At 39.9% G+C, this 115,343-nt stretch carries 87 protein-coding genes (2 of these 87 only partly in view); 38 read left to right on the top strand and 49 right to left on the bottom strand.

The features are described from left to right. The 3 genes in view from ACYVM0_RS24890 to ACYVM0_RS24880 are tightly spaced (at most 55 nt apart) and all read left to right on the top strand, a layout consistent with a single transcriptional unit that may run on beyond the window. Positions 1-360, top strand: the 3' portion of a protein-coding gene (locus ACYVM0_RS24890; protein WP_460561799.1) for a sensor histidine kinase. 612 nt of this gene lie to the left of the window's left edge; only the last 360 of its 972 coding nucleotides appear in the window; the start codon falls outside the window, past its left edge; its stop codon occupies positions 358-360. An 8-nt stretch (positions 361-368) separates the two neighbouring features. Beyond that, positions 369-1,130, top strand: a complete 762-nt coding sequence (locus ACYVM0_RS24885) for a LytR/AlgR family response regulator transcription factor (RefSeq protein WP_460561797.1) — start codon at positions 369-371, stop codon at positions 1,128-1,130. A 55-nt stretch (positions 1,131-1,185) separates the two neighbouring features. Further along, entirely contained in the window at positions 1,186-1,818 is a 633-nt protein-coding gene (locus tag ACYVM0_RS24880) for a DNA-3-methyladenine glycosylase family protein (RefSeq protein ID WP_460561795.1), read from the top strand. 87 nt (positions 1,819-1,905) lie between these two features. Here the strand turns inward: ACYVM0_RS24880 and ACYVM0_RS24875 are convergent, their stop codons facing one another. The 3 genes from ACYVM0_RS24875 to mqnC are packed head-to-tail and all read right to left on the bottom strand — an operon-like array spanning position 1,906 to position 3,934. Beyond that, on the bottom strand, positions 1,906-2,409 hold the full coding sequence (locus ACYVM0_RS24875) for a GAF domain-containing protein (RefSeq protein ID WP_460561793.1): 504 nt from the start codon (positions 2,407-2,409) through the stop codon (positions 1,906-1,908). A 12-nt stretch (positions 2,410-2,421) separates the two neighbouring features. Further along, positions 2,422-2,742: a DUF3817 domain-containing protein gene (locus ACYVM0_RS24870; protein WP_460561791.1), complete on the bottom strand. Its 321-nt coding sequence runs from the start codon at positions 2,740-2,742 to the stop codon at positions 2,422-2,424. A 28-nt stretch (positions 2,743-2,770) separates the two neighbouring features. Continuing rightward, positions 2,771-3,934, bottom strand: coding sequence for a cyclic dehypoxanthinyl futalosine synthase (gene mqnC, locus ACYVM0_RS24865; protein ID WP_460561789.1), 1,164 nt, complete (start codon positions 3,932-3,934; stop codon positions 2,771-2,773). A 28-nt stretch (positions 3,935-3,962) separates the two neighbouring features. On the opposite strand from mqnC, the gene ACYVM0_RS24860 reads away from it, so the two are divergent. From ACYVM0_RS24860 to ACYVM0_RS24840, 5 genes are all read left to right on the top strand, one after another. Then, positions 3,963-5,150: an aspartyl protease family protein gene (locus tag ACYVM0_RS24860; protein ID WP_460561787.1), complete on the top strand. Its 1,188-nt coding sequence runs from the start codon at positions 3,963-3,965 to the stop codon at positions 5,148-5,150. A gap of 87 nt (positions 5,151-5,237) precedes the next feature. Next, complete coding sequence (locus ACYVM0_RS24855) at positions 5,238-6,473, top strand: M16 family metallopeptidase (protein ID WP_460561785.1); 1,236 nt, start codon at positions 5,238-5,240, stop codon at positions 6,471-6,473. An 18-nt stretch (positions 6,474-6,491) separates the two neighbouring features. Beyond that, a complete protein-coding gene (locus ACYVM0_RS24850) occupies positions 6,492-7,772 on the top strand; it encodes a M16 family metallopeptidase (RefSeq protein WP_460561783.1) in 1,281 nt (426 codons plus the stop codon). Positions 7,773-7,826: 54 nt separating this feature from the next. After that, positions 7,827-8,192 (top strand): phage holin family protein, encoded by a 366-nt coding sequence (locus ACYVM0_RS24845; protein ID WP_460561781.1) that lies wholly within the window; start codon positions 7,827-7,829, stop codon positions 8,190-8,192. Between the two features lie 209 nt (positions 8,193-8,401). Next, a complete protein-coding gene (locus ACYVM0_RS24840) occupies positions 8,402-8,947 on the top strand; it encodes a phytanoyl-CoA dioxygenase family protein (RefSeq protein ID WP_460562322.1) in 546 nt (181 codons plus the stop codon). A 59-nt stretch (positions 8,948-9,006) separates the two neighbouring features. On the opposite strand, the gene ACYVM0_RS24835 is transcribed toward ACYVM0_RS24840, so the two are convergent. Beyond that, positions 9,007-10,161, bottom strand: coding sequence for a vWA domain-containing protein (locus ACYVM0_RS24835; protein ID WP_460561779.1), 1,155 nt, complete (start codon positions 10,159-10,161; stop codon positions 9,007-9,009). Between the two features lie 519 nt (positions 10,162-10,680). On the opposite strand from ACYVM0_RS24835, the gene ACYVM0_RS24830 reads away from it, so the two are divergent. Next, positions 10,681-12,699 (top strand): alpha-ketoacid dehydrogenase subunit alpha/beta, encoded by a 2,019-nt coding sequence (locus tag ACYVM0_RS24830; RefSeq protein ID WP_460561777.1) that lies wholly within the window; start codon positions 10,681-10,683, stop codon positions 12,697-12,699. A gap of 15 nt (positions 12,700-12,714) precedes the next feature. Here the strand turns inward: ACYVM0_RS24830 and ACYVM0_RS24825 are convergent, their stop codons facing one another. From ACYVM0_RS24825 to ACYVM0_RS24815, 3 genes are read right to left on the bottom strand one after another with little or no spacing between them, the layout of a single operon-like run. Continuing rightward, positions 12,715-13,212, bottom strand: coding sequence for a hypothetical protein (locus ACYVM0_RS24825; RefSeq protein WP_460561775.1), 498 nt, complete (start codon positions 13,210-13,212; stop codon positions 12,715-12,717). Then, positions 13,209-13,484, bottom strand: coding sequence for a hypothetical protein (locus ACYVM0_RS24820; protein ID WP_460561773.1), 276 nt, complete (start codon positions 13,482-13,484; stop codon positions 13,209-13,211). The genes ACYVM0_RS24825 and ACYVM0_RS24820 overlap by 4 nt, the downstream gene beginning before the upstream one ends. A 43-nt stretch (positions 13,485-13,527) precedes the next feature. After that, complete coding sequence (locus ACYVM0_RS24815) at positions 13,528-15,186, bottom strand: cell envelope integrity TolA family protein (RefSeq protein ID WP_460561771.1); 1,659 nt, start codon at positions 15,184-15,186, stop codon at positions 13,528-13,530. Between the two features lie 238 nt (positions 15,187-15,424). Here ACYVM0_RS24815 and ACYVM0_RS24810 point away from each other — a divergent pair, with 238 nt between their 5' ends. The 8 genes from ACYVM0_RS24810 (at position 15,425) to ACYVM0_RS24775 (ending at position 26,766) form a co-directional block, all read left to right on the top strand. Next, entirely contained in the window at positions 15,425-17,569 is a 2,145-nt protein-coding gene (locus ACYVM0_RS24810; RefSeq protein WP_460561769.1) for a tetratricopeptide repeat protein, read from the top strand. Then, positions 17,566-18,162 (top strand): DNA-binding response regulator, encoded by a 597-nt coding sequence (locus ACYVM0_RS24805; RefSeq protein ID WP_460561767.1) that lies wholly within the window; start codon positions 17,566-17,568, stop codon positions 18,160-18,162. The genes ACYVM0_RS24810 and ACYVM0_RS24805 overlap by 4 nt, the downstream gene beginning before the upstream one ends. Positions 18,163-18,252: 90 nt before the next feature. Further along, the gene (locus ACYVM0_RS24800; RefSeq protein WP_460561765.1) at positions 18,253-18,714 is read left to right on the top strand and encodes a WG repeat-containing protein; all 462 of its coding nucleotides are present in this window, start codon (positions 18,253-18,255) and stop codon (positions 18,712-18,714) included. Positions 18,715-18,807: 93 nt separating this feature from the next. Then, complete coding sequence (locus tag ACYVM0_RS24795) at positions 18,808-19,821, top strand: YncE family protein (protein ID WP_460561763.1); 1,014 nt, start codon at positions 18,808-18,810, stop codon at positions 19,819-19,821. Positions 19,822-19,864: 43 nt separating this feature from the next. Continuing rightward, positions 19,865-22,033 (top strand): TonB-dependent receptor, encoded by a 2,169-nt coding sequence (locus ACYVM0_RS24790; RefSeq protein ID WP_460561761.1) that lies wholly within the window; start codon positions 19,865-19,867, stop codon positions 22,031-22,033. A gap of 21 nt (positions 22,034-22,054) precedes the next feature. Next, positions 22,055-22,468 carry an EamA family transporter gene (locus ACYVM0_RS24785; protein WP_460561759.1) on the top strand — a complete coding sequence of 138 codons (414 nt, stop codon included), beginning with the start codon at positions 22,055-22,057 and terminating at the stop codon, positions 22,466-22,468. A gap of 213 nt (positions 22,469-22,681) precedes the next feature. Beyond that, entirely contained in the window at positions 22,682-24,004 is a 1,323-nt protein-coding gene (locus ACYVM0_RS24780; RefSeq protein WP_460561757.1) for a DUF418 domain-containing protein, read from the top strand. Between the two features lie 197 nt (positions 24,005-24,201). Continuing rightward, positions 24,202-26,766 carry a T9SS type A sorting domain-containing protein gene (locus ACYVM0_RS24775; protein ID WP_460561755.1) on the top strand — a complete coding sequence of 855 codons (2,565 nt, stop codon included), beginning with the start codon at positions 24,202-24,204 and terminating at the stop codon, positions 26,764-26,766. A gap of 73 nt (positions 26,767-26,839) precedes the next feature. On the opposite strand, the gene ACYVM0_RS24770 is transcribed toward ACYVM0_RS24775, so the two are convergent. Beyond that, the gene (locus tag ACYVM0_RS24770) at positions 26,840-27,328 is read right to left on the bottom strand and encodes a YybH family protein (RefSeq protein ID WP_460561753.1); all 489 of its coding nucleotides are present in this window, start codon (positions 27,326-27,328) and stop codon (positions 26,840-26,842) included. Positions 27,329-27,493: 165 nt separating this feature from the next. On the opposite strand from ACYVM0_RS24770, the gene ACYVM0_RS24765 reads away from it, so the two are divergent. Together ACYVM0_RS24765 and ACYVM0_RS24760 are read left to right on the top strand one after the other, a co-directional pair. Further along, positions 27,494-29,743, top strand: coding sequence for a cation:proton antiporter domain-containing protein (locus ACYVM0_RS24765; protein ID WP_460561751.1), 2,250 nt, complete (start codon positions 27,494-27,496; stop codon positions 29,741-29,743). A 113-nt stretch (positions 29,744-29,856) separates the two neighbouring features. Beyond that, a complete protein-coding gene (locus ACYVM0_RS24760; protein ID WP_460561749.1) occupies positions 29,857-30,942 on the top strand; it encodes a PDDEXK nuclease domain-containing protein in 1,086 nt (361 codons plus the stop codon). 227 nt (positions 30,943-31,169) lie between these two features. Here the strand turns inward: ACYVM0_RS24760 and ACYVM0_RS24755 are convergent, their stop codons facing one another. Both ACYVM0_RS24755 and ACYVM0_RS24750 read right to left on the bottom strand, forming a co-directional pair. Continuing rightward, positions 31,170-31,934, bottom strand: a complete 765-nt coding sequence (locus ACYVM0_RS24755) for a Rossmann-fold NAD(P)-binding domain-containing protein (RefSeq protein ID WP_460561747.1) — start codon at positions 31,932-31,934, stop codon at positions 31,170-31,172. 251 nt (positions 31,935-32,185) lie between these two features. Continuing rightward, positions 32,186-33,091, bottom strand: coding sequence for a helix-turn-helix domain-containing protein (locus ACYVM0_RS24750; protein ID WP_460561745.1), 906 nt, complete (start codon positions 33,089-33,091; stop codon positions 32,186-32,188). A gap of 218 nt (positions 33,092-33,309) precedes the next feature. Between ACYVM0_RS24750 and ACYVM0_RS24745 the strand changes: the two genes are divergently transcribed. Both ACYVM0_RS24745 and ACYVM0_RS24740 read left to right on the top strand, forming a co-directional pair. Further along, positions 33,310-33,630, top strand: coding sequence for an AAA family ATPase (locus ACYVM0_RS24745; protein WP_460561743.1), 321 nt, complete (start codon positions 33,310-33,312; stop codon positions 33,628-33,630). Between the two features lie 171 nt (positions 33,631-33,801). Continuing rightward, positions 33,802-34,500 carry a DUF1826 domain-containing protein gene (locus tag ACYVM0_RS24740; RefSeq protein WP_460561741.1) on the top strand — a complete coding sequence of 233 codons (699 nt, stop codon included), beginning with the start codon at positions 33,802-33,804 and terminating at the stop codon, positions 34,498-34,500. 73 nt (positions 34,501-34,573) lie between these two features. On the opposite strand, the gene ACYVM0_RS24735 is transcribed toward ACYVM0_RS24740, so the two are convergent. From ACYVM0_RS24735 to ACYVM0_RS24720, 4 genes are all read right to left on the bottom strand, one after another. Next, positions 34,574-35,020: a hypothetical protein gene (locus ACYVM0_RS24735; RefSeq protein WP_460561739.1), complete on the bottom strand. Its 447-nt coding sequence runs from the start codon at positions 35,018-35,020 to the stop codon at positions 34,574-34,576. Between the two features lie 212 nt (positions 35,021-35,232). Beyond that, positions 35,233-36,387 carry a hypothetical protein gene (locus ACYVM0_RS24730; protein ID WP_460561737.1) on the bottom strand — a complete coding sequence of 385 codons (1,155 nt, stop codon included), beginning with the start codon at positions 36,385-36,387 and terminating at the stop codon, positions 35,233-35,235. Between the two features lie 227 nt (positions 36,388-36,614). Then, entirely contained in the window at positions 36,615-37,565 is a 951-nt protein-coding gene (locus tag ACYVM0_RS24725; protein ID WP_460561735.1) for a tetratricopeptide repeat protein, read from the bottom strand. 251 nt (positions 37,566-37,816) lie between these two features. Further along, positions 37,817-39,382, bottom strand: a complete 1,566-nt coding sequence (locus ACYVM0_RS24720; RefSeq protein WP_460561733.1) for a sensor histidine kinase — start codon at positions 39,380-39,382, stop codon at positions 37,817-37,819. A gap of 184 nt (positions 39,383-39,566) precedes the next feature. Here ACYVM0_RS24720 and ACYVM0_RS24715 point away from each other — a divergent pair, with 184 nt between their 5' ends. Beyond that, entirely contained in the window at positions 39,567-40,082 is a 516-nt protein-coding gene (locus ACYVM0_RS24715) for a GNAT family N-acetyltransferase (RefSeq protein ID WP_460561731.1), read from the top strand. Positions 40,083-40,137: 55 nt separating this feature from the next. Here the strand turns inward: ACYVM0_RS24715 and ACYVM0_RS24710 are convergent, their stop codons facing one another. Both ACYVM0_RS24710 and ACYVM0_RS24705 read right to left on the bottom strand, forming a co-directional pair. Then, the gene (locus tag ACYVM0_RS24710) at positions 40,138-41,799 is read right to left on the bottom strand and encodes a Kelch repeat-containing protein (RefSeq protein ID WP_460561729.1); all 1,662 of its coding nucleotides are present in this window, start codon (positions 41,797-41,799) and stop codon (positions 40,138-40,140) included. Positions 41,800-41,979: 180 nt separating this feature from the next. Then, on the bottom strand, positions 41,980-43,611 hold the full coding sequence (locus ACYVM0_RS24705) for an amidase (RefSeq protein ID WP_460561727.1): 1,632 nt from the start codon (positions 43,609-43,611) through the stop codon (positions 41,980-41,982). Positions 43,612-43,860: 249 nt separating this feature from the next. On the opposite strand from ACYVM0_RS24705, the gene ACYVM0_RS24700 reads away from it, so the two are divergent. The 3 genes from ACYVM0_RS24700 to ACYVM0_RS24690 all read left to right on the top strand — a co-directional run bounded on the left by ACYVM0_RS24700 (position 43,861) and on the right by ACYVM0_RS24690 (position 48,156). Further along, positions 43,861-46,356, top strand: a complete 2,496-nt coding sequence (locus ACYVM0_RS24700; protein WP_460561725.1) for a TonB-dependent receptor — start codon at positions 43,861-43,863, stop codon at positions 46,354-46,356. A gap of 357 nt (positions 46,357-46,713) precedes the next feature. Then, positions 46,714-47,118: a YMGG-like glycine zipper-containing protein gene (locus ACYVM0_RS24695; protein ID WP_460561723.1), complete on the top strand. Its 405-nt coding sequence runs from the start codon at positions 46,714-46,716 to the stop codon at positions 47,116-47,118. Positions 47,119-47,205: 87 nt separating this feature from the next. Beyond that, positions 47,206-48,156 carry a CvpA family protein gene (locus tag ACYVM0_RS24690; RefSeq protein ID WP_460561721.1) on the top strand — a complete coding sequence of 317 codons (951 nt, stop codon included), beginning with the start codon at positions 47,206-47,208 and terminating at the stop codon, positions 48,154-48,156. Between the two features lie 392 nt (positions 48,157-48,548). Here the strand turns inward: ACYVM0_RS24690 and ACYVM0_RS24685 are convergent, their stop codons facing one another. From ACYVM0_RS24685 to ACYVM0_RS24545, 29 genes are all read right to left on the bottom strand, one after another. Further along, the gene (locus ACYVM0_RS24685; RefSeq protein WP_460561719.1) at positions 48,549-49,793 is read right to left on the bottom strand and encodes a dicarboxylate/amino acid:cation symporter; all 1,245 of its coding nucleotides are present in this window, start codon (positions 49,791-49,793) and stop codon (positions 48,549-48,551) included. Between the two features lie 83 nt (positions 49,794-49,876). Further along, positions 49,877-50,917 carry an adenylate/guanylate cyclase domain-containing protein gene (locus ACYVM0_RS24680; RefSeq protein WP_460561717.1) on the bottom strand — a complete coding sequence of 347 codons (1,041 nt, stop codon included), beginning with the start codon at positions 50,915-50,917 and terminating at the stop codon, positions 49,877-49,879. After that, positions 50,917-51,291: a response regulator gene (locus ACYVM0_RS24675; protein ID WP_460561715.1), complete on the bottom strand. Its 375-nt coding sequence runs from the start codon at positions 51,289-51,291 to the stop codon at positions 50,917-50,919. Before ACYVM0_RS24675 ends, ACYVM0_RS24680 begins: the two co-directional genes overlap by 1 nt. Positions 51,292-51,307: 16 nt before the next feature. After that, positions 51,308-52,654, bottom strand: a complete 1,347-nt coding sequence (locus tag ACYVM0_RS24670) for a sensor histidine kinase (RefSeq protein ID WP_460561713.1) — start codon at positions 52,652-52,654, stop codon at positions 51,308-51,310. A gap of 21 nt (positions 52,655-52,675) precedes the next feature. Next, positions 52,676-54,661 carry an ATP-binding protein gene (locus ACYVM0_RS24665; protein ID WP_460561711.1) on the bottom strand — a complete coding sequence of 662 codons (1,986 nt, stop codon included), beginning with the start codon at positions 54,659-54,661 and terminating at the stop codon, positions 52,676-52,678. A gap of 7 nt (positions 54,662-54,668) precedes the next feature. Then, positions 54,669-56,927 (bottom strand): sensor histidine kinase, encoded by a 2,259-nt coding sequence (locus ACYVM0_RS24660; protein ID WP_460561709.1) that lies wholly within the window; start codon positions 56,925-56,927, stop codon positions 54,669-54,671. Between the two features lie 4 nt (positions 56,928-56,931). Then, positions 56,932-58,983, bottom strand: coding sequence for a sensor histidine kinase (locus ACYVM0_RS24655; protein WP_460561707.1), 2,052 nt, complete (start codon positions 58,981-58,983; stop codon positions 56,932-56,934). A gap of 2 nt (positions 58,984-58,985) precedes the next feature. Further along, the gene (locus tag ACYVM0_RS24650) at positions 58,986-65,696 is read right to left on the bottom strand and encodes a sensor histidine kinase (protein WP_460561705.1); all 6,711 of its coding nucleotides are present in this window, start codon (positions 65,694-65,696) and stop codon (positions 58,986-58,988) included. Between the two features lie 54 nt (positions 65,697-65,750). Continuing rightward, positions 65,751-66,905 carry an FIST signal transduction protein gene (locus ACYVM0_RS24645; RefSeq protein WP_460561703.1) on the bottom strand — a complete coding sequence of 385 codons (1,155 nt, stop codon included), beginning with the start codon at positions 66,903-66,905 and terminating at the stop codon, positions 65,751-65,753. A gap of 34 nt (positions 66,906-66,939) precedes the next feature. Then, positions 66,940-67,476: a nuclear transport factor 2 family protein gene (locus ACYVM0_RS24640; RefSeq protein ID WP_460561701.1), complete on the bottom strand. Its 537-nt coding sequence runs from the start codon at positions 67,474-67,476 to the stop codon at positions 66,940-66,942. Positions 67,477-67,623: 147 nt separating this feature from the next. After that, a complete protein-coding gene (locus ACYVM0_RS24635) occupies positions 67,624-68,205 on the bottom strand; it encodes an HD domain-containing protein (RefSeq protein WP_460561699.1) in 582 nt (193 codons plus the stop codon). Then, positions 68,195-69,091: a YitT family protein gene (locus ACYVM0_RS24630; protein WP_460561697.1), complete on the bottom strand. Its 897-nt coding sequence runs from the start codon at positions 69,089-69,091 to the stop codon at positions 68,195-68,197. Before ACYVM0_RS24630 ends, ACYVM0_RS24635 begins: the two co-directional genes overlap by 11 nt. Positions 69,092-69,266: 175 nt before the next feature. Further along, positions 69,267-70,766: a YfcC family protein gene (locus ACYVM0_RS24625; RefSeq protein ID WP_460561695.1), complete on the bottom strand. Its 1,500-nt coding sequence runs from the start codon at positions 70,764-70,766 to the stop codon at positions 69,267-69,269. Positions 70,767-70,847: 81 nt separating this feature from the next. After that, positions 70,848-72,005, bottom strand: a complete 1,158-nt coding sequence (locus ACYVM0_RS24620; protein ID WP_460561692.1) for a DmpA family aminopeptidase — start codon at positions 72,003-72,005, stop codon at positions 70,848-70,850. Between the two features lie 52 nt (positions 72,006-72,057). Continuing rightward, a complete protein-coding gene (locus tag ACYVM0_RS24615; protein WP_460561690.1) occupies positions 72,058-73,251 on the bottom strand; it encodes a DUF1624 domain-containing protein in 1,194 nt (397 codons plus the stop codon). A 65-nt stretch (positions 73,252-73,316) separates the two neighbouring features. Next, positions 73,317-74,510, bottom strand: a complete 1,194-nt coding sequence (locus tag ACYVM0_RS24610) for a DUF1624 domain-containing protein (RefSeq protein WP_460561688.1) — start codon at positions 74,508-74,510, stop codon at positions 73,317-73,319. 51 nt (positions 74,511-74,561) lie between these two features. Further along, entirely contained in the window at positions 74,562-75,482 is a 921-nt protein-coding gene (locus ACYVM0_RS24605; RefSeq protein ID WP_460561686.1) for a hypothetical protein, read from the bottom strand. Then, complete coding sequence (locus tag ACYVM0_RS24600; protein WP_460561684.1) at positions 75,446-76,714, bottom strand: DUF418 domain-containing protein; 1,269 nt, start codon at positions 76,712-76,714, stop codon at positions 75,446-75,448. Before ACYVM0_RS24600 ends, ACYVM0_RS24605 begins: the two co-directional genes overlap by 37 nt. Before the next feature lie 241 nt (positions 76,715-76,955). After that, positions 76,956-77,405 carry a nuclear transport factor 2 family protein gene (locus ACYVM0_RS24595; RefSeq protein ID WP_460561682.1) on the bottom strand — a complete coding sequence of 150 codons (450 nt, stop codon included), beginning with the start codon at positions 77,403-77,405 and terminating at the stop codon, positions 76,956-76,958. An 11-nt stretch (positions 77,406-77,416) separates the two neighbouring features. After that, positions 77,417-78,604 (bottom strand): DUF1624 domain-containing protein, encoded by a 1,188-nt coding sequence (locus ACYVM0_RS24590; protein ID WP_460561680.1) that lies wholly within the window; start codon positions 78,602-78,604, stop codon positions 77,417-77,419. 44 nt (positions 78,605-78,648) lie between these two features. Continuing rightward, positions 78,649-80,526: a M14 family metallopeptidase gene (locus tag ACYVM0_RS24585; protein ID WP_460561678.1), complete on the bottom strand. Its 1,878-nt coding sequence runs from the start codon at positions 80,524-80,526 to the stop codon at positions 78,649-78,651. 101 nt (positions 80,527-80,627) lie between these two features. Continuing rightward, complete coding sequence (locus tag ACYVM0_RS24580) at positions 80,628-81,878, bottom strand: amidohydrolase family protein (RefSeq protein WP_460561676.1); 1,251 nt, start codon at positions 81,876-81,878, stop codon at positions 80,628-80,630. A 29-nt stretch (positions 81,879-81,907) separates the two neighbouring features. Next, positions 81,908-82,639, bottom strand: a complete 732-nt coding sequence (locus ACYVM0_RS24575) for a hypothetical protein (protein WP_460561673.1) — start codon at positions 82,637-82,639, stop codon at positions 81,908-81,910. Between the two features lie 23 nt (positions 82,640-82,662). Then, positions 82,663-84,672: a S9 family peptidase gene (locus ACYVM0_RS24570; RefSeq protein ID WP_460561671.1), complete on the bottom strand. Its 2,010-nt coding sequence runs from the start codon at positions 84,670-84,672 to the stop codon at positions 82,663-82,665. Between the two features lie 20 nt (positions 84,673-84,692). Then, entirely contained in the window at positions 84,693-86,015 is a 1,323-nt protein-coding gene (locus tag ACYVM0_RS24565) for an APC family permease (protein WP_460561669.1), read from the bottom strand. Between the two features lie 33 nt (positions 86,016-86,048). Next, positions 86,049-87,218, bottom strand: a complete 1,170-nt coding sequence (locus ACYVM0_RS24560) for a dipeptidase (RefSeq protein WP_460561667.1) — start codon at positions 87,216-87,218, stop codon at positions 86,049-86,051. Between the two features lie 85 nt (positions 87,219-87,303). Continuing rightward, a complete protein-coding gene (locus ACYVM0_RS24555) occupies positions 87,304-88,011 on the bottom strand; it encodes a hypothetical protein (RefSeq protein WP_460561665.1) in 708 nt (235 codons plus the stop codon). Between the two features lie 32 nt (positions 88,012-88,043). Further along, positions 88,044-88,679, bottom strand: coding sequence for a DUF2306 domain-containing protein (locus tag ACYVM0_RS24550; RefSeq protein ID WP_460561663.1), 636 nt, complete (start codon positions 88,677-88,679; stop codon positions 88,044-88,046). Between the two features lie 39 nt (positions 88,680-88,718). Then, positions 88,719-89,231: a RidA family protein gene (locus ACYVM0_RS24545; RefSeq protein WP_460561661.1), complete on the bottom strand. Its 513-nt coding sequence runs from the start codon at positions 89,229-89,231 to the stop codon at positions 88,719-88,721. Between the two features lie 238 nt (positions 89,232-89,469). Here ACYVM0_RS24545 and ACYVM0_RS24540 point away from each other — a divergent pair, with 238 nt between their 5' ends. The 12 genes from ACYVM0_RS24540 (at position 89,470) to ACYVM0_RS24485 (ending at position 110,639) form a co-directional block, all read left to right on the top strand. After that, a complete protein-coding gene (locus ACYVM0_RS24540; RefSeq protein ID WP_460561659.1) occupies positions 89,470-93,564 on the top strand; it encodes a hybrid sensor histidine kinase/response regulator transcription factor in 4,095 nt (1,364 codons plus the stop codon). Between the two features lie 117 nt (positions 93,565-93,681). Further along, complete coding sequence (locus ACYVM0_RS24535) at positions 93,682-94,335, top strand: hypothetical protein (protein ID WP_460561657.1); 654 nt, start codon at positions 93,682-93,684, stop codon at positions 94,333-94,335. Positions 94,336-95,349: 1,014 nt separating this feature from the next. Next, complete coding sequence (locus ACYVM0_RS24530; RefSeq protein WP_460561655.1) at positions 95,350-96,783, top strand: hypothetical protein; 1,434 nt, start codon at positions 95,350-95,352, stop codon at positions 96,781-96,783. Positions 96,784-96,871: 88 nt separating this feature from the next. Next, entirely contained in the window at positions 96,872-100,462 is a 3,591-nt protein-coding gene (locus ACYVM0_RS24525) for an RHS repeat domain-containing protein (protein ID WP_460561653.1), read from the top strand. Between the two features lie 10 nt (positions 100,463-100,472). Beyond that, positions 100,473-101,030 (top strand): hypothetical protein, encoded by a 558-nt coding sequence (locus ACYVM0_RS24520; protein ID WP_460561651.1) that lies wholly within the window; start codon positions 100,473-100,475, stop codon positions 101,028-101,030. A gap of 52 nt (positions 101,031-101,082) precedes the next feature. After that, positions 101,083-105,579 carry a DUF6443 domain-containing protein gene (locus ACYVM0_RS24515; protein ID WP_460561649.1) on the top strand — a complete coding sequence of 1,499 codons (4,497 nt, stop codon included), beginning with the start codon at positions 101,083-101,085 and terminating at the stop codon, positions 105,577-105,579. 74 nt (positions 105,580-105,653) lie between these two features. Then, complete coding sequence (locus ACYVM0_RS24510; protein ID WP_460561647.1) at positions 105,654-106,139, top strand: hypothetical protein; 486 nt, start codon at positions 105,654-105,656, stop codon at positions 106,137-106,139. Between the two features lie 386 nt (positions 106,140-106,525). Continuing rightward, a complete protein-coding gene (locus ACYVM0_RS24505; protein ID WP_460561645.1) occupies positions 106,526-106,762 on the top strand; it encodes a hypothetical protein in 237 nt (78 codons plus the stop codon). A gap of 41 nt (positions 106,763-106,803) precedes the next feature. Further along, positions 106,804-107,409, top strand: coding sequence for a hypothetical protein (locus ACYVM0_RS24500; protein WP_460561643.1), 606 nt, complete (start codon positions 106,804-106,806; stop codon positions 107,407-107,409). Positions 107,410-107,831: 422 nt separating this feature from the next. After that, on the top strand, positions 107,832-109,340 hold the full coding sequence (locus ACYVM0_RS24495) for an RHS repeat domain-containing protein (protein ID WP_460561641.1): 1,509 nt from the start codon (positions 107,832-107,834) through the stop codon (positions 109,338-109,340). Continuing rightward, positions 109,327-109,725 (top strand): hypothetical protein, encoded by a 399-nt coding sequence (locus ACYVM0_RS24490; RefSeq protein WP_460561639.1) that lies wholly within the window; start codon positions 109,327-109,329, stop codon positions 109,723-109,725. Before ACYVM0_RS24495 ends, ACYVM0_RS24490 begins: the two co-directional genes overlap by 14 nt. Positions 109,726-110,102: 377 nt before the next feature. Further along, a complete protein-coding gene (locus ACYVM0_RS24485) occupies positions 110,103-110,639 on the top strand; it encodes a transposase (RefSeq protein ID WP_460561637.1) in 537 nt (178 codons plus the stop codon). Positions 110,640-110,742: 103 nt separating this feature from the next. Here the strand turns inward: ACYVM0_RS24485 and ACYVM0_RS24480 are convergent, their stop codons facing one another. The 4 genes from ACYVM0_RS24480 to purN all read right to left on the bottom strand — a co-directional run bounded on the left by ACYVM0_RS24480 (position 110,743) and on the right by purN (position 113,949). Continuing rightward, positions 110,743-111,294, bottom strand: coding sequence for a hypothetical protein (locus ACYVM0_RS24480; protein ID WP_460561635.1), 552 nt, complete (start codon positions 111,292-111,294; stop codon positions 110,743-110,745). 32 nt (positions 111,295-111,326) lie between these two features. After that, positions 111,327-112,016 carry a TMEM175 family protein gene (locus tag ACYVM0_RS24475; RefSeq protein WP_460561633.1) on the bottom strand — a complete coding sequence of 230 codons (690 nt, stop codon included), beginning with the start codon at positions 112,014-112,016 and terminating at the stop codon, positions 111,327-111,329. Between the two features lie 110 nt (positions 112,017-112,126). Then, a complete protein-coding gene (locus tag ACYVM0_RS24470) occupies positions 112,127-112,891 on the bottom strand; it encodes a peptidase associated/transthyretin-like domain-containing protein (RefSeq protein WP_460561631.1) in 765 nt (254 codons plus the stop codon). Positions 112,892-113,037: 146 nt separating this feature from the next. Then, positions 113,038-113,949: a phosphoribosylglycinamide formyltransferase gene (gene purN / locus ACYVM0_RS24465; protein ID WP_460561629.1), complete on the bottom strand. Its 912-nt coding sequence runs from the start codon at positions 113,947-113,949 to the stop codon at positions 113,038-113,040. 234 nt (positions 113,950-114,183) lie between these two features. Here purN and ACYVM0_RS24460 point away from each other — a divergent pair, with 234 nt between their 5' ends. After that, on the top strand, positions 114,184-115,343 hold the 5' portion of the coding sequence (locus tag ACYVM0_RS24460) for a c-type cytochrome (RefSeq protein WP_460561627.1). Its footprint extends 154 nt past the window's final position; only the first 1,160 of its 1,314 coding nucleotides appear in the window; its start codon is at positions 114,184-114,186; its stop codon lies off the right edge, out of view.

Here is a 115,343-nt window from a genome sequence, read left to right as displayed (position 1 = left end):
CCCTATATTTTTTTATTACAGAAAAGATTTGCCGAAGGATTGGATATAGTGGTTAATGTGCCCGAACCATACGAAAAATTTTATTTAATACCAGCATCGCTTCAAATGCTGATTGAAAATGCCATTAAGCATAATGTAGTGAGCAAAAATAAACCGCTACACATTGATGTGCATGTAAACGGCAATAATACCATTGTGGTAAAAAATAACCTGCAGTTAAGGGAATCGGTAGATAATTCCACTAAAGTGGGCCTTAATAATATCATTAAACGCTACTGGTTATTCAGCGGGCAAAAAGTAGAAGTTAAAAGCGACAACCAGGCTTTTACCGTAACGCTGCCATTACTTACTTTAAATTAAAATAAAGGATGAATATTTTAATTGTAGAAGACGAACAACTGGCACAGGAGCGTTTACAGCTTTTAATTAAAAATTATGACCCGTTGATTAATATAGCGGGATGCCTGGAAAGTGTAGAAGAAACAGTTACCTGGTTTAATACCAAACCTCATCCCGATTTATTATTGCTGGATATTCATTTATCTGATGGAGAGAGTTTTGAAATATTCAGGCGTACCAGTATACAAAAGCCGGTGATTTTTACTACTGCTTACGAAAACTATGCTATTGATGCCTTTCAGTTATTCAGTATTGATTATATTTTAAAGCCCGTTACTGCAGAAGGAATAGCCGCCGCTTTAAACAAGTATAAAAACTTATCTGCTGCATTTGCACCAAAAGATTACCAGTTGCTGATGGAACAGGTAAAGGATAACTTTTCTAACAATTATAAAACAAGGTTCCTTGCTAAAGTAGGGCAGCGATTATTTTTTATTGCCGCTGCAGACGTGGCTTACTTTGCGGCAGATAATAAAATTGTTTTTTTAATCGACAAAGACGGTAATCGTTTTGTAATTAATACCACCATGGAAAAACTGGAAGCGGAATTGAATCCCAAACAATTTTTCAGGCTGAACAGAAAAATAATAATTAATGCCACTGCTATAGAGCAGATAAAACCCTATCATAGCAACAGGCTTAAATTACAATTAAAGGGTATCAGCAACCAGGAAGAGATTATTATCAGCAGGGAAAGGGTGGCAGAATTTAAACAATGGGCAGATAATTAAAATACACTTCGCTGTTATAAAAAAATAACTGATATTGGGGGGGTAAATTACCCCAATGTCTCATATTATCCATTTAAGTAAAGATAAAAAACTGCAAAAGGTACTGCCCGCAGAAACCAGTTTTACATTAGTTAAAAGAAAAAATATCCACCTGCATTTATGTAACTCCATCATGAGCCAGCAGCTGAGTACCAAAGTTGCCAATGTTTTTCAAAAAAGATTCCTGGATCTGTACGGCGGAAAAAATCCCACTGCCAAACAAATTGCGGCAACGCCTTTTGAAACCTTACGGGCTATCGGTTTAAGTAATGCCAAAGCCAATTATGTATTAAACGTTTGTAATTTTTTTATTGCAGAAAAAATTACAGACAGCCGTTTGCATAAAATGAGCAATGAAGAACTGATCAGATACCTTACCCGGATAAAAGGTGTGGGGCAATGGACAGTAGAAATGATATTGATGTTTACATTGGGCAGGGAAGATATTTTTGCCGTGGATGATTTAGGTATTCAGCAGGCGATGTGCAAATTGTACAAGATAGATGCTACGGATAAAAAAGCGATGAAGGAAAAAATGCTAGCTATCAGTAAAAAATGGAGCCCGTATCGTACTTATGCCTGCAGGTATTTGTGGGGCTGGAAGGATGCGCCGGCTGCCCCTACGCCCCTAAAGGGTAACTTGGCCTAAGCGATTTTAAACTTCTTTTTGTATTATTAGAAAATCAGATTTTAAGATTGTTACAGTAAGTGATAATGTAACAATTTAAGTTTCCTTTTAGGGGAAAGGGCTATTTATTTCCGCCACAATTTCCTCCAGAAATGTCTTATCCGTTTCATCAAACTGATCTAACAATTCACTATCCACATCCAGCACACCCACTACTGCATTATTTTTAATCATCGGAACAACAATTTCTGACCTGGATAAACTGCTGCAGGCAATATGGCCGGGAAATTTTTCTACGTCAGGTACAATTAAGGTGGCGGCATTTTGCCAGGCGGCACCACAAACACCGCGGCCTTTTTTTATCCGGGTGCAGGCCACTGGTCCCTGGAAAGGGCCCAGCACCAACTCTTTGTCATCATTGGCAGCGCTTACAGGTTTAACCAAATAAAAGCCTACCCATAACCAGCCGAACTGCTCTTTTAATGCAGCCGCAACATTGGCCAGGTTGGCCACCAGGTCGGGTTCTCCATCCAGCAAACCTTTTATCTGCGGAATCAGCGATTGATAAACTTCTGCTTTACTACCTTCAATTATTTTAAGGTCTTCTGCCATGCAACAATAACTTTATTTACGTATCAGGATCTGTTCTTCCATTTTCAATTCCTTATCTAACAGAAAAGTACCACAAGGAATGATAGATGCTAAAAAAGCTTTGCCCAGCCACATAAATTCCTTTTTAAAAGCAGTAAATACTTCAAAGGCAAAATATATGAATGCTACAAATAAGGCACCATGTATCCAGCCGAAAAACTTTACTGCCTGTGGTATATCAAACATATACTTTAGCGGCATTGCTATCAGTAATAAAACTAAAAAGGAAATACCTTCTGCAATTGCTACCATTCTAAAACGGTGCAGTAGTTTAAGCATGGGTTCTTTGTTCATGTAAGTGCTTTAAGGATGTAAGGTTTAATTAATAATCTATCACCTGCTCTACTATAGCATCGGGTATTGCCCTCCACTCATATTGCTGGTTACGCAACTGTGGTTCAAAGCCTGCTTCTTTTATGGATTGCTGAATGGTAGTACTGGTAAAACGATGCGGTGCACCGGCAGCACTTACTACATTTTCTTCAATCATAATACTTCCAAAATCGTTGGCACCTGCATTTAAACAAATTTGCGCTACCTGCTTTCCTACTGTTAACCAGCTGGCCTGTATGTTTTTTACGTTAGGTAACATAATGCGGCTCATTGCAATCATGCGGATATATTCTTCAGCAGTGGTTAAATTATGTACCCCACGTATCTTAGCCAGTAATGTATCCACATCCTGGAAGGTCCATGGAATAAATGCTAAAAATCCTTTTGCCTCTTCGGGTTTGCGGCTTTGTACTTCTCTTAATTTTATAAGGTGTTCAAAACGTTCCTGTAAGGTTTCTACATGGCCAAACATCATGGTGGCAGATGTGGTGATATTTAGTTTGTGTGCCTCATGCATAATATCCAGCCATTCCTGTGCACTGCACTTGCCTTTACTGATCAGTCTTCTTACCCTGTCGGTTAAAATTTCGGCACCTGCTCCCGGCAAGCTGTCCATACCGGCTTCTTTTAAAGCCATCAATACTTCACGGTGAGTGCTTTTCTCTAACTTAGTGATGTGTGCAATTTCCGGCGGGCCTAATGTGTGCAGCTTTATGTTGGGGTAAAGGCTTTTTAACTCTTTAAAAAGATTTACATAAAAACTTAAACCCAGTTCCGGATGATGACCGCCTTGTAACAATAACTGGTCGCCACCAAATTTTATCGTTTCTTCAATCTTTTTCTTATAGGTTTCAATATCTGTTATATATGCTTCGGCATGGCCGGGAATGCGATAGAAATTGCAGAATTTACAATTAGCAATACATACATTAGTGGTATTTACGTTACGGTCTATCTGCCAGGTAACTTTACCATGCGGCACCTGTTTTTTGCGTAACTCATTGGCTACAAACATCAGCTCACTCAGCGGAGCATTATTAAACAAATACATACCTTCTTCTGCCGAAAGAAACTCAAATGCCAGTGCTCTTTCGTATAAATTATTTAGTTCCATAATCGCCTTTTGTGTAATAAACAACAAAAGTACATCCATTAGGTTGTATATTTAACTAACTGCTATAATGAAAAACACATTTTTAATATTGTTTTTTACTTTTTGCGCCAGGGCTTGCCTTTCCCAGGAAATATTATCGCAGCCGCAGGCTAAACTGATCACCACTTTTCCTTTTAAACAATATAGTGGTGGCGTAATGGTAATCCAGGCCACCATCGGCAATGTACCAGACACATTGAACTTTATATTAGATACCGGTAGCGGGGGTATTTCCCTGGACTCATCCACCTGCGCCGAATTTAATATTGCTACAAAAGCCAGTGACACCACTATTACCGGCATTGGCGGCATAAGAAAAGTACCCTTTGTTTTTGATGAAACACTACATCTTCCCGGTTTAGAAGTAAACCACCTTAATTTTCATGTTAATAATTATGACGTACTAACCAGTGTATATGGCGAAAAAGTGGATGGCATTGTAGGCTACAGTTTTTTCAGCCGGTACATTGTAGCCATAAATTTTGACAGCGGGTATATACAGGTGTATAGCCCCGGAAAAATAAATTACCCAAGGGGCGGTACCACCCTGCACCCGGTTTTTACAGCATTGCCTATACAATGGATAAATTTTAAAGACCGTAAAAAAATGGGCTATAATTTTTATTACGATACCGGTGCCGGCCTTTGTTTTTTAATGAGCGAAAAGTTTGCAGGAGACAGTGCGGTATTGCACAGCCGCCGCAGGCCGGTAGTAACACAGGCACAAGGTATGGGGGGGCGCCTGCAAATGCGGCTTACGCTGGTAAAGGAAGTAAAAGTAGGCCCCTACAAATTTCACCAGGTACCTACTTACCTGTACGAAGATGAATATAATGTTACCTCATTTCCGTTTACCGGCGGACTTATCGGTATCGATCTGCTCCGCAGGTTCAATATGATATTGAACTATCCAAAAAGAGAAATCCATTTACTGCCCAACGGACATTTTAACGAGAAATTTGATTATGCCTATACCGGCATGGGTATTTATTACGAAAATGGAAAAATTACAGTGGGTGATGTTATTGAAGGTTCGCCTGCAGCCAAGGCAAAAATTATGGCGGGGGATGAGATCTTCTCAGTAGGTAATAATTTGTCGCATAATATAATGACCTATAAAAATATATTGCAAACGCCTAATGAAGACATAAAAGTAATTGTAAAAAGAGGCGAAGCTTTTCTGATGGTGACCTTACATACCGTAAGCATAAAATAATAACCGGCTATTATTGAATAAAACAGAGCTGTAAATGATACCGGATTCAGCAACTATTTTACATTCATCTCTCCTTACCTTTGTGCTATGATTCAGTTTGAAAGATTTGTTTTATCCAATGGATTAAAAGTATTGGTGCATGAAGATAAGAGCACCCCAATGGCAGTGGTAAATGTTTTGTATGATGTAGGTGCCAGGGACGAAAACCCCAACAAAACAGGCTTTGCTCATTTATTTGAACACCTGATGTTTGGCGGCAGTATCAACATTCCATCCTACGATGAACCATTGCAGGTAGCCGGGGGAGAAAATAACGCCTTTACCACCAACGACCTTACTAACTATTATTGCCAGTTACCGGCAGAAAATATTGAAACCGCTTTTTGGCTGGAAAGTGACAGGATGCTGTCTTTAGCTTTTGGTAAAAAAAGTCTGGATACCCAGCGCAAAGTGGTGAGCGAAGAATTTAAAGAGCATTACATTAATAAACCTTATGGCGATGTTTGGCATAAAATGAGGGAGCTGGCCTATACCACCCATCCATATCGATGGATGACGATTGGTAAAGAACTTAGTCATATTGAAAACGCTACACTGGAAGATGTAAAAGCTTTCTTCCACAAACATTACACACCTAACAATGCCATATTAGTGGTGGCAGGCAATACCACTGTTGAGCAGGTAAAAGCATTGGCCGAAAAATGGTTCGGGCCAATACCTTCCGGGGAGCAGTATGTACGCAACCTGCCGCAGGAGCCTAAACAAACGGCACCACGAAAATTAGAAGTAAAGGCCAATGTACCATTGGATGCCTTGTATAAATGCTGGCATATATATGCACGTACCGATAGCCGTTATTACACCACAGACCTGATCGGCGAAATTTTAGGCGGGGGTGCCTCATCAAGATTATTTCAATCGCTGGTAAAAGAAAAAAAACTCTTTAGTAATATTGAATGTTACCACATGGGCAGTACCGATACCGGCCTTTTAACCATTGAAGGCAAACTGGTAAAAGGCGTAAGCATGGCTGATGCAGAAGCTGCCATTGATGAAGAAATAAAAAAATTACAGGAGCAGGGTGTTACCGATAAAGAACTGGAAAAGGTAAAAAACAAAACTGAAAGCATGATGGCTTTTGAAGACATGAGTGTAATGAACCGTGCCACCAGCATTGCTATGTATGAACAATTAGGTGATGCTGACCTGATAAACAAAGAGCTGGAAATGTACCAGGCAGTTACTGCAGCACAAATTGCTAAAGAGTGCAGTATTATTTTTGACGGGAACAATTCAAATACATTATACTACTTCGCTAATTAATAAGCGATAAAAATTACAATGCTAGACAGAACCATACCACCACCAATAAAAGATGCGATAGAATTTGATCTTCAATTAAAGCCCTATACATTTTTTGAATTAGATAACGGTGTACCCGTATATACCATTGATGCAGGCACACAGGAAGTGTTTCAATTAGAACTGGTGTTTTATGCCGGCAATAGTTTTGAACAGCAAAAAGCCGTAGCAGGCGCCACAAACTTTTTATTGAAGAATGGCACCAGTACAAAAACTGCTTTCGAAATTAATGAAGCCTTTGAATATTATGGTGCCCATTGCGCAAGGGCTTGCTATAACGAAACTGCAGTGATCAACTTATCATCTTTAAGTAAACACCTGGATAAATTATTACCGGTAATTAAAGAAATGATCACCGATGCTGTTTTTTTGGAAGAAGAACTGGCCACCTACAAACAAAACAGTAAACAAAGACTGAGCGTAAGTTTAAAGAAAAGCGAATTTGTAGCCGCCCGTTTAATTGATGCTTATGTGTATGGTGAACAACATCCGTACGGTACTTACACCAACCCCGAAGATATTGACGCTTTAAACACAGCACAACTAAAAGATTTTTTTAAACAGTATTACGTAAATGGCAGTTGTGTGATTTTTGTAAGTGGCAAATTGCCCGCCAATTTAAAAGAACAACTGAATAATAATTTTGGTGCACTGGCTTTAAAAGCAAATAGCCAGCCACTGCCTGCAATTGATCCGCAACCGGCTGCAGAAAAAAAATACCGCATTAATAACGATGCCGAAGGTGTGCAGGGTGCCATAAGAATAGCCAGGCATTTTCCTAACAGGCACCACCCCGATTTTATGAAAGTAATGGTGTTGAATACTTTGTTTGGTGGCTATTTTGGCAGCCGGCTGATGAGTAATATACGGGAAGATAAAGGCTATACGTACGGTATTCACAGTTACATACAAAATCATTTACAACAAACAGCATGGCTCATAAGTACCGAAGCAGGAAAAGATGTAAGTGAAGCAACAGTAGAAGAAGTATATAAAGAAATGAAATTATTAAGAGAAGAACTGGTAGATGAGGAAGAACTGTTACTGGTACGTAATTATTTAATCGGGACAATCTTAGGCGATCTTGACGGACCTTTTCAGATAATGGGCAGATGGAAGAATATTATTTTAAACAAGCTGGATGAAAAATATTTTTATGATTCTATCCGTATTATTAAAACCATCAGTGCAGAAGAAATAAGAGAGTTGGCAAAAAAATACTTAAATCCTGAGGATTTTTACGAATTAATTGTAATTTAATGTTCCGGGTGAGCTACCCCATTTAGGGAGGCTCACCCCGTTAATACAATGACTATGCAAAAATGGCTGATCAAAATACTGGTTTGTGCAGTAAACGTTTTTATACTGGCGTACATTTTACCTGGTATAGAGATCAAGGATATGTTTACCGCTTTAATAGTAGCGGTGGTATTATCTTTTTTAGATGCCATAGTAAAACCTTTGCTCATCTTACTTACGCTTCCGGCCACTATACTTACACTGGGCCTGTTTCTATTTGTCATTAATGCCTGCATCATTTTAATTGACGATCATTTTGTAGGCGGCTTTAAAGTAACCAGTTTCTGGCATGCGCTGCTCTTTAGTATTTTATTATCCTTCTTCAATTCGTTTGTACATAAAAAGGCTTTTCCCGAAGAGAAGAAGCAAGAGAGCCGGTAATAATTTTAATGATAACTGCTTCGCACAATATTAGTGAACAAATTTTCAATACTGGATTTGCGATAATTGAAAATGTTTACAGTGAAGAAGAAGTGCTCCGGATAATTAATGCTATTGAGCAGGTGGATTCATCAAACCCTGCTTTTAGGAGATCATCAGACCTTTTTGCAATAAGGTAATTTTTTAAAGAAGTTCCAGCAGCTGCGGCAATAGTTTTTACTAAAAAATTAACTGACCTTATCGCAGAATATTTTGGTAGTGATTTCTTCGTTGTTAAATCTATTTACTTTGATAAGCCTGCCGCTTCTAACTGGTTCGTATCTTATCACCAGGATCTTACTATTTCTGTAGATGCAAAACCTGCAGTGGATGGTTTTGGCCCATGGACGGTAAAACAAGATCAATTTGCGGTGCAGCCTCCGGTAAAAATTTTAGAAGATAATTTTACCATCCGCATTCATCTTGACGACACCAACGAAAACAACGGAGCTTTAAAGGTTATTCCTCAATCCCATCGTAAAGGAATATGCCGGCCCGAAACAATTGACTGGAAAACAGAGAAAGAAAATATTTGCAAAGTAAAAAGAGGTGGCATAATGATTATGAAACCATTGCTGCTTCATTCATCCGGCAGAACTATAAATAACAAAAAACGCAGGGTAATACATATTGAATGCAGCAACAGCAAATTACCTGCTGGTTTAAATTGGTCGGAATTTTTACACATCACGCAAAATGATAAAAGAGCCGGTTAAAACCAGCTCTTTTATATATTCAGTCTTCGGGGTTATTAAATGTAGTCTCTGCCTGCCGGTTATTCTATCTTCATATTAAACCGCTTTGCCTGCTCCTTAATAATTTTTTCTACTTCAGTTTCTAAAGTCCGGGCATTGTTTTTATTAGCGGCATTCTTTGCTTTTTCTGCAGCTAAATAAGCGTCCCTTTGTGTATTAAGCGTACTTATTTCTTTTTGTATGTTGCTGCGTTCCTTAGCTTTGTCATCTACTATTTTTTCAATCTCGGCAACAGTTTTGTTTTTCAGGCTATCGGGAAGTATTTTTTTATCTACTGTTTTAAAATCAAAGCCGCCACTGGCTTTTGCATCCACAAGGTCCCACTGTGCATTATTATATACTTTAGCATCGCTTTTTGCCTTGATCCTTTTTATACCGGCCGTTTTACTCATGCTGGTATTTTGCTTATCCTGTTTGCTTTGGTTGGCAGTAAAATAATAAGCGTTGCTGCCGTAGGCAATATAAGTGCCATTAAGTTTATCATTCATTACATACAGCATACTATCATAGGGTGTAGGAATATCTTCAATTTTTGTATCCTGGTCAATATTGGTAAAACTGCCATTGCCGCACTCACCTGCTAAATTCCAGTGTTCTCTTATACCCTGCATCTTATCACCGCAGTAAATGGTATTTACAATAACCCCTTTTTGTTTCGCTTCTGTGCACGACCTGCTGTATTGAATATCGCCCTGTAAAAAATCTTCATTACCGGCAATAAAAATTACTTTATAATTTTCGGGAGCAGCATCCCATTTTAACTCCTGTAAAGAGCTGTAAATAACATGTCCGCAAAATTCATCACCACCATTGGTTTTTAAACTGAATAAATTCTGAGATAAAGAATCCAGGTCACTGATAAACCCATTGATCAGTTTTACATAACCCTGTTTAATATCATTGGTGCTTCTGCCATATTCATACAAAGCAATTTCAATTTTTGGAGAAACATCGCCATCACATTTTGCCTTGCCCATTGTGCTTACCATATTCCACAATTGTGCTTTAGCTTGTTCAATCAATCCATCCATGCTGCCGCTTACATCCAGTAAAATGGCAGCTTGTATTTTAGGCTGTACGGGTGTATGCGGTACAGGCTTGCTGGTAGATGAAATTAATGTTATTAAACCCAATGTGGAAAATACGATAGTGAAAGCTGTGGCAGAAAATTTCATAATCAAATAGTTTAGGGTAAGATGCAGCGATAAAAAGGATTGCACAAGGAAATGTTGTTAAAAAATACACAAGGGTTGTAGCCACGGATTACACGGATTTTCACGGATGAATACAGGTTTTGCCTTTGGCAAAGGGCTATTGCCGGGAGTTGTACAAATTAATACACAAAACGCATTGCCGCTAAAATAATCCGTGAAAATCCGTGGCCAATCTTTTTGCCGCAGGCAAAACTTCTCTGCTTATTGCAAAATGCTATTGCCATGAGTTAAACAAATTAATATAGAAAAGGCATTGCCGCTAAAATAATCCGTGAAAATCCGTGTAATCCTTGGCCAATCTTTTTGCCGCAGGCAAAACTTCTCTGCTTATTGCAAAATGCTATTGCCATGAGTTAAACAAATTAATATAGAAAAGGCATTGCCGCTAAAATAATCCGTGAAAATCCGTGTAATCCGTGGCTAACCTTTTTGCCGCAGGCAAAACTTCTTTGTTTACATTTGTAGTATACAAACAACGATATGCACTTCGATAAAAAAAACCTCTCCGATACAGAACTGCTGCAGTTTTATAAAGCCTTGCTTTTACCCAGGATGATAGAAGAAAAAATGCTGGTATTATTACGGCAGGGAAAAATAAGCAAATGGTTCAGTGGTATCGGGCAGGAAGCAATTTCGGTGGGAGTAACACAGGCTTTGCAACAGGATGAATGGATAATGCCCCTGCATAGAAACCTGGGTGTTTTTACCGGGCGCAATATGCCATTGAGTAAATTGTTTATGCAATGGCAGGGCAATAAAGAAGGCTACAGTAAAGGCAGGGAAAGAAGTTTTCACTTTGGCAGTAAACAACATCATATCTGTGGTATGATCTCTCACCTGGGCCCACAGCTGGCCATTGCAGATGGTGTGGCATTGGCTCATAAACTAAAAAATGAGGATAAGGTTTCCGTTGCATTCAGTGGCGATGGCGGCACCAGCGAAGGTGATTTTCACGAAGCATTAAACACTGCCGCAGTGTGGGACTTACCCGTAATTTTTGTAATTGAAAATAACGGCTATGGTTTAAGTACGCCTGTAAATGAACAATACCGTTGTTTTAGCCTGGTAGATAAAGCCAAAGGCTATGGTATGGAAGGTATACGCATTGACGGCAATAATTTACTGGAAGTGTACGACACTATCAGGGGTGTAAGAGAATATTGCATCAATAATCAAAAGCCTTATCTGGTTGAATGCATGACCTTTCGTATGCGTGGACACGAAGAAGCCAGCGGCGTTAAATACGTACCACCGGAACTATTTGAACTGTGGGCAAAAAAAGACCCGGTAAAAAATTTTGAACAATTTCTTATTGATGAAAATGTTGTAACTGCTGCAACAATTGAAACCATTAAAAATGAAACCAAACAGCACATCGAAAGCGAACTGGAAATAGCCTACAATGCAAAGCCAATGTTGGTAGATATAAAAGAAGAGCTGAATGATGTATATGCACCGTCGCCGGTAGTGAGTCTACAGTCTTCTGTAAAGCAGTACACATATGGTGTTCCATCTCACGACTCATCACTCACCACCTACGATAAACGTTTTGTAGACGGTATCAAAGAAGGCCTCTATCAATCCATGCAAAAACACTCCAACCTGATTTTAATGGGACAGGATATTGCAGAATACGGAGGCGCCTTTAAAATAACCGAAGGCTTTGTACATGAATTTGGAAAAGAAAGGGTTCGCAATACACCATTGTGCGAAAGTGCTATTGTGGGTGCGGCATTGGGTTTAAGTTTAGAAGGCTACAAGGGCATGATGGAAATGCAGTTTGCCGATTTTGTTACGGTAGGTTTTAACCAGATCATCAACAACCTTGCAAAAATTCATTACCGCTGGGGGCAAAACGCAGATGTGGTAATTCGCATGCCGGCAGGTGGCGGAGTGGGTGCAGGGCCTTTTCACAGCCAGAGTAATGAAGCATGGTTTGTGCATACACCCGGATTGAAAGTAGTGTATCCATCAACACCAATAGATGCCAAAGGCTTACTGATAGCTGCCATTAACGACCCCAACCCGGTTTTATATTTTGAACACAAGGCTTTGTACAGAAGTGTAAGTGGCGATGTACCCGAAGAATATTACGAAGTGGAAATTGGTAAAGCAAGAACGGTACAGCATGGTAATGATATTACCATCATTACCTATGGCGCAGGTGTACATTGGGCATTGGATTATGCAGGCAAACACTCCGGTATAAGTTTAGAAATCTTAGATCTGAGAACATTGTTGCCTTTAGATTATGACGCAATAGAAGAAGCCGTTGCCGCTACAGGTAAGGTGTTGATATTGCATGAAGACTGCTTAACAGGGGGTATTGGCGGCGAAGTTGCAGCATGGATTGCAGAAAATTGTTTTCAGTATTTAGATGCGCCGGTAATGCGTTGTGCCAGTTTGGATACACCTGTTCCATTTAACCTGGAACTGGAGAAAAATTTTATGGCCTATAGCAGGTTGGATGCAATGGTACAAAAATTATTGGGCTATTGAATTGAGGAATAAATATTACTGTGGGAGCTTTTCTGTAACAGGATAATATTTCAGCAATTTATTTAAAGCCTTTTGCAATTTTAGCTGGTATTTAGCATCTTCCGGTAACGGAGCGCCAATATGGAATAGATTTGTTGTACCTTTTTCATTAAGGCTATTACTACCCGGCTCAGATTCATAAAAAGTTACAAGATCATCTTTATACTCCAGGATTATATAGAGATCATAAGCCACCCTTTGTATTTTATTTACCGGAGCAGCCATTCTTGCTCTTACAAAAGAAGAATCAGTAGTGTAACGTACACTTACCGACAAGATACCTTCTTTATTTATAGCAAATGCAGAGTCAATGGTCATTGTTGCGCCCTCATAATTCCAATGCTGCTGCAATGAATTTTTTAAAATACTATTGAGCTGCTTTAAAAATTCTTTTTCTGCTTTTTGTTTGGGCTGGGCTACAGCAATAAATAGTAAGCTGCAACAAAAACATAACAATACAAACAGGATTTTCATTTGGACTTATTTTTTTTAAAGAGCAATACTACTCCTTTTATTAGATTGTATACTACAAACAATAACCAAAATCCCACTACCCCCCATTTACCCATTGTATCATAAAGCAACATGATTGGTTTTGGAAAAGACAAATAACCGCCATCTGACTGAATACGTGTAATATGAGCATAACTCCACCAGGCAAGAGTTCCGAAGAATAGTAAGCCGATTAAATTAAGTATCCAGTGGTTGCTGTCTTCGGGTCTTTTTATTTTGGGTATACTTTGCATCTGCATTATTTAAAACCGCAAATTTCAATTGTTATCAAACTAATCAGTCAAAATCCCAGATAAGCCTTACACCAAAATCATTGAACTTATAGTTGACGTCGGCTATTTTATTTACATAATATGTGTAGCGTGAATTAGTGGAAGCCGAATTGCTGATTTCTACAAAGTTTTTTTCCGGCTTTGTTTTAATATTGTTCATATTATACCTTATACCAATACCTAAAGATGTTTTGGGTATCTTGAAATCGATACCTGAGCTTAACCTGAACATAAAATCAGGGAAATTTAAATTGTCACCCTTCAGCTTGTACTGTCCTGTGTTGCTGGAATATAATTTTTTTGCTGTTTCCACACCCATCCATTCGGCACCATATAAACTATAAAAGCAAAAACTTTTTATTTTAAAATTGAGCCCTGCAGAAAGGCCGGTTGATAAACTTTGTTGCTGTAGTCCCACTTTATCCAGTATCAAACTTTCACCTCTTTCATTACTTACTACTTCATATTCATATATAGGAGAACAATTGTATCCTATCCTTAATTCAATGGCAAGAAATATAGCACTCATACGCAACCCGAAAAAAGTAACATTATAAGGGCTTTGTTTATATTTCGGATATAGCTTATCGTAACTACCAGAAAGGCCATCATACCCCGAAAAAATTTCTCCTTGCCGTGTATTTCCTTTAGGGTCTAATTGATTAGCAAGTTCGTCTACAGCTAAAACAGCATCAACTCCTGCTTTGGCAATAAATGCAGATTGTAAACTTTTAATTTTTTCGGCCACCCTTGGTGTATAAGAAATATTTTGAGCCTGCTGGTACTTTTCTAATGCTGCTGCAGGGTCGCTGTTTCTAAGCCGGTCACCTTCTGATTCCAGCGCCTGGCCTGCCATTATTCTTTTCTGCGTCTCCGCTTTTTCCGTTTGTTTTTCTTCTTCGCTTCTATTATCTTTCTTTTCAGCAGCCTTTTTCTCTGCCACCTTTTTCTCCTCCGCTATTTTTTCTTCCGCTTCTTTGCGTTCATTTTCATCTGCAATGGATTTTGCCGCAGTTTCTTTTTCTTCAAATTCTTTTTTTGTTTTTTCCGCTGCCTCCTGTTTAGTTTTAGCTTCTTCTGCGGCCATGCGTTTATCTTCTTCTTCTTTCATCCTCTTTTTTTCATCAGCAATCCTCTTTTCCTCAGCTTCTTTTTTCTTTTTCAATTCCTCCTCTTTTTTTCTTTGTTTCAGTTCTTCCTCCTCCTGTTGTTTTCTTTTTTCTTCCTCTTCTTTTGCTGTAATATCTTCTACTGACTTAATAGAAACGATTACACCAGATATTTTTGTTTTTAAATTTTCACCCATGGTCTTTGCCTCCTTGCAACTGGTTTCAAAATCAACACCCGAAAAAAATGCCCCGCTGGATGGGCTTTCTGCCCCGCCATTTAATTCTTCACTTTTAGAAAACTCCTTGCTCCCCCCGCAAATATCAGTAATGGTGTAGCCTACTCTTATTAACAGCTTATGGCTGCTACGGTTATAAATGATCAGTTCTGTTGGCTCAAGAATACCCGACATAAGACTTTTAGAATAAAAAGTAAAGCTTAACCTGGAATCGCCACAATATGGATTCCATACAATACTCTTATTACTGTTCACTGTTTGTGCAGTAATATTAAAAAAAAGGAAAACGTTTGCAATTGCAGTTAGTACATATTTCATAATGCTGGTTTAAAAGTAAAAAAGCGGGAAAGGTAAAAATATGGTCATGCATGTAAGCGGGCAATACTCATTTAGGGTGACAGATACTATAATTATTTATAATACCTCAGTTAAAATTCTATAGAATAGCGATTACTGTTATATAACACCGGAGAATAAAATAAAAGGGTCTTAACACGGTGTCATTTATTATATACAATCCCTTATCTTCAATTGTAATCAGGCTAAACCTTAAACCATGAGAAAAATTGTTGTAATGCTTGTAGCATTCTTCCTGCATACTTCTTTGCATGCACAACTTTATAAGGCCGACAGCGTTACTGCAATTATAGAAAAAACGGGCAATACCGATCAAAAAGCAGGTTTACTCATCTACAGGAGCAAGGCATGGCCCAATGCCAATATGGATAAGTCGATGGCAGATGTGCAACAGGCACTGGCCTATTACCAGCAAAACAAAAACGAAGAGGGACAGGTAGATGCTTACCTGCAACTATCAGGACTGTATAGCCGCCAGAATAAATATAAACTGGCATTGGATATTGACTCGGTTACTTATGTGCTCGGTAAAAAAATAGGATATAAAAAAGGTATAGCCCTTGCACTGGGTAATATGGGCCGTAACCAGCAACAGGCCGGCGATATGCAAAAAGCAAAAACAGCACTCATTGAAAGCAGGCAAATGATGATGGAGGCCGGTATGGAAAGGGAGACGGCAGAAATACTAAACCGGCTGGGTACACTCTATAGAAAGTTATCCGACTTTAAAACCTCTCTTAAAAACTTTGATGAAGGGCTGGAGATTGCAAAAAAATACAACAATACCGTTGCCATGGCCAATATCTACATGAATAAGGCCAATACACTAAACGAATGCGCCCAATACGACCAGGCAATAAGTATGCACCTGGAAAGTATCCGCATCAAAGAAAAATTAAAAGATGAAAGAGGCCTGGCCCAAAGCTACAATAATCTTGGAGCTGTGTATACCAACACCGGCCAGTACAAAGAAGCACTGCATTATTTTGAGTTAACTAAAAGCATCAGCGAAAAAACGGGTATCAACAATAAAACATCCCTGGCACTGGCTTACAGTAACCTGGCCAGCGCTTTTTCTAAACTGCACCAATACGATTCTGTTGAATACTACTACAACAAATCGTTGTTGCTGTTTCAGGAAACGGGTGAAAAGCCGGGGCTTGCACTGGTATATGATGATATGGGAAATTACTACATGGACATAAATCAATATGCTAAAGCATTGGATTACCTGCAAAAGGCATTGGTGTTACGCAAGGGATCTAACCTTGTATACGACGAAGCGTCTACACGAAACAGCATTGGCGTAGTATTAAGTAAACTGAACCGGCCTAAAGAAGCAGAAGAATACTTATTACAATCGCTGGCATTGGTACGTAATGATGGTTCAAAAATACAGCAGGATATATACCGGTCATTGGCAACGCATTACAGACAGGTGGGTAATTTTGAAAAAGCATCCGAATACCAGGGTAAATACATCAGCATAAAAGATACCCTGATCAGTGAAACTGAAGCTGTGAATATGGTAAAAGCGCAATCAGCTTACGAGATTGAAAAAAAAGAGATACAACTGGCATTGGCAGATAAAGAAAAACAACTGGGCTCGATGGAGTTAAGCAACCGCAATAAAACCATCTGGTTACTGGTTGCAGGTCTTGTATCATTGGCGCTGTTACTGAGCTTTGTTATGTATAGTTTTATTCAAAAAAGAAAAGCTGCTGCCGAACTTGCAGTAAAAAATAACCGTATTGAAACACTGATAAGAGAACTGCATCACCGGGTAAAAAATAACCTGCAGGTAGTTTCAGGATTATTATCGCTGCAATCTAACCGGATAGAAGATGATGCTGCACGGCAGGCTATGGACGAAGGAAGAACCAGGGTGGATGCGATGGCAATGATTCATCAGAAATTGTATATGGATAAAGATCTGGCGGGAGTGGATATTAAAGACTACCTGGAAAATCTTACCACCTCATTGGCAGGCAGCTTTGGCTATGGCAAAAAGCATATTGAAACCAGTGTTGATTTACTTCATGCCGCAATGGATATTGATAAAGCCATTCCGATTGGCTTAATTGTAAATGAACTGGTAACTAACGCATTTAAGCATGCCTTCAGTACTACCATGCAGCCTAAAATTAATGTAAGCCTGGCAGGTAACGCCCATGGCGTAATGGAACTAAAAATAGCAGACAATGGCAGCGGAGTTTTTGAAGGTGCCGCCGCATCTAAATCTTTTGGAATGAAATTGGTTGCTACCCTGGTACAGCAATTAAATGGCACCATGCAACAGGAACATAATAACGGAACCATTTATAATATCCAGATAAGAGCATGACAGAAAACCCAACCGTACTGATTGTAGAGGATGAATTAATTACAGCCGGTAGTATTGAAGAACTTTTACAGGAAGAAGATTATACTGTTATTGGTATAGCAAGAGATGCAACTACGGCAATGCGCCTCTGCAGCCAGTCTGTTACTCCTCCCGCTGTTGTAATTTGCGATATCAATATTAAAGGAACTATACAAGGAGTGGAGCTTGCGGGGCAATTAAAAGATTTATATCATTGCGAAATAATTTTCCTTACCGCTTATGCAGATACTAAAACCTTGCAGGACGCATTTAGTAAAGAACCTGTAATGTATGTAGTAAAGCCCTATACCGATGTACAGTTGCTGGTAGCTTTACAAATGGCATTTCACAAAATTTACAATAAAGAAAAAAATGCAGTCACTACCAACATTGACCTTACTGAAAGAGAAAAAGAAATTGCACTGCTGGTAGCAAAAGGAATGACCTCAAAGCAGGTGGCACGAAAACTGGCCATTAGTTTTGAAACCGTAAAAACCCATCGCCGCCGCATGTTGCAGAAAAATAATATCAGCAGTTTTCCGCATTTGGTATACCTGATGAATAAGGAAGCCTGATAATAATTTGCAGCACCAGGTAAAATACCATCGCCAGGGTATACCTCAAATGATAAAATTATTGTTGCTTTATCTTTCAAAAACTATGGTATGAAACCTCTGTTTGCTTTATTGCTGCTTTTTTTCTCGCTGGTTAGTAACGCACAAAATCTAAAACCCTTTGAAGCCAATAATGGTTTGTATGGCTATAAAGACGATAAAGGGAAAATTGTAATTCCTGCACAATACATTACTGCTACTTATTTTTTTGCCGGCGTAGATAAAGCCTGGGTGTACAACGGTACAAAATTTGGCCTTATCAATAAAAAAAATAAACTGGTCATCCCTTTTAAATACAGCTATGTAAATTTTTTCCAGGAAGGGATGGCGGTGGTAGCCACCAACACCAAATTTATGGAGGCCGGTGGCAACTATGGTTTTGTAGATAAAAATGGTAAAGAAGTTATTCCGCTGGTATACGAGGCTGCAGAAGAATTTAAAGCAGGTAAGGCCAAAGTAAAAAAAGAGGGTAAAGAATTTTACATTGATAAAACAGGAAAAATAATTCAATAATAATTTACCCGGCTACCTGCTTGTTTACATTGTAATAACATTTGATTTAATTCAGCCTGTTGTATTTGGTTTAATTTGCGTCAAAATTTTATCATGAAAAAGGCTGTTCTCTTTTTAATAGCAACACTTGTTGTTGCCTCACTTTCACTAGCACAATCTTCAACCGGTTTGCATGTTATCAATACACTTCCTATTGCCAGCACCGGCGGGTGGGATTATGTAGAAGTTGGCCCGGTTAACGACTGGTTATATGTCAGTCACGGCACACAGGTAAACATAGTCAATAAAAAAACCGGCGACTCTGTTGGTGTAATTGAAAATACTACCGGCGTTCATGGTATTGCTTTTGATGTGGCAGAGAAAAAAGGATTTACCAGCAACGGCAGGTTAAATGCCGTTACGGTATTTGATATAAATACAAATAAAGTATTGGCGCAAATTGCTGCCGGGCAAAACCCGGATGCGATTATTTACGAACCCTTCTCTAAAAAAATAATCACCTGCAATGGCCGGGGCAAAAATTTAAGCATCATCGATCCGGTGCAAAATAAAGTAATTGATAGTGTGGAGGTGGGCGGCAAGCCCGAAACACCTGTAAGCGATGGTATGGGAAAGCTCTTTGTAAACATCGAAGATAAAAATGAGATCGTGGTAATTGATACCAAAACATTTAAGGTATTAAACCACTGGAGCATTGCACCGGGCGATGGCCCTACAGGCCTGGCTTTTGATAAAACCACCAAAAGATTATTTGCCGGCTGCGAAAAACTATTGATGGTGATTGATGCCACCAATGGAAACATTGTAGATAAAATCACCATTGGCGATGGTTGCGATGGCGTGGCATTTGATGCTGCTGCAAAAAATATTTACACGGCCAATGGTGCCGATGGAACCATGAGTGTGATACATGAACAAAGCGCCTCAAAATTTGTATGGGTAGAAAATGTGGTAACTAAAAAAAGCGCCAGAACCATTGCCTTAGATAATCAAACCCATTTAATTTATTTACCGGCAGCCGAACTGGAACCAATGGAACCCGGCCAAAAAGGAAGGCCTAAAATGAAAGCAGGCACCTTCCAGGTTTTAGTAGTAGGAAAAGAATAACCATCAGTGATACCCTGAAGAAAAGCGTTTTAAAATATAAAGCATGAAGATCAGTAGTTTATTAACCGCAGCATTATTAATCATCAGCGGCAATATTTTTGCACAGCATAACTTTAATTGTGTTATAAAAGATGCAGAAACCAAAGAAATATTACAGGGCGTTTCTGCAAAAATTGAAAACAGTACCAAAGCAACCGCATCAGACAATAATGGCAAAATAGCGTTTGCAAATCTTACAGCAGGTAAAATAAAAATTACCTTTTCTTTTGTGGGCTACGAAAATCAAACGGTAAGTTTTCAGGTTCCCGGTGTAGATACAGCGCAAATAATCTACTTACAAAAAGCAGAAAAAAAAGAGGAAGAAGTAATTGTTAGTTCTTCCAGAACCAACAGCCGTATTGAAGATTTACCCACTAAAGTGGAAGTTTTAGGAAGCGAAGAAGTAGGAGAAGAAAATGGTATTAAACCCGGAAACATTGCCAGTTTACTGGGCGATGTGGCAGGTATACAAATTCAGCAAACATCGGCTACAACCGGTAATGCAGATGCAAGAATACAAGGCTTGCCCGGAAAATACTCCCAGGTATTAAGAGATGGCCTGCCCTTATTTGGTGGTTACAGTGGCAGCTTCAGCATCTTACAAATTCCGCCACTCGATCTTAAACAAATCGAAATTGTAAAAGGCTCCAGCTCTACCCTGTATGGCGGTGGTGCCATTGCAGGCATGCTGAATTTAATTTCCAAATCACCCAAACTCAACAGCCCTGAAAGAAGTATCACCATCAATCAATCTACTTTAAAAGAAAGCAACCTCAATTTATTTTTAAGTAACCGGAATAAAAAAGCAGGATATACTCTATTTGCTGGCGGTACTTACCAGCGTGCGGTAGATGTAAATAAAGATGGCTACAGTGATGTGCCCGATCTTAAAACTATTTTCTTTCACCCGAGGTTATTTTTCTATCCTAATCAAAAACAAACGGTGATTGTGGGGTACAACCTAACTTATGAGGACAGGAATGGTGGCGATATGCAGGTATTACATCAAACAAAAGATAACAACCACCAGTTTTTTATTCAGAATAAATCACTGAGAAATACCGTTGATGCAGAAATAGAAACCAGGCTGAATACTAACGACAGGCTTACCTTAAAAGGCACCACCAGTTTTTTTAACCGTGATATAACCACCAATGTATTTGGTATGAAGGCAAAGCAACTCTCCTATTTTAGTGAGCTCACGTATTTTAAAAAATTGACTAAACACAATATCGTTGGCGGTATCAACTTCAGTGGCGAAAACTTCAGAAAGAAAAACCCGGACTCTACAAGATTTGATAATTACAACTACATTACCGCCGGTATTTTTGTGCAGGACGATTGGAAGATCACTCAAAAATTTATTGCCGAAGCAGGCCTGCGGGTAGACAATCATAATGTGTACGGCAATTTTGTTTTGCCAAGATTATCTTTACTGTACAAAATAAATTCTCATTTCACCACACGGTTAGGAGGTGGTTATGGCTATAAAATTCCTTCGCAGTTTGCAAGTGATATTGACGAAAGAGATTATCCTAACTTTTATCCGGGCACTAATGTAAAAGCAGAAAAATCAACTGGTGCCAACTGGGATATCAATTATAAAACAGTAGCCAACGGCTGGCACCTTACTGTTAACCAGATGTTTTATGTAACGGAAATAAAAGATCCGCTGGTGGAATTCACTATTCCCAATGGCGTTATTTCTTTTTCCAGCGCCTCCAAACCACTCAACACAAAGGGTTTTGAAACCTATGTAGCAGCCACACACGATGCATTGGAAATATATTTTGGTTACACCTACACTTATGCCCGGCAACTATATGATGCAGCACATCCCAATGTAAGCCTTAGTGCAAGAAATAAATTTGCCACAGTAATTGCGTATGAATTTTCTTCACACTTCAGGGCAGGCGTGGAAGCGTCTTATACAGGCAAACAATATTTGGATAACGGTAATACTACACCGGGGTATCTGTTTGGTGCTGCAATGATGCGTTACGATATTAAAAACGTAGCACTGGTATTAAACTGCGAAAATCTTTTTGATTACAGGCAAACAAAAAAAGAAAGCATTATATCTTCCGGTGCACCCGCTAATCCCGTATTCAAACAAATATGGGCCCCTATAGACGGAAGAGTGGTAAATTTATCTGCCCGGATAAATTTTTAATCATCAATAAATTTAAAAAACATGTGGTGGATCTATGCTTTACTTTCAGCGTTATTTGCATCACTTACTGCCATCTTTGCAAAAATTGGTATCACAGGCGTTAATTCAAATTTAGCAACGGCCATCCGCACTATCATTATCTTAATGGTGGCATGGGGTATTGTATTGGCAAGGGGAGAAGCAAAAGGCCTGGGCAGTTTATCTAAACAAAACATCATCTTCTTAATTATCTCCGGAATTGCCACCGGCTTATCATGGATATTTTATTTTAAAGCATTACAAATTGGAAAAGTATCGCAGGTAGCACCGGTAGATAAACTCAGTGTAGCATTAACCGTAATTTTATCTGTTGTATTTTTAGGCGAGGCACTTACCTGGAAAGCAGCTATCGGGGCATTGCTCATCATTGCAGGCACTGTGGTCATGATTATATAGCAGCACACCATAAATATTTTCCCACTGCATCCCCTGTCCGCTGTACCCTATTGCATTATTGCAACCCGTTGCTTATCTTGTTGGTGTTTCCATTATAATGTCCTGCAGCCCTGCTTAATTATTTTACCCGCTAATTATTGAGAAACTGGTATGTGTATCACTACGGCAACAACACATTGCTGCAGGTTTACAACTGACTCAACAACCAACAATATGAATGCAGAAACTACCCCAATTCCACAGGCGGCACCTGTCGCCCAGCAAGACAGAATAATTATCATCGATTCGCTGCGGGGTATTGCCCTGCTGGGTATACTGATGATGAACATTCCTTATTTCGGTTTGCCCGAACCTGCTTTTGATAACCTTACACTCAACAACGAATTGGGTACCGTCAATCAGAAAGTATGGTATTTCATCAACTTCTTTTTAGAAGGTAGCCAGCGAGCGATTTTCTCCATGTTATTTGGCGCAGGTATCATGCTCTTTGTTTCAAGGTTGGAAAAAAGAGTGCAGGGCCTGATGCCGGCAGAATATTTTATCCGCCGCCAGTTATGGTTACTGTTTTTTGGTTTGGTAAATGCATTTGTATTACTATGGCCCGGCGATATTTTATTTCAGTATGCCATTTGCGGCATTATTGTTTTTGTTTTTCGGCGCACACCGGTAAAAGGATTATTGATTGCCGCCGGCATTTGTTTATTACTGATGACGGTAAGAGAAAACCGTGACCTGTACAAACAAAAAGGCGTAATTGCCAAAGGGGAAGCCGTTGCAAAACTGGATACTACCAAAACAAAACTAACCGATGTACAAAAAGAAGAACTGGCTGCCATGACGGGCATAAAAGAAAGATCGGATACAGCGGGATTAAGAAAGGAAATGCGCAAAAACCTGCGGCAGTTAACGGGTACTTATGCAGAAACATACAACAACCTCAGCAATGCCAGCACCAATGCAGAATTCTATTATACCTACTATGGCCTCTGGGATGTGCTGTTGTTCATGTTTATTGGTATGGCATTTTTTAAGAATGGTGTATTAACAGGTAATGCTTCAGTAAAAATATACTGGGCACTTTTTATAGTCGGGCTCGGTGCCGGGTTATTCATTTCTTACTTACGGCTGCAACCGATGTTTCAATATAAATTCAACTTTTTTGAAATGACAAAGCACAAGGCTTTTGATTTTTACGAAATATCAAGAACATTACGGTCGCTGGGTATTTTCGGGTTCATCATGTTATTGTATAAATCAGGAATATTTAAATGGTTGTTTGCAATTATGCGCCCGGTAGGGCAAATGGCTTTTACCAATTACCTCATGCAGTCATTCCTCTGCGGCCTTTTCTTTTTGGGCATAGGCTTTGGCATGATGGGCAAACTGCAACGCTACGAAATTTACTATGTGGTAGCTGTGGTGTGGGTGCTCGAAATTATATGGAGCCATATCTGGTTACACTTTTTCCGCTTTGGTCCTTTGGAATGGTGCTGGCGAAGTTTAACCTACTGGAAAAGGCAGCCACTGAAAAAATAAATGTGTTATAACACACTTTGCCGCAATCCCGTTACAAGCAGCAGCCATGCGGCATCAGAGATTTTAATGTCTAAACAACAATATTAACATGCGTGGAAAAGTTTTTCTCAAATAACTGTGATTTATAAATTGTAAAAAAAGGCATTTTAATACTTTCGTGTAGAATTCTATCTACTAACCATAGAATTTCTACTACAATGCTGAAACAAACCCAAACCATTGCCCTGGCAATCTTATGCGCCTGCCTGTTCCTTACTGTTCAAACACACGGCCAAAGCTGCACTTTTGCCAACCAAACCGTTAGCGCAGCCAACACTGTTTTAAATACCTATTATCCCGGTAGTGCAGGTATCACCGCAGGTGCTACTTCAATCACCCTGGGCACAGCCACCGGTGCAGCCACAACAATTGCTGCCGGCGATATGGTGCTCATCATGCAAATGCAGGAAGCCACGCAAAACTCCACCAACACAACTTCTTATGGCGATGGGGTGGCAGGTGCACCGGCATCTGGCTACCTTGTATCTACCGCAGGTACTTACGAATTTGCTATTGCAATAAATGCTGTTCCGCTTGCCGGCGGAACATTGAACCTATTAACCGGCACCACCAATGCCTACAACAATGCTGCGGCTACCGCCACACAGGGAAAAATAGTATTCCAGGTGGTACGGGTGCCCAGGTATAACAACCTTACCATTAATGCTGCCACCAGTATAACTGCCACCAAATGGAATGGTACCACAGGTGGCATTATTGCATTGGATGTAAATGGCACGCTTAATATGAATACCACAGGAAGTATCAATGCCAATGCCACCGGCTTTCGTGGTGGCGGTGGCCGCCAGTTAGGCGGTGGTGCTGGTGCCAATACTGATATAAGAACCCTTGCAACAGTAAATAACAATGGCGCAAAAGGCGAAGGTATTTGTGGCACACCAAGATACGTGTATGATGGTACTGCATTGGTTAATACCGGTGTGGAAGGATACCCCAACGGCAGTAATGCTAACGGTGCTCCGGGCAATGCCGGTGGTGGTGGGTCAGATGCCAACCCGGCTAACAATGATGAAAATACCGGCGGTGGCGGTGGTGCCAATGGCGGTGCCGGTGGCCGCGGCGGAAGATCATGGAATTCTAATTTAAATATCGGCGGTTATGGCGGTGTGGCACCTGCATTTTTGGCCAGCAGCCGCATCATAATGGGTGGCGGCGGTGGCGCCGGTTCTACCAATGATGGTACAGGTGCATTGGCAGCCGGCCTCAGCTCCAGCGGGGGCGGAGGTGGTGGCATTGTTTTGCTTAAAGTAAATACCATTACCAATGCAGGCACAATTAGTGCCAATGGTGCTAACGGCGGTTCGGTAGATAATGATGGCGGCGGCGGCGGTGGTGCCGGCGGTACCGTGTATGTTACGGCTACGGTAACCGCATCACTGGCAACACTTACTATAAACACCATTGGCGGCAATGGCGGCAATGCATGGCCCACAATAGCAGATGCAGGCGCAGCCAACGATGGTAACCCCGAGCATGGGCCGGGCGGTGGCGGTGCTGGCGGCATGATCTACACCAATGGGGCAATAGTAGCAGGCAGCTCAGTGGCAGGCGGCACTAATGGTATCACAACCAACTCTAACCTTGCCTTTGGCGCAACCAGCGGAACAGGCGGTGTAAAAACTGCAGCAGCAGCGGCAATAACACTACCGGCATTAACTACACCGGTTGCAGCATCTAACACACCGGTATGTGCAGGCACTAACCTTAACCTTACCGCAACACCCACTATTGCCACAGCTACCTATGCATGGACGGGGCCAAACACTTTCAGCAGTGCTGCACAAAATCCGGCTATCACAGCTGCCACCACTGCTGCCACAGGAACTTACAGCCTTAACTATACCCTGGGATCGTGTGTAACCGCTACCGTTACCACACCGGTTGCCGTTACAGCAGCACCAACAGCTGCTAATGCCGGCCCCGATCAGGGCATAAGCTATGGTATGGGAGTGTCAAACATGGCGGGTAATGCTGCCGTAGTGGGGTCAGGTTTATGGTCGCAGGTAAGCGGCCCCGTTACTGCTAATATTGTTACCCCGTCGTCACGTACCACTTCCATAACCGGTATGACCACAAGCGGTGTATACGTATTTCAGTGGACCATAACTAACGGTACCTGCATCAGCAGCGACCAGATGGTAGTAAATGCCACCACCCTGCTGCCGGTAAAATGGGTAATGATACAGGCACAACTCAACAGCCGCAAACAGGCAACCATTACCTGGAAGGTGCAGGAACAAGGTATAATGAATTATGAAGTGCAGCGCTCTGCCGATGGCACAAACTTTATTACCACCGGTACACTTGGCAGCACCGGCGATGGTGAAAACAACTACAGCTTTACAGAGAGCAGTATTTTAAGCGGCGTACGCTACTATAGAATTAAACAAACAGATAAAGATGGCCGTATAAGCTACAGCGATATGCTGAAACTAAAAGATAATACAGCTCCCGGTTCATTATCGGTTTATCCCAACCCCACCGGCGGGCAAACCAACCTTAGCCTTAGTATAAGCAAACCAGCCACTGTACAATACCAGGTAACCGATGCTGGCGGAAAAGTGGTGGCACAAGGCAATAAACAATTTAATGCCGGTACCACTATTATGCCTTTGCTGCTCGATAAATTTGCAGCAGGTATATACAATCTGCAGGTAAAAGCCGATGCCTTTATACTTAATGAAAAAATAATAAAGCTATAACGGTATTATAAATAAATGCAAAGGCCCGGCGCTCAATGTGCCGGGCCTTTATTTTGTATACAACAACGCCGTATTATTTAGCCGGAGCCACTGCCGGCAGATCGGTATTCCAGATATCGCGGTGCATTTTCCATTTGCCGTTCTCTTCTTTCCATACCACTATAAATTTTCCTTTATCAAAAGAAACACCCTTATCACCCAGCACTTCATAGCTACCGGTTTCCACCACGGCGTCTTTACCACCCGTTACTTCGGCTGTAGTAAGCTTCAGGTTACGGATACCCATTTTATAACCTCCCGTAAAAAAACCATTCACCGCCTGCGGGCCACACATCTTTGGCATATTGGCCGGGTATATGCAGGCATCGCTGGTGTAATGAGTAACAAAAGCAACAGAATCACCGGTGGCAAAGCAGGCACCATAAGTGGCATTGCTTGCCGCAATGGCCGCTTTGGCAGAGTCTAAACTAAAAGTATCTGTGGTAGCTGTTTTTGCAGCTTCGTTGGTACAGGAAAATAAAATAGCGCATGAAGCCAGTACCGGTAAAAAGATTTTTTTCATTTTTTTATTTTTAAATGTAATCCTATTAAAAAAACAAAGCAATGTGGCTAATGGGTATTTTAGTAGTATTATTAAATACCCAACATTAAAAAAATTAATGCGGCAAACATTATTTTTTTATTATGTTGCAATAGTGGCGTACAATTTGTTCCATCATGCAGCAACATGAAATCTATTAAAAACAGTATTTTTTACCTCGTTGTTATCGGCGGTTTTTCGGCCCTTATTTATTGGGGGCTGCAGCAGGGTGTTACTTTGCAGCAGGGCAGAAATATCAGTGCGGCAAAAAATACCAGCAACAAATGGCACGATTTTATCGACGGACTGGTAAATAATTTAAGCCACCCACTGGCTTTATTGCTGGCGCAGATCATCACCATTATACTGGTAGCCCGTTTGTTTGGATGGATATGTAAAAAAATAGGGCAACCCTCGGTGATAGGCGAAATTGTAGCCGGTATTGTTCTCGGCCCTTCATTGGCAGGTTTATATTTTCCGGGCTTCAGTGCCTTTTTATTTCCGGCGCAATCACTGGGCAACCTGCAATTCCTCAGCCAGATTGGTTTAATACTCTTTATGTTTGTGGTGGGCATGGAGCTGGATCTGAAAGTACTCAGGAACAAAGCCCACGAAGCGGTGGTCATCAGCCATGCCAGCATCATCTTTCCCTTTGCATTAGGTATCGGGCTGGCATATTTCATCTATCCACACTTTGCACCGCAGGGCATCAGCTTTATATCCTTTGCTTTATTTACGGGCATATCGTTAAGTATTACTGCCTTTCCGGTACTGGCACGTATTATACAGGAAAGAGGCATACACAAAACAAGGCTGGGCACCATTGTAATTACCTGTGCCGCAGCAGATGATATAACGGCATGGTGTATACTGGCAGCTGTAATTGCCATTGTAAAAGCCGGGTCATTTGTAAGTGCGTTATATACCATTGCATTGGCAGGTGCGTACGTAATGCTGATGATATACATAGTGCGGCCGTTTTTAAAACGTGTGGGCGACCTCTATGTAGCCAAAGAGCACCTGAGCAAAGGTGTTATTGCCCTGGTATTTTTAACACTTATCATCTCAGCCTATACCACCGAGGTAATTGGCATACACGCCTTGTTTGGCGCATTTATGGCAGGTGCCATTATGCCCTCCGATGCAAAATTCAGGAACCTGTTTGTAGAAAAAGTGGAAGACATTGCACTGGTGCTGCTGCTCCCTTTATTCTTTGTATTTACCGGCCTGCGTACACAAATTGGTTTGTTAAACGATGTGTACCTGTGGAAGGTAACCGGCTTTATTATCCTGGCAGCCGTTACAGGAAAATTTATCGGCAGTGCAATAGCAGCAAAAGTGGTGGGCCAAAACTGGAAGAACAGCCTCATCATTGGCGCTCTTATGAATACCCGTGGCCTCATGGAACTGGTGGTATTAAATATCGGGTACGACCTTGGGGTGTTAAAACCCGAACTGTTTGCCATGATGGTGATAATGGCCCTGGTAACTACTTTTATGACGGGCCCTGCACTCGACCTTATCGGCTGGTTCTTCCGCAGTAAATTTGCTGCCCAAAAAAAGATAAAAGCAGCAGGGCAATACAATATTCTAATTTCGTTCAACAATGCCGGGCGGGGCCGGGCCCTGTTACGGGTAGCCCAGGGGTTTATTAAAAAAACCAGGGGCAATGCCAGTGTTACCGCCATGCACCTGGCCCGTACAAACGAGTTGCACCTCTACAACATTGATGAATACAAAAAAGAAAGCTTTGCACCAATAATTGACGAAAGCAAAAAAATAGGCCAGCCTATAAGGCCGCTCTTTAAAGCCGCTACTGATATAGATACCGAAATTGTGGATGTGGCCAACGAAGGCCATTACGACCTGTTGCTGATGGGGGTGGCCCGCTCTATTTACGAAGGCAGCTTACTGGGACGCATACTCGGCTTTACAGCAAAGATCATTAATCCCGAAAGACTGCTGGACCAGGTAACCGGTAAAGAAAGCCTTTTTGAAGAAGCCCCTTTTGACGAACGCACCCGGGTGATACTCTCTAAAATCAATATACCTGCAGGTGTTTTTATCGATAAAGGCTTGCAGCAGATCAGCACTATTTTTGTACCGGCTTTAGCTGCAGCCGATGCCTGGCTGTTGGCCTACCTGGAAAAACTGGTAAACAATACCGGCGCAAAAGTTACAATATTCGATAATGCAGCAGCATTTAAAAAACTGCCCGCCGGCCTTACAGCAAACAAAACATCGGTACAATATATTACCGAAGCAGGTATAGCAAAAGAATTTTTAGCACAACAACAACTCCTGCTCATCAGCGAAGAAAGCTGGCGCAAACTGGTAGAGTTAAAACTGCCATGGCTTTCCGGCATACCTTCTGCATTAATACTGGTGAAAAAGTAGGTAAGCGTCGCAAAACAACAGTACTCCTTTATAATTTTTTGTAAATCAATAATGCAACCGGCATGGTGGCCGGCTCATCTTATCAATATTCATACTACCCATATTGATACACGATGAAGCCGGAAAAAAAAGACAATTTATACGGAGAGATAAAAAATATCCTGCAACAGGCAAAAGAAGCCGCCTGCCGGGCAGTAAACTTTACCATGGTAATGGCGTATTGGCAAATTGGTAAACGTATTGTGGAAGAAGAACAGCAAGGCAAGAAAAGAGCGGGCTATGGAGAAGCAACTATAAAAGAGCTATCCCTAAAACTTACTGCTGATTTTGGCGAAGGTTTTTCTATTGCCAATGTCAAAAATTTTAAACAATTTTACCTTACTTTCATTGATGCACCAAAAAGCTACGCAGTGCGTAGCCAATTGAAGGATAAGGATGTAAAAAGTATCCGGGCACCAAAAAGCTACGCACTGCGTAACGAATTAAGCTGGACACATTACCGCCTATTGATGAGAGTAGAAGACACTGCCGCCCGAACCTGGTACATGAACGAAGCAGCAGACAGTAACTGGAGTACCCGTTCGCTCGAAAGGCAGATCAATACTTTTACCTACCAGCGTATTCTCTCTTCTAAAAATAAAAAAGCGGTAAAAAAAGAAGCCGATCAAAAAACAGAAAAATCATCACCGCTTGATTTTATTAAAGACCCTTATGTGCTTGAATTTTTACAACTGCCTGCCAATAACAACTTTTATGAAAAAGATATTGAAGCTGCCATCATCAGTAAACTGCAACAGTTTATTGTAGAACTGGGCAAGGGCTTTTCTTTTGTGGCCAGGCAAAAAAGAATAAGTGCAGAGGACGATCATTTTTATGTTGACCTGGTGTTCTATAACTACATCCTTAAATGTTTTGTACTGGTAGATCTAAAACTGGGCAAACTCACCCACCAGGATATTGGGCAGATGGACCTCTATGTACGCTATTGGGAAGACAATGAAAAAACAACTACCGATAATCCCACCATCGGTATTATTCTCTGTTCGCAAAAAAATGAAACCATTGTAAAATATTCGGTGCTTAAACAAAGCAAACAACTCTTTGCGTCTAAATACAAACTGTACCTGCCCACCGAAGAAGAATTGAAACATGAAATAACAGAAGAAATTGAAAGGTACCGTCAATACCACAACAAATAAAAATGGCAGGTTCAAAGTACTTCTTCAAACCTGCCACCCCGTATTTTATTCAACATTTATGTTCTCTTCTGCGAAAACTGCGATAGCTGCGGGCCATTCCCCGCATTCTATTCAACATCTATGTTCCCTTCTGCGAAAACTGCGATATCTGCGGGCCATTCCCGCACTCTATTCAACATCTATGTTCTCTTCTGCGAAAACTGCGATATCTGCGGGCCACTTCCTGCTTACAAATTCATCCCGCCCGAAACCTCAATTCTTTGCCCGTTTATCCACCGGCCTTCTTCGCTGCACAAAAAAGCTACCACGCCGCCAATATCATCGGGCAGGCCTGCACGCCCTAATGCGGTAATACTGGCCACCATTTTATTCATCTCTTCGTTATCCCTTACACGGCCGCCGCCAAAATCGGTTTCAATAGCGCCGGGTGCCACCACGTTTACGGCAATGCCACGGCTGCCCAGTTCCCTGGCCATATAGCGGGTAAGTGTTTCAATGGCAGCCTTCATAGCGCCGTAAGCCGCAAAGCCCGGCATGCTAAACCTGGCCAGCCCGCTCGATAAATTAATAATGCGGCCGCCATCATTCAACATGGGTAATGCTTTTTGGGTTAAAAAGAAAACACCTTTAAAATGAATATTATTCAATTCGTCAAAAGTGGCTTCATCAGTATCGGCAATCAAGGCATGCATACCAATGCCGGCATTATTAATCAAAAAATCAAAAGCCGTAGCGTTAAAACTTTGGGCTAAAATACTTTTTAGCGCTTCAATAAACCCATCAAAGCTTTTAATATCGCCGGTGTTCAATGGTAATGCGGCGGCTTTTTGCCCGCCGGCTTCAATAGCCGCCACTACTTCCAGTGCGGCTGTTCTGTTGCTGTGGTAAGTAATAATTACGTCAATACCTTTTTTAGCCAGGTGTAAGGCCATGTTCTTTCCCAGGCCGCGGCTGCCACCGGTAACCAGTGCAATTTTGTTAGTTGTTGTCATTGTATCTTATTTAAAAATTGTAAGACACAAAGTTCCGTCAACAACCAGCCCTGCCGTTTGCACACATCAATCCGTTGTTTGCAAAATTCAAACAATCCCCTGGCGTCACCGCGGCTCCCGGCCGCCAGCCCCCTTTTCTCCCGCCCCTGCATCCAGGCAAACCTACCTCACGCCTCACCATTCACCATTCACGCCTCACGCCTCACCCCTCACGCCTCACGTCTCACGCCTCACGCCTCACGCCTCACGCCTCACCCCCTAAACGCCCCCGGCGCCACCGACGTTTGTTTACGAAAAAAATTAGAAAAATGCGCCAGCTCTTCAAATCCCAGGCTATCGCTGATCTCCGAAACATTCCAGTCCGTTTGTTTCAGCAATATCTTAGCCTCCTGTATTACACGGCCACTAATAAGCTCGGTGGTGGTTTTGCCGGTAGCTGCTTTCAATACTTTATTAAGGTGGTTTACGTGTACCGATAAACGCTCCGCATAATCTTTGGCCGTTCTTAACTGCAGCTGCTGCCCTGGCGACTCTATGGGAAACTGCCGCTCCAGCAACTCAATAAACAATGCCGTTACCCTTGCCGAGGCATTGTGTGCAGGTGGCGCCACCGCGGCCGGTTGCAGCTTTTGCCCGTAATGTATCAGCTCCAGCACATAATTGCGCAGCAGGTCGTACTTATAGGCGTAGTTGCCCGAAAGTTCTTTATTCATCCTCTCAAAAATAGCGGTAAGCTCCTGGCTTTCGCCGGCCGTAAGCTCAAATACAGGGTAGCCACCCGGCTTAAAAATGGGCAGTTCATCCAGTGCTATGCCGGTAATATTGCGGTTTAAAAACTCATCGGTAAAAATGCAAAACCACCCGTCCTGCTTATCATCCAGCGGCACATAATGGTAGGGCACTTTGGGTGTGGCAAACAGCAGCGCCTGCTGTTCAATGGCAATCACTTTATCGGCATACTCGGCGGTATTACGGCCCTTAATTAAGCTGATCTTGTAAAATGTGCGCCGGTTATAGGGCATCTGGTTCTTTTCCTTTACCCGTGCTATGGTTTCGGCAATGCTAAATACGTTAAAATGCCCTATCTCTTTACTAATGCCTGCCGATATATGAGGGGCTACCTGTTGGTAAAAATCTTCCAGTGTGGAGGTTTTCATGATGTTTGAGTTTGCGAAATTCAAAGGTAGGGGAAATTTGGGGGTGGAAAAGGAAATGGTTTAATCGAATTTGTAGTGCCAAGTAGTAATACGGTTGTAAACCCAAGACTGAAAGATTATATTCGTTTTCTATCTTGCCACAATCAATACTTACTCGCCGAAAATTCCTTTCAGATTGAATTTGTACTATACTTTGCTGGGAGATTAAATTTTAAAAAATGGTTGTCAATACTCTAGAAATTAAAAACTTTAGAAGCTTTAGTAATTTAAAAATAAGCTTCTCTTCAAATATTAATGTAATTACAGGTCCTAATAATTCGGGAAAATCCTCGATAATAAAGTCTCTTTATAAACTTCAAGACCTTCACACATTCAACAAAGCTGATATTAGAACAAATGAAGATAGTTATCATATTCTGGTAGAGATATCTGACGTTCAAGAAAAAGAAAAAAGACTTTTTAAAAATGGCTCAAATGGCGAATTACCAAAAATTCCCAAAGCTCATATTATTTTACAATCCTTTATATCTGCAGAATAAAGTTACCAAATAGAAGTAAATGGTAGAGGGGTAGTTGAAATGAACTTAAATAATTTTTTTAATGTAGCTAGCACAGGAAACTTTGTTTTTATAAATTTTTTAGGCCAAGAGATGAGCCTCCCCGTCTACTGCCGGCGGGCAACAAATCATTCTATACCTTTATCCCTTATTATGATCAATTCACCTGCTGCCGGGCACCAGATTCACTATGTCAACAATTTTGAAGATCTTGTTGCCACTCCTTTTCATGGAGCAGTAAATGCCATTTGCTGGCACCGTAACCTGGCAGGTGATTTTGCCGACATTGCCAATAAAATAACGCAAAACGAAAATATAACGGTCATTGACCCGCAGCAGCTTGGCAAACTGCAGTTGACTGAACAGGGGCAGCTGGCACGAGATATTATTTTACAGGATCTGCAGTGGTTAACCGCTCACGGTGCCGCCCCGGTGCTTAACCTCATCAGGTGTTACGAGAGAGATGATGCCAGCTCGTTTTTTCCAACGGATGTCTATTCCTTTCATGCAGACAGGGCAGGTATACCCACCGATACCTTCTTATGCACATACTACGGCGCACCCAGCGAGGTATTGCCCAATGCACAGGCCCAACAAAAAGTGCTTATACCCGAAATACGTGAGGCGCTCCAAAAACTATACGGCGGCCCAGCTGAGGGTTTTCCATCTTTTCTAACTGAACATTGTTTCGATTTACATTACCAGGCTGCACCCGGCGCTCAACCTGTAAACTTAGGCGTAGGTAACTTATGGCGGCTGGCCATCGATCATCCCGCAAGCCAGGTGCCCCCATGTGTGCACCGTGCACCCCGGGAAAAAAACGGGGAACCCCGTTTGTTGCTTATTTGTTAAGTATGATCAATTTGATACAACAGTGTTCAAAAAGCAACAACGCCTCCGTAAGAGGCGTTGCTGAAAAAATAAACTATTGATTTACGGGAGCCGCTGTTCTTTGTATTTTATTATTTGCGTTGGCACTTTGCCTGATGGTTGGCCCTGCCGATTTGCCGTAAGGGCAATAATAATCAATGGCATTTTGTGCGGAGCTGTACGAAAGATCGTATTCCACCACGGTGCCCCTGGTAATAATATCGGCGGTGTAATTATAAAAATTACGGCTGCCATAGCCACCAAAATCTCCATACAGCACATCGCCATCGTAGGTGCGTAAGCCATCCAGGTTGCGGATGATGGTATAGCCGTAATTGGTTTCCACCACATAGTAGCCGCAGCTGTTATTACTGTACACCACATCGCCCCGTTCCTGCGAAAGCCAGTAGGCACTATCATCATATACTCTTTCCTTGGCGCAACTGGTAAATAGCACTGCTGCCACAACAGGTACAATCAACCAGGTAAAAATCTTTTTCATAATGATTGTTTTTAAAATGAATAATTACAATCAGTATACGGCAAACAGCGGGCTAAGTTTTAATAAGATATGTTAAAATAAAGCAATCCCCTTTCCTAAGAGTTCCGCTTCAGCGATTTAATTGTGATAAATAGTCAAGGAGTTTTTTAAGAGCAACTAAATCCAACCAGGTAAAAAGTAAGCAAACACTCTTTAGCAATTCTTTTAGCTTGTTACTCTTCCATGACAAGTTTAGAAATAACCTTAAAAGCAACCACTCTGATTTCCACATCGTGACCTATCGTAGTATTTTGATTTTCTAAACTTAAAACGAGATCGGTAAAATATCCGCTTATTAGAGAGTAATCGGTTGTAATATTATCAGCATGTTTAAATTTGTAATAACTGTATGCTTGTTTGCTTATAAATGCCTGTGCATTTTTACTATCCATAAAAATGTAGCTTACTGTTGCCGGAGTATTAAGCATTGGTAAGTTCGGTATTAGTTTCATACCATAACTTACTAAAGGATTAAAAGAAACCAAACCTGAAGCACCCGATAAAGTAGCAACAAAATTTTTCATTTGATTCTGTGCTTCCTGGCCTACCCCAATCCAGTAAGCCCAATAAGTTGTACCCCTGGGGAGATTAATACTAACAGCGGTTCTGTTTTGGTGTGTTAGATTGGTTGTTGAAAATACCCGGGTATTTGTTTTAAGTACCTCTTCATTAGTTGTATCGTAAACTTTTTTCACTGATGTTTTAAAATTGGGATTACTGTTGGCCGAAGGAATTCTGTCAACAACAAGTTTTGCTGTCTTGCCAAATAATGCATCAGTATAAAGACTGAAATAATAAATGCCTTTTACCGGAATTTTTATTCTTTCGTTCGTAATGCTATTAAAATCAGCTTTACTGTAAATCGGCTTTCCGGTTTTATAATCAATTAGCGAAATTGTTGCGGTGCCTTTTTTGTTTAAAATCGAGCAGTTGATGTTTATGATATCATCAGTATCAAAACCAAATACATTTTGATCCTGGTTGTTAGTTAAAGCTCCGGCAAGTGCAACTTCTTTATTAATTAATCTTTGGCCTTCGGACTTAATTTCTTCGGCGCAACCAATTTTAATTACACCTTTTGTGTTTTTATCGATTGTTATTGTTTGATTAATTTTTTCGGAAGATGTCTTAAGTTGCAGGTAATGGTCTCCATAAGAAAGTGTTTGCTTTGTTGCATCATCGGCTTCAACTTTCCCAATACTAGTTCCGTCAATTATTAGTGTACCACTTTTACAGGCAACAATTACAACGGATGATTCCGAAATAGTTTGTGCATTAAGTAGAATACAAAACAATAAGAATGAAAAGAATAGAAGAAACTTCGGCATCAGGATTAGTTTTATCAGGAGCAGGCAATATATGAACTTTTTTCAGTCTGGCATATCGTATTTATCGCAATGGAGAATTTTTTATTTTTTAATAAGATTCAACTTCCCCACTGTCGCCGGTGTTCTTTCGCACCAGGCTCACTGGTATCTGCTGATCTTTGCGGTTTTCAACCGCAGCATACGGTGGCCAAAAAAAAGTATACCACCACTAACTACCATTCACTTCTTTACATCGAAATAGTCTTGCAATACTTTACTTCCATTTGCTCCACTTCGTCGCCATACATTTTGGTAAAGCCCAGGCGCAGGGCCTCTTTAATATCTTTACAGGCATCGCCTTGCTTTTTTTGTGCAATTAAAATAAGGGCCCTGTTGCGAAAGGCATAGGAGTTGGCGGGATACAACTTAATGGAGATATTAATATCGTTTAATGCTCCCTGTAAGTCGCCCAGTTTATACTTATTAAAAGCACGGTTGCTGTAGCTCAGTGGTTCTTTAGGGTCAAGTGCAAGGGCCTTATCAAAAAAACTAATGGCCTTTTTATGGTCGCCCATTTCCTGCATCTTAAAACCAATATTAACATAAGCGCCAATAAAAGTGGAATCTATCGCTATCATCCTGTACAGGTAATACAACGTTTTATCGCCCTTGCCCACTTCGTCACAAACGGTAGCCAGGTTATTCAGCACCCCAATATTCAGCGAGTCAATCTGGTAGGCAGCAAAAAAATCGTCGTAAGCACCCTGAAAATCACGGGTATTAATCTTGGCAGCTCCACGGTTAATAAATAAGGTAAGCCTTACGCTGTCGGTTTTTTCAAAACCTAAGGCCTCGGTAAAATCCTGTATGGCATACTCCGGTTTTTGTATGCTGGTTAATAATATGCCCCGCTGGCTTAGTGCCATAGCATCTTTAGGGTATAATTTAATCAGCAACGAATAGGTAAGAAAAGCCTCCTCGTATTTTTCTAACCTATCCAGGGTATTGCCTTTTAAAAAAAGATATTCCGAATTGGTGGAGTCCTGCCGCAGTGCAGCATTCACTTCTTTTAAGCAATTTGAATAATCGGCTTTGTCGTACAGTTCCGAAGCTTTTTTGTAATGGGCTTCTTTTGTTTGCGCTGTACCATGTACACAAAACAGTGCAACAAAAAATGTAAGCAATAAAAAAGGTTTCATTAAAAAATATTTAGGAGGGTGTAGATGCGGTACTATTGGCCAGGTGTACAATAAACGGCATAATGAAGGTAACAACAAAATGCCAAAGCAATTACCGGCGGGCTTTTCTTTATAATAATTTTTTGCAGCAAATGCTGCACCGCAATCAGTATACACAAATTGCCTGTATGCAAAAAATTATAACCGGTTGGTTAGTATAGCCACCATAAAAAGAAGTAAAAGAATACTGTAATTAAAATGGCACCCGGTACCTACACTGCCATTTTTAAAATAAGCGAAGGGGCAGCAGCAGGTACCTGTTGCATTGCCGGCAGCGAAAAAGTAAAACTGGTGCCATAGCCGGGCTCGCTGGCAAACAATAAACTGCCCCCGTTTTTTTCTACCAGGTCTTTACATATCAGTAATCCAAGGCCGGTGCCTCTTTCTTTATGGGTACCTAAAGAGGTATAATAACTATTGGTTAGTAAAAGCGGTTGTTTGCTAAAGGGAATGCCAACGCCGTTATCTTCTACGGTAATATTTATGGCCGTATCGTTTACCCTGCTTTGTTTTACTTTTACATAACCACCCGGGGCTGTAAATTTAAGCGCATTGCCAATAAGGTTTCGCAGCACTATCTGTATCGATCTTTCATCTGCCTGTGCATAGCAGTTATCGGGTACTTCATTAATAAGGCGGATGTTTTTTTCTGCTGCATTTCGCTGTAAGGTTTGTATGGTTTGTGCGGCTACGGCGGCTACTGCTACATCGCTCACAGTAATTGCGGTATGTTCTATCTGGTTGCGTGCCCATATCAGCAGGTTGCCCAGCAACTCTTCGGTTTCTTCCATGCTGCCTCTTAACTGGGGCAGCAGTTCATCAAACTCTGCCTGGTTAAAGGCCTTATCTTCCAGCGCCCTCATCAGCATTATGGCAGAAGCAATAGGCGTACGCATATCGTGAGATATAACAGAAAACACTTTATCCTTTACCCTGTTCAGCTGCTGTAATTCCTTTTTCTTTTTACGTATCGATTTTTCGTACTTCCATACTTCAAACTTTATAAAATAAAGCGTAATAAAAAGAAACAAAAAGGCTGTGCCGTAATTAATAACAGCAAGGGCAATATCGGGGGCCGCAGGTAATGCCGGCCTGCCCGGCAGCGTTACCCATAAAAAAAACAGCAACGTCCAGCAAAAGGAAGCGATGATTTGTTTAAGCCGGTGTAAGAAAAAGAAAGTAAGAAGGATAGATAATACCAGGTAAATTTCCAGGCCTTTATCATGTGTAAAAAATATCATGGCAGCCAGCACAGGCGGAAAACAACTGAAAAAAATAAGAATGGCAGTTTTATAGCTGTATAGTGTAAGGCAAACCGTCATAGCCACACAAACTACCAGGGGCAAGGCATTAACTGCCAGCACACTGGCAGGATAATCAGTAAGGGCAAAAAACTGCAGGTACACCAATCGTATAACAGCCGATAAAATACCCACCCCATTGCAATAGTTAAAAATCTTCAGCCTTTTTATTTCGTAAGGCTTTAGCTGATCGTGTACACCAAAATTACACAGCAGTTTTGCTGTACGGCTTACCCATGGTACAGGGTTAAAGGCAACATATAAGGTATGGGCAAAAGCTTTAAGGCTGATAATAATTTGATGGTAGTAACTGCCGCGTTGCTGCTGTGCTGTAAAATATAAAGCCATATTGCTGCCGGGATAAAAATGCCTGAAAATTCTGTTGGCTACCGGTAAGCCGTTAGCCTTTTTAAGCAGTACTGCAGTAAAGGCAAGTAGCGTCAATACAATGCCTGGGATAATGATATTGGTGATCATTGCCTGGTTGGTGGTTTTGTGGTAATGGAGTTATAATGCCTATCCTTAACGCCTGTGCTGTACAACAAATTGTTTGTGCTGGTAATACACCAGGCCTTTGTTAAAATAGTACAGGCTTCGGGTATAATAGTATCATTTCTGTATCCACCACAACAGTGGTACTTTTACTTTTAAATGTAAACTGATGCCCCGGATAATTAAAGCCACCGTAAAAGATGCCGCAGTGCTTATGCCACTTGCCATTGAAACTTTCATACAATCTCATGGCCACAGTGCGCCGGCGGCAGATATTGATAATTACATTGCTGAAAAATACAGCCTTGCTGCTTTTACAGCAGAATTAAATGATCCGCAAAATATATATCACATCATTTACCATGATGATAAGCCGGCAGGGTTTTCTAAAATTATTTTCAATCACCCTTACGATGACAGCAACATACAAAACATTACCAAGCTGGAGCGTATTTATTTACTGCAGCAGTTTTACAGTTTAAAGCTGGGCAAGCTATTATTTGAATTTAATGTGGCACTGGCCAAACAGGCGCAGCAAAAAGGCATGTGGTTATATGTATGGGTAGAAAATACAAGGGCCTTTAACTTTTATACCAGGGCCGGTTTTACCATTACCGGCAGTCACGATTTCAGGGTTTCGGCTACGCATAGTAATCCTAATCACAGGATGTATCTGGAGTTTTAGGTGAGACTGAAGTCACAAACCAGCGCATCCTCGTCGGAGACGAGGACGAGGGTATTTATTCTATAGTAAGTTCATAAGCCTGATTAGGTATTCTTTCGTAATAGCCCAATGCATCAGATTGAAAATAAAAGCGATTACCTTGTTTAAAAACAGTTCGCAATATATCTCCACCTACCGGGAAAGATATTTCTTTATAGATACCCGTTGCAGGATCCCATTCAAGACAGGGCTTAACCAAAACGTATTCAAATCCATTAACAAAAGGGGTAAGTATCTGTCCGGTTAAAAAGTAAGCTTTGTTATTATAGGTAACTACCTGGTATTTTTCTCCTGCCGGTAGAGCGAGGGCTGGTGGCAATGTTTTTTGGTTCCAGGTGTTGGCAGCAATATCATATTCCCAAAGCTCACGTGAAAAATTAATCCCATTTTGAATGGCTCCTAAAAATGCGTAGGCTTTTGAACCTATAGTAAAGCAGGTTGGATTGCGATGTATCACTCCGGGATAATCGGCTAGCTGCGTCCATACGTTTAATGCCGGATTATACTTCCAGAATTTATTTGAATAATCTCCTGTCACACTATCTAACCCCATACCAATATACCACTCATTATTGTATTCAAAACTTGAAGGCCCTTTAAGATGTGGATAAGGAACATCACCCATGTCTACCCAATTAAGACTGACCGGGTCCAGGCGCATTATCTTTTTTAGAATCTTGTTTTTTAATGGGCCTCCAAGTGGGTCAAGAGACCATTCTTGTGCGCTAATTACATAAATGCTGTTATTGTAATAGTAGCAGATAGGATAGTCAATATATCTTGGGCTTACCGGATATTTTTTTGTCCAGCTAAATGACTGCGGATCAAATTCAATAAAATATTCCGGAAACTGGCTATTAGGAACACCCACAGGCGGGCCATTAAAATATTGGCCTCCCACGATATACCCTTTTTGGGCAGAATTGCAGGTACCAAAAAACATTAATCCGGCAGCAGAAGCCGCAGGATTAACAGGAATATCGGGAGAATTTATAAACCGCCATTTGCCTCTTAAAATCTGGGTAGAATCAGAAGCCTTTGCATCCATGTTATGTGTGAAAACACGAAAAACATATTTACCCGGAGGTATTGTAGCAGGTACCGCAAAAGTAATACCACTGCCATTGTCTTTAATAATAGGGCAATCATAAGGACCAACAAGCACTTTGCTGTTAGTTCCTGTGATACCAAATAAGTTTGTTATCGCCTCAATAGTATCGCCCCTGTTGAAGCCCCTTGCAACTCCGAGGTAGCCGGCTCTTATTACCACCAAACTATCAGTTGTCCATTCTTTTCGTTCCGAAAATGATTGTATGCTTCTGTAAGTTGCGCTTAACCTTCCGTAATATCTGGTTCCTTCTTTAAGATTAGAAAGATGATAAAGCATTGTTTCGCCGGTTGTATTAGGGGTAACGGTAACACGAAAAGTGTCCGTTTTAAATTCAGGGTCTGTACTCCATTGAAAAAAAACATTCTTGTAGTCGCCGTGAGCAGTTTCTTTTATGATGTAGCTGATGTCAAATTCATTCAACTCGGTTTGTAATGTTTTTGTGATTTGAATATTTAATGCTGCAATATCACCCGGCCCTAACTGGTGATTTACATCTTCACTTTTTTTGCAGGTAAATAAAAAGCAGGATATAGAGGTTATGAGGCAGAGAAGGGTAATTTTTTTCATTACTACGTTTTGTTGTTAACTTAATAGTAGTACAAATTCAGATATGAAGATAACGAAAAATAACAATGACAACATAGGAGTTGTCAATTTACATGGATAAAAAAATAGTTTTCATAATTATTATATTTATAAATGAAATGCTGATAACTGCTGTATAAAACAAACTTTATCAATTCACCCTCAATCCAAATAAGATTTTATAAAACCCGGCGCTACTCTTTTCTTTGCCACCTGTTCATACGAATACGCCATGGCAATTAATTGCGGTTCGGTATAAGCGCCGCTGAAAAAAGAAAGTCCTACCGGTAAATTATGTGTGGTGCCACATGGCAAACAAATATGCGGATAACCGCTCATTGCCGCAGGCTGGGTTAAAAAATCTTCGCCCCAGCGGTCGCCGTATTGCATATCGATACTGCATGACGGGCCCATGGTGATGCCCGCAATAGCATCCAGTTTATTGGTGGCAATGGTTTCGTCAATAATTTTCCTGGCAGCATCACGCCCCTTTGCTAATGCTGTTGTATAAGGTGCCGCCTGCAGGCCCGTTTTTTTATCGCAGCTTTCCAACTGGTCCTGTTTAAAATACGGCATGGCTTTTTCTTCGTTGGCTTTATTAAAAGCAATAACATCAGCCACTGTTTTAATAGCGATGGTACAACCTGCCAGGTATTTATTTACACCGTCTTTAAATTCGGTTTGTAAAATCTCGGTTTCGTATTTGCCCAGTGCGCTGATCTTTGCCATATAATCAACCGCCACAATAGTAGCGCCCTGTTGTTGCAATACTGCAATAGCATCATCTAATAATTTTTCCAGGTTCTGGTTGGTACTTTTTCTTTTACGGTCAATGCCGATACGTTTACCTTTTAAAGCATCGGTTTTTAAAAATATGGTATAATCCGTTTGTGCCTTACCGTTACTATTGGCTGTTACGGCGTCGTTGGCATCAACGCCGGTTAAGGCGCCTAATAAAATGGCGGCATCTTTTACGGTACGTGCCAGCGGGCCCGCTGTATCCTGCGTGGCCGAAATAGGGATAATGCCCGAGCGGCTGAGTAAGCCTACGGTAGGTTTAATGCCCACCAATCCGCTAACAGATGCCGGGCAGGTAATAGAGCCATCAGTTTCGGTACCAATGGCCACCGCACATAAATTGGCGGCTACTGCCACACCCGAGCCAGAGCTGGAGCCGCAGGGATTATGATCGAGTATATACGGGCTTTTGGTTTGCCCGCCACGGCTGCTCCATCCCGAGCAGCTGCTGGTGGAGCGGAAATTGGCCCACTCACTCAGGTTGGTTTTGCCTAAAAGTACCGCACCGGACTCACGTAATTTTTTAATAATAAAGGCATCCTGCTTTGCTATATTACCCTCCAGCGCCGATGCGCCGGCAGTGGTTTGCATCTTATCTGCCGTATCAATATTGTCTTTTATTAAAACGGGTATACCATGCAGCGGCCCCCTTAATTTACCCGCCTTTCTTTCGGCGTCCATCGCATCTGCAATGGCCAGTGCATCGGGGTTTAATTCAATAATGGCATTTAATCTGGGCCCTGCTTTATCTATCTTGCTTATGCGGTCGAGGTATAATTGTGTAATAGCTTTGGAAGTATATTCACCGGCTTTCATTTTTTGCTGCAAGGCATCAATGGTAATTTCGTTAAGCACAAAATTATCGGCAACAATATCGCCTGCAACGGTGTGGTCTTTTTTATCTTCTTTAGTGCTGGTGTTACACGCTGCAAATGATAATGCCGTTACCGATAAGCCGGCAACAGAACTGTTGCGGATAAAGTGTCTCCTGTTCATACTTTACGTTTTTAATAAGACAAACAAATTACGGAATTGTTTGTTGAGGGCGGAAGTTAAAAAAGCCGCAGGCTTTTCTGAGCCTAAAATCTCAGCACCAATACATATCCCGAAAAACCGGGAAGACGAGGATGAGTGCAATCTCATCAGCCGTAAATACCACTTGTAAAACTCAATGGTTAATCATTAACTAAATACAGATTGCCACCGGAATTAACAATTAGCTTTGCCTGCTTTTAAAATGTACCAATGCACAAAATAATTATACTGGGCTTATTCATATTTTTAATACTGCCGGGCAAGGCCCAGGAAACTACTAAAAATACCGGTGGTAGTATTAGCGGAAAGATTACCGATTCGGCATCAGCAAAACCAATAGAATATGCCACCATTACTTTATTTGCCGAAGGCAATAAAAAACCTGTGAATGGTGCAGTTACCAATACCGAAGGCAGTTATAAATTAACTGAAGTAGAACCGGGCAATTATAAAATACTGGTGGAATGCCTGGGGTATCAATCGTACACCATCAATAATATCCAGGTAGTAAAAAAGAATGGCGTTACCATTATCCCATCAATAGTACTTATTAAAAAAACAGTGTTGTTGCAGGGTGTTACCGTTTCTTCTTCAGCCGGGCTGATAGAAAATAAAATTGATAAGCTGGTTTTTAATGCAGAAAAGGACCTCACATCACAAAGTGGCCTGGCTACAGATATTCTTAAAAAAGTACCACAGGTGTCGGTAGATGTAGATGGTAATGTACAACTGGCCGGTAGCAGCAGCATTCGTTTTTTAATTAATGGCAAACCTTCCACAGCATTTGGCAGCAGCATTGCCGATGTATTGCAATCAATTCCTGCCAGCCAGATAAAAAGTATAGAGGTAATTACCAACCCCGGCGCCAGGTATGATGCACAGGGATTAGGTGGTATCATCAATATCATTTTAAAAAGCAGCAGGGTAAAAGGGATCAATGGTAATATTTCATTAACTACAGGTACGCTAAATGAAAATGGGTCTTTAAATTTTAATGCCCGTAAAAGTAATTTTGGTATCAATGCATTTATGAGTGGTAATATCCGTGTAAGCACCAGGGTATCCGGCACTTCGCAACGCTTATCAGCTGATACTGCAGCCAAAAAAAATATTGCTTTGCAACAGGATGCTACTGTGCATCATTTTGACAGGCATGGTTCGGAATCTGGTATTGGTTTTGACTGGACCTATAAAAAGAAAAATAATTTTACCGGCTCGGTACGGTATGGCAGCTTTGGGTATAAAGGCAGCGGTATTACCAATCAATTACAGGTGGTAACCAACCAGGGACCAGGGTCCATATTTTCTTCCGTTGCCACGGTCAATCATAACGATTATACTATAGCTTCGTACAACACCAATATCAGCCTGAACTATAAAAGAACATTTGATAAAGAAGACCAGGAGTTGGAAATATCGCTTAATGCCGCTTATGAAAAAAGTAAGGGTACATCAGGCAATTATCAATTACTCCAGCCTGTTGATACAATATTTTACGGTGCTTACGGTGATAACCCGGGTGTAGAAAAAAGTAAGGAATTACAAGTGGATTATACCCAACCGTTAGGCAAAGATGTTGCTTTAGGCGTGGGTGCAGATGTAGAACATAATGATATCAGCAGTAATTCCACCGTGTTTGGTTACAAGCCTGCCATTAAAAATTACTTATACGATACCTCATTATCCAATAATCTGGATTACAAGCAAAATGTTTATGCGGTATATGGAGAAATCAGTTTCCCTGTAGCAAAAATTTTCGACACCAAATTAGGTGGCCGTTACGAACGTACCGAGATCAATTCTTTTTACAGCAATGCACAACAGCAGGCGGGGCAGCATGGTTACAATACTTTTGTGCCATCTGTTTTCTTCTCTAAAAAAATCGGCGACAATAAAACCATTAAACTCAGTTATTCCAAACGCATTGAAAGGCCGGATTATTTTGACCTGAATCCATACATAAATACCACCGACCCGAAAAATATTTCGGCTGGTAATCCTTACCTGCTGCCGGAAACAGGGCAACGTGTGGAATTGAGCTTTAATAAAAATTTTGAAAAAGCAGGTTCATTTGTAATAAGTGCCTTTTACAGGAATAATAATCACGATATTCAGCCCTTCATTGTTTTTTATCCGTCGCTTAAAGTGGGGGATTCTGTGTACACCAATGTGGCGGTAAGTACACGGCAGAATATTGGTACGGAAAATAATATGGGTATGAACGCTTATGTTGACCTGCATATTGATGAAAAGCTGAGCATCAGGAGTAACCTGGCATTTTTTTACAGGCATACCATAAATGCATTGGATGCAGGTTATAATTCCAATAGTTTTAATTACAGGATCAATATGAATGCCAGCTACCAGTTTAGCAAAACACTGGCCGGGGAATTTTTTGGCAACTTTAATTCGCCCAGGAATGAGGCACAGGGAAAGTATCCTTCCTTTACTTCTTACAGTATGGCCATACGCAAACAATTCTGGAATAAAAAAGGCAGTCTTGCATTGAATGCCACTAATCCTTTTGCGGCGTATGTAAAACAAACTACACAGTTGTTTGGCCCCAACTTTACTACCAGGAGTACACGCAATGTTCCTTACCGTTCAATCGGCCTCAACTTTACCTGGAAGTTTGGGCGCCTGGAATTTAAAAAAGATAAAGAGGATAATAAAGAGGTTGCTGCACCATCAGGAGAAGGTGGTTAATTGATTTGTTTACATCCTGTATTTTCCGGAAATGTGAATTGTACAATTCAATTCCATAATTGTGTAACATTTGCGCTTAACGATACGGCTACCTTTACAAAGATTTTAGAGGATGAAGGATGATAAAGCTGAACCGTAGTATTAAAAATACCTGATATCTTACCTTATTTAAATCAGTTTACAGGGGCCTGTTTTTTCCACATCCTTATAAATACTTCTTTAAAAATCAATGGGTTTTGATGTTGATAAAACCTCCCTCAACATTTCTTTAACAATTTTTACCGAGTTTGGCACGGTATTCTCAATAGGGGTAAAGAACAATAAATTTTATTTCACTAATTGAATAAAACTAACAGTATGAAACAAGTATTAATGATTTTAGCAGTAGCTACTACAATGGTAGCCTGCAAGGGAAAAGCAAAAGATGAAACAAAAGTATTGTCAGCATCTGAGGTAAGAGATTCTATTGAATTTGCAAAGTTCAAAGAAACCAAAGCAAGAAATGAAGCAGCAGCTGCCAACAGGGCTAATACTGCAACCGTAAATAATAGCACAGCAGCAGCCCCGGCCGCAGCACCTAAGAAAAAAGGCTGGAGCAAAGCAGCAAAAGGTGCCGTAATTGGCGGTGTTACCGGTGCAGCAGCCGGCGCAATCATCAATAAAAGAAACAGGGCAGTGGGTGCCGTTATAGGTGGTGCCGCAGGTGCAGGTGTTGGTTATGGTATAGGAAGAGCTAAGGATAAAAAAGATGGTCGTAACTAAAAAATATGGCTTATAATAGATGGCGGAACCTTCTTTCAGTGTGTTGGAAAGGTTCCGCCTTTTTTATTTCGTACATCTTATAAAATAATGCCATTGACTATTGCAGATATCATATTGATCGTAGTGGTTATTCTTTTTACCTGGCTCGGTTACCGGCGTGGGTTTATCAATAGTTTTTTCGACCTGGTAAAATGGACAGGTGCATTAACCGTTGCTGCATTATTTTATGCAGCTGCTGCCGGCTTTTTAGAACAAAACTTTTCTATGCAGGAAGAATGGCAGAAACCCATTTCTTTTGTGGTGCTGTTTATAGTGAGTTTATTTTTTCTTACCCTTATTTTTATTTTTGTAAAAAAAATCATTGCTCCCGCAACACAACAATCATTTGCCAATAAGATAACGGGATTGATACCCGGTTTTTTAACCGGTGTAGTGGTAGCCGTGTTGGTGGCAAAAATATTTACCGCATCTGTCTGGTTTGCTACGCCGGGTAAAGACAATAGTAATTTACTCGTTTCTTCTTTAGCTAATTCCACCAACTGGCTGGATGAAAGAATGGATACTATTTTTAATACACCGCCGGCACCTGCCATTGCTGCCGCATCAGAAACATTATACAGCGAATCGGAAGAATTTAAAAGCGCCAATTTTAATGCCCGGCCCGATCTTGAAGAGCAGATGCTGCACATGGTAAATGCCGAAAGAAAAACAAGGGGTTTAAAAATATTGGTGGCAGATGGTAAACTGCAGTTGGCAGCACACAGCCATGCAGCCGATATGTTTACCAAAGGTTATTTCTCTCACATTACACCCGATGGTATCAATCCTTTTGAAAGAATGAAAAAACTGGCTATAAAATACAATGCCGCCGGGGAAAACCTGGCGCATTCCAATGGCCTTGAAGCTGCACATACCGGGCTGATGAATTCTCCCGGGCACCGTGATAATATTTTAAATAAGCAATTTGGTAAAATTGGTATTTCTATTTTAGATGGCGGGCTTAAAGGGTTGATGGTAGTGCAGGAGTTTAGCAACTGATTGTTTTAAAAGGAACCATGTTTATTTGATTGAGATTGAAAAGGAACTAAAAATGGCTTTTATGATTTCGCTCTCTTGTGGATAGTCTTTCAATAGATTTATCAGCGAAGTATAATATTGCTGATTTATAAATTCCTTGCCTTTCTGAGTTAATTTGTAATAATGTATTCCATTTACTAAGTCATATACTGCAAATGCTTCCGTTCGGATCTTGGTCAAAATAAAAACTGTTTCTATAATCCTGAATCTCCGCTCCAGCATTCTTACTAAATTAAATGAATTGTTTAATGGTGCTCCTTTGTTGATCACAAGAAGTACAAGGGTTATTATATCTTTTTCGTTATACATTTATGCAAAGAAAATAGAGCTTTATTGCCCGGAGATATTTCTTTTTACCCAATTGTTTTTTTTGCTACATCCATATCAATTTCTTTTTCCCACTTAGCTACCACAAAAGTGGCTACTGCATTGCCAATGATATTCGTAAGTGCCCTGCCTTCGCTCATAAAACGATCGATGCCTAAGATGAGTGCAATAGCTGCTACGGGAATGTGCCCTACAGCAGGCAATGTAGCAGCCAGTGTAATAAAACCGCTGCCGGTGACACCTGCAGCACCTTTGGAAGTGAGTAATAAAATAAGTAATAAAGAAACCTGGTGCGAAATATCCAGCGGTGTATCTGTTGCCTGCGCTAAAAATACAGCAGCCATGGTAAGATAAATGGAAGTGCCATCAAGATTAAATGAATAACCGGTGGGCACCACCAGGCCAACTACCGGTTCGGAACAGCCGGCTTTTTTAAGCTTGGTAATAAGGCTGGGCAAAGCCGGTTCGGAAGATGACGTACCGAGTACGATGAGTAATTCTTCTTTAATGAATAAGAGCAAACGAAAAATATTAAAACCGGTAAGTTTTAAAATACCACCCAGTACCACCACAATAAATAAAATGCAGGTAATATAAAATGAGCCCATCAGTTGCCCTAATGAACTTAATGAACCTAAACCATATTTGCCTACTGTAAAAGCCATTGCACCCAAAGCACCCAACGGCGCTACCTTCATAATTATTTTGATGATGGTGAATAAACCATCTTCAAAAGATTGTATCACTTTTAAAAGCGGTGTTGCTTTTTCTTTAATTTTTGATAAGGCCAACCCCAATAAAATAGCAAAGAAAAGTACCTGCAATAAATTACTGTTGGATAAGGCATTCACAATATTTTCGGGAATGATATTCAGTAAAAAATCTGTTACCGACTGACTTTTACTTTGTGTGATATAGCCTTCTACCTGTTTGGCATCCAGTGTTGCTGCATTGATGTGCATGCCCACACCGGGCTTTAAAAAATTGATAACCACCAGGCCGATGATGAGTGCCAATGTTGTTACTACTTCAAAATACAGTAATGCCTTTAACCCCACACGCCCCACTTTTTTGGTATCCTGCATATTGGCAATGCCGGTTACAATGGTGCAAAAGATCACCGGGGCAATCATCATTTTTATCAACCTGATGAAGGCATCGCCCAGTGGTTTTAACTGTACTGCAAAATCCGGATAGAAATGACCCATAGCCACACCAATAGCAATGGCAATTAATACCTGTATGTAAAGGCTTTTTAAGAATTTTGGCATGGTGGAATTGGTATTTTTTAAAACATAAGTAATAAGCCGGAGACTTATTACCATGGCATCCTCGCCGGAGACGAGGGGACGAATTAATCCATCACTTCATATACATTCATCGGTTGCGATTTGTTTTTCAAATTCACTTCGCCTACTTTACGGCAATTAAAAGATTCTTTTACTTTTTGATAAGCCGTTTCGTTGATGATGATCTGACTTTCTTTTGCGGCCGCCTGTAAACGTTGCGCAATATTTACAGTGTCGCCGATAACAGTATAGTCCAGTCTTTTTAAATTGGCAGAGCCGATATTGCCCGATATCATTTCGCCACTGTTTACACCAATGGAAACTTTGGGCGAAAAAGAAATGGCATTGGACAAGGCCGGTAATTTTTCTATCTGGTTGCGTACGGCAAGGCAGGCATCAATAGCCCTGTCTAAATGATATTCGCCCCGGAATACGGCCATAATAGCATCGCCGATAAATTTATCAATATAACCGCCCTGTGCAATGATCTCCTTAACCATTACATCAAAATAGCTGTTCAATAATTTTACTACGGTATCCGGAGATTCTTTTTCGCTGATAGCAGTAAAACTGCAGATATCGATAAACACTACCGAAGCTTCCACTGTTTCATTAGCCATTAAAGAAGATTCAAACTCACGGCCACCCATAAAATTCAGTACGGTTTCATCCACATACATTTTAAGGATATTATTTTCCTTGATGGCTTTTAGTGTTTCTCTTATCTGTGCTACATGATGAATGGTTTTTTCCATTGTAAGAGACAGGTCTTCAAAATTGATGGGTTTGGTAATAAAATCAAAAGCCCCACGGTTCATAGCCGTGCGGATATTTTCCATATCACCATAAGCAGAAACGATAACAGATTTTATCAGCGGGTTACTTTCGGCTAATCGGCTCAGTAAGGTAAGGCCATCCATTTCGGGCATATTGATATCGCTTAATACAATATCAATATCAGGATGCAGTTGAATTTTTTCCAGCGCATCATTACCATTGATGGCAAAAATAAATTCGTATTGCTGCTCTCTTATCTTCTGGCGGAATTTCTGTTTGATGAGCATCTCCAGGTCTGCCTCATCATCGGCCACTAAAATTTTTGCCATTAGCTGATTGGTTTAAGTTTTTCCTTTAAAACAGCAAAGTCAACGGGCTTGGTTAAAAAATCATCGGCACCCAGTTCTTTGGCGGTATTGTAATTTTCTGCATCGCCATAAGCGGTAATCATCATTACTACCGGTGGTGGCTTGTGGTATTTTTGCTTGATATGGCTCAGCAGTTCCAGACCACTCATGCCCGGCATGTTGATGTCAGACAGGATCAATACCGCCTCATGTTCATGTTTATTAAGGTAGGTGAGCGCTTCTTCGCCGGAAAAGGCGAACACAAAATTCATTTCGCCACTCCTGATCTCTTTACGAAAGCGCTGTTCAAATAATACCTGAACATCTGTTTCATCATCAACCACTAAAATTTTCATTTGCTTGGTTTAAGGTTTATACTGGTAAGATAATAATAAATTCTGCACCCTGCCCGTCTTTGGTTTCTACTTTTAAAGCTCCGCCATGCCCTTTGGTTACAATATCGTAACTCATGCTTAAACCCAGGCCTGTACCCTGGCCGGTAGGCTTGGTGGTGAAGAAGGGTTGAAAAATTTTATCTAATGCTTTTTGCGGAATGCCGTTGCCATTATCTTTTACCCTTACTTCAATTTTGCCGTTTGTTTTTTGGGTACTTACCGTAACGGTAGGTTCGTAACCTTGTGGCGTTTCCTTTTTCTTTTCTGTAACCGCATAAAAAGCATTGGTAATTAAATTCAATATCACCCTGCCCATATCCTGTGGAATTACATTGATATTGCCGATGGTTGCATCAAAATCAGTTTTCATGGTGGCGTTAAAAGATTTGTCTTTGGCACGCAGGCCGTGGTAGGCCAGGCGCAGGTATTCATCTGCCAAAGCATTGATATCAGTAGGTTCTTTTACACCACTGCTGCTGCGGCTGTGTTGCAACATGCCTTTTACAATAGCATCGGCACGTTTGCCATGATGATTTATTTTTTGTTCGTTATCTGCAATATCATTGGCGAGTGCTTTAACTTCTTCAAAATCTCCTTTGCTGATGGCTTCCTTCATTTCGGTAATTAATTCTGTATTTACTTCAGAAAAATTATTAACGAAGTTTAAAGGGTTTTGAATTTCATGAGCAATACCTGCAGTAAGCTCACCCAGCGAAGCCATTTTTTCTGATTGTACCAGTTGCGATTGAGTGGCCTTTAATTCATTAAGTGTTTGCTGTAATGCTTCTTTTTGTTTGGTTAGTTCGGCAGTGCGTTCTTTTACCTGTACTTCCAGCGATGCCTTTAAAGTTTCGGTAATGCGGTATTCTTTTTCTTTTTCTTCTGCTTTCAGCTTTTCTTTTTCCAAAGCTTTTCTTTGCCTGTTGGTAATTATAACCATTGCCACCATCCATACAAATGCAAACAGGGCACCTGTTTCAAAATAATTTTCCCAATGTTTGTAAAAAGCCGGGTCTACCAGTTTAACAATGTCTTCAATTAAATTAATTATCAGCAGGGGTAAAAAAGCATAGGTAACTCCTTTTGCAGGGCGGAAATCTTTTTGCGTAAAAATAAGGTACAGCAACCCTGCAGTAAGCGCCTGCGTAACCCAGTCTATAACCGGCCGGCTGCTTTTTATTGTGGTGTGCAGCACCAGTAATGCAATAAAAATGGCTGTGCCTCCTATAACTATCGTATACCATTTTGATAGTATGCCCTCAGCTTTTAAAGACTTGCGGAGGTTACTTAAAATAATGATGGCGAGTATAGGTTGTAAAATCATAAGTAGCTTAAAAAATTAACATCACACCGGCAAAGTAATAACAAACTCTGCAAATTCTCCTGCTTTAGTTTCGGCTTTTAATTCACCACCGTGTGCTTTAATAATATCATAGCTTAAAGATAAACCTAATCCCGTTCCCTGCCCTGTTGGTTTGGTGGTAAAAAACGGCTGAAATATCTTATCTAAAACTTTTGAGGGTATGCCATTGCCATTATCTTTTACACGTATCAACACTTTATTGCCTTCTTTCTTTGTGCTAATAAAAACGGTTGGCTCGTAAACAGAAGTCAGGTTTTCAAAACCTGGCTTTTCTGCGGATGCCTTCTTTTTTTCACCAACAACATAGAATGCATTTGTTATCAGATTCAGGATCACTCTTCCGATATCCTGCGGAATGATTTTGATCTTGCCGATGGTTGTATCATAATCTGTTTTTAATGTGGCATTAAAAGATTTATCCTTTGCACGTAAACCGTGATAGGCTAATCTTAAATATTCATCTGTCAATGCGTTAATATCTGTAGGTTCTTTTTGTCCGTTGCTGCTGCGGCTGTGCTGGAGCATGCCTTTTACAATAGCATCGGCACGTTTGCCATGGTGATTTATTTTTTCTTCATTTGCAATTATATCGTCTGCAATTTCTTTTGCAACGGTAATATTTCCTTTATCTATTTCCTCTTTCATTTCAGCCAGTAACTCTTTATTTACTTCAGAGAAATTATTGACGAAGTTCAACGGGTTTTGAATTTCATGTGCAATACCTGCGGTGAGTTCGCCGAGTGACGCCATTTTTTCGGACTGCACCAACTGAGATTGGGTGGATTTTAAATTAGCAAGGGTGGTTTCTAAAACCTTATTGGCTTTTTGTTTTTGCCGGTTGTTACGGTACAGGATAACAGCAACTAATGAAAACACCGCAAGCCCGCCTAGCAGCAAACCGGTGCGTATTTTATTTTTATAAGTAACCTCGGCCGCTTCGATATCTCTTTTTCGCTGCTCTTCTTCAAACGTAAGCATTTGAATTTGCTGGTTGGTGCGCAGGCTGTTAACGCTATCATTGGCGGCAGAATACACTTTCCAGTATTTTACAGTACTATCGGCATTAACGTTTTGATAGTACTCCGTTAATTTTTTTGCAGGCTTCAGCACTAAATTGTTCATTTCTGTTCCGAATACAATATTTACTGCTTTTTTAAAATAGTATGCCGATGAATCGTACTGCTGTAAGCGGTTAAAATGTTCTGCAACAGCAACATAAGTTGCATTTAAATAGCGTGACGATTGTGTGTTGTTTGCTAAATCCAATGCCAATGTAAAATATTTTTTTACACTATCAGGTCTGTTTTTTTGATCGTATATTCCCGCAATGGTGGCATAAATAACACTCATGTTACCAACTCCCGGCGCCCTTGCATTACCAACTTTTTTGATTGCTTCATTTGAATAGTATAATGAGGAGTCGTAGTTGCCCATGTTATAATATACCGTTGCCATATTCATACAGGCATACCAGATATCATTCCTGCCGGTTGCTTCAAAATACCGGAACGCTTCCCTGTAAAGGGTTAAAGCTTTTTCGTTTTCCAGCCTGTCTTTATAAATATGGGCCATTTGATTGAGTGCAAAACCCAACAGTATCTTATTGCCCGACTGCTCTGCCAGTTTCACTGCTTTACGGTGAAATTCCAGCGCCTTAACATAGCTGCCGGTAAGCCGATACCCCTGGCCTGCCGCACTTAAGGCAGCCGATTCAATATAGATATCATTGTTTTGTTTTGCTATATCAAACAGTTTCTTGCTAAGGGTTAACAGTTGCAAAGGAAACCCATCAATGGTAGTGCCATAGAAAGATAAAAGAAGGTCGGCTTTTTTGTTGGCATCTTTTTCTTTAACCAACAAACTGAGTATGGAGTCGCACCGCACACTGGCCTGTTCAGCCATTTTGCTCTGTGCAAATGCTGCAGATTGAAATACAAAAAACACCGGTATCAATAATAGTTTTTTCATATCAAATTCAAACGTATAGGTTAATTATAAATGTTGATCCCTCGCCTTCTTTCGTTTCCACTTTCAATTCGCCCCCATGTGCTTTTACAATATCATAACTCAATGATAAGCCCAAACCTGTGCCTTGCCCAGTTGGCTTGGTAGTGAAGAAAGGTTGAAATATTTTATCCAAAACTTTTTGAGGAATGCCGTTGCCATTGTCTTTTACACTTATCTCAACTTTTCCATTTATCTTTTTTGTACTTATTGAAACAGTCGGTTCATAATTTTCAACGCCAGATTTTTTCTTTTCGTCAACAACGTAGAATGCATTGGTAATTAAATTCAAGATCACTCTTCCGATATCCTGTGGAATGATATTGATATTGCCAACGCCTGCATCAAAATCAGTTTTTAATGTGGCATTGAACGTTTTGTCTTTTGCTCTTAAGCCATGATAAGCTAATCTTAAATACTCATCTGCTAATGCATTAATGTTAACGGGTTCTTTTTGCCCGCTGCTGCTACGGCTATGTTGCAACATGCCTTTTACAATACCGTCGGCACGTTTGCCGTGATGATTTATTTTTAGTTCATTTTCCCTGATGTCTTTTGCAATTGCTTTTACTTCATCTAAATTCCCTTTGTCAGCCTCTTCAGTTAATTCATCAATTAATTCTGTATTTACTTCACTAAAATTATTGACGAAGTTTAAAGGGTTTTGAATTTCGTGTGCAATGCCTGCAGTGAGTTCGCCCAGGGAAGCCATTTTTTCTGATTGGATCAATTGGGATTGGGTTGACTTTAAATTGTCCAATGTTTTTTCCAGTACTTTATTGTCTTTTTGTTTGGATTTAAAACGATAGTAGATAACACCTGCTAAAAGTAATACGAGTGCCACAATACCAAAGGAGAAATTCCTGGTAAGGGAGGATACTTTGTTTTCGCCTTGCAGCTTTGTAATGGAAATTTCTTTATCATTCATTTCCTGTTCGGTTTCAAAACTCAGGGAACGATATTTACTTTGATCGGCCTGTAAACTATCCTGCAGGCCTACATACAACTTGTAAGATTGCGAAGCCTTTTCATAATTACCAGACTGTTCATATAATGTTGCCATTAGTTTATAATCTCTCAGCACATCTAAACGAATGCCCTGTACCCGTTCAATATCTTTATGTAAAAAATCAATAGCATCTGTGATCCTGTTTTGTTTTATCCTCAGCAATGCCCTGAAGTAATCCGGAGCAACCGTGCCCGCTCTTGCATTTACTGGTACTTTGTATTCGGTAACAAGCCGCCAGGATTCATTCAGCAATGCTTCTGCTTCCTGTAAGGAATCAGTCTGCATTTTATAAAATGCCTTTATCTGAAGTCCATAAGCCACAAAGTCGTATTTATTGGGTGCATAATTAAGCCCAAGGTTTATGAAATAGTCAACACTATCCGTTTGGCCCAATAATATTTTTGCATGTGCTATGTACGTTGGTGTATTTGCTAAAGTCACTATCTGGTTTTTATTTTTTAGCAACTCGGTAAATACAATCTGTTGATATTTTAATGACTCTACATAATCACCTTTCTGAAAATAATACACGCCCACTACTCCGATATTATTGAACATGATGTTTCTTCCAACAGGGTCGGCAAAGGGGTAAGTGGAATTGTCATTTTTTTCGGTGCTGTCGGTATAGCTAACAGACTTCTTCATATTATAAATGGCAAGGTCCATCAGGCCGGTGGTTCGGTAAAATCCTCCCAGCACATAATAGCAACTGGCGAGGCCTGCAGAATCGTTAGTGAGTTTATATTCTTTTAATTTTTCGTTGAAATAGGTAAAGCCTTCGCCAAGCAAGACGGAATTGCGGTAAGGGATTCTTAATTGCTTTAAAAAGCCAAAACTTAAAAATGAAGCATGGGGCACTTTACTTTTTTTCAGTAGTTCATAATTATACTTGCCGTATGCAATGGCCCTCACCTTATCTGTTGCAATCAGGCTGTTCATGATGCTGAACTTTACCCTGTACATAAAATAAGGATCGCCCTCGTTAATTAAATTATTAGCTGTTTTTTCTAATACAGTAATATTAGTTTCGTTTAAAGTGGCTTTTTCAAGCTGCGTCATTAAAGCATCAAAAGAAGTGGTGTCTACTCGGCTAGAGACCTTAATGGTTTGTAATATACTGGTTATTGAATCTACTGTGCTTTGCTGTGCCATTACAACGGGTGCAAACCAACAGCAAATAACAGGAAGCAATAATCGTAAAATTAATTTTTTGTAGTTCATTATTTTAGATGGGTAATTTAATGGTGAATGTTGTGCCGTTACCTTCTGTTGTATCTACCAGCAACTCACCGCCATGTGCTTTTATAATATCATAGGCCAGTGATAAACCTAAACCGGTTCCTTGTCCTGTTGGCTTGGTAGTAAAGAAGGGCTGAAAGATTTTATCAACAATGTTTTTTGGAATGCCATTGCCGTTGTCTGTAACTTTTATTTCAACCTTTCCGTTAATCTTCTTTGTACTTATTGAAACAGTTGGTTCATAATTTTCAATTCCTGATTTCTTTTTCTCATCAACAACATAGAATGCATTGGTAATTAAATTCAACAATACCCTTCCCATATCCTGTGGAATGATAATGATGTTGCCAAGGGTTTCATCAAAATCTGTTTTTAAAGTAGCGTTGAAAGATTTGTCTTTTGCTCTTAAACCATGATAAGCTAATCGCAGATATTCGTCTGCCAGTTTATTGATATCGGTAGGTTCTTTTTTGCCGCTACTGGTTTGACTGTGTTGCAGCATGCCTTTTACAATGGCATCGGCACGTTTGCCATGATGGTTTATTTTTTCTAGATTTTGTTTGATGTCTGATGAAATGGCTTTTGCTTCTTCAATATCTCCTTTGTTTAATTCTTCATTCATTTCATCAATCAATTCATTACTTACCTCGCTAAAGTTGTTGACGAAATTCAACGGGTTTTGAATTTCGTGTGCAATACCAGCGGTGAGTTCGCCCAGTGATGCCATTTTTTCGGCCTGGATAAGTTGGGATTGGGTGGATTTTAATTCCTGCAAAGCCGCATCAGCCTTATCTTTCTGCAGATCGGTTTCAGCTTTTTGTATTTGTAATAAATTGTAGGCTTTCTGTTTTTGCCGGTTGTTGCGATAGATGAGCAAAATGATTACAACGGCTACAGCAATACTGATAAACAAAATGTACATCCTTCTTTTATTTTCAGTTTCTGTACGCTGTTTTTCTTCCTTTTGCAACCGGATCTGCTCATCTAATGTTAAACGCTGAAAGGCAGCAAGCCTTTTTAATTTACTGGCTGTTAAGCTATCCTTTACTGTTAGTGCAAGCTGCAGGTATTTGTTTGTGCTGTCAGTATTCCTTTTCAGCGAAAAAGCTGCGGCAAGGTCCTGGTAAACCTTGCCAAGGTTTAAATCCCTTGATGAAAAAGTAGTAACAGCGCCCAGAGATTTCAATACTGCAAGATTCTTAGTAGCATAATACAGTGATGAATCGGCATTATTTTTAGCCTGGTAGTAATTGGTAAGACTTTCATAAACACCTCCCACAACGGTAAAATTAGCTCCCGGTATGGCATATTGAAGCGACTTGTGATAATAAGTCAATGCCAGGGTATCCATTTTTTTTTGCCAGTAAATATCTCCGATAACGGAATATATATTGGCGAGGTATTTGGAAATGCCACCACGAATTCCGGACGCTTCGCCTTCCCTGGCATATAGTAATGCCGAATCAGGCTGATTCAATATCAGGTAATTTGTGGCCAGTACCATATCGGCTACAGTAACCCGAAAGTTGTTACCGATTTCTAAACCAATTCTTCTGCCTTCCTTAAAATAATGCAAACTCTCATTACTACCTGTTTGCAATTTCAAATGCCCGTACATGTGATTGAGCATAGATAAAGTGATCTGACGACTTTTGCCTGCTGTGTTGAACGGGGTAAGTTCCCAGGTGTCTGCATCTTTGCATGTTGTAGCAATTTGCATCGCTTCAGTAAGATTAGTGAGTGCTTCATTAACACGGCCAAGATAAATTTGCTGATAAGCCATTTGACCTTGCAAATAGGCTTCTTCGATCTTACGGTTGTATTTTTTTGCAATCGTATAGCGGAGTTGAGCATAGTGCAATGCAGAATCACGGTTGGTTTCTTCATAGAAAGTATAAATAGCCCTGGAAACTTTAAATTTTACTGAATCATTCGGAGCTTGCTGAAAAGTAATCTGCAAACTGTCGGGCAGAATTTGTTGCGCCTTTACTCCAGATAAAAGTGATACCAATAATAGTATGATAATGCAATGCTTCATTTTTAAAAGGAATTTGGTATTTCAACAATAAACTCAGTTCCTTGCCCTTCTTTCGTTTCCACCTTCAAGTCGCCGCCATGCGCTTTTACAATATCATACGCCAATGATAACCCCAATCCAGTTCCCTGGCCAGTTGGTTTGGTGGTAAAAAAAGGTTGAAAGATTTTATCGATGATATTATTTGGAATGCCATTGCCGTTGTCGGTTACTTTTATCTCTACTTTATTATTTATCTTTTTTGTAGTTACTGAAACGGTTGGTTCGTAGAGGGATGTGAAGTTTTCAAAACCTGACTTCTCTGCCGAAGCCTTTTTCTTTTCAGCAACCACATAAAAGGCATTCGTAATTAAATTCAAGATAACCCTGCCAATATCCTGTGGTATGATATTTATTTTTTCCAGTGTTTCATCATACTCAGTATTTAAAGTGGCGTTGAAGGATTTATCTTTTGCACGTAAACCATGGTATGCCAATCGCAAATATTCATCTGTCAGTTTATTAATATCGGTGCGTTCTTTTGTGGCACTGCTGCTACGGGAATGCTGGAGCATTCCCTTTACTATTGCATCGGCTCGTTTGCCATGATGATTTATTTTTTCTAAATTTTTTTTGATGTCATCAGCAATTAATTTTGCTTCTTCCAGGTCACCCTTTTCAATTTCTGCATTCATTTCATCCATCAGCTCATTACTTACTTCGCTAAAATTGTTGACGAAGTTCAACGGATTCTGAATTTCGTGTGCAATGCCTGCGGTGAGCTCTCCCAATGAAGCCATCTTTTCTGATTGTATCAGTTGCGTTTGTGTGGCACGTAATTCGGTCAACGCATCTTCGGCACGCTTTTTTTCTGTTTGCAGTTTTATTAAATCTTCTTCTGCCTGCAGTGCATGTGCTTCTGCAATTTTCAAATCATTAAAGCGGGTGAAAGTGAGGTTGAATACAGCTGCAAAACGTTCTAATAGTTGTATCGTTTCATTACCTTGTCCGTCGGGCGAAGCCATGCCGATAAACCCTTTGCTGAAATACGCCACACTTTGTACTCGCCGCTTTTGAGTCAGCCCGCCTTTGAAAGGAATATGCATAACATTATTCAGGTAATCAAAATAATCTTCCAGTTCTTTTCCCTGCATATCTACTATCACCGATCTTTCTTTTGCCTTCCAGCCATCGAAAAGTTTTTTTACCGAAATATTTTCATTTTTATTGAACATGAATTTTTTTCCTACATGCGTACCATCTTCATCAGTGGCCCACATTTCCATATCACCGGTTGCTTCTTTTACAATGCCTATATATAAACGGTTAGGCTCAATACCCAAACTGATTAATTGCCTGAATACTTCAGCTGCAGTTTCTGCCAGCTCATCACTTTTTTGCATGGCCAGGGTACGGCTTCTCACACGTTCCAAAGCTGCTTCAATCTTTGCTTCCCTTGCCTGTGCTTCTGCTTTTTCCAGATCAAGAAAGCGGGTATAAGTGCCATCAAATACTGCTGCAAACCGCTCCAATGTTTTGATGGTTTCCTGTGGTACAGGCAAAGCTGATGAAATGGAAATATGCCCCTTTGAAAAATAAGCAATGCTGATCACCCTGCGCCCTTCTGTGTCTTTACTACTGATAGTAACACCACTCATTTTGTTGCGGTAATTGATCCATCCCTCCAGTGTTTCGCCGGTAAGATCAACCACCAGCGATTTTTTTCCCGCTTTCCATGCTGCTACTGAAGGTTTCACTACGGTTGGTTCTTCCATATCCAGGAGAAAAGAACGATTTTCCTGCCCGCCGTTTCCTGCCCAGTTGGTTACCCTGAAATCTACCAACCCTTCGGCTTCATTATATATACCAATGGTAACCTGGTATACACTATCCGTTCCTAATTTTTTAAACTCATTAAAAAGAACAACTGCAGTTTCCTGCAATTCATTACTGCTTTGCATGGCCATTGTTCTGCTGCGTACTTTTTCCAATGCGGCTTCTATCTGTGCCTCTTTTGCCTGTGCTTCTGCTTTTTGCAGATCGAGAAAACGGGTGTATGCCTGCTCGAAAACCCTTCCAAATCGTTCCAGTATTTCTAGCTCGGCTTCAGTAATTTCATTAACACTAACCGTTTGGAGTCCACTATATTTAAAGAAAGTAAAGCCTGCCACATATCTTTTGAGTGCTTTGTTTGCATCCTGAACGTGCTTTGGAAAACGCCTGAATTCAGTTTGTGAATAAAGGTATTCATCATAAATCTTTTTCTCTTCTCCTTCAAGGGTATAAACAAACCGCTTGTCCTGCGCTTTCCAGGCATTCCACATAGCCCGATGAAAGTCGTAGTCTTCAAACTTCATGTAATAAGATTCAGCATCTTTTCCAGTTTCAGGATTGGCTGCCCAAACCGTATTCGATAAATCATCGCCATTGATAAGGTTGATGATGCAAAAAGTAAGTGAGAACTCCAGTTTGGTAAATTCCTGGAGCAAAGTGTCCACCACTGTCGATAATTCTGAAGAGTGATGCATGGCAAGGCTTCTTGATCTTATTCTTTCCAAAGCAGCTTCTATTTGCGCTTCCCTTGCCTGTGCTTCTGCTTTTTGCAGATCGAGAAAGCGGGTATAGGTCTGTTGAAACACTTTGGTAAAACGTAACATAATATCTGTTTGCTCCGCAGATAATTTTATACCGCCTACAATCAAAACATACCCTTCTTTAAAATAAAAATTATGCAGAAACAATTTTGCAGGTGAAATAGCAATTAGCTGAGCAGCGCTTAGCGGAAAGTTGGTACTGCGTTCTGCAATAAAAGTCTGGTGTTTGATAGTTTCATCTTTATCCATTTCCACTATAAAAAAGGGATTGCCTTTCTTCCAGTTTTCAACTACCTGTTGCAGGTGAATAGTTTCGTTATGCGGAATGATAATGGGAAGCGGCAATATTTTTTTGGTGGATGGATTGGGTGTGTAATTCAATCCATTTTTTTCTTCCTTGTCTATTAAAACATAACCTGCGGTTAAGCTTTCTATATCCAGTTTTTGCATTTCTACAAAAAGAATTTCAGCAGCTTCTAACAGCTCATCACTTTTGTGCATGGCCATACTCCTGCTGCGAACCCGCTCCAAAGCAGCTTCAATTCTTGCTTCCTGGGCCTGTGCTTCTGCTTTTTGCAGATCGAGAAAACGGGTGTAGGCACGTTCAAACTCTGTGGCAAAACGATCCAATATTTTCTTTTCATCGGCTGTAAGATCATTTTCAAGTATCACACCAAAGCAACCATACTTCATAAATGCTTCTACATAATATAAACCATTGGTAAAATATGCAGGCGTTAATTTTTCAACACCATCAATTAATTCCTGCCATGCAGCAAAATAACTTTGTACTCCTCCAGGCGGTACCGCGTAAGAAAAAACAGGGTCACCACTTTTCCAGTCAATTAAACATTGCGCTGTTGCAGGTTCGTTTCTATCAAGCGGATAAGTGACCGATTTACTTTTAAAAACAGTACTATCATTTTTCTCCTCTGCCCATGCAGCCCAAAATATATGGTTGCTTTTTTCTTCATCGGGCAACCATAAAAAAGAAAATGCTGAAGGGATGCCCAGCAATAAAACCTGCTCATGAAAAACACGTAAAGTATCATCCAGTTCTTTCGAGTGCTGCATGATCATACTTTGTGTACGGCCACGTTCCAGTGCCAGTTGAATTTGTGCTTCTCTTGATTGCGCTTCTGCTTTTTGCAGATCAAGAAAACGGGTATAGGTCTGTTCAAAAACTTTTCCAAAACGCATCAGTGTAATATTCTCCTCAACGCTATAAGGAGTACCGGAAAAGTTTTCAATATACAGACCAATATTGTCTAACAATACGGTTGATGCGGCCAGCCCGGGGCAGTTTAAATAAAATTCTTTTGATGCCTGGGGTAACCCGGGAACATAGGATAAAAGCTCCTGGTAAAATTTGTTCTTTTCTTCAAAATTCAAATGGGTGGCAAAGAAATCTGCGCTATTTTCTTTTGCTTCATTAAATTGAGTTGCCCAAACAGACTCAAAATAAGGATGCGATATTTCAGCAGGAATATCCTGTTCATCAGCAATCCAAAAATGCCAATCGCCTTTAGGGGTATAGTCAATAACAAAACCGGCATGGTCGAGATGAATGTTTAAATGCCTGATTTGCTGATAAACAATTTTGATTACTTCTTTAAGCTCTTCGCTTTTTTGCATGCCCATTGTTCTTGCACGCACTCTTTCCAATGCTGCTTCAATCTTTGCTTCCCTGGCCTGCGCTTCTGCCTTTTGCAGATCGAGAAAACGGGTATACGTCTGTTCAAATACTATTGCAAAGCGTTGTAATATGCTGGCATATTCTTCAGTAAGCTCTTCTGGTCCCCAGGTTAAAGCACCATGGCTCATGTAAGCAATTGAAAAAACAACAGGGTCCAATGCTGCCATCCACTGTTTTGTTTCTTCTGGGAATTTTTTAAAATCGGTTTGAGAAAACATTACCGCATCATATGCTTTCTTATTTTCTCCGGATAATTTTATTACCGCATATTTTTCCCGATTTTTCCATTGCGCTAACTGGGCGTCGATAAAGGGATGGTTAAAATAATTTACCTGGTAACTTTCCGGGTATAGCTTTTGTGCAAAGCCCCCTACCCAATGCTGCATATTGCCTGTTGCTGCATCCATGATAACGATAGTACAGGCACCATAATTAATATCCAGTAATTGTAATTGTTCATACATGGTAGCCACCACTTCACGCAACTCATCACTTTTTTGCATGGCCATTGTTTTGGCACGCACTCTTTCTAATGCCAGTTCTACCTGTGCTTCTTTTGATTGCGCTTCTGCTTTTTGCAGATCGAGAAAACGGGTATAGGTTTGATCGAACACATTACCAAAACGTTTGAATATATCATGGCTTTCGGGCACCGGTTCATAAGTGATAAATAAAAGAAAGCCCTGTGAAAAGAAGACCAGGTGAAATATCTGGAATGCAGGAAGTGAACCACCATCAGCAATAAATTTGTTGAGCATATCACCCACTACCGGCAGCCGGCACATATATTTATAATGCGATACAATTGCGTTGCCACCTATTTCCTCCACATAAAAAGTTTCACCTCTTTTCCAGGCATCATAAAAATGAATGAAGGAAGGATCTTCGGTAACCGGTGCCCGAAAGGGTTGTTGAATAATACCAGCGCTGCTCATCCATAGCGTGATGGCCTGGTGATCGTTATCCCAGATACAATAACCGGCACTCCAGGCAGGCATGCCCAATGTTTGCATTTGCTGAAATAAAATATTAGCTGCATCAGGTAGTTCGTTACTCAGCTGCATCGCCATTGTTCTTGCACGCACTCTTTCCAATGCCAGTTGAATTTGTGCTTCACGTGCCTGAGCTTCTGCATTGGCTACATCCACATATCTTCTGTAAGCAAAATCAAACACATTACGGAAGCGTTTCAGCACATTTAATTTTTCTTCTGTAATTCCGCTGAAAGTTGAAATACCTATTGAACCGGCGCCAATAGAATAGAAATAATAATACAGTTCATCGGTGCTTTCAATCCTCGGGTCATCTTTTTCGCCGATCTTTTTCCTGAAATCTTTCCAGTCTTCTAAATCTTTGCCTTTAAAATACGTTTCAGAAAAAGCATCACCGGCACTTCTCATCTGCCTGATCTGTTTTTCAATTACCGGGTGAATATCATACCTTAAATGATTAATGCTTTTGCCCAACGCATCAGAATAATCGTAATTGATAAAAGTACCTTTTTCATCATCATGTATATTCACCATTGCATTCCTCATTTCTTCAAAACCTAAACTGTACAGTTCTTTATACAATGCTTCGCAGATGCCTGTAAGCTCCTCCGCTTTACGCATACCCATTGCCTGCGCACGTACTCTTTCCAGCGATGCTTCTATCTGCGCCTCTCTTGATTGCGCAATAGCTTTTTCAATATCCTGGTAACGGCGGTAGGATAAATCAAATACTTTAAGGAAACGCTGAAACAATTTCAATGCCTCATCGCTTAAAGGAGCGTATGTTGAAATACCTAAAGCAACGGGCCCCAGCGAATGCCAGTAGTAGCTGAGTGAAGTAGCATTTTCTAAATAACTATCAATGAAAACGTTGGTGGATCTTTGATAGTGCAGCCAGTCTTTAACTTCTTTACCAACGATATGCGTAGTATACACTTCGCCCTTGCCTTTAAACATTTGCTCAGCAAAAGCAGCAGCTACTTCGTGATTGGTATAAACGGTTTCTGTAACCAATGTTTTATCATGCTTTGCATAAAATTCATAGTTCATATAAGTGCCACGCACAGGATAAAATATAGCGGTTTGCACATTGCGTATTTCTTTTACCCCCAATAATTGTAATTGCACTGCAATGGTTTTACAAACCTCCAGCATAGCATCGGGTTTGTTCATGCTCATGGCAACTGTTCTTACCCGTTCCAGTGAAGATTCAATTTCCAGCTCCCGGTTTTGTGCTTCTGCAGCTTTTCTTTTTTGTTCCAGCTCTTCAATGGTTTCTTCTAAAAGAATGGCGGTAGTGCGTTTAACCTTTTCCGTTAGATCGAGTTTAAAACTGGTGATCTCAAACTCTTTATCGGCATCTTTTACAGATTTTACCAGGGCATTTTTTTCTTCAACAGATAAAGTTTTATCCTGCTCTATAAAACTCAATATATTTTTAAGGTGGGTATTCATTTTTCTATAGAATTTCTTTGATCAAATTATTCTTTTCCATAACCAGGTTGCGCTTTAAGTGCCAAGGGGTTCTTTTTCTTTCAATGCCACACAACAAGTGGTAAGGTTATGCATTTCTAAATTTCCTCCTGTTGCCCTGCCCAGTTCTGCATTGGAGAACATGCCTGCCATAGGTACGTTCCATACATTTTTTACTCCCTCCAGTTCTTTACTCATCAGCGGCCCAAGTGAAAGTATTCTACCTGCACAACTAAACACCACCAATGCATCCGCTTCCGGCATTTCAGTATCCTTTAAATTTTGAACTGCTTTTACTACTTTTTCCATCACATCCCAATCGGGAGGTAATGAAAACCGAACTTTAGCACCCTGGGGAACAGCGCCGCTTGTATAAAATGAATGATCAGTCCAGTCTACCTGCAGGCCGGGCCGCATAATGGGATCGCCTTGCTCTCTTTGTAACTGCAGCGGAAAATTAGCAGCTATTTCAACCAGCAGATTATTATTTTCAGGAGTTACATTTTCGAGCCCGCCATATTTGGCAGTTATATCCAAAACAGGAATGTTATCTACCGTGTACACATGATTACCTTCACTTTTTGTCACAATTTTTTCGGTGCCTACCGCTTTCCATCCACAAGTGGCAATACCTTTTATCTCCACTTTTGTTTCATCCACAGCAATACATACCATAGCATTACCGCTGTCTCTTCCGTTGGTAAAAACAAACGTTTTTGTAAAAGAATAATCATCACCGGCAGCACCGCCATAGGCATTTACCTGTGGGCCGGCAATATCTTCAATGCCATGTAATATTTCTTCACCATCGGCTGTGGAATGGCTGGTACCAAGTAAAAATGCAGGAATTGAAAATTTCTTAATGGCCTTTTGAGCAATGGCGCTTGAAATTTCCCGGTAATTTTTTTCAGGATATTCCTCAAAATAGATTTGAAAATAATCTTTGTTCATATCCAGCAACAATATAGCCGCTGAATTTTTTTCCGGTTCTTCATCAATAAACTCACCATTGGTGGTGCAGCCAAATATGGCAATACCTGCTTCATCCAGTAATTCACTGATGGCTTTTCTGTCCTGGCTTTTTGAAATAAAACAGATAGCCAGGGTGGGTTTAAAACCATCTGCCATGCTTTGCTGCAATCCTGTTTTAATTTCATCTGTAGATTTTCCTTTTATCGATTTTGCCTGCATGTGTTTGCTTTTTTATTCGTGGTATGATCATGAATTATTTTTTCTGTAATGTTTTAATGATAGGATCTTCAACGGGTGTTTTTATTTTTATGATACTGTCTAACTGATCGTTAGGAATGGTAGCAGATAAAATATACTGCTGCAGTTTCCAGTCGCTGTCTTGCTTTACCAATACACCTGAGCCCCGGCAGATTTTCATTTGTGTATTTAATAATTCATCAAACCAGGCCAGGGTGCCGGTTTTATCAAAATAGATATGGCGTTCCAGGGCGGTAAAATTCCAGGCATGGCCTTTATCAAAAATGGGTTTTGCCCAGGCCATAAATGCTTTTTTATCCCAGCGTTCTGTAGCATCGGTGCCGGCGAATATGGCATCATCGGTATAATAACCAAAGTATTTATTAAAGTCGGCCTTTGCTGCGGCTGCATTAAACGAATCCAGCAATGCTGCAACCTGCTTTTCGTTGTTTACTTCAGTTGTGGCATTGTTGTTTTTACAGGCAGCAAAAAATAAGGTAACAGCAATGGTAATAGCAATAATTACAACATTGCTTCTTAAGGTTTGTTTCATTTGTTGTTTTTATATTAATATCGGGACCTGCACTAATAATCTATGTGGCTACAGGCGGTTAAATAAAACGGGGAGGGGATCTGCAATGCAATTGCAGGATTCTTACAGAGGATATTCAATCAGTATTTACAACAGGTACCGGAAAATTTATTCTACGATATTCATTAATTCTTTCAGGTAAGCCTGTTTTACGGGCTCTTTTTTTTCTTTGCAGTAAGCCGTAAAATAATGGTGGGTTTGCAAAAAAGCGATCTGCATTTTATCCCAGGCAGTTTTCGTTAATGATGGGGTGAGTGATTGTAATTCTTTAAATAAACTTTCTGCTTTTTCTGTTACACAGATGGTACCTAAATATTCAAGATCGGCATCTGCAATGATTTCTTCCAGTTTATTTTTTGGCAATTGCGGTACTTTGGTAGCCATTATCATACCGCATATTTTTTTGATATCGTTGTCAGAAAAACCATATTCAGGTAAATATTTTATGGCCAGTTTGCAGCTGGCTTCTTCGTGGCCGGTGTAAGAATTGATATAGCCGGTATCATGCCATAATGCCGCAGCGCTCAGTAATTCCATTTCTTTTTCGGTACAGTTTTGATGCCTGCCTATCTGTATCGCTTTTTCCTGCACATACAAAGTGTGTTCGTGATTGTGATAGTAGTAACATACCGGAAGATTATCTTTCAGCAGGTCTGTCACAAACTCCTTCATGTGCAGTTTACTTTGCATGCGCTTTTGCTTTTAAGATGCCACCACTTGCCTCTTTTATACTTTGCACATAAATAAACGCTTTGGGATCTATTTCTATTATCGCTTCCTGGATTTGTTTTATTTCCAGCCGGGTAACGATGGTAACAATAATGTCACTTTCTGTACGCACTTCAAAACTGCCCGGTAAATAACCCCTTTCGCCTTTGTATACGGTAATGCCTTTGCCCAGGTCGTTCACCAATAAACTTTTTACTTCTTCGGGCATGCTGCAGATGATGTTCATGGCTGTGAATTCTTCAATACCATCAACCACATAATTGGTGGCACGGGATGCGGTAAAATAAGTGATGATGGAATACATGGCAGTTTCGATACCCAGTTCAAAAGCGGCTACTGCGAAAATGAGGGTGTTGATGAGCATGATGATCTCACTATTGGAAAAACCGGTTTTTCTTCCCGTGAATACTGCAATTACTTCGGCACCATCAATAACACCACCGCCACGAATAACAAGCCCGACACCAGTACCCATTAAAATACCACCAAAAGTTGCAATGAGTAATTTATCTGTGGTAACAGCATGTATATGTACAAAAAGCAAACCTATGGAAAGTAGTATCACCGCAATGGAAGTTTGTACTGCAAAGGTCTTTCCAATTCTTCTATAACCTAAATACACAAACAACACATTTAGAATGATGACCAGGAAACTGATATTAAAATGAAATAACTCGTACAATAAAATGGAGATACCGGTAATGCCGCCATCCATAAAGCTGTTGGGTATCATAAAGCCCTTCATGGCTAAAACAGCCAGCGAAGTGCCTAATAATATCAGCAGCAGGTTTTTGGGCGACCACACTGTTTTCCAGTCCACCGCATCATTTTTATGTTTCCTGTTCATTGTAGCAATATTGTTTTGTGTTTTGGTTTGTAAGTTACCAATCTCTTTTGATTTTTTAACGGTAGCTGTTATAACCCTGACGGCGGTTATAAACCCCGTCAGCGGTTAAAAGCCCTGCCAACGGTTTTTTGTAAACGTTCTCCTTCTTTTTTAAGTTACTCAATGTTTTTCTTTTTTATAAATAAATGCCGATCACCAATGCCACCATGCTGATGATGGCAAAGATGATCAACAGCGGCATAATAAATTTAAACCAGGTCTTTAAACTAATATTAACCATGGCAAGCGATGGTAATATCAGCCCGGTAGGCGCCAGGAAAGACATGAGGCACATACCATACATATAAGAATTTACAATTTCTCGGCCCGGCACACGCACCAGTATAGCCAATGCGCCAATAATGGGCATGGTTAATACCGCCATACCCGAAGAGGATTGTATGAAAATGGAAAACACCACATAAAACAATAACAGCAACAAAATAAAAAATGCCGGTTGTATACCCTGCACCATATTGGCAGCATAATACAAAATAGAATCGCTTACGTGGCCATCGTTTAAAATGATAGTAACGCCCCTGGCTACACCAATGATAAAGGCAACCGACAGTAAACTTGCTGCGCCGTTAATAAATTCACGGATAAATACTTTTTCGTTGAGGCCGGTTATTAAAGCCACCAGTATGGAAGAGCCGAGAAAGAGTGCAGACATTTCCGTTGTCCACCAACCTAAAAACACCACACCGCCAATCATGGTTAAGAAAGTAACGATGTAGATGAGCAATAATAATTTTGTTTTTCCCTCCAGTTCAGGGGCACTGGTTTCGTTGCTGATATTTATTTCGTACAATGGTTTTACCTCGCCATCAATTTTAAATACCAGGGAAGCGGTGGGATCTTTTTTTATTTTAGCCGCATAGCGTAAAATATACCACACCAATAATGCAGTAACGATTACCCAGAGTACGAGGCGCTCACCAAGGCCGTCCATCCAGTTGATACCTGCTGCATTGGATGCAATGATGACAGAAAATGGATTGGAGAAAGCGGGAAGCGAACCAATGGTAGTGCCCCCGAAAATAATGGCCAGCGGTACCAGCAGATCATAACCTGCAGCCAGGAAAAGTGGTACCAGTATCGGATAAAAGATAATTGCTTCTTCATACATGCCATAGGAGCCGGCGAAAAAAGAAAATACAATAGTGAGAATAGCGATGAGCCATTGTTCACGGCCTTTCATGGTATGTGCCAGCCAGGTAATGCCTTTTACCATGGCACCGGTTTCGTTAAACACAAACATAAAGCCGCCGATAACAAGAACGAATAAAATAATTTCCACACTATCTACAATGCCTTTGATGGGAGCCTGCAAAATACTAATGAAACCCTGCTGGTTTCTTTTTTGTTTGGTAAAAGAACCGGGTACTGATACGGGTTTGCGTATATCACCGGCAATAAATTTATCTATTTTTATTTGTATGCCCAGGCTGTCTAATGTTTGTTGCGTAAGCGGCAGTATGATCTCATTGGTATCGGTAACCATTGTAAAATTCTTACCACTTACTGCAAGTTTATTGTACTGCCCGGCAGGCAATAACCAGGTGCCTGCAGCAGCCAGTATGATCACTAACATTAAAATGGGTATCGGCCCCGGGAACGCTCTTTTGTTTGCCATGCTTACTTAATTTTTATCTAACTGCTCTATTATTTTTTTCATTGGTCAATAAAATATTTAAGCATAGATTTTCAAGGTCATCTATTTAATACGGTTATATTTTTTCAACACATCAATCACCAACTGATGCGGTAATGCATAAGCCTTGTTGCCATTGATACCTTCCATAGTTTCTGCGGCTACCATCGCATTAATGATGGCTTCTTCCACGGCCTGTACAGTAGCATCAAATAGCGGATTGATCATATCATTGGGCAATACTTCTACTTTAGTAAAATTATCTCTTTGAAAAGCAGATGGATTGGCGGTTGAAAAAGTAATGAAGATGTCGCCGGAACCATTCTCTCCGCGGCCGCCCACTTTACCCACACCCAGCGCCACCCTTGCCGCAATTCTTTTTAACTGGTGTGGTAATAATGGTGCATCAGTGGCTAATACCACAATGATAGAACCATCACCCGGCTGGTATGATGGCGGCGCTTTAAATTCATAATTCATGGTGTCTTTTAATTCCTTACCTACAGGCACACCCGCAATGGTAAAATTTCTTTTCGAACCAAAGTTGGATTGTACCAATACACCAACTGTATAGGCAGAGTCTTTAATTTTTATTACCCTTGATGAGGTACCCGTACCACCTTTAAACCCCAGGCACATCATACCCGTGCCACCGCCTACATTGCCTTCTTTAATAAAACCGCTCTTTGCACTGTCCAATGCTTCATAGGCATTTTCTTCTTTTACATGAAAACCGTAAATGTCATTTAAAAAACCATCATAAGTTTCTGCCACTACGGGATAAGTGTACCAGAAATCCTCTTTGTACCAGCCCGTTTTTACAAACCATTTTAATACCGCATCTCTAACCACACCCACGCTGTTGGTATTGGTGATCATGATGGGGGTTTCTAAAAAACGGGATTCTGTTATCCATGTAGTACCTGTCATTTCTCCATTACCATTTAGTGTATACCAGTTGGCATATACAGGATTATTATTTCTGCCTCTTGGTAAAACAGCGGTTACGCCTGTACGTGCCGGGCCTTTGCCACGAATGTTTTTTCCTTCGCCGGTGATGATGGTACTATAACCCACTTCCACACCTTTTACATCGGTGATGGCATTGAATTTTCCGGGTGTTCCATCAAAGGGAATACCTATATCTCTTGCACGGGGTTGTTGAGCGTCACTTGTAAACTGAATTAAAATAAGTAACAGTAGTGTTATAATAATTTTCATAACGATTAATTGTTTTACTATTGGCAGTGAAGACACTGCTATGATGATTTTTTTATAAATAACTCAGCCACCATTTTTCTTTATGACTGGTCTTATACTTATCGTACCATTTACATAAAGGGTATAATGCAATTACTACTGCAGCCCAGATACCGTACACCACCCATAAACTATAACCTTCGCCGGGTACAGCAAATTTAAACGGAATACCAGGCGCCCCTTTCATACCCTCTGCCAGGCTATGGCCTCTTGATAAATAGCAACCTACTTCAATAATGTGCAGTAAATAAAAATGCAACACGTAATAGAAGAATGGCACCCGGCCATATACAATAATTATCCTGGAAATACGGTTGCCGGTGTTTTTTACCAGTGCTAAAAAGATCAATCCACAACCCACCGTAGCACAGGTATACAATAAAGAAGGCGGATACTTGGTTACATTCATAAAAGAAAGAAAAGTATATACACCATCTTTTTGTGACGACCAATGAGAAGGGTCACCATAAACATTGGTTGCTCTTAACGCAGCAAAAAACAGCAATGCACCAGTACCGGTAAACAACAATATTTTTTTTCTGCGTTCAGCATCCACATCGCTGAAAATTTTGCCGGCGCAATAACCCAGCAACATCAGACCCGTCCATGGTAAGAAAGGATAAAATACCCCCAGTATATGGTTGCCCCATAAATGCAACATACCGGGTTTGTGTAAAAAAATCCAGAATTCATTTACATTTCCCATACTTTTAGCTTCGGCAAAATCCAGCATATTGTGGCCGAACACAATTAATACACCTGCAATAAGAATTACATTAAAGGGTAACCATATCATCAATCCTAAAATAACCATGCTGATACCAATAGACCAGATGGTTTGCAGTACAAAGATGCCAAAGTGAATATCGCCGGTAATACCAAGCGTAATAACGGTAAGCTCTAAAAATACCAGCCATATACCACGGGTAATTAAAAAGCGGCTAAGCGCTGCAGTGGTTTTTCGCCGGCTTTGCAACCATGCCGATACGCCTGAAAGAAAAACAAATGTGGGCGCACAAAAATGCGTGACCCACCTGGTAAAATATAAAAATGGCGTGGTGGTAGTTACATTGAGTGGGTCGCCGGTAAGCGCTTCGTTATGAAAAAAATCACGGGTATGATCGAGTGCCATGATGATCATAACAAGGCCACGAAGCAGATCGATGGATTCGATTCTTTTGTTGTTAGGAAGTGACGGTTGTTGCATACAAGTACTTTTATACTATTTTATTTATTTTTCATGGTGGGTAAAGACACTGCTACAGGTTTTATTTATAGATAACTCAGCCACCATTTTTCTTTATGACTGGTTTTATACCTATCGTACCATTTACATAAAGGATACAACATAACCACAATGCTTATCCAAACCAGGTATACAATGCCTAAATTAAAACCGTATCCTTTGAGCTTGGTGGACGACCATAAAGGTTGCTCCAATAACCATATCCTGAAACCAAAATGGGTGAACCAGCCAGCAGCCAGCAGGGTAAATAAATGCACCAGGAAAATATGCAGTATATAATAGAACATGGGAACACGGCCATAAATACTTACCATTTTTGAAACCCTGTTGTTTACATTTTCTGTTACAGCAAGAAAAAGTATAGCAGGCCCCAGTGTCATTAAAACATATAATAAAGAAGGAGGGTATTTGGTGACCTTAATAAATGAAAGCGCCGTGTACCATGCAGATGGTTGGCTGCTCCAGTGAGCAGCATCGCCGTATACATTGATAAAGCGGAGCAAAATAAATGCTACAATTGCCCCGCTGCCAATGCGCAGTAATAATTTTTTTCTTTTTGCTGCATCAAAATCTTTGCTATACAAAATACCAAGGCAATAGCCCAATGCCATTACCCCAATCCATGGTAAAGCGGGATATCCTACAAGAATATTTTTTCCATACCAGGTGAAGAAATTGGGTTGGTGCACTAATGCCCAGCCAAAAGCAGGTAAATTATTTCCGTTTACATGAACACCATCTAAAAGGTTATGGCCTGCCACCAGTACAATACCAATAGCCAGTATCAATTTAAAAGGCAAATGAATTAAACCTGCAAGAGCGATCATGCTTATCCCTAATGCCCATATCACAATAAAATAAAAATTAGAAAAGGTAATATCGAAATTCCATTCTAAACCAATCAATGTGAGTTCAAGAAAGATAAGCCATAAACCACGTGATAAAAGAAAAAGCGATAACTCTTTTTTGGTTTTCTTTTGCCCCGAAATACAGGCAGCGGTACCAGCCAGGAACATAAATACAGGTGCACAAAAATGCGTGATCCACCTGGTAAAAAATAATACGGTGCTGGTTTTGTCAAGGTCAAGCGGATTGTACATAAAGGCATCGTCATGAAAATAATCTCTTACATGATCCAACGCCATGATGATCATAACCAGGCCACGAAGCAGATCGATAGACCCGATCCTTTTGCTGGTAAGTTGTAATGGTTGTTGCATGATCATATTTTTTTCGTTGGTGGGTGAAGACACCGGCCGCGGCACAATTTTTTATTCTAAATGATATTCCTTTTGTAAATAAGCGATCAGTTCTGCACCTGCAGTTTTCAACTCTTCATCGGCACCCAGTACCCCTTTTTTGGTACCACGCATGTACACTGCAAACACAGCTAATTGCTGCAGCATTTCTTTGTCCATGGTTCGCAATGGCGGATTATCTTTAATACGCAATATCTCATCCCTGTTGCCTTCCATGCTAACAAGCACTATAGGATCAAAGATTTTTGCCACCGCTTTTTTATATTCGGTGAATTCCGTTTCATTAATTGATTCCAGTAAACGCACCAGCGGAAATTTTTCGTAGTAGGTCATGATTTTGTTAGAAGCTTCCAGTTGCCGTATCAACCTGAAATTGCCCGAGTTCTTTAACTGCTCAAACGTTCTGCTGTTATTGACCAGGGGTTTTAGCCTGGGTGCCAGCCTTACTAAAAAATACAATTCGCCGGTACGATCAGCAATTTGCGATGGCGTATTTAAAATGGTGGTTAGTGTGTCCATCATGGCAATACCGTTTTTTACCCAGGTAATGTTTTGCGATAATACATCCTGGTCGCTTTTTAAATCTGCCACCATCGATTCTATGTATTGTTTTTCGCGATGGTGTTCGATAGTTTGTTCTAATTGATACTCGGCTAAAAAACCGCAGAATACTGCCAGGAATAGCATAAAGAATTCCCAGAAATATTCCTTCCATGTTTTTTTACCGTGGCCCGGGTGTGTATGATGATGTACTTCCATGTTGTCGATTTCAGATTGTTGATTTTGAATTTCAGATTGTTGTGCTATTGCACCCGCAATCGGTTGAAAAGTTTCACCATTCACGTCTGACGATTCACCATTCACGTCTTCCGGTATGTTTGTATTTTCCTCCATTACTAAGCGATTGAATTTGTTTTTTTCATTGGTTGCCATTTTTTATAGGTAGCACTGCGCCACAACCATTCCAGCGGACCGTAGTTAAAATATTTTAACCAGGCAGTACTAAGAATGATCTGGATAATGAAGAACCCGATACCCAGGATCGTATACCAGAATGGTCCTACCTGTCCGCCATATCCAAGGCCTGGGCCTAGAAAAACAAAATTGCCGGTAAGGGATTGCAGGATATAATTGCTGAAGGCCATCTTACCCACTGGCGCAAGCACAGATAATATTTTTTTACCTGCAGTTGTTTGAAAACTGAGCATGAAGAGTGCAACGTATACCATGGCCAGTTCTGCCACACCAAATGCATAGGCAATGGTTTCGTAAAAGCCATTTATTTTAAGTCCGAAATAATCTCCTTCAAAATTTGACATGTAATATGCCAGGAAATAATTGGCAGGCAATCCCACTATCAACCCGATACCAATTACCCAATACAATATCTTTTTATGCTGTGCAATATTTTTATAAAAATCAGAACGCCCTACTACATAACCTACCAGGAACATACCTAACACTTTGGGAATACGGCTTACAAAAAATAAATAACTATACCTGTAAAAAAAGCCGGCCATGTTTCCTTTTAATACATCGAACCAGCTGGCATTTTTCATTACTTCCATATACTCTGCCTGGCTTGTAATATCTTTCAGCTTCGGATTTAACTTTATATCTGCCCAATTGCCCAGTGCCTGCAATTTTTGAGCAGGATAGTTAAGGTCCGGGTAGGTCCTTTTAAGCCAATACAATAAAATGGGAGAAAGCATCAGTATGGCTCCTGTTATCAATAATGTTTGGTTAGAAAATTTGCGCAATGGCAGCAGCAGAAATCCCAGCAGGGCATAAAAGAAAACAATATCTCCCGGCCAGATCATTAAATGAATAAAGCCAAGCAGTAACATAAAATATAGTCTCCGCCTTACCGTTGGTATGGCATTTATACCTTTATCGATACCTCTTTTTACCTGCAGTGCAATACCCCACCCAAATAATAAGCTGAAAATAGAATAGAATTTTCCTTCAATAAACATATGGTGCAGAAAACTCATGGTATGATCCGGTCCGGGTGCCAGCAAAGGGCCGCTTAAATGCGCCTCCTCGCTATAGCCACTAAAACCGCTACCCAGGTTGGCAATAAAAATGCCGAGGATGGCAAAGCCACGCAACACATCCATAAAAGTTTCTCTCTCACTGGTTTGAACAGGATTTAAGGTTTGCATATTTTCTGTCTGATTTTATTTTAGGATAAGCCGAAGGCAGGTTAAAGCAGATTTGCAAGGGGTTGGACAAGGTTTTGTAAGATAATAAACTACAGCGGGATTACTTTCATATTCCATAAAGTTTATTACTAGCTGGCACTATTTATTTTAATCCGGCATTCTAATTAATCCCAACTTTACTATTTACCAATTCAAATATTTTTTTCATGATTGTATTATTGAAATGTATTGCTGTTGATTTTTAACTTCGTTTGATCAATGTTGAGTGCAGGTGTTTTACTTTCCATTGTTTTTTTAGCTTCACTAAAACTACTGTTTCCAACCATTGTGCTGTCGATTGTTTTCCATCCCTGGTTACTACCGACTGCAGCCGGTAACTAACCCATGCCATAGCTTTATCTATATCAGTGTTAATGAACTCAAAACTATTGGTACGTTTAAAATCTGTTGATTGGTTCAATGTAATGGCTTTCAATATAAGTGTATCTATAGTCCAAACCTGGCCATATTCATACAGGGTAATATCCGCAGTGCTGTAATTTTTCAGATTGACAGAATCACGGTTGGATAATGCGTCAAACAATTTTATAACTGTTTGCTGTACGTCCTGCTGACGGGGCGTTAATATTTCCTGCGCCATTAACGCCGTTGAAAATAAAAAGGTAATGAGCAGCAGTGGTATTTTTTTCATTTGATAAAATTTTATAAATAACTCAGCCATTTCTTTTCAGGATGACTGCTCTTGTACCTGTCGTACCATTTGCACAAAGGATATAATGCAATTACAACAGTAAGCCAGATGGCATAAGCTGTTGCAAGGCTATACCCTTCGCCGGGGGCAACAAATTTCCACGGCATACCCGGCACACCTTTTAATCCATCGGCAACGTTGTGGCCACGGGATAGGTACAACACAATATTGATCGTACTGAGTACATAAAAATGAATGATATAATAGAACATAGGTACCCTGCCATACACAATAAATATTTTTGAAAAACGGCTTCGGGTTTGCTTAACCAATCCAAGAAAGATGAGTGCAGGGCCAATGGTGGCACACATGTACAATAATGATGGCGGATATTTTTGCACATTCATAAAAGACAAAAAAGTATACACGGCATTTTTTTGCTCTGACCAATGCAAAGGATCGCCATACCTGTTTGTATAACGCAGCACTGCAAAAAATGCCAGTAAGCCCAATCCTGTTCCAATAAGAATTTTACTTCGTTTAGCAGGCTCGTATGTAGTAAACACTTTACCAAAACAATATCCCAGCATCATTAATCCACTCCAGGAAAGAAATGGATAAAATATAAATAAATGATGTCCATCCCACAGCGGAATATCAGCTTGCCTGTGCAACAGGCTCCACCAAAATGGATAAGCACCCTGGTGATTCACTTCTGCAAAATCAATTGCGTTATGCCCGAGAACGATCACCAGTCCAGTTATTAAAATTGCATAAAAAGGTAACCAGATCATCAACCCCAGTATGGCCATGCTGATACCAATTGCCCAAAGTGTTTGTATAATAAAATAACTGAAATGAATATCACCGGTAGTACCTAATGTTATAATAATAAGATCAACCAATATTAGCCAAAGCCCACGGGTAATTAAAAACCGGCTCAATTCTTTTTTTGTTTTTCTGCCATTCTGTAACCATGCCGATACACCAGACAGGAATAAAAAAATGGGAGCACAAAAATGAGTGACCCATCTTGTGAAAAACAAAAACGGTGTGGTAGTATCCAGATTCAACGGATCATCGATCAGGGCTGCTTTATGAAAATAATCCCTGCTATGATCCAGCGCCATAATGATCATGATGATACCACGAAGCAGATCGATGGATTCTATCCGGTTCTTTTTAATGAGTGTAGTCATGGATGAGGTGTTGATAATTTTTAATTAGTAAATGGACTATACTGTCATAACGTTTTGCCTACCGGGTACAATAAGTAGCGGTCATCATAAAATTTTGTTTTGCTGTAAAACCAGGTGAGGATTGCATATTGATCATTCGCAAAATTTTTATCCGTTGCTTTCTTTTCGTCAAACTCTTTTTGCAATGCAGGTGATTCTGCTAACATTTTTTTTGCCATCGGTTCCATGATATAGGCTTCAATATATTCGGTACGCTGAAAAATGGCATCAAAAAATCCCCAGCTGAAATAAGAATCTTTAGAAACAGGTTCCAGTAATAACATCGCCAGGTCGCCCAATGGCTGATCAGTGGAAATATACACAGAGCCGGGAGGAAATAATTGTTTTCTCGTTTCAGATTTTGTGGTGCCGGTAACCTGTATATGCCCTTCAAATGGTTGTAGTATATGGCTATCGTCTTCAAACACATGATTGGTGATACGGTACATTTCTACCATTACTTCACGGGGTTCTTTTATGATATCCATTTTTATTCCGTGTAATTTTAATCTTGTTATCACCTCATCACAGGATGCAGGTACCCAATAACCTTTTGGCCTTGCTATAAAATCATAAGGTTCTGTTGATTTATAATCGGCAACGGTTGCTGTTACGGCTTTGCCCTGCCATTCCACATAGTCGGAATTGGTTACAGATGACTTACGAATTACCGCAGCAATTCCCAATAATTGTAAACTATCAGGGGCTGCCATTGTTGCGTCTGCAGCTGTGGGATTTGATCGGGTATCAAAGCTTACGGTATTTTTCATTTGCGGTACTTTCCATGCCATGGGCATTTTTGCAAGTCTTACTGCTTTATCCTTTTCAGTAATTTGTTTTAATGATGCTCCTTCTGTAGCTAAAATTTTTAAAGTGCTTTCCAATAAAACATAAGTGCCCAATACACGTTGCTTATAAGGTTTTAAAGAATGATTTTCCACCAGTATTGCTGCAAGGTGACGCAGGTCGCCATAGCTATCAGAGAATCTGGGGCCGCCGGTCGTTACAATATTTCCCTGTGAAAAATCACGGTCGTTGAATGCATTTAATAACGGACCGGGGATATGACCGCTGACAGTTAGATCTTTATCGGCAGTAAGTTTATAGGTATTCTCCAACCAATCCCGGATGTTGTTGGAGTAGCCTTGTTTACCAATGCCGCCAAAGGTAATGTCGTACTGGTAATCGGCACCGTCAGTAACATGAATATCCATATACAAAACAGGATCGTAGTCATTCATCACCTGTATCACCGACCTTATTTCTTTAGTGTCCAGCTTTGCATAATCCCTGTTGAGGTTTAAGTTTTGTGCATTGGTTCTCCAGCCTTGATTTTGCGGACCTCTTTGGTTAGGCCTGTTGTAAGGCGAAGAACGTTCATGTGCATCCACACTTAAAATGGGGATGAATAAAAAATTCACTTTGTCTAATAATGATCTTTTATTACCAAAAGCAATATCACGAAGCAACATCATGCCTGCATCTTTACCATCTATTTCTCCGGAGTGAATACCTGCCTGGGCCAGCAGCAATGGTTTGGTTGATTTTTTTAATGCAGCAGCTGTTATGTTTTTTTCTGCAGAAGCAATGATCATAAATATATCACGGCCTTCTACCGATTTACCAATAGAGATCATGGTTAATAGTGGCGAAGCATCTGCTAATTTTTTAAACCAGGCCATGGTTTCTTTGTAATCCGGTGTAGTTACAAAGCCTGATTTTTCAGTTGCTGTTATCCATGGATTATTTGCATTGGCAATTAATGCTTCACTCTTACCATGCCAGTCTATTACCGGAGGAAGAATGGATTGTGCTGTTGATGATAATACCAACAGAGTACAAATGGAATAAATTGCTAATCGTATTTTATTTAAGTGGCGCATGTTTTTTATTTCTAAAATTCATTTTATTGTTTAACTATTTATTCCAATAGGTTTTCTATTTTCCTGTTTTTCTTTCACTAAACTTTATTATTGTTCTTTAACTACCTCCTGATAACTTTTCCTTCTTTCATCACGAACTGAACGGTCCTGATTGCTTCAATATCAGTAAGAGGATTATTTTTAAGTGCAATAATATCTGCATAGTAAGATGGCGCTAATATCCCTCTCTCTTTTTCTATACCTAATAATTCGGCAGCATTCGTTGTCATACATTGTAAAATATAGGATGGTGGAATACCGGCTAACTTCCAGTTTTCTAAAATTTTAAGATTCGACTGCACCCGGTTTAAACCAGGCAGGTCAATAACGATGTCGGTGCCAAAAGCCATCCTGGTACCTATTGCATAAGCTCTTTTAAGCCTGTCTACATCTGTAATAACCCAGTTCTTCGCTTTAGCAGAATCAAATCCGTAGGCGTACCAATTGTCAAAAGCCAGGTCTGTACCTACTAAAAAAGTCCCCTTGTCTTTCATTAGCTGAAGTTGGGTGTTGTCTAAACCAAAACCATGTTCAATAGCAGCAGCGCCACCTAAAATTACATTAGTAGCTTCCTGCCCACCCATCTTTACATGAACCGTAACTTTTAATCCATATTTTTTTGCTTCAGCTACTGCCACTTTAATATCTTCAACATCATATATTCCATTGTCACCGGTTACCATCTTAATAACAGTTGCACCATTGTAGTAATTTTTCCGGATAGCTTTTACAATTTCCTCAGGAGTGTCCGCATCAATATATTCCCAATCCCAAAAATGTTCATGTTCCGGGTTAATTCCCCAGGACTGGCCACCATAAGGTGCAATGATTTTTCCGGCATAAACTATTGTTGGGCCTTGTATCCACCCGTTTTTGATAGCTTTAATAATGTCGGCTGTTGCGTAGTTTGCATCATTGCCAATTTCTTTAATGGTGGTAAAACCATTTTCTAAAAACTGTTTGGCAACAACTGAACCCCTTATGGCACGTAAAGCATTGCTTTCTGTAACATCAACATCATTCCAGTTTCGTTTTCTGTACGAGAGATTGCTTGTTATATGAACATGACAATCCATTAATCCGGGTAATACCCATGAATCAGAAAGGTCAATAACGGTATCTGTTTTATTAATTTTCAGATTTGATCCAACGTCTTTTATTTTCCCCTGCTGAATTATTATCACCTGGTTATCCAGCATCTTTCCGTTTCGGCTATCAAAAAAGTGCCCTGCTTTGATCACAGAATTTTGTGCTAAAAGATCAACAGAAAATACACTCAGCAGTGAGATAAGCAGGATTTTTATTTTTTGCATAATGAGGAGCTGTTTTACTTTTTTCACGATCAATAAAATGTATTCACAATAAATCTTCCTATAGCCTGCCACGCAGCTGAATAACGGGCATGAAATACGATATCAGAAAATAGAAAAGCTGAAAGCACGATCAAAGCGGGCATTAAGTTTTTCTTTTTCATAACATCATTTAAAAACAAAGCGGCAGCTACACTGGTTTTTATGTATAAAGCAATCAGGAAAATATAAGGTATAGGTACGCCTGGAAAATAGCTGACGATGATTCTGTTTATTGGCGGGCCAAGCATGATGATAGCCGTGGCAATCATAAAACGCATGTGCTTGTAAGGGTTCTTTCTACAATAGATGGCTAATGAATAAAACAATACAAACATCACTATTTGCATCCATGTTATGGATTGTGTGGCTATCACATCCGCAGCTGATTTTTTAAGAATGCCCGTTTGATAATTATACCTGGCTACTAATACCATTGACACAATCATACAGGGAGCAATCGCGTAACTTAATTTACCCAAAAAGCGATGTGTTGCAAATTTTTTCCTGTGTATCAAAATGGGTTGTAGCAGTAACAGCAGTATCCAACTGCCCATTAATGCTCCATGGATATGATGCAGCCAGTTATATTTTTGAAACACCGGAAATTCTTTTATATAAGTAGCATGAAATCCGATATGCACAATAATAAATACCAGTATCATCCCGAAAATAATATTCCGTGTTTTGATGGGAGCAGGCTGACTGATTTTATCTTGTAGCATTTTGTGAAATGTATTTACACGGCTTACTTCAAATACGTATTCAGCCAATTCACCCATAACTTGTCTCTTTCCATCTGTGTTACAGGGTCGCTTGCATTATGCGCAGGAATTGGCCAGGCTATAAATTTTGTGGTAGTGCCGTTGTCTACCAGTGTATGATATAACTTATAGGATTGCGTAACCGGTACTCTTGGGTCGGCGGTGTTGGCAAGGATAAGTGTAGGGGCTTTAATGTTCCTGGCTTCAGTAATGGGTGATTGAGCGATGTAATTCTTCATATTATCACCTGTAAAAGGCGATCCACCCAATGCACTTGCACGGCCCACATTAAAATCGCTGAAACTATATTGGTCCACCCAGTCAGTTACTGCAGCGCCTGCTACTGCTGCTTTCCAGCCACCGTAATGCCCTGCTAGCCAAACAGTCATAAAGCCACCATACGACCAGCCGCTTAGGCCGATCTTTGCAGTATCTATCATGCCTGTGGCTTTCAGTTTTTCCAATCCTGTCATTACATCCCTGCCCGGCCCTGCACCGGCATCCTGTACAATAGCAATTTTATATTCATTACCTAAATTATCGCTGCCCCTGTAATTGGGTTCAAACACAAAGTATCCTTCGTTAGCCAGTATTTGCGAAAATCTTGAAAACTGATCTACTGAGGCCGCATTGGGGCCACCATGTATCACCAGCACCAAGGGATATTTTTTGCCTTTTTCATAGTTGGCAGGGTAGGTTACAATGCCGCAATGTTTCCTGCCTTCATTGTCCCACCTGATGGTTTCAGTTTTGCCTAATGTCATTTTACTTACTTCGCTGTTGTAGTCGGTTAATTGAACAGGTTTTGAAGTAGTTGATGCCATGAAATATAATTCCACCGGCTTATTGGGTTCAGAACCTGTAAAAGCAATAGCGCTGGTTTTGCTTAAAGTAGCATCCAGCCAGAAACTCCAGGAAGGGCAGATATTTCCTAAATTAAGCGCTGTAGCCTTGCCGTCTGAACCCATGGTCCATAAAGATGTTTTATTGTCATCGTGCCCGCCTGTTAATATGGTTTTATTGTCGGGCATCCAGGCAGACAGGTACACGTCTCTGTTTAATGGTGTGGAAACGGGTTTACCTTCACCGCCATTGGCACCGGACAGCCAAAGTTCATTGATACTGCCATTTATATTTCCTATTTTATACCAATAAGAAATTTTACTGCCATCAGGAGAAAAATTCGGGTATGCCTCAAATTTAGTTCTTGTGGTTAATGGTTGGTAAGTTCCATCCGCAACAGTAAGCAGCTGGATAGTTCTGTTTTGCCCATCACCCGAATAGGCAGTGGCTACTTTTACAAACAAGATGGTTTTTCCATCTGGCGACCAGGAGAATGGAGAAGATGGGGCACTCGGGGGAATTACAATGGGTAAACTCCAGTCGCCATCGGTTAATCTTTTATTTTCTCCTGTGTTGGTATTTACCAGCCAGATATGTGCAGGCAATGGTTGACTGCCCACAAACATGTCATTATTGGTTACTTCAAAAGCTGTATAACCTTTTTCAATATCCTGTTTGTTTTTAGGTTCGTTAAGAGCTGCATAAGCAATATTGGCGGAGTTGGGGCTCCATGCAAAATGTTGCACGCCTTTAGGTGCTTTGGTAATTTGTTTTGCTTCGCCACCCTGCAGCGAAAGTAAATAGATCTGGTTGGTAATATCCCTGCCTTGGCCGGTCCGGGCTATAAACGCCAGTTGTTCGCCATTAGGCGACCACCGTGGGCTCGATACCGCAAACCTATCCTGCGTGAGTACCCGCTTTTTACCGGAAGCCACATCTACCAACACCAATTCGGCATTGAAACGGTTTTGAACATAATCGGGCCTGGACACCACTATCACAATGCTTTTGCCATCAGGTGATATTTGCGGATCGGAGACATTGACAAACTTTGCATAATCTGCTATTTCAAGCTTCTTCTGCGCCGGAAGCTGAAAAGAAAATGCCGTCACCAAAACGATAAATACAAGGATTGCTGGTTTAATTTTCATTTTATGTAAGGTTTGTTTTATTATAAAGTTTTAGCAGCATTATTTGATTTTTTAAATTGCCGGGTTACAAAATACATGACGCATACTATGGCAATAAAAATGATAGCAGACAATAACTCCCATTTACTTAAACTGCTCAGTAGCCAGCCAATGGCTGCAATACCAATTATAGGAGTCACTAATCCGCCGGGTGCCCTGAATGTTTTTTCTGATGTTTGTGGCCGCTTTCTTAATTTAATGGTAGCTAAAATAACAGCAAGATAAACCAGCAGTATAGCAGCACTGGCCAATACAGCCAATTGTTTAAAGCCGCCGGAAACAGAAAAAATAAAAATGAGTATAGTGTAGGTAATTAAAGCTAAATATGGTGTGGCATATCTGGGATGCACCTTACTGAGGAACTTTGGAAACATACCATTGTTGGCTCCTGCAAATAATGACCGTGGCGTACCCATCACATCGGCACTTACACATCCAAAGCAGGAGATAGCTGCAGTAAAAAGCAAAATTGTAGCCCCGGCCGGACCGATAATTGTTTCGGCTACGGCTGCCAGTGGTGCATCTTTAAACGACGCCATTCCGGCACCCAACACGCCTTGCGTTACAGTTTGTAACAGCATATAAACGATCAGTACTATGATGCCACCAATGAAAATACCCAGCGGTACAGTGCGTTTGGGGTTTTTAAATTCTCCGCTAACACCCAGCGAGGTTTCAAAACCAGCAAAGGCAAAAAATAAAATGAGCGCTGTGTCACCAAATGTTTTTAATGATGGAGCATGTTCCCAATGCAGGTTGGCAGCTTTTACATGGCTAAAACCAAAGATAATAATACCCAGCAGGGGTAATAACTTTATAATGGTAATCAGTTTCACCAAATCCATTCCTTCTTTTGCGCCACGGATATTTATCAGCAGCATAAAACCAAGTAATACAAAAGACAGTGCAGCACGGATCAATGGATGTAAAAAAACAGGAAACATGGCTGCGAGGGAATCCGCAATAATATTCATTAACGCAGCACTACCTAAAACATTCCAGCCAAAAAAGAACAACCAATTAATGATATAACCGGCAAAGTATCCGAACGCTGCTTCCACATAAGCATAGGAACCGCCGCTACTGGTAACCTTGCTGCCAATTTCGGCATAGCAAAGCATAATAGCAGCCAGCATAATACTACAGAATATGTAACCGGATATTGCAAAGGCACCCAGGGCAATACCTGCAATGGCGGGCAATGCAAATATGCCTGCACCAATGATGCCGTTTACAATGTTTAGTGCCAATCCCGGTATCCCTATTACCCGTTTTAATCCTTCGCCCGTTTTTTCAGTTACCATTTTGTTGGTTTGAGTAAGTAGAGGTATAATTTTTTATTTTGCCTCATTCGCTTTTAATACCCTCAAAAAATTTCCTCCTAAAATTTTTGTGATATCTGTTTTACTGTATCCTTTGTCTACTAACGCTTTTGTAATTAATGGATATGAGGTAACATCATCCAGTTGCTGCGGTGTTATATTGATGCCATCAAAGTCGGAACCAAGGCCAACATAATCAACACCAACCAGTTTTACTATATAATCAATATGATCGATGAGCTTAGATAAAGGAGGCCGCATGGCATTGGTCTCTTCGGTATATTTCTGGTAGAGATAATCCATGCTGTAAAAATCTCCCAGGTCCGCTTTCATCAGTGAGTCATTTTCAGCGGCATGTTTTTTCAGAAAAGCAATTTCCTTTCTCCCAAAACTGCTGTCAATAAAACCGGGATTAAAGTTGAGTTGAATAACACCACCGTTTTTTGCAATGGCTTTTATCTGGTCGTCTTTTAAATTGCGGCGGTGCGGTGTAAGATTGTATACACAGCTATGTGATGCCATAACAGGTTTGGTAGTTAAATTAATTACATCCCAAAATGTTTGTTCGCCAACATGGCTTACATCAATGATCATCCCGAGTTGATTCATTTTTTGTACCACCTGTTTTCCAAAATCAGTAAGTCCTTTATGTGGCAGCTGGGGGTTAGTAGTTTCATCTGCTGCACTGGTAGCCCATGATGGCGCAATATTATGTGTGAGTGTTAAATATCTTGCCCCACGTTTATACAATGCTTCTAATTTAGCCAGGTCATCTTCAATCATATGGCCACCCTCTACGCCAAACATAGCAGCTATCTTATGTTGCTTCACTGCTTTTAATAACTCCGCATAATTGGCCACTTGTACAATCTTACCGGGGTTACGTGCAGCTACTGCATCAAGACTATCCATTTCCCTGTTGGCAAAAGCATAAGGGTTCTTTGCATCGCCATCGCAATACACCGAAAATATTTGTACATCCAGTCCGCCTTTTTTCCATCGGGTCAAATCGCTGAGTGTTTTACCGGTAAGGTCTTTATCAAACACCATTCCTTTATCTGCTGCCTTCATCAGTATATCGTTATGGGTATCCACAACAATGGCTTTAGCATGAATTTTTTTATAGGATTGCGCAAACACTTGCTGCGATAGAATGATACTGATGAATAAAACTGTTTTTCTCATGTAACTAATTAAAGTATTTAAATAAAAACAAGATAACTTTTTTATAGGCTTTTCCCTCATGCTCCCTGTTTTAATTTATCCGTATTTATGTTAAGGGTAAAACAATAAACCATTTACAAAAAGCTTCCCATATGCCGATATGAACATTAAAAATGATTACGCTGTGCACAAGTATATACAAAACAAGAATTAAAGGGAATACCCACCGGCCTCTTTTTTGATGACGCTCTGCTATCATTAATACCACCAGGAGCGCATAAATAATTCCAATAGTGCATAAATAGGCAGCCAGGCTGGTTCCAAATGTATTCATGATGAATCGTACCAATGCCGGCTCAATAAATACGATTCCCGTTGCTACCATACCTCTTGCATGAAGATTGATATCATGCCGGTATCGTATGGCAATGTAATAAGCTGTTGCTAAAATAATGAGGTCTTTAAAAGGAACAAATAAACGGATGTCTAAATCCTCCTGGTCAATATTATGGCGGCTGTGCACCAGTAATATCACAGAAATAAAAATCAGGGGAAATACAACATAAGACAATTTACCGATCAACCGGTGCAAGGCTAACTTTTTCTTTCGTATCAGTAAAGGTTGTGTGATAAGCATGGCGATCCATAGTATTACCATGCTGGCATGAAAATGAAAATAGAAATTAAAATCAGCAGTACCATTAAAGAACTTTGCAAAATAAGAAGGCCAGAAACCCAGTACTACCAGTGCTATCAGCCCGATAAAATAGTAGCCGGAAATTTCAAAGCGTAGTTTTGGTTGACCAGGTTTCATGTTTTGATTTTATCAATCAATTTTACAGGCTGTTATTTCTTTTTCCAGCTTAATACAATTTCTGTAATAAATAAGGGAATCGTCCAGCTAAACCAGATTATTGCGGGGCCTCTCTCGTCAAATTTCTGCATCAGGCTGATAGCAATAGAAGAATCATTAAGAAAGCGGAAGGTTACAAACGCAAAGGTTACCACATAGCTTCTTATCATCCACTCCCTGTGCTGCTGTATGCGGCCACGCATTACCGAGATATACGCCATACCTGCCGTGCTGATCCATGCAAACGCCAGGGCCTGTAAACCCAGGGCCCAGGAAAAATTTACTCTTATGCCGCTTGTCCAGGCAAGATAAGTGGAGCAGGCCGCACCTGTTACAATAGCAATTAAATAAATGCGGCCCATCAGGCGGTGAGTAGTAAGGTACCTGTTACGAAATGCTTTCCAGAATTGAAAAGGCCCGATCAGCAAAGCAAGGATGCCGCAGGAAATATGCCCTATCAACGACCATTTAAAATTCCAGTACCGGCCAAAGGTTTCTTTATTAAAACCAAAATAAGGTATAGCATGCTGTATTACAAATTTGCCGGCAACTGCAATAAGCAATAATACAACCACCCATCTTACATAAGATTGACGCTGTTGCAGTGCTACCAGTTTTGATTGTGCCATAGTAATAAGTATTTATTGTTAATGAACCAGGTGCAATGGTTATTTTACTTTATGTGCTTCCATATCTATCTCAATAAGCTGATCATGTAAAGCCAGCCCTTTTACTTCTAACCAGGTACCCGTTGGAAATTGCTTTTTGTAAATGGAATTGCGGTAACCGGATACCTTGATGAATTCATCCATATTGGTGGTATAAATATTCTCTGCCACCACATCATCAATTGTATAGCCATAATGTTGTAATATCTTTTGCAGGTCGCTGTAGCAATTCTTCATTTGTAATTCCATATTGCCTGCGCCAATGATAGTTCCCGAGTCAGTCATACTTACTGCACCGGAAATTTTAAGGTCGTCACCAATTTTTACGGCATGGGTATAACCATATTCTTTTTCCAGTTTGGGGCGCAGGTTAAAATATTCAGGTGCTGCTGTGGCGGCTGGTTTTGCAGTAGTTTCAGTAGTTGCAGTTGTTTTGGTGTCTGCGGTATTGCAGCTTATAAATGATAGTGAAGCACTACACAGGAGTAATGCTGAAAAAGAAATTCTTTTCATTGTTTAAGGTTTGTGTTTAAAAAAATAGGGATCGTTTGCAGGGGAGGGGAATATTGTAAAGTTCTTACCTGTAGCAACTCCCGGTGAGTATATATCCATCTTTGTAGGATACATTTTTAGCATTTAACCGGACAAATTGTGCAGCATCAGGATAAATTCGTCATTTTACAAAAACCACAAACGAATTCTTTTTGGTCAATGCTATAAAAAATCACATTCCGTTTATCTTTATAAGCAAATGCACAAACCCCTTATCTCCCTGAAAGTAATTTTTACGCTTGCTGTACTCTGGTGGGGTTTAATTGCGAATGCACAAAAAACACCGGATTATGAAACCATCTCCACTGCACAGGGATTATCGCAGGGAATGATATTTGACATCCTGCAGGATAAAGAAGGCTTTATCTGGGTGGCCACCAAAAACGGGTTAAACCGCTACGATGGCTATAGTTTTAAAGTTTTTAGTAACGACCCCTACAATGTTCACAGTCTTAGCAGTAACACCCTTGTAAAATTATCCGAAGACTCAAAAGGCAGGCTATGGATAGGTACAGAAGATGCAGGTATAAATGTATATGATAAAAAGAGCGGCTTTTTTTTTCGCATTCAGAATATAGCGGCCGATGCGGCAAGTCTTTCCGGAAACGCAATAAGAAGTATAGCGGAACTGCCGGATGGCCGGGTACTTGTGGCAGTATATGGTGGCGGTTTCAATATTATTGATATGCCGGGTGATTTTTTTGACAAACCTTCTTCCCTGCACATAACAAGATTGAGGCTGCCTGGTAATACTGATGTATATGCTATGGGAAAAGATAAGAATGGTAATATGTGGATAGGAGGCTTTGATGGATCAGTGTACCGGTTTGACGCTGCTAAAAATATGTTTCTTACATTAAAGAACGGTCACCTGCTTAACGATGGGTATATCACCAAAGGAGGGGCAGTTCTTACCAGTACAAATTATTTTTTATCGGATGATACAGCAACATATCCGTTGTTTGATACCAGTAAAATTCCGGCAGGCAATATCCTCCTGCGGCCAAGGGGTGTTTTGTGGAGGAACCATTATCGTGAATTGTTTAAATATGATATAACCAAACGGGAGCCAGGCAAACCTTTACAATGGGATTTGCACTTTGCAGATAGTATGAGAGTGCTGTTTCCTTTTATCATTGATCGTTCGGGTATTGTATGGTCGGGTTCCATGGGGTATGGATTGCGTAAATACAATACCGATGGCAAATTCAACCAGCACCTGCTGGAAGGCTATAGTGTAAGATGGATAAAACCAGGCAAAGGCAATATCATTTACACCGGCGATTTTGGCTACAACTGGATAAAAATAAGTGAACAGGGAATTGAAAAAAATCCTTTTCATAAATTCCCTCAACTATCACAGGTAGATAATTTTTTAATCAGCAAAGCAGGTAAATACTGGTTTAAGTCAGAGGCAGAAGGATATAAGGGTTATTACGATTACGATCCTGTTTCCGGTAGGTTAACAAAGCATTTTGTATGTACCAATGAACCCAGCGGCGATAAACAACCCATGCTGGAAGATAGCAAAGGGTATATCTGGTTTTCAGTACGTGGCGGCCTCTTTAGAAGGATACAAGCTACTACCGGCAGCATAGATAGTTTTTCTATAAATGTAAACAATGTAAAACGGGGATCTTCCATTACCATTTGCACTGCTATTTATGAAGACGGGCAGGGTACTTACTGGATAGGTACGCAGGATGGTTTTGCAAAAGTTCAGTTTAATACCAGCGAAACAGTACTTGCGGTAAAATGGTATTATAATGAAGCCAATACCCGCAATTCGCTTAACTATAACCATGTATCCTGTTTTATGGATGACCCTGCTGAGCCCGATAAATATATATGGATATGCACCAAGGGTGGCGGATTAAACAGGATGAATAAAATTACCGGCAATTTTATTCATCTTACAACAAAGGATGGCCTGCCCGATGATGTACTCTATGGTACTTTGGCAGATGAAGCAAAAAATATCTGGGGCAGTACCAATAATGGTATCTTTTGTTTACTGGCAAATAACAACAAAGACAGTACCCGTTGGGAGTTCAGGAATTTTACAAAGGCATACGGACTACAGGGCGATGAATTTAATACCGGGGCCTATGCAAAATTACCCAATGGTAACCTGGCTTTTGGCGGAGTTAACGGGTTGAATATTTTTAACCCGAAAGAAATACTGGCAACCGGTTTTAAACCCAATGTGTTTATCACCAATATACTCATAAACAACACAACAGTAACAGCAGATGACAACACAGGGGTTTTACAAAATAATATTGAGCAAACACAAAGCATCACCTTAAATTATTTACAGGATATATTGACACTGGAATTTTCTTCACTTGACTTTACTGCACCTACTCAAAACAAATACCGGTATCAATTGGTGGGCATAGATAAAGTGTGGGTAGAAAGTGGGACACGACGTACGGCCACCTACCTGCACTTACCATCAGGCAAATATATTTTTAAAGTGCAGGGCAGCAACAGCCAGGGCATCTGGAACGATAAAATGGCTGAACTGCAAATTACTGTGTTGCCACCCTGGTGGCGCAGCTGGTGGGCTTATTTAACTTATATTTTGTTACTGGGTTTGGGCATCAGGGCTTATTTTAAATTTACTGTTAACAGGGCCAAATTAAAATCGCAATTAAATTTTGAACAAATTGAAGCAAAAAGAATAAAAGAACTGGATACCGTAAAAACACAGCTCTATACAAATATCACCCACGAATTTCGTACTCCGCTTACCGTTATACTGGGTATGGCGCAACAGGTAAAAATTAATCCGCAGGCGCATTTGCAAAATGGTATAGATATGATCATCCGTAACGGGCAAAACCTGCTTAACCTGGTAAATGAAATGCTCGACCTATCAAAACTGGAAACAGGTAAAATGCAACTGCAACTGGTAAACGGCGATGTAATTAATTTCCTGCGGTATATAGTGGAATCTTTTCAGTCGCTGGCCGAAAGCCAGCAAAAGCAACTGCATTTTTTGGCAGAAATGGATACCTTATATATTGCGTATGACCCTGAAAAAGTAAGACAGATCATTGCCAACCTGTTGTCCAATGCATTAAAATTTACACCGGAAAAAGGAAATATCTACATCACGGTAAGTGAAAGTAGTTCGCAAAAAGATAAATTGAAATCAACGGTCATCATCAAGGTAAAGGATACAGGAGTGGGCATACCGGAAAGTCAGTTACAAAATATCTTCGACAGATTTTATCAACTGGATAACAGCCATACACGAAAAACAGAAGGCACCGGTATTGGCCTGGCTTTAACAAAAGAACTGGTGAAACTAATGGAGGGAGAAATTACGGTCAAGAGCCCGCCTACAGGTGCTACAAAAGGAACCGAATTTACTGTGGTACTACCGTTAAAAAAATTACCTGCTGCAGATGAGGCTATTGAGCATGCCCCTGCAAAAGACATGTATGCAGCCACCGTAAACCTCAACAATACAACTACAGTAACTGATGAAAAGCAGGATTCCGGAAAGCCACTGATCTTATTGGTGGAAGACAATGCTGACGTTGTGGCCTACACGGCATCCTGCCTGCCCGATTACCGGCTTGCTGTAGGTAAAGATGGAAGAGAAGGGTTTGAAATAGCAAAAGAAATCATTCCTGATTTAATTATTACCGATGTAATGATGCCCTTTGTAGATGGATTTGAATTGTGCAGGCAGTTACGTGGCGATGAGCATACCAGTCATATTCCCATCATAATGCTTACCGCAAAGGCCGATATGGAAAGCAAAATGGAAGGCCTGCAGCAAGGTGCAGATGTATACCTGGAAAAGCCCTTTAACAGGGAAGAATTATTGATACGCATAAAAAAATTGCTGGAGCTGCGGCAAGCCCTGCAACACTACTACCTTAAAAAAGCAGGATTAAATATTGGGGCCTCGCCTGAGCCAATAACTGCCGAAACTAATGGCAGTAATACTACAACTGAAGATGATTTTGTAAAAAAAGTAAGAGAAGCGGTGGAACAACACATAACTGAAACTGATTTTACTGTAGAGCAACTATGTAAACTGGTTTTCATGAGCCACTCACAACTGCACCGTAAACTGGATGCACTAACAGGTTGTTCACCCAATAAATTCATTCGTATGATTCGTTTGAACAAGGCCAAAGAATTATTGAGAGACCCGCTTAATAGTATAGCTTCCATTGCATTGGAATGCGGCTATAACGATCCCGGCTATTTTGCCAGAATATTTAAGCAGGAGCATGGGGTAACGCCACAGGAATGGAGAACGAACACTTAACTAAAAGCGATAAAAATACCCGGGCATAAAAACTTTATTTTAAAAAATCAACTGCATTAATATTTAATAAGGCCATTTAAAAAAAGTTGTAATTTCATCTTTAAATATTTTAGCTTGATGAAAAGGGTATTTGTTTTTTCAGCAGCCGTTTTTTTATTGGCATGCAATGGATCAGGTGGCGAAAATAATGCAGCAGCACCAACAATCGGTAACAGCCAGACAGCGCTCAACACCCCTCCTGGTGCCACTTCGCCATTACCTACAAGAATTTTTGTTGAAGGGAGCCCCATCGATCTGGGAGGTACCGCACTCTTACAAAAAGATAAAGAAAAATTGCAGCCGGGTGCCGATTACCTGGTTACTTTTACAGCACCGGGTGGCGCTACAAGTAAAGCCAGTTTAATATTAAATTTTTTAATGGCGCTTAAACCCGGCACTTACCCTATTGTAGGTATGAATTTTAAAAGGCCCGGCAATCGGTATACAGAAATATATGGCGAAGAAGCAGGCGCTAAACCTAAGCTCACCAACTATAAAGTAAACATTACTGAATGTAAAGATTTAGGCGATAACCACCAGGGTGGCCACAAATGGAGTATCAGCGGAACATTTGATGAACTGGTTATTCCTGCAATGCCCATAATGCTGGCGAGTAAAACCAGGCACCATCCGGTGGAAATAAAAATACAAAGGGGCACTTTTACCAATGTTACTTTTGATGATAACTGGGAACAAATGGTACAACAGGAAATGGATAAAACAAAAAAATAAATCAGTATAAATATTTTTCAAAGGCGCAGTACTACACTGCGCTTGTTTATTCTATAACTTAGTGATTAAAGCAAAATCTGCACAATACGGAGAGCTACTCCGGACAACGAGTATTGCATTAGGCCCATCATCATTTACCTATGCCGGTCAAATCGTTTGGAAAAATATTTCGGCAATGACTCACAAACCTAATAAAGATAACATGGTGTATATACGCTAGCATTAGAATTAGAAAAACTATGCCAGAAAGCTTTGAACCTTACCTGGCAGCATATTCATCCGGCAGAAATGAAGACGCTGGCTGAACAGGGTAAGAAGGCGGATAAGAGAGGTAATTAGGTACTACTACGTATATAAAGCAGGTGATAACCTCAATACTTAGCATTATAAAGAACAATACTTTTGTTAAAAGAAAAAAGCGGGTAATACAATTAACCTGTAGAATATTTTTACTGTAAAGGCTAAACGCACTAGAACCAGCCAGTAAAAATATGGTGAACAATATAGAGGTATAAAAAGTTTTAAAAAAGAACATTTAAAATATTGTTTATTCAAAAACTTCGTATACTTTTATTTTAGAGTTGATAAAAATATGTTTTAATAACAGTGTAGCCAACACTACATATAGAATAAGTGCCCATAGAAAAAAAATCAACCTTCGGTCCTAACGAAACAATTATCTGAAACAAATCTGGAAGTTCATAGGTCTGCTGTAATTGCAGTGTACTGAAGTGTTCAAAATTAATGCAGTTATGCAAATACTATTGTATTGCATATAAGTATTGAACCAATGAAACTATTTTAATTGGCCGGGCTTAACAGTTATCTGGATTTCTGACGCACTTATCTTGGAAAATGGCACAGTTACTAAGTTAATGTAGGAGTATTGATTACGGATAGATAATTTGCGACAGATCAGGCATTTGGGAAAAACAACAGAAAATGCTGAGGTTTTTCACAAGGTTAAATCAATCCTAATAAAAACCTTTGTAAAACAATTAAACCAACTACCTTATGAGTCGTACCCGGCTCTTTATATTAATACTGCTTATTGGTACCTCGTATAGTAGCGAAGGCCAAACAGATTCTGTATTGCAATCTCTGCAACAGGTTCCTTTAAAATACATACATCAGGTAGATAAAAAAATAGACAAATACAGCAACCGCATTGCCAATAAAACTGAAAAAACATTAACCAAACTCAGCAAATGGGAAAATAAAATCCACAGCCTTTTGCTGAAAGTAAATCCCGAAGCCGCCCAACGCCTCTTTGCCAATAATCAACTCACGTTTGCGGCAGCATTAGAAAAATATAAGAAAGGCGAAGCTGTGGATGCGGCGCAAAGAATGAAATATGACGAATACAGGGATAAACTAACCACTAGTTTAGGCTACTTAGAGCAGCAAAAAGAAAAACTGGATGAAAAACTAATTGCCCCGGTAAAAAAAGCCAAACAAAAAACAGAAGAACTGGAAGAACAGGAAACCGGTAGTGAAGCAATGCAACAGTTCATTAAAGAACGGAGAAAGCAATTAATGGATCAGGCGCTGCAATACCTGGGCAATAATAAATACCTGCAAAAGATATCCAAAGAAAATTACTACTACATAGAGACCCTGAAAAATTACAAAGCCATTTTTAACGATAAAAAGAAAGCAGAAGAAACAGCGCTTACTATCTTAAACAAGATACCTGCCTTTACAAAATTTGTGCAGCAGAATGGTATGCTGGCAAAACTATTTGGCTCTCCATCTGGTAGCGGCGCAACGCCAAATCTATCTGGCTTACAGACAAGGGCCAGTGTAAACGCTTTAATACAGGAACAGATTGCAGCCGGAGGCCCCAACGCCCGTGAACAAATTATGCAAAACATCCAGTCGGCTCAGGCAGAACTGAATAAATTAAAAGATAAAGTACTAAAGGCTCGTGGTAACAATACTGAGATACCCGATTTTAAACCTAATCAAACCAAAACACAAACCTTCAAACAACGGTTGGAATTCAGCAACAATTTTCAGTTTGCAAAAAACAACAGCCTTGTGCCCACTACTGCAGATATTGGATTAAGCCTTGGCTATAAATTGAATGACAAGTCAGTTATCGGCCTTGGCGCTAGCTACAAAATGGGGTTAGGTAGCATTCAACATATCAGCATCAGCCACCAGGGTATTGGCCTGCGGAGTTTTGTAGACTGGAAACTGAAAAAACAGTTTTACCTAAGCGGTGGATACGAAATGAATTACAATGCAGCCTTTAAAAATATTCAGCAGTTGCAATCTTTTAATGATTGGCAAAATGCCGGACTGGTAGGATTGACTAAGAAGATAACTGTAAAAACCAAGTGGACGAAGGGAACAAAGCTGCAATTGTTGTATGATATGCTGGCGAGGCAGCATGTGCCGGTAACACAGCCGGTGCTGTTTAGAATCGGATATGATATAAAGTGAGGGAAAGAAATAAACAAAGAAATAATTAAAATGAATTTTGAGATTTTAAAAACTGAATTCAAATAATACAGAATTACAAAAGAATATTATGAGAAAAGCTTTCAACAAATATTTTCTGACATGCTGCTTTTTGTTTGCAGGCAATCATTTTCTATTTGCTCAAGGGCCAACAAATACCGACCCTAATAAAGGATTTGTAAATGTCAATATACCCAAGGCACCAGAATCTGCGGCTTTTGAAAGATATGGTAATACCCAGGTAAGTGAATTTACCGGCACTACGAATATCAGCATCCCGATATATAACCTAAAAAGTAGGTTTTTAGAATCGCCTATAGCAATATCCTATCAGTCAAACCCCGTTAGAGTAAACCAGGAAGCTTCTTGGGTAGGCTTAGGGTTTGACCTTAATGCAGGAGGCCGAATAACAGTAGAAACCCGTGGGGCTATTGATTTTTGTAATCTTTCCTATTTTTTAGGAAGTCAAACCACGTTGGCCTCTGGAATGAGCCAGATATTTTCACGATTGGGTAATTCGGGTGAAAATTCCATATTTACGCCTGCAACTTTTTGTGAACCTAATATAGGTAATTGTCCAGATCCTAATTTTTATAACGGACAGGCCATTTCAGACATGACTCAATTTGGTCTTGGGGAACCAGATATTTTCCGGGCTAATTTTCTTGGGCATTCGCTGACTTTTTATGTTGATAAAATAAGTGGGGATATTAAATTTATTGGCGAAAAGAGTTTTTGTTTTATTACTTATACTGTAGATGCTCATAATATTACAAAGTGGTCAATAAAAGATACTGAAGGCAATACCTATTTGTTTGAACAGGCTGAAACTACCACCAATACTTTAACAGGTTCGCCGGTAGTACCTTCTACATCAACTTCTGCATGGCTGCTTACTAAAGTGCTTCACCCAACAGGAGATTATATTCAGTACAGCTATACTAATTTTGGTCCCGTTGTGCCTGCATTTACAATGAATACCTCAATTGATTATGAAATCAATACAGCAACTACAACTGCTGCTAGTGAAACATACCAAAACATTAATATCCAGAATACCTATTACCTCACCCGAATGGAAACTTCTACCGTTGCTGTTGATTTTGTTTTGGATACGAGAACAGATTTATATGGCCTTGGTAGCAGGAAACTAAGCCAGGTTAAAGTTACAGACAAGCTAACAAATACAGTTAAAAAGACTTGTACATTCAATTACAGTTATTTTCAAGCCTCTATCAATGCCAGTAGCCGAACCTATTTAAATAGTCTCTTCTACTCATTACCAAATAATATGGACCAACTTGAATATCTGAAGACCTCTAATTCAAGACTAAAATTAAATAGTGTTACCATTAGTAACGGTACAAGTGCACAAACCCCTTACACATTTACTTATAATGAGAATGCAATTGATAAATATTCGTTATCGCAGGACCATTGGGGATATAACAATGGTGTGGCTAATGGAACCAACGGTTATGGTTTCACTCACCTCATACCTTACACATTGCTTGGCAACTCATATATTTTTAATCAGGGCTTTCTGAATGGCATTGGTGGAGGTTCACTAATTGGATTTAACAGGGAATGCGATGGAAATGCTATGCAGGCAATGATGTTGACAGAAATTGGTTATCCCACGGGCGGTAGAACTGAATTCACTTATGAACCACATCAGTCAACAATGGCGCCTACTACGGCTATTACGGGAGGAGGATTAAGAGTAAAAACAATAAAAAATTATATTGGAACCCAGTTGGTGGGTACGAAAGAATATAGTTATTCCGGCGGCAAATATATGGGTGCCATAAAATACCTGACTTCTGAAAGTCCATTAGGTGCCTGTAATTCAAGCCCACAATCACCACACCTGAAATTAACTACCAGCGGTGCCGTAAATGCAAATGATATGCTAGTAGGATACAGTCAGATATCAGTTATTGAAAAAGATAATGCAGGGCAGCCTAATGGCTCTGTAGTTAAAACATTTAATACAGTTACTGCTTCATCAAATTATTCAAATAACGGTGCAGGTGTTGATATTGCGCCACCTTATTTATCACCAAATGAAACAGTTCCTCCCTATATATCGCCGTGGATACCCCAAAATTATGCCCTATGGCTTGATATGAGTAATAAATTATTTCCACCCACACCTTCTATGAATCTTGAAGGGAAATTAATGGGAGAAAAATATTATGATAACAGTAACACGCTTTTAAAATCTGTTGACTATACTTATCATTTGGCGAACTATACCAATAATTTTTATGATGTAAAAGCGATACAGAACCGTGACGGAGGATTTAATTATCCATCGTGTTCGGGTGGTCCGAATGGAGGGGCTGGCTCGGGAGGGTTACGACCCGTAAACTTATTTGTTTCGCCTGCTAAATCTTTTAACGCTCAGATGGATTCAAAAGTAGAAACAACGTATTCAAACGGCAACACTTTAACAAACACTTCAACATACACTTACGATTCTTTTAATCAACTTAAAACTTCTCAGACAACGAGCTCTGATGGAACAAATAAAACAATTACCTACTCTTATCCTAATGATAATTTACCGGCATATGTTTTCTTAATGGCCGCCCATAAGTATTCTACTATTATTTCTACAACAGAGACACACAATGGCAATACGGCTAATGTTGTAAAAAGTAATTATTTCCAACCTTCTACTGGCGTTTTTGTACCTCAAAGTGTACAGGAACAAATTGCAGGCAATCCAATAGAAACAAGGGAAAACTATAATGCATATGATGCCTATGGAAATCTTCTGGAAAAACAAAAGCCTAACGGAATAAAAGAAACTTTTTTATGGGGTTATGATAAGCAATACCCTGTAGCAACTGTAACCGGTGCAGATTATGCTACCGCCTCAGGCCTGGTAGACCTTTCAGTGCTTAATGCTCCCGCAAGTGATGACGCATTAAGAACTGAATTAAATAAAATCAGAACCGGACTCCCCAATGCGCTGGTAACAAGTTACACGTATGATAATGTTTATGGCCTGACTTCAATTACCGATCCACGGGGCCGCATTACCTATTACAATTACGACGGGTTAGGCCGATTGGCACTCATAAAAGATCACGATAATAATATCCTCAAGAAAATCTGCTATAATTATGCCGGGCAACCTGAAAACTGTACTATTTGTACTAATTTTTCGCCTATTTGGCAAAACACCACAACACCACTACGTTGCCAACTTGATGCAACGGGCCAAAACACAGGTTACCAGGAACAAGAGCAGGTAAATGTAAATACCTGTAGTAATACCCCGCCACTTTATAATGATAAACGGTGGGTGCAGGTAGCACAAAATCCAACAGCCTGTCCGCTTCCGGTGTATGTTAATTTAACTTCAACTAATACCAATAGTGCTCCTGGTTTTACAGCAAGTTATTACAATACTACAACAGGGTTCACTTATAATTTTGCCATTTCAACAGCATCCGGTCTCCAAACTTTGGGTACAGTGCCCGCGGGTAATTACACCCTTACCATAGCAAAACCTGGCAGTAATATGAGTATGACCTTTAAATCGGGTTGTTTTAAACAGACCATTGTAGGTACATCAGCTACATTCTTCAACGTAGGCGTGTCTACCAGTACCTGTAATTCTATTACTATATCAAACAATGTAGAATAAACGCAATAACATGAAAAAGATACTTATGTCTAAAATAACATTTATTCTCAGCCTTCTGGTCATAAGTGGCGCATTGCAGGCACAAACTGTTTACACTCATTCGGTAACCACAATAGAAGGTGTAAACAAACCACTTACTGCATACCAGGGCAAAAAAATATTGGTGATAACATTACCTGTTCAGCAGAATGCATCAAATGATTCTTTGTTGCATTCGCTGGATTCATTGAATATAGCTTATAACGGTTCGCTGGTAATTATAGCCACACCTTCTTACGAAGATGGTTATTTACCACAAAACAAAACCGCATTACAACAATGGTACAGGAGCATATTGAGCAATACTATCATTGTAACCGATGGCTACTATACCCGTAAAACATCGGGCAGCCAGCAACAGGGGTTATTTAAATGGTTAACCAGTAAGGATAGCAACAACCATTTTGACCAGGATGTGGCTGGGCCAGGGAATAAATTTATTATCTGGACAGATGGGGCATTAGTAGGTATTTTGAATGCACAAACAAGGGTAGGAGGTGCAACACTGTATAACCTCTTACAGGATTAATAAAAGAGAGACCAAAAAATAATCAGCTGATAAAAAACAAAACTTTTCATCAATGAGAAAAGGTTATAAAAATATGGTAAAGGTATTTTCGGTAGGTATCATCTACCTGTTAAATGCACAACAAGTGGCGGCGCAACATACCGGTACGAACTACCCCACTGGTACACTTGTAAGCTTTGTACGTACCTGGGATGCCACAGCACCTGAGCAGGATCCCAATACCTTAATGACTAGGCCATTAAAAGATGTAAAACAAGTAACACAATACGTTGATGGTTTAGGCAGGCCATTGCAAACAGTGATTAAACAAGGCTCGCTTGTAACAGGATCGGCACCCACCGATATGGTAAGCCCTGTAGAGTATGATGAATTTGGTCGTGAGCAATATAAGTGGCTGCCTTACAAATCAACTGCAACAGATGGTTCGTTTAAATCAACTCCCTTTACAGACCTGGTTAGTTTTTATAACTCAGCCAGTGCTGCTTCCCCAATTTATAACCAGGGCGAAACTTTTTTCTATAGCAAGACCAATTTTGAACCTTCGCCACTAAACAGGGTAACGGATACGTATGCACCGGGCAATAGCTGGGCAGGCAGTGAAGGAAGCACCACAGTACCACAAAGAAATGTACAAGTACAATATGTCATCAATACAACAACAGATGCAGTACATATCTGGTCTGTAACCGATAATGCAACTATAGGTGTATTTGGAACCTATGCCTCTACTGCAATATACCCTGCCGGCGAACTGTATAAAACCATTACCACTGATGAAAATAAAAAACAGGTAATAGAATTTAAAGACAAAGAAGGCAAAGTAATTTTAAAGAAAGTACAACTAACCGCCACCGCTGATGATGGCACCGGAAAAGACTACACAGGCTGGCTATGCACTTATTATATTTATGATGACCTGGGTAATTTAAGGTGTGTAATACAACCTGAAGGGGTAAAAACAATTAGTAATCCAGCAAACCCCACATGGACATTGACAACTGTATTACTGGATGAACAATGTTTCCGCTACGAGTACGACCAACGCAACCGCATGATCAAAAAGAAAGTACCAGGTGCAGGTGAAGTGTGGATGGTGTATGATAACCTGGACAGGTTGGTAATGACGCAGGATGCCAACATGCGAAGCACCGCACAAAAAAAGTGGATGTACACGCAATACGATAATTTAAACAGGCCGGTAGCAACAGGATTAATAACTGACCCAACTAATTACACTAACCTTAGTTATCATTTAAATGCAGCTTATGCCAGTACAGCATACCCTAATATAGCTTCATATAGCAATGAAGAATTAACCCGTACATTTTATAACGATTACACCTGGCTTGCCGGTTACAGCAATCCTTTGCCCAATAGTTATAACAGCGGCTACGATAGTTATTTTCAAACAGCCTCTAACGCTAACTGGCCTTACCCACAAACCAACACACAATCAGCCAATATAAAAGCGCTGCCTACCGGAAGCAGGATAAAAGTATTAGGTACCATTAACACCTACCTGTATACCGTAAGTTTTTATGATGATAAAGGCCGTGTAATACAAACCCAAAGCACCAATATAACCGGCGGTACTGATATTGCCACTACCCAATATACCTGGGCAGGGCAACCACTGGTGATGATACAAAAACAGGAAAAAGCAGGTACGAATGCACAAACCACAGTAGTAGTAAGCCAGATGAGTTATGATGATTTAGGCAGGCTGGTTAAAACAGAAAAGAAAGTAAGCAATACATTGGTAAAAGTTAATGGCGTACTTAATGCAATGCCTGATTACAAGACCACTGCAGAAAACGCATACAATGCACTCGGGCAATTAAAGACTAAAAAACTGGCCCCACAATACAATAGTAATACAGGATTAGAAACCCTTACTTACGATTACAATATCCGTGGCTGGATGCTGGGTGCTAACAGAGATTATGCAAAAGACAATAACAGCAGCAATTATTTTGGATTTGATTTAGGATATGACAAAACGAATAACGGGATTATTAATAGCCAAACTTACACCAGCCCTCAATACAATGGCAATATTGAAGGTATGGTGTGGAAGAGTAAAGGTGATGGAGAAAAACGCAAATATGATTTTGCGTATGATGCGGCTAACAGGATTTTATCTGCAGACTTTAACCAATACAACGGAGCTGCTTTTGATAAAAGTGCCCTGGTTGATTTTAGCATGAGCAATATGAGTTATGATGCCAATGGAAATATTTTAACCATGTGGCAAAAGGGGCTAAAAATAAATACCAGTGATTACATAGATAAGCTAAGTTATAATTACTTTCTCAACAGTAATAAACTACTCAATGTAATAGATGGTGTAAATGATGCTGGTACCAAACTTGGTGACTTTAGAGCCTCAACTATTTACCAGCAGAATGTGCCGGTAAAAACTACTTCAACAGCAGATTATGATTACGATGTAAACGGTAATTTAAAACTGGATAATAATAAAGACATTAGCAGTATTACCTATAATCACCTGAACCTGCCATCAGTAATAACTTTATTACCATCGCCAAACTCTATCAATGGTTCCCGGACAATTACTTATACCTATGATGCTGAAGGAAATAAATTGCAAAAGCAAACCTCAGAATCCCGTGGGCCTGGTGTAAACAGAACGGTAACCACTACCTACCTGAATGGCTTTGTTTACGAAACCAAAGTAACCAATGCAGGTGGTGCATATGATCCGGCACTAAACTATACCGATGTATTGCAATTTATTCCACAGGAAGAAGGAAGGATAAGGTTTAAACCTGCTGCAGGTACAATAGACGCAAGCCTGCAGTATGATTATATGCTGAAAGATCATTTAGGTAATGTACGCATAGTATTAACTGACGAACAACAGGTAAATCAATACCCTGCAGCAACAATGGAAATAGCCGCTGCAACAACTGAAGAGTTACTGTATGCAAACCTTACTGCAACAAGAACAGATAAGCCATCAGGCTATCCTGTTGATAACACTACCAGCCCTAATGATAAAGTTGCCAAAGTAAATGGCAGTGGCAATAAAATAGGGCCATCCATTATTTTAAAAGTGATGGCGGGTGACAAATTTAATATTAAGGTAAGCAGCTGGTATAAAACAAATGGTGCTACACCCGGTACACCCGTAAGCCCTTTACCTGATTTATTGACTGCTTTAATAAATGGAGTAAGTGGTGTAAGTGCATCTGGAGGACATAGCACCACCACAACACAATTACAAACCAGTGGCGCTTTAACACCTGGTGCAACACAATTTTTAAATAGCCAGACACCAGATGGTTCAAGGCCAAAAGCCTATCTAAACTGGATACTGCTTGACGAGCAATTTAAATTTGTAGCCAGCAGCAGTGGTGCCGAACAGGTACCGGCAGAGAGTGTATTTGGCACAGCACCTAACCAAACGGTTTACAACCATGTTAAGAATGATCTACCAATAAACAAAAATGGCTATCTTTATGTATATGTTAGTAATGAAACACCTAACATAGATGTGTTCTTTGATAACCTGCAGGTGACGCATATAAGGGGACAAATTTTAGAGGAAACGCATTATTATCCTTTCGGTTTGACGATGGCGGGAATTAGTTCCAAAGCTGCGGGTTGTTTAGAAAGCAAATGGAAGTACAACGGCAAAGAATTACAAAACCAAGAGTTCATTGATGGAAGCGGATTAGAAACTTATGACTATGGAGCACGGATACAAGACCCGCAACTAGGCAGGTGGTGGCAAGTTGATCCACTATCTGACCAAATGAGAAAATGGTCTCCATATAATTACGCTTTTGATAATCCAATAAGATTTATAGATAAAGATGGAATGGCTCCAAATGATCATATCTATTATACAAATCGAGGAAAAGAAGTTCATAAAATTAGCGATGGAAGCACAAGAATAACTCCTGTAATAATTTCTGAAAGAAACGAAGCAGCTTTTAATGCGGCTTTAGCTAAAGGCGGTGCAACAATTGAAAGTCTTAAAGGTTTTGGAATAACATATGACACTAAATCTATTTCTAAATTTTATATTAATAATAGAAATAAATTCGCAGCGAAGAAAATAGGAAATGATGTAATACCAGAAACTACAGGTATAACACTTAATCGTAAATCAATTGCCAGAAATAGTCTGAAAGCAGAAGCAGTTGTAAACACGGTTTTAAAAGATGGTGTTGTATCAATTGGTAATAATCCGGCTGTATCAATTAATAATATGACTGGAGCGCCGCAAGATGCTGGAAATGAACCTAACAGAGTAGGTTCTGCTCATCTTCATCCTGTAGCTGAAACATCGAGTCTAACAATTCCAACCGGAAATCCTTTAAAGCCTTGGGCTTTTTACACAATCAATGGCGGCCACCCATCAGGAATGCCTGGAGAAGCAAGTGGGGACTACCAAGACCATCAAAGGGCAGTTGATGCAGGACAAGCCAAAGATGGAGTTAGATCTATAGTAGTAGATTCCCAAAATATTTACTTATATAATTCAGATTATAAACAAACAATCTCAGTTCCAAGACAATGAAAACAAAATATATCTTTATAATAAACATTGTGATGCTACTTAGCTGTAACTCAAATCAACAAAATGCAGAACATATGGAAGTTCAAATCAAAAACGGAAAATGTTCAGTTTACCCTACCATAGTTGATAGTTTACAGGTGCAAGATTTATATGATAGTGCAAAATGGCATTTGTATACGTGGAACTGTGACGTACCTTATAAACCCAAAAGCGACAGTTTAATAAGCAAACCCTTTGGGGAATTAGAATTAATGTTTAATAATTTAGTCATCAAGCATGATACTTTAGTATTAATATTTAACTTTATAGATAAGGATCAAGCTATATTACCAAATATGACAAGGGATAATACGCAATTGGTTACGGGAGTTGGATTTAATATGAAAACAAAAAGAAAAACTGAACTCTTGTTTCCTGGAGGTTCTGTTTCTTATCAAGGAGGTTTTAATCGTTATGAGACTGCTTTACAACCTGAAGTGCTAAAATTTATCAAGGAAGATTGGGATAAATTGGACGAGTGTTTTAGAAATCTTGCTGAAAAGAAAGGGATTAGGAAATAATTTGGTAGTGTCTCAAAATAGTTGGTTTTTTAAATCAGCTTGAGAATAAATCGTTTACAGGGGGCTGTTTCAGCCCTCCGTTTTTATTTTATAGAAAAAAAATATTTTTTAATCATTTAAAAGCCTTGAAACTACAGTATTTCAGTACTGGTGTATCAAAATATTTGGTAAATATGAAATGTAAAGGCGAAGAGAGATTGTAAGCTCCCCCAAAGTTCGGCCATTTAAAAGTTGACAAAATTGTTAACTTTAAAAATAATGTCCCTCCTCCCGGAGTACCTGCAGGAATTTATTTTGGTTTTGACCTGGGCTACGATAAAGCCAATAACAATATCATTGGCAACCAAACTTATACTGCTCCGCAGTACAATGGCAATATTGAGGGGATGGTATGGAAGAGTAAAGGCGATGGCGAAAAACGAAAATATGATTTTGGATATGATGCAGCTAACCGTTTATTGAAGGCAGACTTTACGCAATACACCAACAGCAGCTTTAACCAAAGTGCCGGGGTAAACTTTAATGTAATAATGGGTAATGGAACAACATTGCCCGATGGCGGGAAAAGTAAATGGCACAGTTCGAAATGTAGTCGTCACCTCAAATGCGATTTATCTTTATAATCAAACCATCAATCAACGAATAGTACGTAAATAATTTTACCATGAAAAATTATGTATATGTTATATTGAGTTCATTCAGTTTGTTTTTATTCAGTTGTAATAGCGAAAATTATAACGATAAGGATAAAAAAAATGATATTTTTCAGAATGACAGTTTAGCATCTATAAATAGAATTGTTAATAATTTCAGGAAATCAATTCTTAACTGCAGGGATTCAGTTAACAAATACAAAATTGTAGCGATTAATGACACCTGCTTAAAGTATATTTATGTAATTTATGGTAATGAAAAACTTAGAAAGCATGATTCATTAACAGTTTCTGAATGTGGTATTAAATTAACTGAGTTTAAAAAAAATGCAGACAATGAGTACACTCTTTATTATTATTTATCTATTAATGATAGTATACCAATGTTCGCAGAAACATCTAAGGGTGCCATGATACATACATTTGTATATAACAACAAAGAGCAAAAAATTACTAAAGCTTATTTAGGGCAGCATAACAGTTATATGGATGGAGAAGAATTAAGGAAACTATATTATTCTTCGCTGATCAATAACGAAAATGAAAAATATTTTACTGCAAATTACTCAAAGCTTCATCCTGATTTTGTCAGGCTCGTTCTGCCGAATGTTAGGTAATGTTTCATTCGTGTTGGTATTTTTTAAAACCCCCGTCAATAAAGAGTTTCAAAAAAGAGAAAGTTTAATTTTGTTAAAAATGGGTGGCATTAAGCCATCCTTTTTTGTTTTCCGGCCTTGCCTTTGATTACATGATAAAAGATCATTTGGGTAATGTACGAATGGTATTAACTGATGAACAGCAGGAAGATCATTACCCCACCGCAACGCTTGAAGGTACAGGCGCAGGCAGCCCCCTGGAAATGGAAAAAACCTATTATGATATCCCTAAGTCTTCCACCTATGTAGTTGCTAAACCAGCTAATGCCCCCAATTATATAAATGATAACGGCACTAACAACTCCAATACATTTGGATCGCCAACTGCTTATAGCCAGAAAGTATACCAGTTAAATGGAGCCAGTAATAAAACAGGCCCAAGTATGGTATTAAAGGTAATGGCAGGTGATAAACTGGATCTGCTGGCTAAATCCTGGTACGAATATGCTGGCGGTACAGTAACCAACAGTGCGTTTAGTGCAGGGGATCTTATAACTGCTTTTCTGGGTACAAGTGGCGGTTCCAATCCTGCAGCACAGCATGGTGGTACGTATTCTATTTTGAATGGTAATACATCCGGCACAGTAACTCCGCTTAATAACTTTATAACTAATTCCTCCAATACCAACCCGTACAATGGGGTAAAAGCAGGTGTATGTTATATACTGTTTGATGAGCAGTTTAATTTGGTAAGCTGCCAGTTTGACCCTGTATACATAAAACTGGGTGGGTTTAAAGGTGCAACTGGCGGCCCCGATGGCGGGCTTAAAAACCACATGCTGCAGAATATAAACGTACCCAAAAATGGTTATCTTTATGTGTACTGTAGCAATGAGAGTAATATCAATGTGTTCTTTGATAATTTAGAAGTGGTGCATACGAGGGGGCAGATACTGGAAGAAACGAGCTATTACCCGTTTGGGTTGACGATGGTGGGGATAAGTAGTAAGGCGGCGGGCACATTAGAAAACAAACGCAAGTTCAATGGTGGTACAGAATTAAATAATGATTTCGATATTAACTTGTACGAAACTCAATGCAGAAGTTACGACCCACAAATAGGACGATTTTTACAAGTAGATGAATTAGCAGATGCTAACTGGGAATGGACGCCTTATAATTTTGGACTGGATAACCCAATAAATTTAAATGACCCTAAAGGATTAGTTGATGAAGACCCTAAAAAGAAAAAAGACCCGGTATACTATACACCTGGAACAAATATGGCAGGTGTTACAGTAATAGGTCATGTAAAAGTGTTAACGCAGGCTCAGGTTCAGGATTTTCATACGAGATTAGAATATGCAGGTATCGGTATAGACAAAGTTAAAAATCGTAATTACAGAGCACAGCTTGAACGGTATGATGATATTTATAAGTTTATGGTAAAGGTTCATGCGGATATTAAACAAGATGGACTAAACTTACTAGAAGGGCTTTCATGGTTCATACCAGCTGGGCAGATTACTAAACTAAGATATTTGAAATTTGCAGGAACTTTGTTTAAACTTAAAAGAGGAGGAGTTGTAGCAAAAATATCAAGTACTTTTTTCACTGAACTGGGAAAAAATATACTGGCAAAAAATGGGAAGTTTGGTGATGTCGACTGGAATGATGTACTTATTAATACTGCAACCTCAAAGTTTAATATATTTGGAAAAATTGTAGCAAAAACTTGGAATTCTGCAGTTGATATAAGTTATTCACATGGTCAAGTTTCTGTATTTAACGAAAGAAAATCATATACAAGTGCTGGAATAGATCTTTTATTTAATTATGTAAAATTGGGTGCAAAAAGTTTAGCTGAACCAAATCAACCAACAGATGCAGTAAATACTTTCGATATACTTATGGACCAATCTAAAAATTTGTTGAAAGATGGCATTAAATAAAAATAAGATAGAGAAAATTATAACTTTAGTAATAATAATATCTGGCGTAGTATTATACTTTGTTAATGTTGAAAGAAAAAAAAATCTGAATAGCGTTGGTGTTTTTGTTTTAGGGAAGCTCGATTCATCTTATTTTGTAGGGGAAACTGGATGGATGTATAAATATCGATATAAATTTAATAATCAAACATTTTATAGAAGTATTAATATGTCAGTGCCGCAAGAGATTTTGAATGACAGCCTAATGTTTTTTAAAATATTGCCTAGTAATCCGAATATCTGTAGACAGCTAATTGATATAAAAGTGCCCAAGTGCATAATATTTGAAAATGTTCCGAAAAGTGGATGGAATAGCTTGCCGCTGACAATTTGCGATTCAAAATAAATGCTCTTTCTCGCCGTCTGTTCTTCGATTAATGATCGTAATGAATAGCAATAATAAAAGAGATAACGAGTAAGGATAGAAATAAAAAATCGCAATGTATCAGATTATCTGATCTTCACCTTTGTTGAGTGTGTCACGCCTCTTTGCCTTTGTTGGTAGCTCGCCGTTGTTGCGTATGTCGGATGGGTAAATGCGTTAGCATACCAACAACCCAGCCCGAAGCCCACTGCACGAATAATTTATAAAGCCATTTCCGCCGCTGTAGGTACTCGCCAAATATCCGCAAGCCAACTCTAACATCCGTGATCGCCGTCGCCTGTCTTCGACCAGCGATGCTGCACTAAAAAGAGGTTGCAAAATTGCCATAGTTTAGTAAAATGAAAACAACTTACTTTGAGTATTGGCCCCAGTTCTTCACTGCAACAATTCATGAATGGAAACATTTACTTTCAAAAGATGAACATGAGAATATCATAATCGAAAGCCTCCGGTTTTTAGTCGCACAAAAACGAATTACCCTTTTCAGATTTGCCCCGATAGCTATCGGGGTGGTTAATCATGTACACATTATATGGCAACCATTATTTGGATTTACTTCATCTGCAATACAATCTTATTTTATGAAACATACGTCAAAAAAATTAAAAGCTTCAATGGCAAAGAATGATACCGAAGTATTAGCAACTTATAAAGGGGATAAGTATGATCGTATGTACCAGATATGGAAAAGAGAACCCTTAAGCGTTGAGGTACGAACTTCTGCTGTTTTTGCACAGAAACTGGACTACATAAATAATAATCCGGTTGTGGTAGGTTTGAGTAATACTCCGGAAGCCTATTTTTATTCTTCGGTACGATTTTATCATGAAGGAGTACACGCTTTTAATATGCCGGGCCATTATTCAGGCAACTAACAATGGGCTGGTGGTGGCCGTTGGTCACAGACCAGGCGGCGTTCGGGAGAGCAAAACGTTTTGGATTTGGAGGAGGAGAATAAATACCTGCGGTGGCGCTTTTTTATTCTTCTTTGCTGCTTTTCTCTCCTACAAACCAATGCTCCTTATTTCTGAATAATACATTGAACGTAGTAAGAGAACCATAGCAACGGGTAATATATTGCTGGATATTTACCTTCTCTTCGTCGCTCAGTTTTTTATTGCTGTTGATATTTTGCTCCAGTACACGTAACCGGTCACGCAGCATTACAATTTTATGGAAGAAATCATCAATAGGAATTTCCTTGGGCTTTAAACTTTTATCCGCTGTTTGCAACAACATCGTGCCGCCGATCCATTTATCGCCCAACGGAACCAGTTCGTTCACATCACTCCATTGCCTTAAAATTTTTAATAAAGATTTTTCTACCGCCGAAACGGTCTCTACCTCAACGCTTACATTTTCGGCAATTATTTCATCCAGGTTAGTATCGGTTTTATCAATCTCTTTTATGCCGTGGTGGATAAAGGAAATTAAATACGTGGCATACCTTACGCCAACAATTACCCCGGGCCCGTATTGTGTATGTTGCAACCTGGTTCCTATACCAAGTGTTAATTGTTCAGCTTCCATAGTTATATAATTTTTCTGGTGCAAAATAATATTTATTCTGTTGCAGCAGCAACAGGGCTTGTTTTTTTATTATGCTTCTTTTGAATCCGCTTCATAATTAAAGGAATAAACATGGGAAAATACCGGCCGATAACCGGTAGCCATAAACTAACAAACACAAAATAGGTGGCCACCAGCGATAATAAAAAAACTGCCGGCGTAACCAGCGAACGTTTAATAGAAATACTAACCATATCACGGGTAAGTGTATGGCTGGCAATATTATTTTGGGGGTTGCCGATATATTTCCAGAGCCTGTAATTTAAATAACCGGTAAGGCAGATATTAAAAACATAAACCGTGTAAGGCACCACCACTTCAATTTTATTGGAGTACTCTCCATATAAGCCCGAGCTAAAAGGCATTATAACAACCGACAATAAAAAAATGAGGTTAAGCCATAATAGCTTGCTGTTATAATTTTCAACAAAACTAAACATGCGGTGGTGTACGGTCCAGTATAAGCCAATAATAAAAAAACTGATAATAAAACCAATGAATTTAAAAACAAGATGGCCCAGCGCTTTCAGCAATTCATGATCGGTAACAGCAGGTGCTTCTATAACCGGCACTTTTATTTCTATCGCCATTAAAGTAATAGCAATAGCAAAAACCGCATCACTGAAAAGGATCATCCTTTCAATCTGAAATTCTTTTTTCAGTTCGTTATGTAATTCGTTCATAAAAAGAAACGTTAGTGGTGGCTTTTAATGTAAAAGCAAAAAAATAAAGGAGCGTAAAAACAACTCTTTTATGGCAGTGCTTTTTCAGATTGAAAAGTACTGCTCTTTTTTTACATTTTTTCTTTTGGAGCGCTTTGTTGTAACAACTCGATCTTGTATTGATAACCGCAGTTTAAAATATACTGGTTCATGGTAAGTTCATCTGCGGCACTGGTAAACTCATAAGTGGGCCTGTATTTTGCCATAAAATTATCTAACTGCTGGCCATCTTCCAGGTGAGTGAGTTTTTTTACCAGGGTTTTATTAAAACGGAAGTTGATGTATTTTTCCTGTTCGTCTTTTTCTAATCTCAATTGAAAAGATTTCAGTCGCTTGTTTCTTTTAAACCGGAAAATATTAATGATCTCATCCACATCGGCACCGGGTACACCCGAGGGTGAAATGGAAGTTTTTAACGTAGGCTTCCGAAAATCAAAAACCTTGGCGTAGGTCTCCCTGTTTTCAATAGAATCCTGTTTAAATGATTTTCCAAAAACCACCACTTCTTTTAAAGTACTGTACTTGCCTTTATAATTTACCCGTAATGAAATATCAAAATGCGAAGGATCGGGAATGGTACGTACCGCAAAACTTTGTGTGGCTTTATTGCGGAAAATAAAGGATACCGAATCTTTCTCGGTTACCGCAAGGCTGTACCTTCCCATGGAATCGGTTAAAGTAAACCGGCCTTCTTTATTAATAACGGTAACACCGGGCACATAATTTATTTTGGAAGAATCAAAAACAGTACCGCTAAGCGTAAACTGTGCATATATCGATGGGCCCGCCAGCTGGCAACACAATAACAGTATGATTATTTTTAAAGATATACGCAACAACAAATTTTTAAAGGCATAATATTACGCCAACAAATTTATACAAAAGCCATAACGGTTTGTTTTAACTGCAATTTTACTTTTCTGCCCCTGGCCCTGAAGGGGAACATGGGCTTATAATGTAAACACTTATCAGGTATTACAAATCACCTGCTTTGTAAAATATCCGCAATTACTTTAGGATAATGTGCATGCTCCAGTACATGTATCTTCTGCGCCAGTGTATCAGCCGTATCATTTTCATTTACAGTGCAGGTTGCCTGGAAGATAACAGCACCATGATCGTACAATTCATCTACATAATGAATGGTAATGCCGCTTTCGGTTTCTTTATTATTAATAACAGCTTCATGCACATAGCGGCCAAACATGCCCTTGCCGCCATATTTTGGTAATAATGCCGGGTGAATATTCACGATCTTTTTTGGATAGGCCTTAATTAAAGCTTCAGGTATCTTCCATAAAAAACCTGCCAGCACAATAAAATTAATATGATGCTCCTGCAGCTCGGGTAAATAATGATCACCGTTAAAAAACTTTTCTTTTTCAATTAATAAGCATGGAATACCGGCATTGGCAGCAATACCTAATATACCTGCGCCGGGTTTATTGCAAACGATCAAGGCAATCGTAATATCAGCAGATGACGAAAACTGGTTGATGATCTGTTGGGCATTGCTGCCGGCACCGCTTGCAAAAATGGCAATACGGGTCCGGGTCATACGGTTAGGGCCGTCATGACCCGTATTATTGACGGTTGCAACCGTCTGCCCCCTGTCACCAGGTGACGCAAACCGCTTAAACACCCTGCCTAAATATTTTTTAAAAAAGCCAAACTGGCCCAAAGGAAAACTTACCAGCAAAACACATAAAGGCCATAGCAGGGTGATCAATACTATATATAATATAACCCACAATGCCCCTTTATCTAAATTTGTAAAGGCTAAAATTTTTCTGCCTGCATAGCCGCATAAGCTGCCGCCTATGGCAAAAGTGGTAATTATAAGTACCAGGTTAAGCCCGTTTACCTTCCAGCGTTGTTTAAGTTTTTCAAACATTTGGCAAATGTGAAGTAAAAAATTGTGAAATGGCAGCCCGAAACAAAAAATATTAAGGGATAAATATTGTTTACAAATATGTGACAATAACACTATAAAATGCTTTACAATCGGCTGAAACCCACGCTGGATAAGCGAAAAAAAATTTTAACAATGTTGATATTATGTCAGCATCCTGACTTAAATTTGCAGCCGAAACCGGATATTTTTCCACATTAGCCCCGTTATAACTGTATGAGTCGGTATAGAAAAATCTTTAACAGAGTATTTGCATTTCTTGTACTCTTTGCATTAGCCTCATCAACCAATACTATTTTTGCTCAGAACGGCGAAGCGCTTTTTAAAGCCAATTGTGCCAGTTGCCATAAGGTAGACAAGGATTTTACAGGACCAATGCTTAAAGGTGCAAGGGACAGGGAGCCGGATAAGGAATGGGCTTACAAATGGGTGAATAATGTAAATACCATGGTTGAAACCGACCCTTATGCAAAGGCATTAAAGGCAAAGTGGGTTTCGCAAATGCAGCAGTTTAACCTGAAGAAAGAAGAGATTAAAGCGATATTAGATTATGCTGATGCCCCTCCTCCGGTAACAGTCGCTGATCCAAACAAACCTACCGCCACAGAAGATAACTCTCTCCTTTTCGGTATTCTTACTTTGGTATTAGCACTTATAGCCTTTATATTATTACAGGTAAACAGCAACCTTCGTAAATTAACCGATGATAAAGAAGGTGTATTACGCGGCGAACCTGTTCCGGTATATAAGAACAAAACCTACTTAATGGTAGCCATTTTGGTACTGTTTTGTGTTGCCGGTTACTTCTTTACCAATGCTGCCATTGGCCTGGGCCGCATGAAAAATTACCAGCCAAAACAACCTATATTTTACTCTCACCAGGTGCATGCCGGTACTAACCAGATCAGCTGCTTGTACTGCCATGGTGGTGCACAGGATAGCAAACATGCTAACATTCCTTCGGTAAATGTTTGTATGAACTGTCATAAAGGAATTAATAAATACGAAGGTCCTGATGTATTGGTAAGAGAAGATGGTACTGCAGTTAACGGAACTGAAGAGATACAGAAACTGTATGAATACGCAGGTTTTAATGCGGCTACCAAAACTTACAATCCTGATAAAAATAATGATGGCGTACCCGATGGTGCACATCCTATTCAATGGACCAAAATTCATAATCTTCCCGATCACGTATACTTCAACCACAGCCAGCACGTAAAAGTGGGTAAACAACAATGCCAGACCTGCCATGGTAACATACAGGAAATGCCGGAAGTTTACCAGTTTGCCGACCTTAGCATGGGCTGGTGTATCAATTGCCACAGAGAATCTAAAGTTGATTTTTACAGCAAATCAGACAGTACCGGCAATAA

Source organism: Ferruginibacter profundus, from assembly GCF_054783275.1.
This window is presented reverse-complemented; position numbering and strand designations above follow the sequence as displayed.

Coding starts and splice junctions, on each gene's coding strand:
- ACYVM0_RS24885 (WP_460561797.1), top strand. CDS start 369: ATGAATATTTTAATTGTAGAAGACGAACAACTGGCACAGGAGCGTTTA.
- ACYVM0_RS24880 (WP_460561795.1), top strand. CDS start 1,186: ATGTCTCATATTATCCATTTAAGTAAAGATAAAAAACTGCAAAAGGTA.
- ACYVM0_RS24875 (WP_460561793.1), bottom strand. CDS start 2,409: ATGGCAGAAGACCTTAAAATAATTGAAGGTAGTAAAGCAGAAGTTTAT.
- ACYVM0_RS24870 (WP_460561791.1), bottom strand. CDS start 2,742: ATGAACAAAGAACCCATGCTTAAACTACTGCACCGTTTTAGAATGGTA.
- mqnC (WP_460561789.1), bottom strand. CDS start 3,934: ATGGATGTACTTTTGTTGTTTATTACACAAAAGGCGATTATGGAACTA.
- ACYVM0_RS24860 (WP_460561787.1), top strand. CDS start 3,963: ATGAAAAACACATTTTTAATATTGTTTTTTACTTTTTGCGCCAGGGCT.
- ACYVM0_RS24855 (WP_460561785.1), top strand. CDS start 5,238: ATGATTCAGTTTGAAAGATTTGTTTTATCCAATGGATTAAAAGTATTG.
- ACYVM0_RS24850 (WP_460561783.1), top strand. CDS start 6,492: ATGCTAGACAGAACCATACCACCACCAATAAAAGATGCGATAGAATTT.
- ACYVM0_RS24845 (WP_460561781.1), top strand. CDS start 7,827: ATGCAAAAATGGCTGATCAAAATACTGGTTTGTGCAGTAAACGTTTTT.
- ACYVM0_RS24835 (WP_460561779.1), bottom strand. CDS start 10,161: ATGAAATTTTCTGCCACAGCTTTCACTATCGTATTTTCCACATTGGGT.
- ACYVM0_RS24830 (WP_460561777.1), top strand. CDS start 10,681: ATGCACTTCGATAAAAAAAACCTCTCCGATACAGAACTGCTGCAGTTT.
- ACYVM0_RS24825 (WP_460561775.1), bottom strand. CDS start 13,212: ATGAAAATCCTGTTTGTATTGTTATGTTTTTGTTGCAGCTTACTATTT.
- ACYVM0_RS24820 (WP_460561773.1), bottom strand. CDS start 13,484: ATGCAAAGTATACCCAAAATAAAAAGACCCGAAGACAGCAACCACTGG.
- ACYVM0_RS24815 (WP_460561771.1), bottom strand. CDS start 15,186: ATGAAATATGTACTAACTGCAATTGCAAACGTTTTCCTTTTTTTTAAT.
- ACYVM0_RS24810 (WP_460561769.1), top strand. CDS start 15,425: ATGAGAAAAATTGTTGTAATGCTTGTAGCATTCTTCCTGCATACTTCT.
- ACYVM0_RS24805 (WP_460561767.1), top strand. CDS start 17,566: ATGACAGAAAACCCAACCGTACTGATTGTAGAGGATGAATTAATTACA.
- ACYVM0_RS24800 (WP_460561765.1), top strand. CDS start 18,253: ATGAAACCTCTGTTTGCTTTATTGCTGCTTTTTTTCTCGCTGGTTAGT.
- ACYVM0_RS24795 (WP_460561763.1), top strand. CDS start 18,808: ATGAAAAAGGCTGTTCTCTTTTTAATAGCAACACTTGTTGTTGCCTCA.
- ACYVM0_RS24790 (WP_460561761.1), top strand. CDS start 19,865: ATGAAGATCAGTAGTTTATTAACCGCAGCATTATTAATCATCAGCGGC.
- ACYVM0_RS24785 (WP_460561759.1), top strand. CDS start 22,055: ATGTGGTGGATCTATGCTTTACTTTCAGCGTTATTTGCATCACTTACT.
- ACYVM0_RS24780 (WP_460561757.1), top strand. CDS start 22,682: ATGAATGCAGAAACTACCCCAATTCCACAGGCGGCACCTGTCGCCCAG.
- ACYVM0_RS24775 (WP_460561755.1), top strand. CDS start 24,202: ATGCTGAAACAAACCCAAACCATTGCCCTGGCAATCTTATGCGCCTGC.
- ACYVM0_RS24770 (WP_460561753.1), bottom strand. CDS start 27,328: ATGAAAAAAATCTTTTTACCGGTACTGGCTTCATGCGCTATTTTATTT.
- ACYVM0_RS24765 (WP_460561751.1), top strand. CDS start 27,494: ATGAAATCTATTAAAAACAGTATTTTTTACCTCGTTGTTATCGGCGGT.
- ACYVM0_RS24760 (WP_460561749.1), top strand. CDS start 29,857: ATGAAGCCGGAAAAAAAAGACAATTTATACGGAGAGATAAAAAATATC.
- ACYVM0_RS24755 (WP_460561747.1), bottom strand. CDS start 31,934: ATGACAACAACTAACAAAATTGCACTGGTTACCGGTGGCAGCCGCGGC.
- ACYVM0_RS24750 (WP_460561745.1), bottom strand. CDS start 33,091: ATGAAAACCTCCACACTGGAAGATTTTTACCAACAGGTAGCCCCTCAT.
- ACYVM0_RS24745 (WP_460561743.1), top strand. CDS start 33,310: ATGGTTGTCAATACTCTAGAAATTAAAAACTTTAGAAGCTTTAGTAAT.
- ACYVM0_RS24740 (WP_460561741.1), top strand. CDS start 33,802: ATGATCAATTCACCTGCTGCCGGGCACCAGATTCACTATGTCAACAAT.
- ACYVM0_RS24735 (WP_460561739.1), bottom strand. CDS start 35,020: ATGAAAAAGATTTTTACCTGGTTGATTGTACCTGTTGTGGCAGCAGTG.
- ACYVM0_RS24730 (WP_460561737.1), bottom strand. CDS start 36,387: ATGCCGAAGTTTCTTCTATTCTTTTCATTCTTATTGTTTTGTATTCTA.
- ACYVM0_RS24725 (WP_460561735.1), bottom strand. CDS start 37,565: ATGAAACCTTTTTTATTGCTTACATTTTTTGTTGCACTGTTTTGTGTA.
- ACYVM0_RS24720 (WP_460561733.1), bottom strand. CDS start 39,382: ATGATCACCAATATCATTATCCCAGGCATTGTATTGACGCTACTTGCC.
- ACYVM0_RS24715 (WP_460561731.1), top strand. CDS start 39,567: ATGCCCCGGATAATTAAAGCCACCGTAAAAGATGCCGCAGTGCTTATG.
- ACYVM0_RS24710 (WP_460561729.1), bottom strand. CDS start 41,799: ATGAAAAAAATTACCCTTCTCTGCCTCATAACCTCTATATCCTGCTTT.
- ACYVM0_RS24705 (WP_460561727.1), bottom strand. CDS start 43,611: ATGAACAGGAGACACTTTATCCGCAACAGTTCTGTTGCCGGCTTATCG.
- ACYVM0_RS24700 (WP_460561725.1), top strand. CDS start 43,861: ATGCACAAAATAATTATACTGGGCTTATTCATATTTTTAATACTGCCG.
- ACYVM0_RS24695 (WP_460561723.1), top strand. CDS start 46,714: ATGAAACAAGTATTAATGATTTTAGCAGTAGCTACTACAATGGTAGCC.
- ACYVM0_RS24690 (WP_460561721.1), top strand. CDS start 47,206: ATGCCATTGACTATTGCAGATATCATATTGATCGTAGTGGTTATTCTT.
- ACYVM0_RS24685 (WP_460561719.1), bottom strand. CDS start 49,793: ATGCCAAAATTCTTAAAAAGCCTTTACATACAGGTATTAATTGCCATT.
- ACYVM0_RS24680 (WP_460561717.1), bottom strand. CDS start 50,917: ATGGCAAAAATTTTAGTGGCCGATGATGAGGCAGACCTGGAGATGCTC.
- ACYVM0_RS24675 (WP_460561715.1), bottom strand. CDS start 51,291: ATGAAAATTTTAGTGGTTGATGATGAAACAGATGTTCAGGTATTATTT.
- ACYVM0_RS24670 (WP_460561713.1), bottom strand. CDS start 52,654: ATGATTTTACAACCTATACTCGCCATCATTATTTTAAGTAACCTCCGC.
- ACYVM0_RS24665 (WP_460561711.1), bottom strand. CDS start 54,661: ATGAAAAAACTATTATTGATACCGGTGTTTTTTGTATTTCAATCTGCA.
- ACYVM0_RS24660 (WP_460561709.1), bottom strand. CDS start 56,927: ATGAACTACAAAAAATTAATTTTACGATTATTGCTTCCTGTTATTTGC.
- ACYVM0_RS24655 (WP_460561707.1), bottom strand. CDS start 58,983: ATGAAGCATTGCATTATCATACTATTATTGGTATCACTTTTATCTGGA.
- ACYVM0_RS24650 (WP_460561705.1), bottom strand. CDS start 65,696: ATGAATACCCACCTTAAAAATATATTGAGTTTTATAGAGCAGGATAAA.
- ACYVM0_RS24645 (WP_460561703.1), bottom strand. CDS start 66,905: ATGCAGGCAAAATCGATAAAAGGAAAATCTACAGATGAAATTAAAACA.
- ACYVM0_RS24640 (WP_460561701.1), bottom strand. CDS start 67,476: ATGAAACAAACCTTAAGAAGCAATGTTGTAATTATTGCTATTACCATT.
- ACYVM0_RS24635 (WP_460561699.1), bottom strand. CDS start 68,205: ATGCAAAGTAAACTGCACATGAAGGAGTTTGTGACAGACCTGCTGAAA.
- ACYVM0_RS24630 (WP_460561697.1), bottom strand. CDS start 69,091: ATGAACAGGAAACATAAAAATGATGCGGTGGACTGGAAAACAGTGTGG.
- ACYVM0_RS24625 (WP_460561695.1), bottom strand. CDS start 70,766: ATGGCAAACAAAAGAGCGTTCCCGGGGCCGATACCCATTTTAATGTTA.
- ACYVM0_RS24620 (WP_460561692.1), bottom strand. CDS start 72,005: ATGAAAATTATTATAACACTACTGTTACTTATTTTAATTCAGTTTACA.
- ACYVM0_RS24615 (WP_460561690.1), bottom strand. CDS start 73,251: ATGCAACAACCGTCACTTCCTAACAACAAAAGAATCGAATCCATCGAT.
- ACYVM0_RS24610 (WP_460561688.1), bottom strand. CDS start 74,510: ATGCAACAACCATTACAACTTACCAGCAAAAGGATCGGGTCTATCGAT.
- ACYVM0_RS24605 (WP_460561686.1), bottom strand. CDS start 75,482: ATGGCAACCAATGAAAAAAACAAATTCAATCGCTTAGTAATGGAGGAA.
- ACYVM0_RS24600 (WP_460561684.1), bottom strand. CDS start 76,714: ATGCAAACCTTAAATCCTGTTCAAACCAGTGAGAGAGAAACTTTTATG.
- ACYVM0_RS24595 (WP_460561682.1), bottom strand. CDS start 77,405: ATGAAAAAAATACCACTGCTGCTCATTACCTTTTTATTTTCAACGGCG.
- ACYVM0_RS24590 (WP_460561680.1), bottom strand. CDS start 78,604: ATGACTACACTCATTAAAAAGAACCGGATAGAATCCATCGATCTGCTT.
- ACYVM0_RS24585 (WP_460561678.1), bottom strand. CDS start 80,526: ATGCGCCACTTAAATAAAATACGATTAGCAATTTATTCCATTTGTACT.
- ACYVM0_RS24580 (WP_460561676.1), bottom strand. CDS start 81,878: ATGCAAAAAATAAAAATCCTGCTTATCTCACTGCTGAGTGTATTTTCT.
- ACYVM0_RS24575 (WP_460561673.1), bottom strand. CDS start 82,639: ATGCTACAAGATAAAATCAGTCAGCCTGCTCCCATCAAAACACGGAAT.
- ACYVM0_RS24570 (WP_460561671.1), bottom strand. CDS start 84,672: ATGAAAATTAAACCAGCAATCCTTGTATTTATCGTTTTGGTGACGGCA.
- ACYVM0_RS24565 (WP_460561669.1), bottom strand. CDS start 86,015: ATGGTAACTGAAAAAACGGGCGAAGGATTAAAACGGGTAATAGGGATA.
- ACYVM0_RS24560 (WP_460561667.1), bottom strand. CDS start 87,218: ATGAGAAAAACAGTTTTATTCATCAGTATCATTCTATCGCAGCAAGTG.
- ACYVM0_RS24555 (WP_460561665.1), bottom strand. CDS start 88,011: ATGAAACCTGGTCAACCAAAACTACGCTTTGAAATTTCCGGCTACTAT.
- ACYVM0_RS24550 (WP_460561663.1), bottom strand. CDS start 88,679: ATGGCACAATCAAAACTGGTAGCACTGCAACAGCGTCAATCTTATGTA.
- ACYVM0_RS24545 (WP_460561661.1), bottom strand. CDS start 89,231: ATGAAAAGAATTTCTTTTTCAGCATTACTCCTGTGTAGTGCTTCACTA.
- ACYVM0_RS24540 (WP_460561659.1), top strand. CDS start 89,470: ATGCACAAACCCCTTATCTCCCTGAAAGTAATTTTTACGCTTGCTGTA.
- ACYVM0_RS24535 (WP_460561657.1), top strand. CDS start 93,682: ATGAAAAGGGTATTTGTTTTTTCAGCAGCCGTTTTTTTATTGGCATGC.
- ACYVM0_RS24530 (WP_460561655.1), top strand. CDS start 95,350: ATGAGTCGTACCCGGCTCTTTATATTAATACTGCTTATTGGTACCTCG.
- ACYVM0_RS24525 (WP_460561653.1), top strand. CDS start 96,872: ATGAGAAAAGCTTTCAACAAATATTTTCTGACATGCTGCTTTTTGTTT.
- ACYVM0_RS24520 (WP_460561651.1), top strand. CDS start 100,473: ATGAAAAAGATACTTATGTCTAAAATAACATTTATTCTCAGCCTTCTG.
- ACYVM0_RS24515 (WP_460561649.1), top strand. CDS start 101,083: ATGAGAAAAGGTTATAAAAATATGGTAAAGGTATTTTCGGTAGGTATC.
- ACYVM0_RS24510 (WP_460561647.1), top strand. CDS start 105,654: ATGGAAGTTCAAATCAAAAACGGAAAATGTTCAGTTTACCCTACCATA.
- ACYVM0_RS24505 (WP_460561645.1), top strand. CDS start 106,526: ATGGTATGGAAGAGTAAAGGCGATGGCGAAAAACGAAAATATGATTTT.
- ACYVM0_RS24500 (WP_460561643.1), top strand. CDS start 106,804: ATGAAAAATTATGTATATGTTATATTGAGTTCATTCAGTTTGTTTTTA.
- ACYVM0_RS24495 (WP_460561641.1), top strand. CDS start 107,832: ATGGTATTAAAGGTAATGGCAGGTGATAAACTGGATCTGCTGGCTAAA.
- ACYVM0_RS24490 (WP_460561639.1), top strand. CDS start 109,327: ATGGCATTAAATAAAAATAAGATAGAGAAAATTATAACTTTAGTAATA.
- ACYVM0_RS24485 (WP_460561637.1), top strand. CDS start 110,103: ATGAAAACAACTTACTTTGAGTATTGGCCCCAGTTCTTCACTGCAACA.
- ACYVM0_RS24480 (WP_460561635.1), bottom strand. CDS start 111,294: ATGGAAGCTGAACAATTAACACTTGGTATAGGAACCAGGTTGCAACAT.
- ACYVM0_RS24475 (WP_460561633.1), bottom strand. CDS start 112,016: ATGAACGAATTACATAACGAACTGAAAAAAGAATTTCAGATTGAAAGG.
- purN (WP_460561629.1), bottom strand. CDS start 113,949: ATGTTTGAAAAACTTAAACAACGCTGGAAGGTAAACGGGCTTAACCTG.